Source organism: Brevibacillus fluminis (assembly GCF_003710825.1).
GTDB lineage: Bacteria > Bacillota > Bacilli > Brevibacillales > Brevibacillaceae > Brevibacillus_D > Brevibacillus_D fluminis.
In genome coordinates this window covers 57,672-173,014 of record NZ_RHHQ01000020.1, presented here as the reverse complement: position 1 = coordinate 173,014, position 115,343 = coordinate 57,672, and the positions used below count along the sequence as shown (strand labels likewise).

Sequence of the window (115,343 nt, the reverse complement as noted above, 5' to 3'; positions counted from 1 at the left end):
ACCGATGGACGACGACCTCGATTTGACCAAGCGAAAACCAGCGATCCTCTTCTTTGTCCGTGTTTTGAATGAATGCGACAAGCTCTGGATTGTCCAACACATGAAGGAGCTTTTTCCCAATCGCACGCTCTGGTTTGACGTTCAGCAGATGACCGAGCTCTTCGTTGAAAACCGTGATGTAGCCGGCTTTGTTGACCGACAGTATGCCGTCGTTGACGCCATTGAGCACTTGATGCAAATGGTGGTTAGAGTCATTCGCCTTTTGCATGGCATCGACCAGACGTTTGCTGAGCTGGATGATTTTTCGCATGTAACGCTGGGAAACGACATTACCGGGCTCGGTCAAATGAAAATGATCCAATATTTGGATGATCGTCGAAATATCCAGCAAGCGCGGATTGATGCGAATGACTTCTTTGACGTAAGGCGGGATTTGGTGGAAATTGCTTGGGGCGACGGCGATATCGACTTTAGGAAACTGCAGGTTGCCCGGGTAGCAAGGAATGTAATGAAGATGGTTGATGCCAAGCTCCTGCAACGATTCGATTGTTTCCATGCACGTTTCCAACGAATCGTTGATGAACATGATGCTTGTACCGGTTGGATAGCACAGCAGTTTGTCGATGTTTTCGTAGTTGATAATCCGTTTTCCGGAAATGACTTTGCAGCCAGGGCCAATGCATTGCTGGATGGAGGGGATGGTCTCGGCAAGCTTATGGGAAAGCACGATGAATTGGTTTTCCAGCGGATTCTCGGGGAGTCCTTCTTCGATGGAAAAGCTGGTGATTCCCACGTAATCGCCGATGATTTCCTCCAACTGTCTATGCAGAACGGTTCTCGTGATCGTGCTGCCGGTAAGCAGGACCAAGCTGTTCATACCCATTCCTCCTGGGGTGTATTTGGGTGATTGGTATTTTGGTAGTATTTCTCGATTCTCTTAACTATAACCGAATCTTCGGACAGTTGGAAGGCTGTTTTTGGGCGTATTTGGGTGAAGAGCTCGCTGGTTTTCAAGGCAGCGCTTGGGCAAAAGTGAAAAAAACGAGTAAATACGCCATTTGCGTAAATTGGCAGAAAAATTGCAATAGCATTCAGGCGATCACGTGAAAGTGAATGGGGGTACGTCATGGAGATATCCGTTTTTAAAAAGATGATCGAGCAACGACAAGCGTCGTATGTGGAGCAATTGTTTCGCGTTTTGCGACAAACAAGCATTAGCACGCTGAACATCGGGATTCGTGAATGTGCGGAGATGCTGCGGGAATTGATGGAGGAGGTCGGTTTGGAAGCGCGCTTGCTTGAAACCGATGGCCATCCGGTCGTATACGGCGAACGAATCTGTGACCCGCAGGCATTCACGCTGCTGATATACGGTCACTATGATGTCCAGCCGCCTGATCCAGTTAACGAATGGCTGTCACCGCCATTTGAACCGACGATTCGGGATGGGCGGATTTATTGCCGGGGGGTAGGCGACAACAAGGGGCAATTAATGGCGCAAATTCTTGCGATCAAAACCTACCTGGATATCGCCGGGGAGCTGCCGATCAATGTCAAACTTATTTTGGAAGGCGAAGAGGAGAACGGAAGTCCTCATTTGGCATCATTCGTGGAATCGAACAAGGAGCTATTGCACTGTGATCTCGTGTATACAGCGGATGGACCGATGCATTGGGGGACGCCATCCGTCCTGCTTGGTGTCCGCGGAGTACTCAGCGTGGAGCTGATTGCAAAAGGAGCGGATCGAGATCATCATTCCGGAAATTACGGTAACATCGCGCCTAATCCAGCCTGGAAGCTGATAGAGCTGCTGCGGACAATGCGGGGTGAAGACGGCCGGGTTTTGATCGAAGGGTTCTATGACCATATCGTCGAGCCGACGGAGCTGGAGAAAAAGCTCCTTGGTCAGCTGCCGTTCGAACCGGATCAAATTCGTGAGCAGGTCGGAGCACCCAATCTGGCTTTGCCGTTGGAAGGTGAATCGTTTCATCGTCTGACCTCGATGGAGCCGACCTTCAATATTTGCGGTTTTCATAGCGGATATACGGGGGAGGGCATGAAGACGATTATCCCGTCCGCAGCGTGCGTCAAGATGGACATGCGGCTCGTCATCGAGCAAGACCCTGATGACGTGTTCCATAAGTTTTGCGCGCACGTCCAAAAGCACGCTGCTGATATCGAGGTCAAAAGGTTAGGTGGCATGCTTCCGTCGCGGACTGCCGCGGATTTGAACGTTGTACGGGAGATTGTGGGCGCTGTGCGCTGCGCATTTGAGCAGGAACCGGTTATTTTGCCGTCCGTTGGGGGCAGCTTGCCAGATTATGTCTGGACGAAAATATTGGGGGTTCCTTCTGTCATCGTCCCTTATGCCAATACAGACGAGGCGAATCACGCGCCAAATGAAAACATGAAGATCGATTATTTTTTGAAAGGGATTGCATGCACCTGTGAGGTCATACGCAAGCTTGGCGAGTTTGCCGCGAATGGTACGAGCGCTGTGTCGCAATCAACTGCACATCACTAACAACGGCTGATCCATCATAAGGGGGATTCATAGATGAAAAAAATGCGTTCAATCGGTTTGGCAGTTGGTTTGAGTTGTCTTTTATTGATCAGTGCAACGGGATGTGGCAACAACGCCGCAGAAACCGGTCAGGCGGAACCAGCCGCCCCCACTGCAAGTAAACAGGCAAGCGGTGAACCGAAAGAGGGTGGCACGATCACGATGGCGATGCCGAGCGAACCCGATACATTAGATGTGCAGAGAACCAATATGCTGTCATCGGACACGATCGCGATGCTGCTCGGAGATACGCTTCTGTCCCAAGATCCTGACACCCACGAGATGAAACCGAACTTGGCAGAATCGTACAACATCACGGAGGATGGGTTGACGTGGACGTTTACGCTGCGAAAAGGGATCACGTTTCACGATGGAACACCATTGACTGCAAAGGCGTTGAAAGCGACCTATGAACGGGCGTTAGATCCGAAAACTCAAGCGAAAGACGCGCGGACCCGGTTGCAGCCGCTTCAATCAATCGAGGCTTTGGACGATCAGACATTTGTCATGCACTTGAAGGAACCATCCGCTCCTTTGCTGCTGAATTTGAGCAATCTTAGCTTCTTGCAGCCGCTATCCTCCGCGGCGATCCAAAAATTCGGCGATCAGTACGGACGCAACCCAGTCGGAGTCGGTCCATGGAAATTCGAGAGCTGGAAACCGGGTGAGTCGATCACGCTGGTGCGCAATGAGTCGTACCATTCGCCGTCGCCATACGCCAAAAACAAAGGGCCGGTGCATCCCGAGCGATTGGTCATCAAATTCATCAAAGACAACCAAACGATGATGGCAGCGCTCGAAAGCGGGTCAATCGATATTGCGACCTATGTGGCTCCGAAGGATGTAAAAAAATACAAAAAGAATGACACCTATACGGTTCTCGAACAAATGAGAAGCGGACTCGGTTTATTCGTCGAAATGAACCTGCGCAGCAAACCGCTGCAGGATGTGCAAGTGCGTAAAGCGCTGAATATGGCGATCAATAAAGAAGCGATGGTGAAAGCGATTTTGCTCGGGGAAGGCGAGGTTGCCGATGGACCGCTATCGCCGAATATGTTCGGGTATGACCCTGCGATCAAGCAATATACCTACCATTACGACTCAGAACAAGCCACGCAGTTGCTTGAGGCGGCGGGGTGGAAGGCGAACGGGCAAGGAATCGTGGAAAAAGACGGGCAGCCGCTCAGCCTGACGCTTCTGAGCTCGGAGAGATGGTCGCAGCAGTCTCAATTGGTGCAAGCGATGCTAAAAGAAATCGGCATCGAGGTGAAGATCAAAAACATGGATTTCGGCGCTCTTCTCGACAGTGCGTCAAAAGGCGAATTCGACCTGGTGTTCATGAACTATACCGAGTTTGATCCTGATTTTATCTCGATCTTCCTGCATTCTAAGGAGATCGGCGGGATGAATCATGCCGCTATCGACAATAAAGAGCTGGATGGGCTTTTGGATAAAGGGCGAGCAACGGTGGGTAAAGCCGATCGACAAAAAATCTATGAAGCCATACAGAAGCTAATCGTCGAGCAAGCGTATTGGATTCCACTTTATATCACGAAAGATTTCCAGGTAGTAAGCAATCGTGTGCAAGGGACTGTTTATAAAGATGTGTATTGGAATTTTCAAGATAGCTGGGTGAATGGATGATGACGCGTTATGTAATGGGAAGACTGGCATCAGGTTTACTGGTTCTCATCGGTTTATCGCTGTTTTCCTTCGCATTGATCCATGTCATCCCGGGAGACCCGGTTCGGATCATTCTGGGCGACAAAGCGCCAAAAGAGCAGATCGGGGAAATGCGCGAGAGATTGGGGTTAAACAAGCCTCTCGTGTTCCAGTATGTCTCGTATGTGAGCGGGTTGGCCAGAGGAGAACTCGGCAACTCGATTAAAACAGGGCGTCCGGTTTTGGTTGAACTGACGGACCGATTTCCGGCGACGGCGAAGCTGGCTGTCACAGGAATGGGCATCGCCGTCTTGCTGGGCATCGTGACGGGGATCATTGCTGCGAAATGGAAGGATACATGGATTGACCATGCGATCGCTTCCATGGCATCCCTTGGGTTGTCCTTGCCGAGCTTTTGGTTCGGATTGCTCATGATCATGGTTTTTGCCGTTCATCTGCAGTGGTTTCCGGTGGCTGGAGGTACCGGCTTGACCGATTTGATCCTGCCTGGTTTAACATTGGGACTTCTCGCGTCCACGATGATCAGTCGCTTGACACGCTCGGGAATGATCGAGGTGCTGAATCATGATTATATCCGCACGGCACGGGCGAAAGGAATGAGCGAGCCGATTGTGCTTTACCGGCACGCCTTTCGCAATGTTATGATCCCGATTGTGACGATCGTTGGATTGCAGCTGGCTACGCTGCTTGGCGGTGCGATCATCATCGAGCAAGTGTTTAACTGGCCGGGAATTGGCACACTGGCGATCGATGCCATCGCATCACGCGATTTTCCGCTTATTCAAGGGATCATCATGTTCATGGGTTTCGTGTATGTCACGGTCAATATTTTAGTCGATCTACTTTACGGGTTGCTTGATCCACGTATCGAGCAGCATCTTGAGAAAGCAGGGGGCTAACAAGATGAGTTTTACAGGCAAAATCGTACCTGCCAAAGCAGCATCCTTGCGCACTCCCACATTTGCACGATTTGGCAAGCTGATGGCAAATCGTAAAGCGAGAATCAGCCTACTATTTATCGGCATGATCCTCCTCATTGGCATCGTAGGGCCGTGGATCGCTCCTTACGATCCTGCGCAAGCGGACTACAGCGCATTTTTACAAGAGCCTTCCGCCGAGCATTTGCTTGGGACTGACTCGATCGGACGAGACATGCTTTCACGGATGCTCTACGGCACACGCGTCACGCTGACGGTCGCCGTGATGTCCGTCGGGATCACGTTTGTTCTGGGAACGGCAATCGGCGTCACCAGCGCGTATGTGGGAGGGTGGATCGACAATGTTCTGATGCGGATCATGGATATGTTGCTGGCGCTGCCCGGCATCATTTTGGCGCTCGCCATTGTAGCCGTATTAGGGCCAAGTCAAACGAATGCGATGATTGCAGTCGGCATTTCCTCCATTCCCAGCTTTTCGCGCCTTGTCAGGGGGGCAGCCTTGAGCGTCAAGACTTCGGGCTATGTTGAAGCGAGCCGATCGATCGGAAGCTCGGGACGTTGGATCATTTTGTTTCAAATCATTCCCAACATCATGAATGTGCTGATCGTCTATACGACGCTGTTTATCGGGGCTGCCATTCTTGATACATCGGCACTCGGATTCATCGGTCTGGGAGCCCAACCGCCCACACCCGAGTGGGGGACAATGCTCAATGAAGGCAAAGAATATTTGCTGGACGGCTGGTGGCTTGCCACATTTCCCGGCCTCGCGATTACGATCGTCGTTTTTCTAGTGAATATGCTTGGGGATGCGTTGCGAGACTGGTTTGACCCGAAAGCGCAAACCAAGAGCCGTGCGTAATGAGAGGGAAACGAAGCACAGTGGAAAGGGGATCACCCGTATGGAACATGTGTTGGACGTAACGGGGCTTACCACCCAATTTTCCCAGAAATCCTCCACGATCACCGTTGTGGATGGTGTGACTCTCTCTTTGAAAAAGGGCGAGGCGCTGGGCATCGTGGGTGAGTCCGGTTGCGGTAAGAGCGTGACATCGCTATCGATTATGCGTTTGCTTGGCAGCAATGCCACGACGGAAGGGAGAATCACTTTTCTTGGCAGGGAATTACTCACCCTTCGTGAAAAAGAAATGCAAAAGCTGCGTGGAAAAGAGATTGCGATGATTTTTCAGGAACCGATGACCTCGCTCAATCCGGTGCTCACGATCGGCAAGCAGATCGATGAAGTGTTAAATAAGCACGAGGGATTGGGTAAGGACGAATCAAAGCAAAGGGCGATTCAATTGCTGACACAGGTCGGGATCGCCAGAGCGGACGAGATTTATCATGAGTATCCGCACCGTCTGTCGGGTGGCATGAGACAGCGGGTAATGATCGCGCTTGCAATCGCATGCAACCCGGCCCTGTTGATTGCGGATGAGCCTACCACAGCGCTTGATGTGACGATCCAGGCGCAAATCATCGACGTGCTCAAGCGAATCCGTCGTGAAAAGGACATGGCGCTCATGCTGATCACCCACGATCTGGGAGTGATTGCTGAGCTGTGCGATCGGGTGGTGGTCATGTATGCCGGACAAATCATCGAAACGGCAGATGTACGAACACTGCTGCGTGTTCCGCGACATCCGTATACAGCAGGACTCATTCGTTCGACGCCGCACAAGTCAAAAGGATTGAAGAGACTATACAGCATAAGTGGAACCGTACCTCCACCAGATGAATATCCGACGGGGTGCCGGTTTGCCCCGCGATGTGAGCATGCCATGAAAATATGCTTTGAAAAAATGCCGGACTTGCTGCCGGTTGATGAACGAACGATTTGCCGCTGCTGGCTGTATGAGCAGACGATGGAAAGACCGGTGGTAAACGTATGACCACTCCGATATTGGAAATCAAGGGATTGAAAAAACGTTTTGCAAACAAAAGCGGTTGGCTGCAAAAGCCAACGTTCGTGCATGCCGTGAACGGAATCGACCTGCGGGTATTCGAAGGAGAGACAGTGGGCATCGTCGGTGAGTCGGGCTGCGGGAAATCAACGCTAGGACGGTGCATCCTCCGGTTGATCGAGCCTTCCGAAGGGACGATCCTGTTTGAGGGGAAAAATATCAGCAAGTTAGATAAAAAAGAGATGGTGCGTGTTCGACGCCATATGCAGATGGTGTTTCAAAATCCGTATGACACGCTGAATCCAAAGCAGACGATTCGAAACATTTTGAAGGAGCCGCTCGTGGCCCATCGCGTTCCACAGGAGGAACACGATTCTTTGCTTGCGGAAACAATCGAGGCTGTTGGATTGACAGTACGTCATCTGTCGCGCTATCCCCATGAATTTTCTGGCGGTCAGCGGCAGCGGATCGGCATTGCACGCGCCCTCATGCTACGCCCGAAAGTCATCATTGCGGACGAACCGGTTTCGGCGCTCGACGTCTCCATTCAAGCGCAAATTCTCAACCTGTTGCAAGATTTGCAGGAGCAATATTGTTTAACCTATTTGTTCATTTCCCACGATTTAAGCGTGGTGGAACACATTTCAGACAAAGTGGCTGTGCTGTATTTAGGGGAGATGGTAGAGTTTGGGGAAAAAGAGAAGCTGTTCGGCCAGCCTCTTCACCCGTATACGCAAGCATTGCTGTCTTCCGTTCCGATTGCGGACCCCGATGAACAGCGGGAACGTATTACGTTGAGGGGCGATCTGCCCTCGCCGTCCAATCCCCCCGATGGCTGTAAATTCCATCCGCGCTGTCATGCCTGTCTCAACATTTGCCGAACAGAAGCTCCACCGATGCGCGAGGTAGAGGGGCGCATGATCGCTTGTCACTTGTATCGTTAGTGGTAGAAAGGGAGGAAACAAGGGATGAATCAAGAACGGAAAGCTGAAATCATCCTCACGAGTCGTGCGGTTTTTACAGGGCTTGATGAGGAACCGATTCCACGAGCCATTGCGATCGTGGGGCAAAAAATTGCTGCGGTGGGCACAGAGCAGGAAATAGAGAGCTGGGTTGGTCCGGATACAAAATGGTACCGGTTTGAGGATCAGCTCATCGTGCCGGGATTTCACGATTTCCATATGCACCTGATGCTGGGGAGATTTATTGAAAGCAGCTTGAATTTGAGCAAGGCTCGCTCTGAAGAGGAAGCCGTGGAAATGGTTCGAGCATATGCGGAGTCGAGGCCGGATGTGTCATGGATCATCGGCATCGGCTGGGATAGCGGCTACTGGCCCGATCAACAGCTGCCACATCGAAAGTCTTTGGACCAGGTGCTGCCCGACCGCCCTGTGCTGCTTCTGCATGCCGAAACGCATTATGCGTGGGCGAATAGCAAGGCGCTCGCGCTTGGTGGTATTAACCGGGAGACGGAGGAGCCTGCCTACGGTGGAATCGGTAAGGATGAGGACGGCGAACCAAACGGCATCTTGTACGAATGGGCCATATCGATGCTGACTGAACAAGCGTGGGACTTGCCGAGAGTGGAAAGAATCCGGCTTCTGCGCGGATTTTTGCAGCAGGCGGTGCGCTATGGTGTGACATCGGTGAACGATCTGCACTCGAATGGTTCCCGTACGCTAAACGGTCACCAAAACCTCGCGCTGTTCAAAGAGTTCGAAGTGGCAGGCGAATTGAACGTCCGTATTCATTTTGCCACGGCGCTCCAAGAGGATTTGGGGGAAGCGCTGGCGCTGCGCGAGACCTATTCCACAGGGAAGGTTTCGTTTTCTGGGCTGAAACAGTTTTTGGACGGGGCGATCACTAGCATGACGGCGTATATGGTCGAGCCGTATTGCGAGAAAGGAAAAGATCGCGGGAGCACACCATTTCCACCGGACACGATCAAAAAATGGGTGGCAGCTGCAGACCGGGAAGGATTTCAGGTACGGTTTCACGCCATTGGGGACGCGGCTGTCCGTCTGGCGCTGGACGCATTTGAACATGCCGCAAATGAAAATGGTCCGCGCGATTCGAGACATTGCGTCGAGCATGTAGAGGTAGTCCATCCAGACGACATCCATCGCTTTCAACAGCTTGGCGTCATCGCCTCCATTCAGCCGGAGCATATCGTCACCAATGAGCGCAGCATCTTTTCAGCCTTACTGGGCGAGGAACGCCTCGCCTTGTACTCACCAATCGGGACGTTGCGGAAGAGCGGGGGAGTGGTAGCTTTTGGTACGGATTATCCAGTTGTCTCTTTGAATCCGCTTCTCGGGATCTATACAGCGATGACGCGGGTGGGAAGCGATGGCTTGCCATGGAACGAACAAGAATGTTTGTCGCTTGCCGAGGCATTGCGTGCCTATACGAGCGCGCCCGCATATGGCAGCTTCCGCGAACGGGAACTCGGTACGATTGAGCAAGGAAAGCTGGCTGATCTCGTTGTACTGGATCGCAATCTGTTCGACATTCCGGTGGCGGAGATTCCGCGCGCAAACGTCTTGCTTACCATGCTGGACGGTCAAGTAGTGTTTGAAGGTTCCCAAGAGGAGGAAGAAGTTCGATGATAACGTTCCAAGCGCCAGACATCAGCCAGTTCATTCAGCCTTATGAAATCAAATGCTTTGCCGTCAGCGCCGATGAGCGGCACGTGGTATGGAGCTGCAACAGCAGCGGTGTTTTCAACCTATGGGCCATCGACGAGCAGGCAGCTGCTCCCTATCAATTGACACAGCATCATCAAGCATCGGATGCGATTCAAATCGTTGCGAGCAGCGAACAAAAGCAACCGTTCATCCTGTTCACAAGCGATCAGGACGGCGACGAAAATATGCAGATTTATGCCGTAGCCGCACATGGTGGCGTTCCACTACCTGTGCGCTACGACGAAGGGAAGCGGTATTTCTTTGGCACAGTCTCTGAAGATGGAAAACGCCTCTACTACGGCTCGAATAAAGAAAATCCGCTTTATCTCAACATCTATTGCTATGATATGGAAAGTGGGGATGAGCAGCAGCTGCTGACAGGTGTCGACGCCGAAACCCATTTGCAGGCGATCAGCCCTGATGAACAATCGCTGGCTTATTTTGTAAGGTATAACCACACGAACATGAAGGGCTATGTACGAAGCGGGGAACAGACGCTGTCATTGATCCCCGATGCAACCGAAGAGCATAAGGTGGCGAATCTCACATTCGCAAATGATGAGATGGTCTACTTTCTCACCAACTATAAGGAAGAGTACAATTATCTCGCATCGTTTTCTCTGAAAACAGGTGCGTTTAAAAAAGTCATGTCCATACCGGCGGAAGAGATTGCGTCGTTCCAACTGACACAGCCTTCAGGCGACATCTACCTGGCTACCTCACGCGGTGTGCGGGACTCGCTCTATCGGTACAATGTCGCCACAAAGGAGTGCGAAAAGCTGCCCATACCCGTTGACGTGATTTATCAATGGATGGTGACGGAAACCAAAACGGTGTATGTGCTGGGCTCAAGTCCGACGAAGCCTGCGAATTTGTACCGGAAAAAAGCTGATGCCAAGTGGCAAAAGATCACCGAGAACCGGGTTCCCGGCGCCAGCGAGCATGAATTGGTAGAGCCGGAAGTGGTTTACTATGATTCTTATGATGGCACGCGGATTGAAAGCCTGTACTACCCAGCCAAAAAAGAAATGAGCAACGGCCATACGATCGTGTTTCCGCATGGCGGTCCTCAATTTCTGGAACGTAAAGAGTATTATGGCTGGTTCCAATATTTCGCTGCAAAAGGGTACAATCTGTTTATTCCCAATTTCCGCGGCAGCACCAATTACGGCACTCGTTTCATGAAGCTGATTGAAGGGGATTGGGGTGGAGGGCCGAGACGTGACATCATTTGGGGTATCGAATCCTTGATTCAGCTCGGGAAAATGACACGTGATCAAATCATCGTGATGGGAGCCAGCTATGGCGGTTATATGAGTCTCCTGTTGTTTGGCCGTCATCCGGGGTATTTTGTTGCCTGTGTCGATATTTGCGGTCCAACCAATTTGTTTACAATGGTAGAATCCGTACCAGATCATTGGAAGGCACGGATGGATTCTTGGATCGGGAACCCGATCCGGGACAGGGAACGGCTGATCGAGCAATCGCCAGTCACCTATCTCGACAATATGAAGAAACCGGTCATGGTGGTTCAAGGCGCGAATGACCCACGCGTCAAAAAGGAAGAATCCGACCAAATCGTAGAAGGCTTGCGGGCGAAAGACATTGAGGTGGACTACCTGGTGTTCCCCGATGAAGGGCACGGGTTCGGAAAAAAAGCAAACGAAATCAAGGCAGTTGCTGAAATTTCTCGCTTTTTGGATCAGGTCATCAACAAAAATAGCGAAGAAATGGCGAGCAGCAGCATGGACTAAGTATTGCTTGATGATCCGAAAAATGTAGACGTGACCGCTGGAAGCCTAAATCCAGCGGTTTTTTTTGATGCGTTGCGGTTGTTTGCTGGACAATGTTAGGGTAGTCTAGAATCGGAAAAAAACGTATGATTTCTATGACAGATTTTCTTTCCATAAAAACCAAACAGTGAGGAAGTGACGGTTTTGCACCAATATCTCGGTTTCATCGGCTCCTTCCCGATTCGCTCGTATTCCCTCTTGTTCATGCTCGCGATTTTGCTCGGAATCGGTGTGACGGTCACATTGGCCAAGCTTCAGAAAAAAGACGAGCTTGCCGGCCATCTACTGAATCTGGCCGTCCCAATGATCATCGGTGCGATCATTGGCTCGCGGTTTTGGGCGGTTTTTTTGTTTGACTGGGCATATTATTCACAGCACCCGGAAGAAATCATCGCGGTGTGGCATGGCGGCCTCTCCATACAGGGTGGGGTAGTCGGTGCGATTTTGGTGGCCATATGGTATGTCCGCAAGCACAATATTTCGTTCTGGGAGCTGGCTGACTTGTGTGCGCCTGGGCTAATTCTCGGACAAAGCATCGGACGGGACGCTAACCTGATGAACGGCGACGCGTTTGGTGATCCGACCGGTGGGAACTGGGGAATTTTGTACCCCGAAGGGACGAATGCCCGCGCGACCTTCGGCGATCAGCCGCTCTTTCCGGCAGAAGTGTGGGAGGGGCAGATGGACGTGGTGATTTTTGCAATCCTGATGCTTCTGCTGCAAAAACGGCTGACCCGCGGGTTCCTGTTCCTGATTTACAACGTGCTGTACAATCTGGGGCGATTTTTCTTGGAAATGCTGCGCGGCGACTCGCACCGTTTTTTGTTCCATTGGACGACTGCGCAATGGACATCCGTCATTTCCATTCTCCTGTCTGTGGGAATTGGTTGGTATTTGCACATCAAACAAAAACAGACGACATCGGAAAGTCCGGCCTAAGCGAAAGGCAGGACAAGCAAATCTCCATCTGCAAGCGGATGGGGATTTTTTCGTGTCGCCGCAGCTCCGCCAAAAAGGATGGCGGAGCGAAATTTTCTAATATGACACTAGCTGACATGTTGGCAATCTATAATCAGTGGTAGATCAATGGAAGGAGTCATTGCTTATGAAACCGTTACAGGGAAAAGTAGCGCTGGTGGCCGGAGCAACACGCGGTGCGGGGCGAGGCATCGCGATCGAATTGGGCGCGGCCGGAGCAACTGTTTATGTGACCGGACGAACGACCCGAACAAAAATCTCCGAGTACAATCGTCCGGAAACGATTGAAGAAACCGCAGAACTTGTAACGAATGCGGGGGGACGGGGAATCGCGGTTCAAGTGGATCATTTGGACCCCGCCCAAGTCCAGGCACTCATTGCCCGCATCGAGCATGAACAGGGGAGACTGGATATTCTGGTCAACGATGTGTGGGGGGGAGAATATTTGACCCAATGGAACGTGCCCGTATGGGAGCACTCGCTGGAACGGGGCTTCCGCATGCTAAGGCTTGCGATTGACACGCATATTATTACCAGCCATTTTGCACTCCCACTACTGATCCGAAGCGAGAGGGGACTGGTCGTGGAGATGACGGACGGCACGGCTGAATACAACGATAAAACGTACCGGCTCTCCCTATTCTACGATCTCGCGAAAACGTCTGTTCTTCGGATGGCCAAATCGCTGGCCCATGAGCTTTCACCCTATCCATGCACCGCAGTGGCGCTGACTCCTGGGTGGATGCGTTCTGAAATCATGCTGGATCACTTTGGGGTGAAGGAAGAAAATTGGCGCGACGCGATGGTGAAGGAACCGCATTTCGTCATATCCGAATCGCCCCGTTATGTGGGACGTGCGGTTGCTGCGTTGGCCTGCGATCCGGAGGTTGCGAGGTGGAACGGGCACTCCGTCTCAAGTGGCCATCTCGCACAAGAGTATGGCTTTTATGATCTGGACGGCTCGCAGCCAGATAGCTGGCGGTACATCGTCGAGGTGCAAGAAGCAGGCAAACCAGCGAATGCTACCGGTTACCGCTGATCTGTTCGGGGACTTACCGATTGTTTAGCATCAAACAAGCAGCAGACTAGGACGTACTACTTGCGTCTAGGTCAGCTGCTTGTTTCTTTATGGGATACAATACAACAATCCTAACGAGACGTTGACAAACGAAATGAACGAGCATAATATAATACCCATAGGGGTATACGTATTAAATTCCCCGCACAAAGGAGTGACACATAATGAGCAAAGCGTGGCACGATATTTCTCCACAAGAGGTTGAAAAACGACTGGCTGAGCAAAAAGAAGATATGATTCTGATCGATGTGCGCAATCCGGATGAATTCAGCGCAGGGCATATCGCACAAGCGCAGCTGCTGCCGCTGTCGATTTTGCCGATCCGCCTGCATGAAATCCGAAATGACAAACAGGTAGTGTTCATTTGCCGCAGCGGCGGAAGAAGCGCCCAAGCTTGTGAATATGCGTCCAATCTCGGGTACGAGCATGTATTCAACATGACGGGCGGTATGCTGAACTGGCAAGGCGAGATCGCACACAAATAACGAGGGGGAAGCGAAATGGGAGGACATGGAAGCATTGCTGTTGATCTGATGCTCGATTGTAAAGGGCTTGCCTGCCCGATGCCGATTGTGAAAACAAAAAAGGCGATGGGACAAATCCAGCCGGGGCAAGTCGTAGAAGTTCAGGCGACTGACCGTGGGTCGTTAGCGGACATGAAAGGCTGGGCGAACACGACCGGCCACCATTACTTAGGGACGCGCGAAGAGGAGGGGGTTCTCTACCACTATCTGCGTAAGGCGAACCCTTTGGAAGTAAAAGAGGAGGTGGCTTTTCCCCATACGATTTCAAGTGAAGGACTGCATTCGATGATGAAACAGTCAACGGTTGCGATCCTCGATGTACGTGAGCCAGCGGAATACGCGTTTGGCCACATTCCTGGCGCTATCTCCATACCGTTGGGGGTATTACCGGAGCGATTGTCCGAATTGAAACCGAATGAAGAACTGTATGTGATTTGTCGGTCTGGCACCAGGAGCGACCTGGCTTGCAGGCTACTCGCCGAAAACGGATTTACACAAGTGAAAAACGTAGTGCCGGGAATGGCAGAATGGACAGGGCCAATCGAACAGGCATAATGAGAGCAAAAAAGGGAGGGCAAAACCATGACTGCACAAGAAAAGCTACAGGCAATGACACCACATGAGCTTGCGCAAATCGTCATCCGCGAAGAAGAGCTGTTCATTCTCGACGTCCGCAACCAAAGCGATTTTCAAGAGTGGAAAATCGACGGGAAAGGCATCGAGATCATCAATATCCCTTATTTTGATTTGATGGACGGGGTTGAATCCGCACTCGAAAAGCTCCCAAAAGGGAAAAAGGTATTGGTCGTATGCGCGAAAGAAGGTTCCTCCATCTTTGTCGGGGAACAACTGGTCGAGGCGGGGATGCGTGACGTCTTTTATTTGCAAGGCGGAATGAAGGCGTGGAGCGAGCATCTGGAGCCAGTGAAGGTGGCGGATCTACAGGACGGCGGAGCGATCTACCAATTCGTTCGGCTGGGCAAAGGCTGCCTGTCCTATATGATCCTATCCGGAGGGGAGGCAGTGATCGTCGATACGGCGCGCATGACAGACGCCTATGAAATGTTTGCTTTGGCAAAACATGTCACGATTACGCATACGGTCGACACTCATCTTCACGCCGATCATATCTCCGGGGGCAAAAAGCTGGCTGACAAGACAGGGGCGACGTACTGGCTTCCGGAAAAGGATGCGACAGAAGTGCAATTCGACTATGAAGCGTTGGCAGAGGGGAAAGAAGTCACCGTTGGAACGACGAAAATCGCCATGCTGCCGGTATACTCCCCGGGGCATACCATCGGTAGCACATCGCTGATTGTGGATGACACCTATTTTCTCACCGGCGACATCCTGTTTGTTGAATCGATCGGTCGGCCGGATTTGGCAGGTCTTGCGGAAGACTGGGCCGGCGATCTGCGCGACACGCTCTACCATCGCTACAAAGAGCTGTCCTCAGAACTAATTGTCCTGCCAGCCCATTTCGGCAGTATCACGGAGCTTGGCGAGGGAGGACTGGTGTCGGCGCGACTGGGTGATCTTTTTGCCAAAAATCAGGGTCTGCAAATTACAGACGAAGACGAATTCCGCCGTATCGTATCGGAAAACTTGCCGCCACAGCCGCGTTCGTATCAAGAAATCCGCCAAACCAACATGGGCAAATTGAGCCCAAACGAAGAGGAGCAGCGTGCAATGGAAATCGGTCCAAATCGCTGTGCCGTACACGAATCCTAAGGAGGAAAAACAATGAAAGCAGATATTACGGTTGATACAAAAGGAATGGCATGCCCCATGCCGATCGTGAAAGCGAAAAAAGCATTGGATGGCCTGCAAACGGGACAGACGATGGAGGTGCTTTCCACAGATAAAGGGTCGCTGAACGACTTTCAGGCATGGGTCAAACAAACGAACAATGAGCTAGTGCAAACAGAAGTGGAAAACGGCGTCTACAAATTCCTGGTGAAAAAAAGCTGAGAAAACGGTCATGGTCCGCCGGAACAAGGCTTCTTTTGACCGAATGGAGGGCGTATGGACCTGTATGTTGCCGTCGTCATGGTTAGTGTTGGCCTTGTCGGTTCCTTCTTCTCGGGATTGCTCGGAATTGGCGGCGCGATCATCGCGTATCCTCTGTTGCTGTTTGTCCCGAGTGCGCTTGGTATCGCGCATTATAGCGGGCAGGAGGTTTCGACGATTTCGATGTTTCAAGTGTTCTTTGCATCGCTAGCGGGTATTTTCACATACCAATGGAAGAACAAAAAAGGCGTACAGCTGATTAACAAAGGTGTAGTCACGAATATGGGAACGAGCATCCTGATCGGCAGCGCTGCCGGGGGCGTGCTTTCCGCTTATCTGTCAGGCGAGGTCATTACCTACGTGTATGGCGGCTTGGCTGTCTTGGCCGTGATCCTCATGCTGAGGAAAGAGGCGGAGGGAGAAAGCGAAGAACAATCTTTTTCGTATAACCGTCCGTTGGCTGCCACGCTATCGTTTGGTGTCGGCATCGTCTCGGGGATCGTGGGGGCAGGAGGAGCGTTTATCCTGATTCCGATCATGCTGTCGATCTTAAAAATTCCGACCCGCGTGGCAATCGCCTCATCTCTAGCGATCGTGTTCCTCTCCTCAATCGGCGGCGTTGCAGGTAAGCTCGCGTTCGGCTCCGTCCCGCTCACAGCGACGATTTTTACAGTCGTGGGTAGTCTGATTGGCGCACCGCTCGGCAGTCTGGTTAGCGCGAAGGTAACCACATCGTTTTTGCGGTACGGCCTGCTCGTGTTATTGACGGGGACGGCGATCAAAATTTGGATGGGAATGTTTTAAAGTAAGCCGATGTCCAAGAAGAAGGGACGAGGCATTTATTTTGGCTAAATAAAATACCCATACGGGTATATGTAAAAATCAATAAGGGGGACCACCGATATGGAAAACCAGAAAGAAAAAACGACGATCGTGCTGTTCAGCGGTGATTTGGATAAAGCGATCGCGGCGTACATCATTGCCAACGGTGCAGCAGCCTATGATCATGAGGTTACCATTTTCCACACGTTCTGGGGGCTGAACGCAATGCGCAAGGACGCGCAGGTCCCTGTGAAAAAAGGGCTGCTTGAAAAGGCGTTCGGGTGGATGATGCCGCGCGGGGCCAATAAATTAGGTCTGTCCAACATGAACATGCTCGGGATGGGGCCGGAAATGATTAAGCATGTGATGAAAAAGCACAATGCATTGTCTCTGCCGCAGCTGATCGAGCTCGCACAGGAGCAAGGAGTGAAGCTGGTCGCCTGTACGATGACGATGGACCTGCTCGGCCTGCAGCAAGAGGAGCTGCTCGATGGTCTGGAATATGCGGGTGTCGCCGCTTATTTGGGTGATGCGACACAAGCGAAGGTGAACCTCTTCATTTAGTCCATCCCTTTTTAGTGTATACTATACCTATACACGTATACGTTGGAGGGAAGCGAAATGGATTACCAGTACGGTGAAGATATCAAGCGTCGGCTGCTGCGCATCGAAGGCCAGGTGCGCGGCGTGCTGAAGATGATGGAGGAGCAGCGGAACTGCAAAGAAGTCGTCGCACAGCTGACGGCGATCCGCAATGCTTCGGATAAAGCGATCGCCCAGATTGTCGCGGAAAATTTGCAGCGCTGCTTGCTAGAAGAACAGGCGAGCGGAAAAGACACGGGGTCGATCGTACGGGAAGCCGTTGATTTGCTCGTGAAAAGTCGCTAAAAAGTAAGGGGAGTGTCAGCATGGACGGTTCAAATTTGGTGTCGATCGCGCTGTATGTACTGCTCGGCTGGTTTTTGTACACGCGGTTCGCGCCAGTAAAAGGGCTGCAAAACTTGAATGCAGCTCAGTTTGGGGAGCGCCTGCGCAACGCGGTCGTGATTGATGTGAGAGAAGTGAGTGAATTTCGTTCGGGTCACATCCCGCATGCCATTCATATCCCGTTAGGTCAGCTTGGCGGTCGGATCGGCGAAATTCCCAAGCAAAAAGAAGTCCTCTTGTATTGCAAAAGCGGCATGAGAAGCAAGCAAGCGGCGAAAGTGCTGAAGAAGCATGGCTTTGCCAAAATCGCTCATTTGCAGGGCGGCATTTTAGCCTGGAATGGCAGTATACAGAAATAACCCCTTTTCACGAAAGGGGTTTTTGTTCGAGGATGTTCATCGTTGCAATGTGCCGCTGCGTCTCAGGAGTCCCGTTTTGATAAAGTAGTGTATACACTTGCTGAAGCAATTTGTCATACGTGTCATTTTCTTCATCAAAATGGTAGGGAACAGCGACGACATGCGCACGCCAGAAGGAATGGTAATCGGCCGTATGCATTTGTTGGAATAAATCATGCAACAATTTCAGCTCGAAATCGGTTGCATCGATTTCCAGCTCATAAGCAGCATCGCCTTGATTTTCCATAATCGTTCCGGCCTGAACAGAGACGTAATATCGTTTTTTGGTCATGTGTCCCCCTGAATGGAATTAATAAAGTGCGGCCCACAATATCCAGCCGCCTGCCAAAAGAAGTAAGGCAACGATGTAAAACACGGCAGCTGTATTGCCCATGATGCGATGTTTGGACATTGTGCTGCCGACCGACATGTCCCTCTCCCTGTTTTCTTGTTTTTTACCGTACCAAAGGGTGGCGATGAAGCCTAAGACACAAATGATGGAACCTATCGTCAGTAGGATGGGCATCAAGCTAATCGTTGCTCACTCCCTAAAATGCTTTTAACAGTAGTTTGCCACGATAGAAGTGACCTATTCATGCCCTTCATTTTATAAAACAAAAGAAAAAAGCGTCGGCACATCATGCGTGCTGACGCTTTTTTTGCATGGGGGCTCGATCAGTGTGAACCTGCCCCCGCCCCGTGTGAACTCGGATCAAGCTTCTCCTTGCTCATCGCAATCGCGGTAATCAGTGCCAGAACGGCTGGCACAATCGTCCAGTTGAACGTACTGACAATCGAGGAAGCGAGCGCTTGCGTGATCATATCCAGCACCTCTTTTGGAATCAACGCCCGTTTCGCCGGATCAAGCAAGGTGTGCGGATCGCCCACGCCGCCAGGAATTTGTCCACCGGCAGGCATCAGCTCTGTCAATTTGCCTAAAAAGCTGTGGCTTTGGATGATGCCGAAAATCGTAATGCCTAGAGTCATACCGAGCGAACGGAGAAAATTGAGCGTAGAACTAGCCGACCCGCGCTGGCGCGCATCGAACAAGTGGATCGCCGCATTGCTCAGCACAGAAAAGGACGCTCCGATACCAAGCCCGATCACGACCATGTACAACGTCACCAGCCATCTTGGCGTTGTCACGGTAAGGGTGGTCAGCAAGATCGTCCCGATCACAAGGCTGACGGAGGAGGGAATCATAATGGCGCGGTAGCTGAATTTGTTCATCAAAAATCCGCCTCCGGTCGCCGTTACAACGGAGCCAAGCATCATCGGCAGCAGTACAAGGCCAGAGTTGGTGGCAGTCCCGCCGAGCACGCCTTGAATATAGATTGGAATATAGACGGATGCCGTGATAAAAGCAGCACCGCTGAAAATGGCGGTGGCATTGCTTGTAGCGTAAAGCCGTTTGGTGAACATGGCGAAGCTGATGATCGGTTCCTCCACGCGTTTTTCCACCAGCAGGAAGAGGATCGTCAAGACGGCGAACACCACAAACAGGGCGATGATCGTCGCAGAGTCCCACGCATACTCCTTGCCGCCCAGCTCAAGTGCGAACATAAGGCAGACCACAGCGCCAACGAGGGTAAACGCGCCCCACCAGTCGATTTTTTGTTTGGAATGCTCGTGGGATTCGCTGTAGCCAAAGGCGATAAAAAGGAAGGCGATGATGCCGAGCGGCAGATTGATGTAAAACACCCAATGCCAGTTGATGTAGTCGGTGATATAGGCACCGAGCAGCGGCCCGAAAATGCTCGACATGCCGAAGACGGCGCCGAAAAGCCCGCCGAGTTTTCCCCGTTGCTGTGGTGGGACGGCGTCGAACATAATGGTAAACGCGATCGGCACGAGCGCGCCGCCGCCGATGCCTTGAATCGCCCGGTACAGGCTCAGCTGTATGATTGAGGTGGCGGTACCACAAAGGATCGAACCGAGCATGAATACGAGGATGCCGAAAATAAAAAACTTTTTGCGCCCATACATATCGGACAGCTTGCCGAAGATCGGCATGCCGGCCATTTCGGCGACCATGTAGGCGGAGGTGACCCAGACGAATTTGTCCAGGCCGCCCAGTTCGCCGACGATCGTGCCCATGGCGGTGGAGACAATCGTGTTATCCATGGAGGCCATTAAGATGCCCAACAGAAGGCCCGAGATGACGATGCCGATCCGTTTGTTTTGCGTTGCTTCCACAGTATTCACCACTTTCGTCGTTACGTGCATGCGATTACACGATTGTTACTTTGCTTACATCCGCTTTGTAGCCTTTGAGAATGGCGTAGGTGGCTTTATCCATGACGGCACCGTCAAAAATTGCTTTTTTCACCTCGGTCTTGAACGAGACATTGTGGAAGACGGCGTTGCGGAAGGAAGTCCCTTTCAGCCCGGTGGAAGAGAAGTTCGTTCCGTTAAACGTTAAGTTGTCCATGCACACGCCCGACAAATCGGAGCTGTGGAAGTCGACATGGTCAAGTCGGCAGTTGGTGAAGCTGGCGCCGCGAAGATTGGAACGGACAATTTTGGCTCCGGTCAGGTTGGCGTTGTCGAATTTGACACGCTCGAGATTGCTGCATTTAAAGGAGCTGTGCGACAGGTCAGAATCGCTGAAATCCGAGTCTTGCAGATTGCTGTAATTGAACTTGCCGTCGTGCACTTCGATCGACCGCAGATCGGATTTTTGCAGGTTGCTCATGGAGAAGTTCATGCCGACGATTTTTTGCAGCCTGCGCGTACTGGTACTGATGCTTTCGATCAGATCGGAAATTTCCCCGATGGATGCAATCGTCCGTGCAAACGCGGTCTCGTCGTCCAGGCCTGTCGCTTTCAAGTCATCGAAACGCTCCTGCAAATTGGCAGAAAGCTCCTCTTTCAGCTCCGTAATCGGCCCGATCGGCTCATATTGCGCAAAAACACCCTCCAGATAGTTTTGGATTCTCACATTCATTGTTCCCTCCACCTTTCGTTACAGTAGTACATCCAAAATCTTTTTTGCATGCTCCCAGTTGTTTTTGTTTGTTGTGTAGGTTTGCCGCCCTTTTTCCGTGATGCGGTAATATTTCCGGCGGCCGCCTTGCGTCTCATCTCCCCAATAGGAGACGATGTTTTCTTCCTGTTCCAGCCGTTTGAGGCTCGAATACATCGTTGCTTCTTTCAACTCATACTCTCCGTTGGAGGAGGAATGGATGAGCTTTGCGATTTCGTAGCCATATTTATCGCCTTGGCCAAGCAATTTCAAAATCATGGTATCGGTATGACCCCTGAGCAAGTCGGAAGTGATCTTGCTTTCAATCATATCCCTCACCTCCTGAGTTATAATGTACACCACATTACTATGTCTGTCAAAGTAATATTTTCGTCATTGTAAATTTTGGGCATGTAAAAACCGCCTGCACTCGAAATGAGCCGGCGGTTTCGCTTGATCGATAGGTTGTATTGTTTTTTATTCAGCAGCTGGAAAGCTCCCTGCAATCACGTTGCCTTTGTACATAATCGCCTGCCTTTTTGCAATCCGCGCAACCGCTTCTGCAGAGGAGCTCGCATGGACAAAGACCGCGTTGGCAGAATCGCCAACCTTTGGCCACTGTCGGTTGCCGTCGTCATCAAGCGGAAGTTTGCCACCGGTGATGAAGCCAAGCGCTTTGGCGAGGGAGCGTTCATCGATCCAGCGGAAACGTTGGGCCAGGACATTCGCTTTTTCCAGCATGTCGCCTTTGCCGAATGGGTCCCAGTTGTCTGTCAAATTGTCCGTACCTAGCTGCACCTTAACGCCTTTTTCATGCAAGAGGGGGATCGGGATCGTCGGAATGTCATAGGGAACGGAAGAAGCGATTGTAATGCCAAGCGCTGCGAGAAGCTCTGCGACTGCCGCTGCATCCCCAGCCGGGACTTCCCCCAAGCCGTAAGCGTGGCTGATCGTCACTCTGCCTTGCCAGCCTGCTTCTTCGGTCAGCGCAGCCAGCCGTTTGATGATGAACACTCCCAAATGTGTCGGTTCGTGCAGATGAATGTCCACATCGGCGTCAGCTTCGACGGCCAGCTCCATCATGGTGTGCAAGGAAGCCTCGATATTCTCATCAAAGGTAGCGGGATCGAGCCCGCCGACGAGCGTGGCGCCGTTTTTCATCGCTTCTCTCATCAGAGGGACGACCTTACTGCGCAAAAGTCCGTGCTGGGGAAAGGCGACGATTTCATGGGATAGCTTGCCTTTAAACGTCTCCAATGCCCGCATGGTCGTTTCCAGGTTTTTGAGCCCGATCACAGAGTCGATGTTGCAATGCGTGCGCACGTGGGTTGCCCCTGTTGAGGTGATTAGCGCCAAAATGTTTTCTGCGCGCTCCTGTGCTGTTGGCAAGAGAAGGGGGAGCAGCTGTTCTTCCTGTTGAATTCGAAAAAAGCGATTTTTGGCCGGAATGACTGCTTGCCACGGCCCGCTGTAAAACGTTTTGTCCAGATGAATGTGCATCTCAGCGAAAGAGGGCAGCATGAGCAAGCCTCCCGCGTCAATCACGGGCAAATCGGTGTCCAGCGGGACAGATGCGGATTCGATACGGGCAATCTTGTCGCCGTCGATCAATAGGTGTGAAAGCTCATGCTCGGTCGCGACGATCATGCCGCCTTCATAGGCGTAGCCGCTCTCCAGCCGCACATTTTTGAGCCAATACGGTACGGTCATTGCTTTATTTCCTCCCAGGATCGTCCTTTTTTCATTCCATTGTAACATCGTTGATCATTAAATAGCCGGAAGGAGAGATACGGAAACCTTTGATACGGTTGCTCACCGCCGCGATATTTTCAATCGTGCGGATTGGGATCATCGGGGCTTCACTCATTTCGATTTCTTGGGCTTTTGCGTAAAGCTGCTTGCGTTTTTCCGGATCTTGCTCGACGCGTCCCTGATCAATTAGATTGTCAACCTCTGCATTGCGGTAGAAGGTGGTATTTCCGCCTTTACCAAGTGAGCTAGTATGGAACAGGTTGTACTGATTGTAATCGGCGTCACCGGTGGCATTGCCCCAGCCGCTGATGAACATGTCGGTTTCCCCGTTGTCCTCCGCATCCAAATATGCGCCATATTCTAGCACCTTCACGTCGACATCGATGCCGATGCCTTTCAACTGGGATTGTACGACTTCTGCCGTGTTGATCCGCTCTTTGCGGTCGCCTGTCCAGAGCGTGGTCTTAAAACCGTTCGGGTAGCCTGCTTCAGCGAGCAGCTGCTTGGCCTTGTTTGGATCGTAGTCATATCCTTTCAATGAAGTGTTGGCGCCGAACACCTTGGAGCCCATCGTGGAGTATACCTTCGTGCCGACCTGATTGAATACACCGCTGATGATGGCATCGGTCTGGATCGCATGACTGATTGCCTGGCGGACACGGACGTCGTCAAACGGCTTCTTTTTCGTATTGAAGCCGATGAACTCGGTGCCGAACGCCTCGCTTCGGTATAAGTTCATGGAGGAAGAAGCCTGCACGCGTTCGATTTCGGTGACCGGTAGCGGTTCGGCAATTTGTGCCTCGCCTGTCTCGAGCATCGCGATCCGCGTCGCATCTTCGGGCACCACTTTGAAGACGACTTGTTTCACTTTCACCTTCTGCCCCCAGTAATTGTCGTTTCGGGCGAGCACGATCTCTTGACCTGGCGTCCAGGACGTGAATGTCCATGGCCCGGTCCCGACCGGATTTCTCGCCAGCTCTTTGCCATATTTTTCGATGGCAGCGGGGCTGATGATGCTTCCTTCATGGCTTGCGAGGATAGAGAGAAGCGGGGAGAACGGGCTTGATAAAATGAATTGAACCGTATAATCATCCACCACTTTTACTTCTTGAATCATTTTGAACAAGTTGGCTCGCGGTGATGCGACAGCGGGATCGAGCACGCGCCCAATTGTCTTTTTCACTGCCGCCGCGGTAAACGGCGTGCCGTCATGGAATGTGACGCCTTGGCGCAGCTTGAACTCCCAAGTTCGGTCGTCGAGCTGCTTCCATTCTGTCGCAAGCAGCGGCTTGAATTCCATGTTTTGGTCGCGGGTGACCAGCCCTTCATACACTTTTTGGTGAACCACGCTAGCCGCATTGATGGACGAGATGAAGTGGGGGTCCAGATTGTTCGCATCGGAAAGCCGGGCAATGACCAATGTTTCACTTTGCGTAGGACTGGATGATTTTACTGCTTGTCCGCTGCCTGTCTCTGTTTTGGCGGAGCACCCTGCCATCACGACGGCAAGTGTAGTTGATAATGCGAGAATGGTGCGAGTGAGTCGCTGTTTTTTCATGAACAATCCCCCTTTGTGGAGATGATACTAAAAATTCTGTATATTTACTTTCGGGATTTTTACGATTATTTATAGGATTTTTACTAAAAAATATTTTACAAAAACCGTGATTCGCGTCAGCTTGCCCTTGACATGTAATGATTAATGTGATTACATAACGATAATAATTCATACCTACGAAATTTGAAGACGAGAAAGAGTACGTTGTGACGCTGTTCCCCAGAGAGCCGGTGTTTTGCTGAAAGCCGGTGTTCAGCCTGCAGCCGAAAATCATCTCTGAGAAGTGAAGCTGAATGTCTTGCGAGACTAGTAAGCCTAACCGGGATCCCGCCGTTACAAGGGACGCGTATGATGGTACGTAGATGGAGCGCCATGATTCTTTTTTCCGATGACGGAAAGAGGAGGAATGGAAGTAGGGTGGTATCGCGAGTGAAAACTCGTCCCTTCGGGGGCGGGTTTTTTTTGTTTTTCGATCAAAATCGAAAGCCATTCCTATCCCGTATACGTGCATCAGCTAGGCTCCGCCAGCTTGGCGAAGCTACATTTTCTGATTTCCCAAAAAACAGGAGGCTGATTTGCATGGAAAAAGTCGATGTCAAAGAAAAGGCACGCAGTCGCGAGCTGCGTGTACTCAATCAGTGGCGAGAAGAGGAGACATTCAAAAATTCAATCCTGCAAAGGGAAGGACGACCGCCTTTCGTCTTTTACGAAGGTCCGCCGACAGCGAATGGTTTGCCGCATCCGGGCCATGTGCTCGGGCGCGTCATCAAAGACTTCATCGGGCGCTACAAAACGATGGCGGGCTATCGGGTCGTGCGCAAGGCAGGCTGGGACACACACGGTTTGCCGGTCGAGCTTGGTGTGGAAAAGCAGCTTGGCATCTCTGGTAAGCAAGAGATCGAGCGCTATGGGGTCGAAGCGTTTATCAAAAAATGCAAGGAGAGTGTCTTTGCCTATGAGCGCGAATGGCGGGAGCTGACCGAAGCCATCGGTTATTGGACCGATATGGATGATCCATATGTGACGCTCAAAGACGAATACATCGAGAGCGTTTGGCACCTGCTGGCCGAAATCCACAAGAAAGGCTTGCTGTACAAAGGGCATCGCGTCAGCCCGTATTGCCCTGCCTGCCAAACCTCGCTTAGCTCCCACGAGGTGGCGCAAGGCTATGAAGATGTGAAAGATTTGTCGGCAACGGTGAAATTCCGAAAAAAGGGGACGAGCGACTTTTTCCTGGCGTGGACGACGACCCCGTGGACGCTGCCGGCCAACGTCGCGCTGGCGGTGAATCCGGAGTTGACCTATGCGCGAGTGCGGCACGACGGTGAAACATACATCGCCGCACACAATCTGGTCGACGGGCTTTTTAAAGGGAACTATGAACTGCTGTCCACACACAAAGGGGCGGAATTCGTCGATGCGGGCTATGAGCCGCCATTTGCCTTCATCAAGCCGAAACGGGGCCATTTCGTGATTGCCGCCGATTTCGTCAGCGATACGAGCGGAACGGGGATCGTTCACATTGCGCCGGCTCACGGGGAGGATGACTATCATGTTACCATGCAAAACGGCATCAGCATGGTGAACGTGGTCGATGACAAAGGCTGCTACACGGAAGAGGTCACCTCATTTGCTGGCCGTTTTGTCAAAGATTGCGATGTCGACATCGTCAAGGAGCTGGCATCTCGAAATCTGCTTTTCGCCAAAGAAAAATACGAGCACAGCTATCCGTTCTGCTGGCGCTGCAAAAGCCCGCTGCTCTACTACGCAATGGAAAGCTGGTTCATCAAGACAACTGCGGTCAAGGAGCAGATGATCCAAAACAACAACCAGGTCGAATGGTATCCTGGCCATATCAAGGAAGGCCGATTCGGCAAGTTCCTCGAAGAGCTGGTCGATTGGAACATCAGCCGCAACCGTTATTGGGGCACACCGCTGAACGTCTGGGTGTGCAACGAGTGCGAGGGGCAGTTCGCTCCGGGGAGTCGTGCTGAACTGCGGGCGCATGCGCTTGATCCAATCGACGAGACGCTTGAGCTGCATAAGCCGTATGTCGATGCGGTGAAAGTGAAGTGCCCGCACTGTTCAGGCGTGATGGAGCGGACGCCGGAAGTGATCGATGTTTGGTTTGACAGTGGCTCCATGCCGTTCGCTCAATACCATTATCCGTTCGGAAACAAGGAGACGTTCGCCGAGCAGTATCCTGCCGATATGATCGTCGAAGGGATCGACCAGACGCGCGGGTGGTTTTTCAGCTTGCTGGCTGTCTCGACGCTATTCAACGGCAAGCTTCCCTACAAGTCGGTCCTTGCAACAGGCCATGTGCTCGACGAGAACGGGCAAAAGATGTCCAAAAGCAAAGGCAATGTCATCGACCCGTGGGAGATCATCGAGGAGCTGGGCAGCGATGCGTTTCGCTGGGCGCTGCTTTCCGACAGCGCGCCTTGGAACAGCAAGCGTTTTTCCAAGCAGATCGTCACGGAAGCAAAATCGAAGGTGATCGACACGATGCATAACACCCATGCCTTTTACGCGCTGTATGCCACGATCGATGGATTCGATCCGAACGCGCACTCTGAACGCGCCCTGCAAACCGAGCTGGATCGCTGGATTCTCTCCCGCTTGCACAGTGTGCTTGCCGAGGTGCGCCGGGGACTGGAAGCGAATGATTTTCTCAATCCGGCCAAAAAGCTGGAGGTGTTCATCGACGAACTGAGCAACTGGTATTTGCGCCGTTCGCGGGATCGTTTCTGGGGGAGCGGGCTGACTGAGGATAAGGTGGCCGCCTATCAGACCATGCATGAAGTGCTGATGACGATCAGCCGTATGCTGGCCCCGTACACGCCGTTTCTTGCGGAGGACATTTATCAAAACGTGGGTGGCAGCGGAAGTGTGCACTACACCTTGTATCCGGAGGTGGACACGACAGCCATCGATCCAGAGCTGGAGCAGGAGATGGAGCTGGTTCGCCAAGTCGTCGAACTGGCGCGTAACGTCCGCAACGAAGCCGGAATCAAGACGCGTCAGCCGCTGTCGGAGCTGATCGTGGTGAGCGAACGGGCTGTCGCACTTGATGCCTATGCCCCGATCATCCAAGATGAGATCAACGTCAAAAAGATCCGGGTCGAACAGGGTGATGCGGATATCGTCCAGTACGCTTTGAAGCTCAACCTGAAGATTGGCGGAGCCAAATACGGCAAGCAGGTCGGCATGATCCAAAAGTATTTGCGCCAGCTTGATCCTGAATCCGCACGTGTGATCGTTGAGCAAGGCTTTGCTGAATTACAGACGGAGACGGGCGAGCGTTTGCGCATCGCGAGCGAAGAGCTCTTGGTGGAAAAGCAGGCGAAACAAGGGTTTGCCTCTGCTACAGGCTATCAGCTGACCGTTGCCCTCCATACCGAGATCACGCCGGAGCTTTTGCAAGAAGGGTTCGTGCGCGAGATCGTTCGGGCAATCCAAGATGCGCGCAAAAAGCGGGAGCTGCCGATCACGCAACGAGTGGAGCTCGTATTCGATGTGAGCCAGTCGGGGAAAGCGGCAATCGAGCGCTTTGAAGATGTGCTGCGCGATAGCGTGCTGTTGCAAAGCTTTGCGTTTGGGAAGTGTGACGGAATGGAATATGTGGAAGTCGGAGTGGAGCGCGTCGGCGTTTCGATCCGCTAGCGACAAGAATGAGAAAGACCGCCTTTTGTGTGAAAAAGGCGGTCTTTCGTTGTTAGCATGTCGTTTATTCGAGGTAGGCTATCACACGGTTCAGTTGCTCCAAGGCTTCCGGGTGCAGTTTGAGCGTGGAAGCGGGATCGCCTGTCCCGCCATAGATGCTCGAAAAGCGAAATAATTCTCGATCGAGGATGCATGGAAGCTGCAAACCTACCAATGGAACGCTGCCGACGCAATAGCCAGTGATCCGCAAGACGTCCTTAGGCGGGGCGAGCTTCACCTGCTCGACGCCCAAGATGGCTGCGATCTCCTCCAGCTGGACGCGTCCGCGCGCCCCCGATACGATGAGCGCGACATAACCGTTGTCTGTGGCCAAAATCAAGGTAGGGGCCGTTTGCCCCAGCTCGATGCCCAAATAATCCGCTCCTTCTTGTGCAGTGCGAAGATGCGCGGGGTGGGAGAGGATGTCATGCGGAATCTGTTTTTCTTGCAAAAGCGATTGAATGGTATCCATAAGCGATCGATTTCCTTTCGAAAACAAGCAACTGTGCCTGTGCTGCGATGGAAAAGGTAAGGGGTATCTGGAGCGGAGCTGCTCGTGTTTTTAGCGATTGTCGTTTATCCTATACTTGCCCGTTTTCACGTGCGCGCGCCATCGTTTCCTGATCGATCAGCTCGCGTAGTGAGGCGAGCAGCGGATCAAACTGTGCCGCCGACCGGCCATAGTCCAAATTGAACACATAATTAAAGTCACTCGGGTTTTTCCCTTGGTTATGCTGAAGAATCGTTTCCATCTTGTCCAGCGCTTTGGCGAGCTTCGCTTCTTTTGTCTCGGCGGCGTTATACTCGTGCCACAGCGCGAGCAATTTTTGCCGGGTGCGAGAAGCAAGCGGTTGTGACAGGGTGGTGATGGCTGCCTCTTCCTTTCGCTCCTTTTCCGCCTTGTCGACAGGGATCGTGGCAGATACATCGCCATCGTAGCATTCGCCAAGGTCATGGATGAGGCACATGCGCAGCACTTTGTCGCAGTCGACATCGGGAAAGTAATCCTCAAGAATGAGGGCGAACATGGTGAGCCGCCACGAATGCTCGGCGATGCTTTCGCGCCGCGCCATGCCGGTCCAGGCCGTCCGCTGCTGGTCCTTCAATCGTTCCAGCTCTTTGACGAACGAAAGAATATGTTGTTTTTCGCTTTCAGTCGGTTTCATGCTTGCACGCTGAACTCCTTTTTGTGATCTACAGCGGTTGCCGCAGCTTTTTTGTCGTTGAAAAAATTATACAACATACTGCCAAGGATCAGGAGACCGCCGACAATTTTTCCTACTGTAATTGGATGTCCCACGGTATAGTCGATGAGCATGCTCGCAAACAGCTGGCCGACGAACATGAGCAGTGTCGAATAGATGGCAGGGATGGTCGGAATGACAATATTGGACAATGCGACGATCAGGACACCGACCGCGCCCCCGAAATAAGCCCAAAAAGGGATGATTTCCCATGGGATGCCAGCGATCACCAACCCATCGCCTACAGCGAAAAGCAAAACCGCGGAACCGGCCAATCCGACGAGATAATTGATCCAAGTGCCTTGCAGCACCCCGATTCTGCGCGCGAGGTGCGAATTGATGATCATGGAAAAAATGATGAGTACACCGATGATGAGTGCCAAACTGATGTATAGCATGCGGTCTCCTTTCTAAAACAGCGCCATCGCGACGATGCCAGCACAAACCAAGCCCATTCCGACGAGCTTGGAGCGGGTAAATGCAACACGCTTCATGCCGAATAAGCCAAAATGGTCAATGATGCCAGACGCGACCGACCGTCCGAGCAAACCGAGCGATGCGGTCAAGGCAACGCCGAGGTGAGCAAAGCAGATGTTGTTAAACAGCACCATGAAGATGCCGATTGCGCCTGCGGAATAAAGGTACAAAGGAATGTCTTTACCAATCGTCAGTCGTGTCCGCTTGATGATCAGAAGCAGGCTGACGGTAACGAGCCCGACGGCATGAATGATGAGAAGCGATGGAGTATCGCCTGCGCGGCCGGCCAAAATGGCATTGAAGGCGAGCATGACCGCGATGAAAACGCCGATTACGGAAGCATAGACTTTGTTCATGTAATCCCCCTTCTCATGATATAGTAATGACACTACCACGTCCGCGTAGGTAACGATGATGACAGATGTCACAGGGACAACCTCGGCAGTAAAAAGGGGCTCAGTTTCATGCAAAAAGTATTGGATACGGGGAAAATTCGGCATGCGATCGGGACGTACGGGCTCGATCAGATTTTGACAGCCGAGACCATGGCACACATTGAGCTGTTCCGCTTCGACAGACATGAACATTTGTGCAAAGCGGAGGAGCAGCTGGACTACTTGCTTTTTTTGATCGAAGGCAAAGCGAAGGTCTACATGCCTCAGAAAAACGGGAAAGCGCTGCTGCTGCAGTTTTATAACCCGCTCAAAGTGATTGGTGACATTGAGTTCATGACGATGGATCATGCCAACTCCAACATTCAAGCGATCGAGGAGACGTATTGCCTGGCAGTCCCGATGGAGGTTATTCGCAAATGCCAGCTGGACGATCCGGCGTTTCTGCGTTACATGTGTGCAAGCTTAGGGGACAAGCTGTTTCGGCTGTCCAAATACAGCTCGCAAAATTTGCTTTATCCACTTGAAAACAGGGTCGCCAGCTACATCCTCGCACATGAGAAAAGCGGCTGTGCGGGGAGTATGCACAGCATGACAGAGGTTGCTGAACTGCTCGGAACAAGCTATCGCCACTTGCTGCGCACGTTCACGAATTTGTGCAAGCAGGGCGCGATTGTCAAAATGAGGGACCGTTTCGAAATCCTCGACATTGGGCTGTTGGAGGAGCTGGCGCGCGACCTGTATGAATAGAGTGACAAAGCTTGGGGGGCAGCATGAATGGAACTACGCCATTTGAAAACGTTTCATGTCGTGGCCGAGTGTCTCAATTTGACCAAAGCGGCAGACATTTTGAAGTATAGCCAGCCGACAATCAGCTTGCAGATTCAGGCGCTGGAGAAAGAGATTGGTCATACGCTACTCTCCCGCGTCGGGAAACGGACATTCCTCACGCCGACGGGAAAAATGCTGAAAAAGCATACGGAAAAGCTATTTTCCGATCTCGATGAGCTAGAGCAGGATCTAAAGCGGTTGGAAAAGCCGTTCGGCACGCTTACGATAGCGGCGCCTGAATTTTATTGCAGCTATTACTTGTCCCAACTGATCAGCGTCTATCTCGACCTGCATCCGCAAGTGCAGATGAAAATGCTTTGCTACAACAGCAAGGAAACGATCAAGCTGATTGACTCGAATAAGGCGGATATCGGAATTATTGCTGGCACTTGCAATCGATCGGGGATCGAGGAAATCTTGATCGACCAGGAAGATTTGGTGCTGGTTGCGGATCCCGAGGTCGCGAGGGGCAAGACGGCTGTTGAGATTTTTGCAGAGAAACCGTTTATCACTTATGATATCGAGGGCGTGATCAAAGACTGCCTCGATGAAATCAACTGCAAGCCTACGTCCACAATCGAATGCGGCAGCGAGGAAGCGATCAAACGTGCTGTCGTCATGAAAGCGGGGATTGCACTGATAAGCGACATCTTGATTGAAAAAGAGGTCCAGGACGGGAGTCTCGTCGTATTGGAGCGGTTCCCTAAACGGCTCTCTACCTATCTCATCTATCCGAAGGACGAGCGCGATTTCAGCACGGTTAGTAGCTTTATCGATGTGCTGCTGGATACGTGGCAGACGCTGCGACCTTGAATTCAACATGCAAGGAGAAACCCGAAGGTGCGCAGGGTTTCTTTTTTTTTTTGTTGTAAATGCGAATACCAAAATTTTTTAATAGTTAGCATTATGGATTCTAATTTTTCATCGCGAAGGGATTGTTCTAAGATAAGAATACAGAAAAGTAAAAAAACATGGTCCATTTTACGAAACAGCGTCAAAAGGAGTTGTTGTCATGAAAATTACCTCGATTGAAATTTTTAACACGAATCTTCCGCTTCATCGTCCGTTCATCGTTTCCTATGACACGTATTACGACTTGCCGAGCATCGTTGTAAAGGTAACAACGGATGAAGGATACGTCGGTTATGGGGAAGCCGTGCCGGATTCCCACGTGACGGGTGAGACGTCCGCCAGCACGTATGCGATGCTTGAGCATGATTTGGCACCGGCACTGCTCGGTCAGGACCCGTTCCAGCTGGAGCGCGTGCATGAACGCATGAATGCCATCGTCAAATACGCTCCGTCCGCAAAGGCTGCCATCGATCTGGCTTGTTATGACATCATCGGTAAAGCAACGGGGCAGCCGGTGTACAAGCTGCTGGGCGGTGCTTATCATGAAACGCTTGACGTGCCATGCGTCATCAGCATTTTGGAGCCGGCGGAGATGGCGCGCCAGGCGGCGGAAGCAATCGCTGAGGGATATACCAACATCAAGATCAAGGTAGGCGGCGATCCGACCGTGGACGTGCAGCGCATCCGCGCTGTTCGCGATGCGATCGGTTTCGAGGTTCCGCTCCGGGTGGACGCGAACCAAGGCTGGCGCACTGCAGCGACGACGCTGCGCGTGCTAAAGCAGATCGAGGATTGTCGGATCGAATGGATCGAGCAGCCGGTGGTCGCCGATGACATCATCGGCTTGGCCGAAATACGCCAAAAAACCACGATTCCCGTCATGATCGACGAAGGCCTGCATGGTGATAAGGAAATGCGCGAGGTAATCGTTCGCCAGGCGGCGGATTTGATCAATATCAAGCTGATGAAATGCGGCGGAATTTTCCCTGCATTAAAGCTCGTCGCCCAAGCAGAGCTAGCGGGCATCGGCTGCCAGGTTGGCTCAATGGTCGAATCCGCAATCGCCACCGCGGCAGGTGCGCATCTCTCGCTTGCGAAAAAAGCCATCTTTTCCAACGAGATGGTCGGTCCGCTCATGTTCTCCCGCGATTTTGGCAAGCTGACCTACGAAAACCACCAGCTCAAGCTAAGCGATCGCCCAGGGTTGGGTGTCGACGTGGACGAAGCGGTCATCCGCGAGCTGGCGGTGCGTTCCGTACTGATTAGCTAACCTACGAACAAATGGCAAACAAAACCCGCTGGCGCCACATAGCCAACGGGTTTTTTGCGTCTTGGGAATACATGGAACCTTCACGAACCTTTCCCGCGTTGCACATAATCCGCATTGAAAATAAACAGCCGCATCAGCAAATAAAGCGACGGGATCAACAGCAAGAGCCCGCCGATGAACGCAGCTATGAGCGCAGCGCCCATCGCTTCGCTGGTTACCCCGGATTCAATCGTCAAATGCGGGTAAAGCAAATAAGGCAGATGCGAGCGGCCATACCCGAAAAACGCAAAGGCGAATTGCAGCATCACGAAGATGAATGCCGTCCCGTACCATTTCCGCTGAATGTAGAGGGCCAGCGCTACCAAAAAACAGCCCAGCGATGCGATGAACATCCAGCTCATGTCCAGCATCCGCTCGAAATGCTCGGGGTTGTGATTGCGCAGCGTGAAAAAGGCGAAAAAGCTGAAGAAAATCGTGGGCAAGCTGTTGTACAGGGCGAATTTGCGCAGCAGATCGCCGGCATCCACGTCTTTTGCCCGATCGGCGTAATAGGACAAAAACGATGCACTGATAAAAAGGACGCTCGTAAGCGCCAAAAAGACCACGACCCAGGAATAGGGGCTTCTGACCAGCGCACCAATCAGCAACTCGACGTTTCGCCCTTGTACGGAAATGAAGCCACCCTCGGAAACGGTCATCAGCGTCGCGAGCGATGCCGGGATAAACAGGCCGGAAACACCATAGGCAAACAAATAATAAATATTTTTCCGCGCGCCATAGTTGGCGAACGCATAAAAGGAACCGCGGATACACAGCAGCACCAGGGCGATGCTCCCGGGCACGAGCAGGGCGACCCCATACACGTAAGCAACATCAGGGAAAAAGCTGATGACTGCATACACGAAAAAAATCAGAAACACGTTCGTCACCTCCCAGACCGGGGAGAGGTAGCGTTCGATGATTTTGTTGATAATATGGTCGCGCCGCGTCAGCTTGGCGTAAAAGGAAAAGAAGCCAGCGCCGAAATCGATCGAGGCGACGATCAAATAGCCGTACAAGAAGACCCATGCGATGATGACGCCTATCTCATGTAATTCCATTCGATCTCTCCTCTACAGAATGATCTTTTTGGCTTCCAGCTCCATCTCGGGGGGCGTCTGCCGAAACAGACGGATCAGCACCGTTACGACCAGCACGCCCAAGAACGCGTAGAGCAGGACGAACAAGATCAGCATTTCCGGCAAATAAGCAGCCTGCGTGGCGGCTTCGCTTGTCCGCATATACCCGCGCAAAATCCACGGCTGGCGCCCAACCTCCGCATAAATCCAGCCGCATTCCATAGCAAGCACGGCAAACGGGCCGCCTGCCATGATCAAGGCCAAAAAAGGGCGGTTCCATTTCGTCAGGCGCATCAGCTTCCCGCGCTTCTGCGCGAGCGTGACGATTACATACACGATCGAAATGACCAAGAGGTACGTCCCCAAGCCAACCATCAAATCAAAGAAATAATGGATATATAGTGGCGGCCATTGGTCGCGTGGAAATTGGTCCAAGCCGATCACGGTCGCATCAGGTGTACCTTTTGCCAAAATGCTGAGCGCAAACGGCACCCCGAGCGCAAACTCCACCTGCAGCGTATCAGGATGCAAAATACCACCGACAATCAGCTTTGCCCGCTCTTCCGTATGGAAATGCCACTCCCCGGCGGCCAGCTTTTCTGGTTGATATTCAGCCAAAAACTTGCCAGACAAGTCACCGATAAACGTATTGGCGAGCGAGAAGATCAAACCCAGCACCATCGTGAAATGCAGAGCCTTTTTGTAATACACATGCCTTTTGCTGCGGTACAAGTGGAATGCGGCAAGCATCGCCAAGACGAACGACACGGTCAAAAACGCGGAAGAGAGCACATGCGCCACTTTGGATGGGGTCGCCGGGTTGAACATCGCGAGCCACGGATCGATCTGGGTAATGGTTCCGCCCGCAAGTGTGAAGCCCTGAGGGGTATTCATGAACGCATTGACCGTCGTGATGAAAAAGGCCGACCCGACGGAGCCGATAATGATCGGGATGGATAACACCCAGTGGAGCCACGGATTTTTGAAGCGATCCCAGGTGTAAAGGTAAACACCTAAAAAGATCGCCTCGAAAAAGAAGGCGAACGTCTCCAAAAAGAGCGGGAGCCCGATCACTTTGCCCGCAACCTGCATGAAGCCAGGCCAAATAAAGACAAGCTGAAGTGCGATGCATGTGCCCGTGACGACACCGATCGCGACGGTAATGACGTAGCCGCGCGCCCACCTGCGGGCGAGGAGATGGTAGTGCGGGTCTTTTTTACGTAGCCCGATTAATTCGGCCAGCGAGATGAAAAGCGGCATGCCGACACCGAGCGTGGCAAAAATGATATGGAAGCCTAGTGTGATAAAGGTCAACAGTCGTGCGAGGACGATTTGGTCAAGCATGGAGCGATCTCCTTTCCGGTCACGACCGAATCAGTTTGGCGAGCAACGAGAGCAAGAGGATAAAGGAGACGGCAAACGAGAGAAGTGCCAGTTTTTTCTCCAGATTTTGCACAGACTTCATCCGCGAATCCCTCCAATTCCTGCGTTATCGTTCCCGAAGCCGCTCGTTTTTATGCAATGTTTACCAATCGGAAGAGAGACTATAGGCTACGGACGTGATGCGTCCATCAAAAAAAGGAGGGTGTCCCCTCCGTGGCTAATGTCGCTGTACCTTGTGCGTCCGTTTGGCGAAGAGGCGGACATGCAAGCCCGCCTTGTAGGACACTTAGTGAACGATCATTCCTGTGTGTCCTTGATCATGCCGTCTGTCACGTAATCGATCATCTTTTCGATCACTTGGTCGAAGAGCGGCTCACCGATCTTGTCTTTGTGGAAACGCAGGAGCATGACCGCTTTCATAATGCCCACGACAATCGCCGGGTCTTGTTTTGGTAATATGCCTTTGTGCATCAGCGCTTGTACCACTTGGATACCTTTTGCTGTATCTTCCATGGCCAGCTCATCAGCCAAATGCTTAGGCAGCTTGCGAACGAGCCGCTCATGTTCACCGTCTTGGAACACACGCTGAAAAAACGGGTTCTCATCGGCATAGCGAAAGGAAGCGGTGAAAAAGGAGGTCAACAGATCTTTCGGACTGAGCGATTCTTCTAGCAGCTTGCCGATCAAAAGCTCACGAACCTCCTCTTCGTTTTTCAGAATCGCGTAATACAGCTCTTCCTTTGAGGCGAAAAATTTATAAAACGTGCCTTTGCCGATCCCGCATGCGAGGATGATGTCGTCGATGCTCGTTTTGGCGAGGCCGTATTGGATAAAAAGCTCTTTTCCTTTAACCAGCAGCGACTCGCGAACGCGCTCTTTTTCTTGTTCTGTGAATTTAGGCATCGGTTTGCTCCATTTCGAATTTATGTGACTTTTTATGGACTTTTGGTCACAGAATAACTATACTATATTGTAATGATTTCCATGGTGGAAGTAAATTGACTGTGCGATGAGACAGTCTTTTCTTTTGGAACTAATGTGACTAAAAATACATAAATAGTCATTTGATTCGATCGGGATTATACGAAAGGAGAAAAATCATGAAAAATAGACAAATCGAAGCGAGCCATTCATTTGCGGGACTTTCCAACTTTCGCGACGTTGGAGGACGTAAGACGGAAGACGGCCGGTATGTAAAGCAAGGAGTGCTGTACCGCTCGGAGGATTTATCCCGCCTAACGGAAGAGGACATCGAGGTGATGCGCGGACTTGGCATCAGGATGGTCATCGATGTGCGTACGGCGGGCGAACGCAAATCAAAGCCGAGCAAACTAGCAACAGGACAAGGGATCACGACGATTAACCTGCCGTTCATGGATCGGAGTCAGGAGCTTACGCGGCTTCAGTTTTTTTCGATGCTGACGCTGCGGGCGCGAGAGCTTGATTTTGAAAAAATCATGAAAGACATGTATGATAAAATGGCATTTGACAGTCAGCGACAAATCCAAGGAGTGATCACGCTCCTCGCACAGCAAACAAATTTGCCTGCGCTCATCCATTGTACGGGTGGAAAAGACCGGACGGGATTTCTATGTGCCGTGATCCTATTACTGCTCGGCGTCCCCTACGCACAGGTGCTAGACGATTACTTGCTGTCCAATGACCGGATTGCCCATCGGATGAAGCGGATGGAACGGTTTATTCGCATTGCCAGCCTGTTTCAGCTCTCACCCGAGCGTATCAAGCCATTACTCGAGGTGCGGCGTGACTATCTGGACGATGTGATGCAGGCGGTTTTGGCGCGTCATGGCACTATGGAAGCGTACCTTATGAGCGATTGCCAGATCGATCAGAAAGACTTGCAGCAGGTAAAACAACGGTTGCTAGACGACGAGGCAATCACGCGCTGAGCCCAAAATAGAAAGAGAAAAGAGGTCATGGATGAAGCTGAATATCGATCCCGATCAATTTATCGAGCGCGTGACGGAAGCGAAGGACCCGATCGTGTCGCTGATAAAAGGCCATTTGTTCATCGAGGCGGGGCTGATTGAGCTGATTAAGCTCGCTTGTGTAAATCAGGACACGTTTGACCCTGCAACACTCAATTTTCCGAACAAAGTCAGGCTCGCTAGTGCATTGGGCCTCATTGAAAAAGATGAAATCCGTCCGTTTTTGTTTCTGAATGACCTACGCAATTCCCTCGCCCATCATTTGGACAAGGATCTCAATCCGAACGATGGCAGGCGGCTTTACTCCATGTTGCGCAAGACGGAGCGATTTGCCTTCGCCTTGCAGCATCACCCTGTGTTGAAGCGTGACCCCGATTATATTAACCCGAATGAATTTCCCGATATTTTGCATATTTGCCTGATCCATTTTGTCGCGATCCTGGATGTGAGCATCACACATTTTCGCACCAGGAATCCTGCAAAACCTACACTGCCATTCACGCCGGCCTTTTACAGCAGAGAAAAGCGCCCGTAACGGCACGATGGACCATTCAAGACGGCCTCCCTATTTTAAGGGGGGATTTTTTTATACAGATAAGAATTTATAAAATGCTTATCCAAGGGCAACCGCTGCTCCGCCAAAAAGCATGGCGTAGCCAGGTTTTCTGATGTCAATAAAAGAACAGAATAGCCCATCGATCGTTTTCACTACTGATCTTGATCGGAAAGGCGTGATTGATGGGGTGAAAAGCAGAAAGGTATACTGAGGGTGTAAATGATGCAAGACAAAAAATTCCAAATAAACGGAGGAATCAACCATGTCCCAAGCCATTATCCACACAGGAAAATCTGTTCGCCAAATCGCCATCCACCAGTTGGGGGCTTTAGACGAAGCGCTGTTCGACATTCAGCCGAAAGGGTGTAATAATACGATCCGCTGGAATGTGGGGCATATCGTCGTCGCTCTTGATTATTTCTTTTCATTGGCGTTTCCGTTCAATACGGAATTGCCAGAAACGTACAGCGTCTTGTTTCACACAGGAACGAAGCCGGCAGATTGGACGCAAGCACCTCCATCCAAAGAAGAATTGCTCCACTATTTGACGAAGCAGCTGCGGGCGCTCGATGAAGTATCGCCGGCGCAATTGGATGAGACGCTAAATAACCCGATTGAGATGGGACCATTGACGTTTCGGACAGCAGGCGAGGTCGTAAATTTCGCGTTTGCCCATGAGGCAATGCATCTCGGCACGATTGCGACGCTCGCCAAAGCGGCGCAGTAGGAACAGGTGAAACTTTCAGTCCCATCTAAAACTTTATTTACTTTTATTTAAAAAACTCCCTAATTTAGCAACATTTGATCTATAATGGTAAGGGAGATATAAGTGAATGGTTATCAGATGGGAATGAAAGGAAGCGTGTGGATTGAATGATATCATCATGTGGGCGACCGTTTTCGGCACGGGGATACTCGAGCTGTGGGGCGCCCTCCTTGTCGGTTTTATGTGGAAGCTGCATCCGGTGCCGATCGCATTGGTCAGCGCGCTTGGCTCGATCACAAGCGCTGTGGTCGTCATTTATTTCGCGCATTCACTGCGGGGATGGCTGATTAAACGGTACCAGCGAAAAACCAGCAAAAAGCAGGGGAAAATTGCGGAGGTTTGGCAAAAGTATGGTGTGATCGGTCTGGCCTTTTTGTCGCCGCTGATAACAGGGGCACCGCTTGGGGCGGCAATCGGCATCGCCTTTGGTGCCGAGCCAGCCAGACTGCTGCGATGGATGACCGTTTTCATCATTTTCTGGAGCATCGTGCTGACGGCAGCAGGGGTGCTTGGATTGCTCGGGTTCGCTTCAATCAAATAAATAAGCAAGAGGAACGCAGTTTTCCTCAATCAAACCAGCCAATGTGGCTGGTTTTTTATTTACACAAAAAAACTGACAGCAAGCGTTTAAAATACTGTCACGATCTGTCACCATTTCCGTTTACGATGACGGAAGAAATATTCGATGGGCCGTATCCACTCGCATAACGTTCCTGCAAAGCGTCAAGTTCGGTTTGCAAATAGTCGATTACTTGTTCTGGCTGCTCGACGGTCGCCTCCTGACCCAAACCGAGGATGAAGCGGCTGACCCACTCGACATCCGTTGTAAAAATCACAGTGTCGATCGTGCCTGTGCCGTCCTCATGATAGTGGATCAGATTGCCGAGCTCATGATGCCAATCGGCCAATTTGCAGCCTTTTGCAGTCAGCCGCATGAAAAGGCGCAGCTCCGGCTGTTCCAGCTCGTCATCTATCTGCGGCACGGCAGGGAGAGAAGGCTCGGTCAGTACGGTGTACGATAGAATACGATCGACGCGCAAGGAAACGTTTTTTTGCCGCAGCCGGCAGAAGCAGCGACAATACCAATAGCCATTGAATGCGTACAGGTAATAGGGCTGGATGATTCGTTTGCTCTTGCGCTGTAAGGAGTCGTATTCGATGTGAAGCGCCTGTTGTTCGAGCGCCGCATCGAGCAACGGGCGCAAAAACGGCGACTGGGTAACGCGGCGTGGGTTGCGCATAAATACTTTTTGCCGCAGCAGCTCGATTTTTTGCGTCGCTTCCGGCGGCAAAATCGCGAACAGCTTGGAGATGACAGAAAGCGTCTCTTTTTCGAACGGCTTGTCCGTATAGTGGAGAAACGATTCATAGGAAATGATCAGGGCGACAGCCTCTTCGAGCGTGAATGTGACGGGGGGAAGCGTATGCTTGCGGAGGAGACTGTATCCACCTCCAGGGCCGGGTGTCGCCTGCAGCGGGACTCCGGATTCGCTCAGCAGGTGAAGATCGCGAAGCATCGTCCGGTGGGAGACGGAAAAGGTGTCGGCTAGCTCTTTTACCGTAAAGGTTTTTTTGGAATTCAGGAGTGAGAGCAGTTCGAGCAACCGTCCCGTTCGCTTCATAGGGATACCTCTTTTCTACTAATAACCATGAAAGGTGAGATCATCATGAAACGTGTAGCTGTCTATCACGCGCAAACCAAATTACAGGTCTGGGAGGGCGAGCGCAAGGGAGAATCTCTGCTTTTCCTTCATCCACAAGGGAGCCGCTCAAGTATTTGGAACGAGATGTTGCCCCATTTCACTGACAAATACCATCCAGTATGCATGGATTTGCGGGGGCATGGGGAGTCGGATTTTGCTGATAAAGGGTATGACATTGAGACCGTTTGTCGTGATATTCTCGCTGTGCTCGATCAACTGCAGATTCCCAAAGCGCATCTTATCGGCAATTCATTGGGCGGTGATTTCGCCGTGTTTTTCGCCGCCTTTCATCCGGAGCGAACCGCATCGCTTTGTCTGCTGGATGCCGGTATGATCAACTATATCGGGCCGAACGGCGAACGGGATCTCACCCGTGAGGAGGTTCTCGCCGAATTTGCCCAGCGGCCGATCAAAGCATTCGAACCCGGGGAGGACATTGTTCCGGACAACATCCACCGGTGGGTGCCGTGGGAAGGGTATTTTGCTAAATGGTTTCAGCATACGTCGCGGTACCCGCTGCCGGATGGTCGCATCGCCTATCAAATTCCCACACGGATTAATCTGCAAATCATGGAGACGGTGTGCGATCTGTGCTATGAAGAGGCGCATCGCCACATCCGTTGCCCGATCCTGTTCCTGCCAGCGGAAACAGAGCCAATGCTTTCAGTGAAGCTGCAGATGATCGAACGGGTCCCAGCCAAAGTCTCGACCAAAACAGTCGTGCTAGCTGACTCTCGCCATCTCATGCCGCTCGATCAGCCAATCGCGACTGCGAGGGAAATTAGGACGTTCCTTGCAGAAATCGCGCAGCCTTCATCAGCTACCTGTTAATCCGAAATGTATTCTTCTAAACGCTGTGCAACGATTTTGGGGTCGGCATCAAGGTGAAACAGGATCGCCAGATTACTTGTGGATGTGATGCTTTTTCTTGTGGCGTGGTACAGCGTTGGTTTTTGATGTTTAATAAAGCTCATGATTTCAATCGTCGGGGGAATAAACGTGTTAACGCGTAAAAGACCGTTCAGCATAGCGATGAGGCTTTTGATCGAGGCAGGATCATCCTGGTCGTTCATATTCAAAATAGTCTGAAGGAATTCGCGAATATATTTTTTCTTCGCTTCTTCCGGCGTTATTTCTTTTCTTCTCAACAGGAGTCCCCCTTGGTTGTCAATGATCGAAAACAGAAAAAGACCCAAGTGCATAAGCATCTTGGATCGACGTGACGGGTCCAAAATGCGGCAACCTGGCAATCATAGAGGGGTTCCCTCCGTAGACCCACGGCTTTGCGTCCCATCCTTTCGGCATGGTTTGCCTTTTTCGCAATCGATCATGAAATTGGATAAAATACATTACTTTTATACCATGCGAAAAGGAGGTTTGTCACGGATAAATACGCATTGCTCCAAAATAGTAATCAAGAGGTAATAGGAAAAAAGTGGGGGATAAAACAAGCCGCGAGCTGTGTATGTATCACAGTCGCGGCTTGTTGGTTTCACTAGAGCTTTTGCTGGCTCATCTGTTTTTCGATTGAGTCGAAATCGTGGATCATCTGCAAAATGCCGGAGTGCTGCTCGCGGATCATTTTCAAGATCGATTCGAGGTGCTGATGATTGTTGCGGGAAATGTCGGTCACCGAATCCACTTTGGAATAAACCTCTTGCATCGTCGCCTGCAAGCCGAATAAGAAGTCTTGCATTTGCTGCGATTTGGCAGAGAAGTTTTGCATGTGTTGAGTGATTTCATGGTAAATGGTTTTCACATTCTGCATGCTAGTATGGTTTTTCTGGATAAAGCCTTGGCTATTAACGATTTGCTCGGTCGCCTGGATTGTGAATGACTTGATCTCTAGCAAAAGCTCAGAGATGGATAAGGTCGAGTCTTTCGAGCCTTCCGCCAGCTTGCGCACTTCCTCGGCAACGACCGCAAATCCGCGGCCATGCTCGCCCGCGCGCGCAGCTTCGATCGAGGCATTCAACGCCAGCAAGTTGGTTTGCTGCGAAATGTCCGTCACAACTTTGATGATACGCTCGATGCTTTCCGTGCGTTCCTCCAGCTGGCCCATCAAGGTCGCCGCGGTTTCGATTGAGTGATTGAAGATGTGGAGGTCTTTCTCCAGCTTGTCCAATTCGGCGCCGCTTGCTTCTGCTGACTCCAGCGTGTCTTTGGAATAGGAGTAGATCATTTGCGATGAGCTGCTCACTTCATCGACGCGCGTGTTCGTCGCTGACATTTCGTTGCGGATTTCAGTGGAGTGATCCATCTGTTCGCTAAACGATTCCGCCATGCGGTCGAGGCTCTTGACCAATGTGGTCGACATCTCGCTCGTGACTGCCGCTTGGTTGTGCAGCGCTTGCTGGAAGCGCTGCACCGCTTTTAAGGAGTCGTTCATTTGCTGGAATGCTTTTTCCAACGTTTCCTTCGATTCAATTGCTTTGCGGCGCTGCTCTTCCACTTCCATGCGCAGGCCGCGGTTGAAATTGCTTTGCGAATTGAAGCACGCCATCATGAAGACAAAGATCACGATGGTAAAGACCAATTCCGAAATTTCCACGGACGGAAAAATGTTTGCGGCATCAAATAGGAAGAAGTAGGCAGCAGAGCTTGCAGCCAGGATGCCCGCAATCACATTGACCACTTTGCTTTGATAAATCGCCATGATCGCAACGTAGAAAAAGAGAAACATGAAGCTTGTCAGCACCGGATCCAGCACAATCGTCAAGTGAATGTAAATCCCGATGATGATGACATTGGCGTACCTTACAAAAGTAGCGGTTTTTTCGCGCAGCTTTTTGCTAAATGATAAATACCAGAGCGTGCCAAAAATAGTGTAGCCGATAATTGACGCGATGACTACGAACATCAGGTCGTTCCCCGTAAGGAGATTGGTGACCATGGAAAGTGTAAGAATCACCAGGACAAACTGAAGAATCCAAAGATTTTGCCTGCTCATGAGATGACGATCCATCGAGGAAGCCTCCGTTTTTAGTTGATTTCTTGTGGGTAGAAAAGCCAAGGATAGTCAGATTTGTTCTGATAAATGCGGGAAATGTGCAGAATGGCCGGAATAAACGGTGACCCCTTGTAATTGATGGCTTGATCGATGCGGGTGAGCGGCATCTTGTATGTAATTTTCAAAGCCCGGAAAAAAACAGGATTGTTCACGCTTATTACGTGTTCATAGCCACGCTCTTCGCAGTATTTCACACTGAGCGAGATCGCTTTCGTTCCCAAACTGCCGCGGTATTGTGGAAGCACGGCAATCGTCGGGATATCGACGACCGATAATTCTTTGATGTAGGGGGAAAACAGTTCGCGTATGATCGGATCGCTGTTTTCCAAGGGAGAGGCTTCCAAAACGGCGCCCCATTTGCTATCCTCCGCCTTGAGCAGAAATTTATCCGTACCTTCAAATCGCTCGCGAGCATAGCTTTTCTCCGTCCAGACAAAGTCTACAATCGAATAGAAGACATCAAGCTCAGATGCTGTACGTACCTGCTTGTACATGAGGACCTCCTTGAACTTAGCAAGATTTAGGGTAGAGATATTGCAGCGTACCCCCATGTCGAATTTTTCATTTCCTTTATTTGGAACTTGACTTTTTCTATGTTTCATTTTATTACTAAATTTCCAGTTTTTCAATGAGTTTGAAGTTAAGAGGATGTGAACTTATGAAAGTTTAATTATTCTGAAAAATGAATGCGTTGCCAATGAGGAAAGCCGTCAGTCCACGGTTTTTTCCGTTTAATCAAGAGTCCGGTTCGTAGAGGATTGTCACAAATATAATGTGTTTTTCCATTTTTCTACCGAAATTGGCTGTTATACTGAAAGAAACTACGCCCAATAGAGGTGATCAAGCATGCATATCCCAAGTTTGACTGGAATTTTATTTTTATTGCTCGTTGGCGTTGTGCTATTCGGACCGTCCAAGCTACCACAGCTGGGCAGGGCGGTTGGCTCCACGTTGAAAGAATTCAAGCTGGCATCGCAAGGACTGTTGAGCGATGACGCACCCAAAGCTATCGCGGTGGAAGAAAAAGCACCGGTGAAGCAAACGGAGCAAGAATTGCGCGTGCAAATCGAGAAGGAGATTCGTGCGCAGATGGAAGCGGAGAGCAAGGCGGCCGCACAGCCAACAAAGCAGGTATGATCGGACAATGATAAAAACATCCGCTGCGGTTCCGGGCGGATGTTTTTGTCGTTGGTTGCAAACGATGAAATAAGATGATATAGTAATTGAGCTATCAACTATTGATGAGTCAAATGTTGATAGATCAATGATTGATGCACGACTGGCTGTGTTTCTATTCTTGGTGCCCCCGGGAGGCATTTTATATGACACGCAAGGAATTTGAAGAGGAGCAGATTTTGACTCTGCTCATTGGATTAACGAATAAAATCAGTCCCAAGTTCGAACGCTGTACCGGAATCAGCTCTACTCGTCTTGCGATCTTGCAGACCCTTTGCGAAAGCAACGTGATCAATCAGTCCCAGCTGCAAAAGCACATCAATATCGACAGTGCCGCTATTACACGCCACCTAAAGCAACTGGAAGCGGATGGCATGGTGACTAGGCAAAGAAATCCGCATGATAACCGTGAAACCTTCGTTCGTCTGTCCGATGAAGGGCATAATCGGATTGAAGGGTACAAAAACGAGAAACGAAATTTTATCCAGCAGATTCTGGACGGCTTTAGCGAGGGTGAAACGCAGGTCTTAGCTGATTTTCTCCAGCGAATGCAAAACAACATTTGATTGTACGTAAAAGGAGTCTGTTTTCACATGATAAGCACATTGCAAAGAACAAATGATTTTCGTGAAATCACGTATGGTCGTCGTTCTGTCAAAATGTATGATCCTGAAGTAAAAATCAGCCGAGAGGAAATGACCGAAATTTTAGAGGGAGCCACACGTGCCCCATCATCGGTTAACATGCAGCCTTGGCGCTTTGTGGTAATCGAAAGTCAGGAAGGGAAAGAAAAGCTTGCAGAGCTGGCACGCTTCAACAAAACGCAGGTACTCACTTCTTCCGCTGTCATCGCCGTATTCGTCGACATGAATAATGTGGAATATATGGATGAGATCTTTGAAAAATCTGTCGAGCTCGGATACATGCCACAGGAAGTGAAGGACATGCAGTTGAAGGCCGTAAAGCCATATTACGCCAATTTGCCAGCTTCTGACCTACGGGATGTGAATTTTATCGATGCTGGCCTCGTATCCATGCAATTGATGTTGGTTGCCCGTTCATTTGGCTATGACACCAATCCGATCGGGGGCTATGAAAAGGATCAAATCGCAGAGGCGTTTGATATGGACAAGGATCGCTACCAACCGATCATGCTGATAAGCATCGGGAAAGCAGCAAAGGAAGGATACCCGTCTTACAGGCTGCCCGTCGAGACAGTGGCGACCTGGAAATAATCTCAATTCGTTGAAAGGGGGTTGAAAACCATGCTTCTTATACATGCCCATCTGCAGGTGATTCCCGCACAGGAAGAAGCCTTCCTTCAAGCGGTCAAAGCTCTGGTTGCTGCCAGCCAAGCTGAAGAAGGGAATGTGGGTTACACCCTTCTGAAAAGCACAGAGCAGGCATATCGCTACACCATGGTAGAGAAGTGGAAGGACGCTGACGCAGTAGCGGAGCACAATAAAAGCGCCCATTTTCAGGCGTTTGTGAAGCAAGCCCCCTCCTTTTTCGCGACACTAATGGAATTAGAAGTATTCGCAGGAGAGCCTGTGAAGCTGTAATTCACAATGTAAAAAAGCAGCAAGGTTGATCCTTCGATCAGTCTTGCTGTTTTGACAAATGATTAGGAATCGTAAAACCGGACAATGACTTGTCCGGTTTTTTCGAGCATGCCAACGTTGAACCAAACATGATAGAATATTGCAGATGAAAAGATAGAATTGTTAAAATGTTCAAAAAACGAAAAGGATATAATGATTTCTATATATATTCATCAAGTATAAGATGGGGGGATTAGAATGAGAGGGCTTTTAAAAAGATGGACGGTCGGTCCCATAATGGCAAGTCTCGTACTCGCGGCGGGATGTGCGAGCCAAACACCGGCAGATGCGCCGCAAAGTGCGCCGAAGACGGAAGGCGCAGAGCAGCCGAAAGCGGCCGGAATGGGAGGGACGCTAACGTTCGGGCTCGGCTACGATATCGTTGCGGTCGACCCCGCTTTCGCCTATGACCCGTCGACCGATGCGGTCGTAGATCAGATCACGGAAGGGCTGCTGAAATATGATAAAAACTCCCAGCTCGCCCCAAGCCTGGCGGAACGTTGGGAAGCCAAAGACCCTGTCACCTATTTGTATTATTTACGTAAGGACGTGACCTTCTCCGATGGCAGTCCAATGACAATCGACGATGTTATTTTTTCCATGGAGCGTACCAGAGACCCGAAAACGGCCTCCTATCTGGGCTGGATGTATGAAAATGTGGACAAAATCGAGAAGGCTGATGAATGGACGGTCAAAGTGACGCTGAAAAAGCCGGACGCGCTCTGGCGTTATGTCATGGGAACGCCGGCAGGCCACGTCATCAGCAAAAAATATTACGAAGCGCATAAAGACAATTTCGGCAAACCGGATGGCGGCGTACTGGGCACAGGCCCATTCAAGTATGTCAGCTGGAAAACAGGAAGCGAAATCGTCATCGAGAAAAACACGAACTATTGGGATAAAACGGGCGGCCCTTACTTAGATAAAGTCGTCTACAAAGTCATCCCCGAAGGAACGACTCGCGTGACTGGATTGAAGACGGGACAGATCAACATGCTGATCGGGCTGCCGCTCGACTTGGTGGAAGTCGTGGAAGGCATGGACAATGTGAATATCCAGAAGGTAGATGGTTTGCGCAATGACGTGATCGCCTTCAATACCCAGCGCAAGCCGTTCAACGACGTGAAAGTGCGGCAAGCGATGAACTACGCTCTCGACAAGCAGAAGATCATGGACCAGATCGTCCGTGGAATGGGTATGCCGGCACGCGCTGTCCCTGTTTCCCCGACACTTTGGACGTTTGCCAAAGACAAGTGGGAGGTGGCTTACAAAGAGCTGCCCGATTACGCGTACAATCTGGACAAAGCCAAGCAGCTGCTGGCCGAATCGAGCGTGCCTAACGGCTTTAGCGCCAAAATTTTGACCGATAATGACACGCTAAAGATGAATTCAGTGCTCGCACTGCAAGCGGCGGTCAAACCGTTGGGTATCAATCTGGAGATTGAGAAGGTGACCGGTGAGGAATTGACCACACGCGGATTCGGCGGCGCGCGCGACTATGATATCATTGCCAACGACTGGGGCTCGGATTTCCCTGATCCGTCCGGCAATTTGGTGCCGATTTTCCATTCCGCCTATGTGGGTGAGGGCGGGGCGAACTATGCCAACTACCGCAATCCTGAGCTTGACAAACTTTTGGATGAGCAGAGCAAGCTGATCGATGACAACCAGCGGGCAGACTTGATGATTCAAGCCGAGAAAATCATCGCAGAAGAGACGCCTTGGATCATGCTCGACCATCCGAAGCAGATCATGGTGACCACAAAAGGGGTAGAGGGTGTAGACGGCTACTCGGAAACGCCGCTCTGGACATGGAATGCCTATATGAAAGACATCAAAATCGTCAAATAAGCTCTAATGAAACAGCAAAAAACCGACAGGCAGCGATTGCGAGCCTGTCGGTTTTTTTGTACAGATCAGCGGCTTTGGAGTGCCACTTTCAAGCCTAAACCGATGTATATCGCGCCGACGATTTTACCGCTCCATCGCCCAAGCCACGAAATTCGCTTGACCAGCTGGCCGAGCATGCGTGCTGTCACCGCAATTAACGTCGTATAGATGATGCTCAACAGCACAAAGATGAGACCGAGGGAGAGGAACTGCATGAAGGACGCACCGCTTTCCGGATGGACGAACTGCGGTAAAAACGCCAAAAAGAAAAGCGCGGTTTTTGGATTCAGCACTTCCACCAAGATGGCTTGGCTATAGGTACCAAGCGGCGTCAATTTTTGCACGGTCGGCATTTGAGGATCGGCAGGGCGCTCCATGATGGCCCGGATGCCAAGGTAAAGCAAGTAAGCCGCGCCTGCAAATTTGACGATATTGAAGGCGAGCGCAGACGTCATCAAAATGGCTGACAGCCCTACAGCGGCAAACAACGTATGAATCAAATCACCGGTGGCGATTCCGAGTCCGGCCAAAATCCCAGCTTTGCGGCCGCTATGCAAGCTGCGCGTCACCGTGAGTAGGACAGCTGGGCCCGGAATGACAAACAGACTCAATACAATCAAGACAAATGCGAGTAGCGTTTGAAACGTAATCACCCAATACCCCTCCATATGCTGAGCATTTTTTCTCTCTATGTTTCTGATTTTATCATTAACTTTTTTTCGTTGCAGCCATTTGGGCGCTCAGGAACGGAACAAAGTGGATATCATAACCGAACCATCGAGGTGCAAACTAGATACAGATAATGTAGGTTCATGCGTCATTTGCCAGAACAACTGGATCGGGGCTTTTCTGACAAATGCAGGGGAGGACTTGTGAGGTCATGAAACTAAAACGATTGCTTATCGGACGGCCGATGAAATCCCATGAGTTAGCGGAAGAAAAGCTATCCAAGCTGAAGGCGTTAGCGGTCCTGTCTTCAGACGCGCTTTCCTCGGTCGCATATGGAACGGAACAAATTTTGCTCGTCTTGGTGACAGTGGGGGCGGCTGCACTCTGGTACTCCTTGCCAATTTCGATTGCAGTGCTCGGCCTTTTGACAATCTTGATTCTGTCCTATCGGCAGACGATCTACGCCTACCCGATGGGGGGAGGGGCGTATATCGTCGCCAAAGATAATCTAGGTGTGCCGTTTGGCTTAGTGGCGGGCGGCTCGCTTTTGGTCGATTATATTTTGACCGTCGCCGTCAGCTCGTCGGCAGGAACGGATGCGATCACGTCCGCTTTTCCTTCCTTGCATGGTCATCGGGTCTTCATCTCGCTGTTCATGATCATCGTCATCACGCTGCTCAATTTACGCGGCATCACCGAGTCGGCTTCCATTTTGATGTATCCGGTCTATTTGTTCGTTTTGGCTGTTTTTCTGCTGATCATTGGCGGTGCGGTGCAATATATGGCCGGAAATATCCATGCGACTCCACCAGCCATCGGCACCGTTGTCTCCGGCATGTCGCTGTTTTTGCTGCTGAAGGCGTTCAGCTCTGGGTGCTCTGCGTTAACCGGAGTCGAGGCGGTATCCAACGCGATCCCCAATTTCATGGCGCCTGCCGAAAAAAATGCCGCCAAGACGTTGGTGATTATGGGAGGCATACTGGGCGCAATGTTTATCGGGATCAGCTTGCTCGCATACGGGTTTGGAATCGCGCCCAAGCCGAATGAAACCGTCGTGTCGCAAATTGCCTCGGCAACGTTTGGCCGCGGCATCATTTATTACTTCATCCAGGCGGTGACGGCGCTGATCCTGTTTTTGGCCGCGAATACCGCGTTTGCAGCCTTTCCGCTCTTGGCATTCATGCTGGCGAGCGACCGCTTCATGCCCAACATGTTTATGGTCAGGGGCGATCGGCTTGGCTTTTCCAACGGGATCATCGTCCTTGGTGTACTATCAGGGTTGCTGATCATTGCCTCAAAGGGCGAGACGGAGAGCCTGATTCCGCTGTATGCCGTAGGGGTGTTCATTCCGTTTACGCTCTCGCAGGCGGGCATGATGAAACGATGGATCGTCAAAAAGCCGTCCGGCTGGATCGTGCCGTTTTTGATCAATACGGTCGGAATGCTGACCACCTTGACGATTACGCTTATCTTTTTGATCACCAAGTTCTCCCAAGTGTGGATGATCTTTTTGTTCCTGCCTGCGGTCATTTTCATTTTCAAAAAAATCAACCAGCATTACCACGCATTGGCCGACGAGCTGCGCCTCGATATTGATCATGAGAAGCCGAGCAAGAAGGGCAGCGTCATTGTCATCCCGGTCGGGGGAATCACGCAGGTAGTACGTAATACAATAAGCTACGCCCAGTCGTTGTCCGATAACATCATCGCGGTCTATGTCGGTTTTGACGACGAATCGTTGCATCGGATGGAGAAGCGCTGGGACGAATGGAATCCGGGCGTCCGCTTGATTGTACTACGCTCGCATTACCGCAGCATCGTCAAACCGCTGACCAAGTTCATTGATACAGTGGAATGGAAAACAGCGGAAACCGATCACGTCACGATCATGATCCCCTATTTCGTCACACGCCACTGGTGGCAAAACCTGCTGCACAACCAGACCAGCCTGTTCTTGCGCGCGTATTTGTTCGCCAAAGAAAATGTAAAGATCGCGATGGTGCCTTATTATTTGAAGAAGTGAATGCGGACGCAAAAAAGGAGGCACATCTCGCGCCTCCTTTTTGCTTACATCATCAATACGCCCGGGCAAACCAGACGGTCTGTTTCGCCGCCTGCCCACAGCATATGCACGTTTCTTTCACTGCAGGTGGCTCAAATGGAATGTTTCGCGACGTGAATTTGGTTTCCTCCTTCACTTTCGCCTCGCACTCATTCGTGCCGCACCAGCCTGCCAGCACCCATCCAGATGGCTGCCCTTCTTGCTCGGTTCGGCTGATCAATTCATTTAGCTGATCGAGCGAATCGACATCCAGATGCGAATGGGCATCGCGGAACGCCAACGCTTTTTGGAACATGTTGTTTTGAATGTCGACGAGCAGCTGCTTGATCGTATCCACTGCCTGATCCAATGCCACCGTGATTTTTTCACCGGTATCACGTCGGGCCAGGATGACCTGGTTGTTGTCGACATCGCGCGGACCGAGCTCAAGACGGATCGGCACCCCGCGCATCTCCCATTCATTGAACTTCCAGCCCGGCGTTTCTTCCCGCAGGTCGGTTTTGACGCGGACGCCCGCCTGCTTGATTGCGTCGAACAACGGATCGAACGTCTCCATGACTTTGGCTTGCAGCTTGGCAGGGCCAACTGGAATCATGACCAGTTGAATCGGTGCGACACGCGGCGGCAGCGCAAGACCGCGATCGTCCCCGTGCACCATGATCAATGAGCCGATCAGGCGAGTCGAGGAGCCCCAAGAGGTGGTATGCACGTATTTGAACTGGTTGTCGCGATCGAGGAACTTGATCTCGAACCCGCGGGAAAAGTTTTCGCCCAAGTAATGGGACGTGCCCGCCTGAACCGCCTTACCATCCTTCATCATTGCCTCGATGGAATAAGTATCGACCGCTCCGGCAAATCGCTCGCTAGGCGTTTTCTGTCCCTTCCATACCGGAATTGCGAGCACTTCCTCGACAACCTCACGATAAATTTCCAGCATCTGCATCGTTTCCTGGCGCGCTTCCTCTTCGGTTGCGTGGGCGGTGTGTCCTTCCTGCCAAAGGAACTCGGACGTACGCAAAAACGGCATGGTCCGTTTTTCCCAGCGGAAGACGTTGGCCCATTGATTAATCAGCACAGGCAAGTCCCGGTAGCTTTGAATCCATTGGCTGTACATGTGGCCGATGATCGTCTCCGATGTCGGACGCAGAGCCAGCTTTTCCTCCAGCGGTTCGCCGCCAGCTTCCGTCACCCACGGCAGCTCGGGATTGAAGCCTTCGATATGCTCCTTCTCTTTTTGGAAAAACGACTCGGGAATCAGCATCGGGAAATAGGCGTTCCGGTGGCCTGTTTCCTTGAAGCGTTTGTCCATCGCTTCCTGGATGTGCTCCCATAGCTCGAAACCGTCCGGCTTGAACACAATGCAGCCGCGAACCGGCGTGTAGTCCATCAGGTCTGCCTTGCGAATCGTATCCAAATACCAGCGTGAGAAGTCTTCCGACTGCGGTGTAATATGCCGTACCTGTCCTTTTTGCTCTGCCACTTTCCATTCACTCCCTTATCTCAAATAAAAAATCCCCGTCCCAAGAAAGGGACGAGGACGAATAACCCGCGGTACCACCCTGATTGACTGCATGTGCACATGCAATCCGCTCATAAGAACCCTAATAACGGAAGGGCAGCCGTCACGGCTCATCGCCGGCGGTTCCAGGATGGGGAGCAGACCATCTGCGTATCGATCTTCCAGACAAGGATCGACTCTCTGAGCCACAGTGCAGATCTGCAGGTCCTTTCATAACCGATTTACCAGAAAAAAGTTTTTCTTGAGATAAGAGTGTAGCAGGCAGAGATTGGCTTGTCAATTTTTGCTTGTGGAGGAGGGGGATTGACGAAAAAACGTTAAATTATGGTAAAATGGTAACTTGTCCGTCAACCGTAGTGGTATGAGAGTTGGAGGAGGATGAAAGTGTGCAGGAATCATATGAAAACGATAGGGTGAAAATGAAGCAATACATATGGGCATTATCGTTCATGCGACCTTACAAAAATGGGGTGATTTTGCTTTGCATATGCGGCTTCATCGCAGCGATATGCGAGCTTATGATTCCGAAATTTGTTCAACATTTTCTTGATGTAACGTATCCAGCAAAAGATCACAGTGAATTTGTCATCGGAATTTTCTTGATTCTTCTCGTATTAGCCTTCAAATTCGGCGCCAGTTCAGGAAAAGAAATTTTCCAACGAATGATTCAGGAAAATACTGCACGTGATTTGCAGCTTTCTATTTTTCAGCAGTTGCGTCGCCTCGGGTTCTCCTACTATGAAAACACTTCAGCCGGTGCTATTTTAACACTACTCAATAGCGAAGTTTCCGCACTGCAGAAATTATACCGTCAATACTTCCCGGAATTATTGCAAAACACGATTTTTACGTGCATTTCTTTTATGCTGATGTTTTCCTTGAGCTTCTCACTGACGCTCATGTTCCTTCCCTGTTTTCTCCTTTACTACTTGGTCGGACCTTATTTTGAAAAAAGAGCCTCGTGGACAGCGCAAAAGTTAGCGAATAGCCAAAGGGAGTTTGGTCAAAAAGCATATGAAAGTATATCCGCGTTAACAGAACTACGCGCATCCTTTTCGCAAAAGTGGGATTCGCAACGAGTATTGCATGCAACGGATCAGGTTAACCAATTTTTCGTGATGCGCTATTGGTACGCATACTGGCGGGGAACGATCAGACGATTGAGCTACTACATCGGCTGTATCATCTTGTTTGTTTATGGCTATTACGCCATTTCGAACCAGATCCTTACGGTAGGTGAGTTCGTCGCGTATTTGCTCTATTATTTCAATGCTTTGCTTCGTTTGACATCACTGATCACACTGATCACGGAACAAAAAGTTCTCATGTATCAGGTGAAAAACCTGTACGAATTTATGCATGCCACACCAGTTGTAGCAGAGCGCTCCGATCCTTATGCGCCAGAAACCGTTTATGGTCAAATCACCCTCCAGGACGTTCATTTTTCGTATCCAGGAAAGAAGCCAGTGTTAAAAGGTGTTACGTTAACGATTCACGCGGGCGAAAAAGTGGCGATTGTCGGGAAAAGCGGCTGTGGAAAATCGACTTTCGTAAAATTGATTGGACGATTTTATGATCCCGATCGAGGGCAAGTCTGTTTGGATTCGGTGCCTGTGTCCGACTATTCGTTTGCCACGCTACGCACTGCAATGTCAATCGTGTTTCAAGACGTCTATTTGTTCGGCTCTTCCATCCGCGAAAATATCCAATTTGCACGACCAGATGCCACGGAAGACGAAATAAGAGAGGCAGCCAGTGCGGCACAATTGCATGAGATGATCATGAATTTGCCCGAGGGCTATGAGACATTGGTGGGCGAACGTGGAGTAAAGCTGTCTGGAGGACAAAAGCAACGGCTGTCTTTGGCGAGAATGTTTCTGCGAAGGACCCCAATCGTAATCTTGGATGAGCCTACATCCGCATTGGATAACGTATCGGAACGGCTTGTTCTTCAAGCCTTTCAGGATAAGCTCAAGCATGCCACGATCATTACGATAGCTCACAGACTGAGCACCATTCGCAATTACGACCGAATCGTCGTTATGGATGATGGCACAGTCGCGGAAACGGGTACTTATGATGAATTGATGGATCGAAAGGGAGTATTTTATCAACTCGCGAAAGAGGATGCCAGTCAGGAGGTTATCCATGCGTAATTGGAAATGGATTTGGTCGCACATTAGTGAGTGCAAAGGACTTTATTTCATTGCGATGCTTCTTTGGCTCTTGGAGTCGGTTACGTACATCGCGACACTGACGCTACAGCAACAAATCATCGACGAGGTTTTTGTAAAGCAGCAATTTTCATTGTTTTGGAAAATGTTGATTTTAATTGGAATCTGCTACGTGGCCTATTCCCTGCTGTTTGTTTTTAGCCCGTATCTTTTTGGGCGTGTACATAGTTTTTTTCGCAGACGGTTGACAGAACAGGCGCTTTCTCATCTAAACCACATACCCATTGACCAGTTGCACAAAGAGAGAACGGGACGATATGTTGAGCTGTTTACCAACGAGATTCCGGCAGTGGCAAGATTAATCGGGGAAGATATCGCTGATGCTGTCAAATACATTTTTCACGCTTGCATCGTCAGCATTGTTATTGGAACCGCAAGTCCATTCATTCTTGTAGGTGTAACTGTCTTCAGCATTCTTCTTGTGAAAATGGGACGAACATTCGGTGGCAAACAAAAAAAGATGGTGGCACAAATCCAGCAGGATAAGACTGCGGTCGTCGTTTGCTTGGAAGAAGGGGTGGCATCTACCAGAGAAGTCGTGGCCTACCATCAGGAAGCGTGGGAGCACCAAAAGTATTTGAACGTGTTCGGACGCTATTACCAAAGCGTTATGGCGGAAGGAAAAATGATGGTGAAGCAACTCCTCACAAAAGATCCAATTACGTGGGGAAGTTATATGACAGCGCTTGCCATCGGCGGATACCAAGTTTTGCAGGGAGATTTGTCTGTAGGTTTCTTTGTTGTCATTTACCAATTAACTTCGGAGTTGATGATCGGGATTGAGAAAGCCTACAAGTTTTCCGTTGATGTTGCAGGAAAAATGGCATTCGTCGATCGAGTAAGAAATTTTCTAGAAGAGCGAACGATTTTGGACGGAATGGTACGTTTAAAAGAACCAGTTACGTCCCTCTCCTGCTCGCCAATCACTTACCGTTATGATGGTAGCGCCGCTCCTGTTTTGAAGGAATGCGAGATGGTCTTTCCTATTGGAAAAAAAGTTGCCTTAGTAGGGGGAAGTGGCAGCGGAAAGTCGACCATCGCTCATCTATTGATCCGCTTTTTTTCTCCTGACTCAGGGAGTATCTTTGTTAATGGGAATGATCTGGAACAGATTCGCCGAGAAGACTGGGCAAACAAGGCAACGATCGTATTTCAGGAACCTTATTTATTTGCATTAACCATTAGAGAAAATGTGGTGATGGGATTGAAGGATATTCCACAAGAACAGATCGAACATGTCTGCCGATTGATGTGTATTCATGATGATATCATGAATTTACCACAAGGCTATGAAACGACGATAGGTGAAAGAGGAATCACATTGTCAGGTGGACAAAAACAGCGGATTGCTATGGCAAGAGCTGTAATCCGAAATCCCGAAATTCTCATTCTGGATGAAGCGACGTCAGCTTTGGACAGGCACACCGAACGGTTGATCCAACACAACATGGACGAGATAAGAAAAGGAAAAACAACGATTGTAATCGCTCATCGACTTTCAACAATTACGAATGCTGACCTCATTTACGTCATGAAGGACGGACGAGTCGCGGAGCGTGGAACACATGAAGAACTGCTACTGAACAATCGTGTATACAAAGAATTAGTGGATGCAGAAACGGCGCGTTACAAAAACAGAACGGGAGTCGCAGAGATTGAAACTGCGTAGAGGGGACATTTGGTAAAATAGAAGCGGAAGTTGAAGAAAAGGAAGGGAGAGGAAACCCATGATCGAAATCCAACCGATCGCGTTTGTCCGCAACACCCGCACAGCCGTAGAGGATGACCACTGGGGGGCCGTGCAATCGGAAATCACTGTCCAAAGAAAATAAAGTACTAGACTGAAAAATAAAGTATTCATTTTCGTATAAAAACTCATTTTTCAAAAGCTGACGATTTTTAAATTTAAAAAACGCGCATCAAATCAATAACTCTAGTCTAATTCTTTATTTTTATCGAACAGCAGATCGTTTTCGGCTCTCGGCGCATGCCAGTCCTCGGACGCTTGATTCCACTTCGTGATGTGATCCCGCTCGGTCCAATAGCGCCATACCTTCTCGACAGGGGCTTGAATGGGGTACAGCCGAGATACGTGTAAAAATGGGTCATAGCACGGTGAAAAATACCATTTCTATGACCCCATCAATTAAATAGGTACTGACATTGCTCCTTCAAGTGGCTGCGGAATGTTTTCTAAATCAAGTATATAGTCCCCAAATCGTTTGACATGCTTGGTTAAATAAGGACTCAGAGCTTCAACATCATTCCTAAATAGTGTCTGCCCTTCTTTAATCAAGTCCCGTAAAATCAGGGTAATATCTATAACATTCTGAAAGATGACTGCATTCGCTACAAGATCGTTGTACTTGATGCGTTTTTCCTGTTCTTCTGGATCATTCTCAGCGATCACGCCATCTCCCCCAAAAAAGAGCCACTTGGAAAATCCATTGTATGCTTCCACTTTATTTGTACTGGCCGTTATTTGCTCACGTAACGTAATATCTGAAATGTATTTCAGGAGGAAAACGGTCCGAACAACGCGTCCTAATTCCCTAAATGCTTGATAGAGTCGATTTTTCTTACTCTCGTTACTAAGTTTCCGAAGTAAGGTTGACGGTAGAATTTTACCCTCCTTGATTGACAGAACTACCTGTAAGAGATCTTTCCAATGGGTTTCAAGTAAATCCCAATCCACAGTATCGCTGAATAGTGGATCTATGTGTTCGTATACGGTGTCTTCACTTAGCCTGAAAAATATGAGATCCTTCCAATTTCGAATTCTAGGCATTAGGTTGATCCCTAACAGGTACGCTAATGCGAAAACAGGAGTAGATTGTCCTTGGGTATCAGCGTGCAACGTATCAGGTTGGATGTCTGATTTGTTCTTTAGTAGGCCATCTATTATGTAGACAGCTTCCCATACTCCGCAGGGAATGAAGTGACTAAATAAAGCAATGTAGGTATCTGAAATATGATGATAAGCAATTCCGCCATACTCACCATTACGAATATGATATTCAGATAACAAATTTTCTTTGTACAAATCGAACTTCGTTCCGTCTGCAGCAGCTGTCTTCCCGTCTCCCCATAGTTTAGACAGGCTTAGTGTATTGTATTGATTCAGAATGTCACGTATGGCTGCATCGATCTTCTGGGCAGTTACATGTCAACGGTTTACAAATGAGAGCATATGGGGTGTAACTAAACTTCGCATATGTTTGGATGTTTGGGCTGGCCCAAGATTGCACCCGTATGGCATCTTGGCAGTATGACAATTACTTTGCAATCATAATCCCATCCTAATCGGGCGATAAGCCGTCATATGACAGTAAAAACGCATCATGGTGACATAATGGCATCTTGGCAGTATGACAATTATTTTGCAATACTCGGGGAGACAAATCGCTTCGCAACGAAAGTCAAACAATAACCCTGGGGAGGAAAAAAATGAACAAGAAATTATTAACGAGGCTGGCACTTACTATAATATGTAGTATAAGTTTGGCCGGTTGTTCCACAGAAGAAATCCCATCAACACCATCCAGTTCGGGCAATACGCCTGCAACTAAACTTGAAACTACCATGAAGGACAACCAGACTCCATTACAGTGGCTGGAGAAGAATGCAAGCAAATTAAAAACAACAGAGCCTCGTGCTTCTTTGGAAGATTTACAACCACTTAAAGAGATGATAGGATCCGCTTCTATTGTTGGTTTAGGCGAAGCTTCTCATGGCATGCATGAAATCTTCACAATGAAACACCGTATCGTACAGTATATGGTTACGGAATTGGGGTTTACAAACCTTGTCTTAGAAGAGAACTGGGGGAACGGATTGATGCTTGATCACTATGTTCTTACAGGTGAAGGGCATCCAAGCAAAAATCTCAGCCCCGTGTTTAACAATAAAGAAGAGACACAGATGTTGGAATGGATTCGTGACTACAATGCCAATCCCAAACATGTCAACAAAGTACGTGTAATCGGGATGGATCAACAAAAATTAGATGAACATGTGTTTAACAAAATTTCGGACTATATCCAACAATATCATCCGAATTTGATTTCTCAATTAAATGGCAAAATGAAAGAGCTTATTCCCGCAACAAAAGATGAGCAAAGTTTTGCGGAACTGCCCAAAGATGAGAAAGAAAAGCATCTTTCCAATGCCCGGTCTATTATTGATCTGCTAGAAAAAAATAAAGCTAATACCGGCAAGCAAAAAGAAGATTACGCATGGGCATTGCATAGCGCCCGTATTATCGAGCAATTTATTCATATGTTTGCAGCTGAAGAACAGCCGGAGTTCTTCTTAAGACATGATATTGCAATGTATGAAAATGCGAAGTGGACACAAGAACAATGGGGGAAAACCATTGTATGGGGTCATAACGGACATATATCCAAAACCAATATTCTTCCATTCGTATATCCGGAGATGTCAGGACAACATTTGGCTAAACATTACGGCGACAAATACGTATCCATCGGGACTTCAATCCATTCAGGTTCATATAACGGTATTAATGAAAGCGGCAAATTCGGTCCTTACGGAACGGTTAAAATCGATGACCCCAATAGTATTAACTATACCTTCGGACAAGTCAAACAAGATCAATTTTTTGTAGACTTGCGCAAAGCAAGCGGTTCGGTGAAAACTTGGTTAGATGAAACCCGTCCTCTTTTTGCCGGAATAACAAAATTGGGACCTGAAGTACCTTTGTTTGTAGACGCTGCATTCGGCAAGACATTTGACATCTTTTTCTATATCAAAAAGGTCACTCCATCACAAATGAATGAATAATACGATTACTTAATCAAAAGGAGAAACGAAATGAACAAAATTTCTATGCGCACTGTATCGACAATGATTACCGCGACTCTATTACTGCCATTACAAGGAACTGGTTTTGCAAAGCAGGCGGATCCCCTCGTTACTACTTACAGTCAAGATTCGCAGACCAAAGCCAAGCAACTTATCGATGAAGCTGCTAACCATCAAAATATACCGGGCATAATTGTAGCTTCCTCAAACAAAGGATCAAAATGGGCATATGCTTCCGGTGAAGCAAGCATTTACGGTACTGACCCGGTTAAGACGAACTTTACTTTCCGGATCGGTAGTCTAACAAAGACGTTTACTGCAATGGTCGTTCTTCAGCTTGTTGATGAACAAAAACTGAACCTGGATGACACGATAGAAAAATGGCTGCCTGATGTTGTTAAGGGTACTGAATATGAAGGGGATCATATCACGATTCGGCAACTATTAAACCAAACAAGCGGTATTCCTGACTATTCAGAACACAAGGATATTCTCGATAAATTACTCCCAAACCCGTTACATTCCTTTACTGCTGACGAATTAGTTCGTACTGGACTGAAAATGAAGGCAACCTCTAAGCCTGGAGAGAAATGGGTTTATTCCAATACGAATTCGGTACTGGCAGGGATGATTATTAAGAAGGCTACTGGAGAAACATACGGGGAACATATTAGGAAACGTTTCATAGCTCCCCTTAAGCTAACGAGCACTTATGTACCCGACGACTACTCGTTTATTCCAGGTGAACATGCACGAGGATACTTCGTACTCGACGGTCAATTCATAGACAGAACCGAAATGAATCCCTCTTGGGCAGATGCTGCGGGATCTATGATCTCCACAGCGGATGATATGAATACATTCTTCAGTGCTATACTTAGTGGCAAGCTATTAAAACCAGCTACTTTAGATCAGATGTTAACTGGGGTTGAAACTCCAGTAGGTGAATACGGCTTGGGGATCCTTGGAACAAAGCTGACGAATGGTATTACGATTTGGGGGCATGGCGGCAACTTTCCAGGATTCGCAACGTTCGCAGGTGGAACTCGCGGCGGGGATTATGTACAAACCCTTAATATCAATGCGATGCCTTCTGAAATTAATACGTTGCCTCTTTCCAAAAGCATTGCCGAGCAACTCATTGGCTCTTCATCACATTAAGAACACCAGCAAGCTGGTACCGGAAATTTCCTATTCCGGTGCCAGCTTGCTGCCATCTCGGCCCCGACCGTTTCCTCTGCCCGCGACGGAATGTCCGAGATAAACAGTCTCAAACTATCTTATAAACAGTCTCAATTTACGTTATAACTCACACCTGCGCGAACGCATGGGACATTTTCCTGATCGGATTACCGATGGATACGGGTGCAATCTTGGGCCAGCCCAAACATCCAAACATATGCGAAGTTTAGTTACACCCCATATGCTCTCATTTGTAAACCGCCGACATGTAACTGCCCAGATGATCGATGCAGCCATACGTGACATTCTGAATCAATACACTAAGCCTGCCTAAAGCGCAACGGACGCAGTCTGACAGTAACAGGGCTGGACGCGATCGATGGTACGCCCGTCATCGACATCAAGCCGGTGATGAAGGAATTTTTGCCGAGGGGCGAGGTTAAACAGCCCGCCTGGTCAGTCGATCTGATGTCCGCCTATTGGGATTAGAAAACCTGGCTCCGCCAAGCTTTTTTGCGTAGTAAAAAAAATCCGCTCCTTAAAAGGGGCGGATTTCGTTCCTGCATTATTTCAGGACAAAGAGCTGAACATTTTGCATTCCAAAGTTGCTGGCATCTGAACCAGGTACGAAAATGTCTACGCGGTTCCCTTTGATGGCTCCGCCGATGTCAGTTGCACGGCAGATCATGCCGGTTCCAGGCAGAGAACCGTATTTGTAGCCTTTCACGTACACAGTAGACCCAAGCGGGATCACGGACGGATCGACTGCAATGGTGCCAACCTTGAGCTTATTGCCGAGGTAATCAAGCCCGGCCCACTGGCCGTTTTCAGAAGGTGAAGCGGTATAGGCAGTGGCAACGACACTCAATTGCCGAGTAAAGGCATGCTCTTTGCCATTTGCGGCTTTCACGACCTTTTCCATTGCGGGAGCAGGGGTGGCAGCGGCTTTTACGGCAGGTTGGATCGGCAGCTGGACGGCTTGTCCTACTTGCAGATTCAGCGGGTCAACGCCCTTGTTTGCCTCAAGCACCAATTGCAGCGGAATGTCGTGCTGCTTGGAGATGCTGTCAAACGTGTCGTTCTCTTTAATCTGATAAGTCGCGGCAAATGCCTGTGCCGACATGCCCATCAGAAAAAGACTCATCGTGACCGACACGAGTGAACGTAGGGAAAGCAATTTCTTCAAAACAAATTCGCTCCTTTCGACTGCCTGCGAGGTTAGTTGTCGGATTCGGGTTGAGGAGTCAACCCTACGCTTACGCGATTCACCCCAATCGCTGTTTAGATTCCAGCGAGTTAAAGCGTCCCCCGCACTTCCGGTGTGGGAAGTTTTGGCTAGGTATGAAGGTACCACACTCCTGAATTGACCGTAAACGATCAATTGTTGGAAAATTTATGAGCGCTACCCATAAATTCCAGTGCAACGTTTCCGTTCGATGCTCGTCTTATTTTTCTGATGGTCGAAAAATGCAGGCACCGCAAGGCTTGAACCCGCCTTTCTTTTCCTTCTTTTGTACATCCGGTTTTGTGTAATTTTGTTTCATAACAAAATATGAAAAAAATGACATTTTTCCAGAAAAATGATAAAGTTGCAAAATGGGGTATGAAAAGAAGGAGAAAGGTTGTTTGAAATGACGAGCTTACCAGCGGGATTGTTCATGTTTGTTCCATTATTGGTTACGCTTGCAGGCTATGTGCTGGCGATCTATTTCATCATATGCGTACTGCGTTTCATGAAGCGGAAGATTGAGCTGGACAACCAGCGAAACCAGCTATTATCGCGCATGCTCATTTTATCACTGCCACCGGAACCCGCAGACAAGGGCGCAGATTCTTACGGACTTGAGTCCACACCACCGAATTCATAATGGCAATAAGAGCAGTGCAGCGGCACAAGTACATATTTTGGTGCGGGCATGTCGTTTTTTCCCAGCATGCCTCACACGTGAAAATACCCAGCTATGAACCGGCTGGGTATTTTGTCATCTACAATGGAGAATCAGCTGTTCATTGTTTGTGTTGGTTTCCTTTTCAAAAGAAGCTGGCTTCCGAATGGATGCATGCAGTAGAATGGAGGAAATAATCGTAAAACTGCTTCTGTAGAAAGGCCGGGAGAAGAAAGAATGTCGGAGATTCCCATATATCAATCGATCGCCTTGGACATGGCTCAACGCATCGTAAGCGGAGAGATCGCCGAGGGAGCAAAAATATCAGGCCGCACCTTGCTGGCCAGTCATTATCACGTTTCACCGGAAACCATTCGCAAAGCGATCGGTTTGCTGAAGGCGGAACAAATCGTTGAGGTGTCGCAAGGCAAAGAAGTTTCGGTTACATCGCAAAAGCTTGCGAGCGAGTATTTGAACAAATATCAGTATATGAAATCCGTTTCCTCGTACCGGGAGGAGCTGGAGCTATTGCTGCAGGAAAAGCGCGAGCTGGACCGGAAGCTGGAGGAGGTCGTATCCAGCCTGATCCACTTTTCCGACCGACTGCGCAACTTGGCGCCGTTCCATCCGATCGAGGTGACCATTCCGCCGGGGGCGCATGTCATCGGCAAAAGCATTGCAGACATCAAGCTGTGGCAGCATACGCAAGCAACGCTAATCGCGCTGCGCCGCGGTTCTGAACTGACGATTTCCCCGGGCTCGCACGTGATCCTGCGTGTGCAGGACGGCTTGATTCTGGTCGGAGATGAACAGGTCGAGGAGAGAACCATCCAATATTTCAGCCAATTGGACAATTCAGGGGCAGCGAACAGCTGACAGTTTCCACCTTCAATAGACACAAATCCGCGCATGGATGATCATTGCGCGGATTTTTTATGTGGGAAAAAGGCTTGAACTCACGCCAGCGTGCAACGTTTTCAAAATTTGTGCGCAAGACATGTTTTTACAAACAACTTGTTATGTTATAATGGGTTGTAAGTTGGTTCCCATGATTTGGGTACAAGTCGTGGGGAAGCGTTGAAAAATCTGATCAGGAGGTGCAGTTTGCATATGAGAATCGGACTCATGGGCTTTGGAAAAACGGGCAAAGCGGTTGCAGAAGAGCTGTTGAAGGATTCGGGTAGCAGATTGGAATGGGTGTTGAAATCATCGACAGAACATTCCGGAAACTATGCGAGTGAGGTTCTCGGTCATGGCTCTCGTCAAGGGCTCATCTATTCCATCCAGGAAGTAGACCTTGCGACTTTTTTCAAAAAACATCCGGTGGATATCATGGTTGACTTTTCGTCAGCAGACTCTGTCCACTGCTATGCAAGTGCTGCACACGCAAAGGTCAGAATCGTTTCCGCCATTTCCAACTATTCCCCTTATCAGTTGGATGTATTGAAGCATGCTAGCCGTTCGACGGCCATCTTGTACTCGCCCAATATTACGATCGGGATCAATTTTCTTCTGGAAGCGTCCAAGTTTCTGAAGACGATTATCCCGCATGCCGATATTGAGATTGTGGAAGAGCATTTTGCCACCAAAAAAGACATATCCGGGACGGCGGTGCGAATCGCCGACCAACTGGGCCTAAACGAGCGTGAGCATATACATTCCGTGCGCGTGGGTGGGATTGTCGGCAAGCACGAAATCATTTTTGGCCTGGAAAACCAGACGATTCGCCTTGTGCACGAATCGATCAGTCGCAATGCTTTTGGCCAAGGTGCGCTCTATGCAGCCAAATGGCTGTCCAGCAAGACAGCAGGGCTCTATACGATGGAAGAAGTATTGGGCATCAATGCTGGCCAGCGCCGAACTGCATTGAAATCGTCGTAAACACACAGCAGACGAGCGATTAAATAAAGACTGATTGCCACCGATTTGGGCAATCGGTCTTTTTGTATTGGCGAAAGCCCGAGTTCTCCTGTATGATTAAGCTCTATTTGAGCAAGTGAAAGTCGAAACATGACGAAAAAAACAGTCGGATTTTTGTGAAATATCCCACTCGTGGCAATATTTGTATTGTATAATTGGTCTAGACTTCTATATGTCTGGAGGATGCTCCCATTGAGCACGAAGCCATTTTTGTTGAAGCATTTTAATCCTGCATCGAAAATCCCGAAATACTTGCAAATTCGTGAGGCAGTCCGCGGCCTGATCGAAAAAGGCATCGTCCTCGAGCAGGAGACGATCCCGCCTGAACGGGACTTGGCGGAATGGTTTGGGGTCAGTAGAATGACAGTGAGACAAGCGGTGGACGAGCTGGTGAGGGAAGGCTTGCTGGAAAAGCGTCTTGGCGACGGGACGTTTGTGAAGGACCAGAAGCTCTCCGGCCGCATGCATGGGGCTGGAAGCTTTTCTGACGAGATCGCGCTGAGTGGAAAGCGGACGCACAGCAAAATGCTTGGCCAGGTCGTGACGCGTCCGACCGAGCAGATTGCCAAAAAGCTAGAGATCGAAGAAGGCGAGACGAGCGTGATACGAATCGAACGTATCCGGTATGTCAACGAATATCCGATTTCGCACCAGATTTCGTATTTGCCATTCAACCTGTGCTATCCGATTTTGTCTGCCGATTTGAACGTTAGCTCGCTGTACCACCATTTGGCGCAATCCGCAGGCATGGTGATGAAGGCAGGCAAAGAGACGATCCAGGCGATCGTCGCTGACGATGTGAACGCCGAGCTTTTGCAAATTCCCGTCGGCCAGCCGTGCTTTTTGCTGTGCCGGACCATGTATGCCGAACAGGTGAACCGTCCGGTCGAGTATGTGGAAACCATGATACGGGGTGACAAATTCATGTTTGTCAATCAAATAGATGGAAAGGGGATTGAATGATGGCACAAATGAATGTGAACCAAAAGATGCCGTCGGTCAAAAAAGGTTTTTGGACACCGCGCAGGGTCGCGCGTCTTGCGATCGTGATTGCGCTGAGCGCGGTAGGAGGTTTCATCAAAATCCCGTCGCCAACGGGGACAGTGGCGCTCGATTCTGCGCCCGGCTTTTTCGCTGCGGTCGCTTTCGGACCGATTGATGGGGCGATTGTGGGAGGCGTTGGCCATCTGTTTACAGCTGCTACCACCGGATTTCCGATGGGGCTGCCTCTCCATTTGTTTGTCGCTTTGCAGCAGGCGGTTTGGGCCATTCTTTTCTGGCTGGTTGCACGTAAAGTCAACCTGTGGGTCGGCGTTATCGCCGCGGTTATTTGCAACGGGGTTATCGCTCCCGCCCTCTTTATTCCAATTGGGGGAGTTGGACTTTTTCTCAGCTTACTACTTCCGCTTACCGTAGGTTCAGCCATCAACATTATCATCTCAGCCATCGCTTACAAGATTGTCAAAAAAAGCAACATGGTCTAACAGCAAGAGCACGCAAAAGGTCACCCCGTAGCTTTTGAGAAGAAGGTGGTTGTATGAGCATTCCGTACATATCAAATCCGCTCGCCCATTTGCAAAAGGTGCGCGATTTGACAGTTATTGATATCAATGAAACACAATACATGGTCGTCGCTTGCGACTCGGACGGCGGGATTGGCACGAAGGAGCTGGACGTAGTGCAGGTGCCGGAGGAAGTGCTCGGTGCGTTTGCCGTTCGCGTTCCTTTGTTTGAGCTCATCGCGAGCGGGGCTGTGCCGATGCTTGTGGTTGACTGCCTCTCCGTCGAAATGGATGGAACCGGAGAAAAGCTGATTCGGTCGATCAAGGCGTACGCAGCGCGGGCAGGACTGCTGTCAGACGATCAGTTCACTGGAAGCACGGAGGATAATGTGCCGACTCGGCAGACCGGCATCGGCATAACGGTGCTCGGTTTGGTCGACAAGGCATCCTTTTATCCGGGAAAAGCGCAAGCGGGAGACGTCGTTGTCTGCGCAGGCATTCCGAAAAGCGCGCCGCAGCATGAAGTCCGTTTGGATGATCCCGACATTCTCAGGATTGAAGATTTGATCAAGCTGCGAAACCAGCCAGCAATCGGAGATATGCTGCCGGTCGGATCGAAAGGCTTGCGGTACGAGGCGAACCAGCTGGCGCTTTATGCAGGACTTTCCTTCATTGAAAACGAAAGCGCTCGCGTTGCGCTGGACCAGTCAGGGGGACCTTCCACCTGCGTCCTGTTTGTTGTCAAATCGGAGTCGGTCGCCACGCTCGCCGCACAAATTCAGTCGCCGCTTGAGGTGATTGGAACGCTTCAATCTCGCACCTGAACTGAGGAAGGACTAGGAAGACATGCTGCTTCTGTCAAAAAGGGGGAGACGCAATGCAGGATCAGCCAGCAGTCAAGGTGGAGCAGTTGACCTATACGTATGACAAGGCTCAAGCGCCAAGTCTGGATCAGATTCAATTGGAGATTCGCCGCGGCTCTTTCATCGCCGTGATGGGGGAGACGGGAGCAGGGAAAACCTCGCTCTTGATGACGCTCAACGGGTTGATCCCCCAATTTTTAGAGGGGGAATTCCACGGAGAGGTCACGATTGCGGGCTACTCGACGCAGCAAGTTCCGGTGCAAAATTTGATTCAGGAGATCGGGCTTGTCCTGCAGGACCCCGACACGCAAATTTTCGGCCTGACGGTTTGGGAAGATGCTGCCTTTGGGCCGAGCAACCTGGGCGTACCGCTCGACGAGATTCACAGGCGCGTGGATACCGCACTCGAACGGGTTGGATTGGCGCATTTTCACGAGCGATCCACGGAGTTTTTGTCGGGAGGCGAAAAACAGCGTTTGGCGGTGGCTGGTGTGCTTGCCATCGGACCCTCGATTCTGGCATTGGATGAGCCGACGTCCGAGCTCGATCCTGAGGGGAAAGACGCCATTTTTGAAATTGTTGACAGCCTGAAGCATGAGCACGGCATGACGATTATTTTGGCCGAGCATGAATCAGAACGGGTACTAGCGCATGCCGATGCGGTGGTCGTGCTTCAAGAAGGAAAAATCGTCTGGCGCGGCGAGCCGCAGATGCTGTTCGCGGACGAGGAGAGCGTCCGCCGTTTTCAGCTGCGGCCTCCGGGTATCGCCACACTGTTCTGGGAATTCAGAAAGCAGGGCATTGGCCTCGGGGACGCGTGTCCGCGCACCGTACAGGAGATGGCAGCACGCTTGCTTGCGAACGAGCAAAAAGAGCAGGGGCGAGCGGTCGACAGAGAAGGACATGAGCCGTTTTTGGCTGCGGCGCAGTTCGATGCGGCTGCTGTAGGTGAGCGCCGTGATGAAGCGCCGATTCTCTCCATCAACAACTTGACTCATACGTATCATAACGGCCATCAGGCTTTAAAAGGTATTGACCTGGATGTGTATGCCGGAGATTATATCGCGATCATCGGGCAAAACGGGGCAGGCAAATCAACGCTCTGCAAACATTTCAATCGACTGCTCACGCCAACAGGTGGCAGCATCCTGTTTCAGGGGGAAAGCATCGCGGGCAAGGACACAGCCGATTTGGCACGACACATCGGTTATGTCTTTCAAAACCCGGACCATCAGATTTTTTCGGCGTCCGTGCTGGAGGAAGTGATGTACGGCCTGCGGATACAAGGATTTTCAGAAAGCGAGCAAAAGGAAAAAGCGCTAGAGGTCTTAGCGTTCGTCGGTTTGGACGCGTACAGCGAACGGCACCCGTTCTCTTTGGGGAAAGGGCTTCGTCAACGACTAGCTGTCGCGACCATCCTGGCATTGGAGCCGCAGATTCTAATTATCGACGAACCGACAACCGGTCAGGACTGGCGCGGCACGCAGAGTATGTTGGAGCTGATTGGCAAGCTGCATGAGCGCGGGCATACCATCATTTTGATTACCCACAACATGCAGATCGTGACCGAGCACGCCAAACGCGTCCTGATCATGGGACAAGGACGAATTTTGAAAGATTGCAAGCCGTGGCACGCATTCGAGGACCCTGCCATTTTGAAGGCAGCCAACATCAAGCCGACACAGCTTGTACAGCTGGAAAGCGAGCTTGCCGCGATGAGTGGATTCGTTCCGCAGCCGGGCGGGGAGAGGGCTCTGGTTAAAGCGATCGTGAAGGGAATGGGAAGAGATGCTTGAGTATTTTCCAGGGAGCACGCTGATCCATCGTTTGGATGTGCGGCCAAAAGTCGTAGCGTTTTGCATCTTGACGGTTTTTCTCTTCTTTTTCGTGGATCCGTTTTATAATTTGCTGTTTGCCTGTTTCGCTACATTTTTGATGCGCTATATCCGGATTCCGACCGAGCGGGTCTTCAAGCTGCTGAAGCCGATTTTGCCCATAATGGTCATTATCGTGTTCATGTCGGGGTTTACGTATCCGGCGGGCAGCTTTGAAAACCAATGGGCCAACAAGGTGATGTTTTACGGATGGTTGGGACAAAAGCTGCCGTTTGTCATGGGCGGCATGATGTTTGGCATTACGTTGATGCTGCGAATCTATTCCATGGTGCTAATCACTTCGGTGCTGACTTTCACCACCCCGCTGGACCAGTTCATCCAGCTGATGCGCAAGCTCCGGTTTCCACAGCCGCTCACCTTTGTCATCGTCACGAGCATCCGGTTCATTCCGACCATGCAAAAAAAGGTAGATCAGGTGTTTGCGGCGCAGCGGGCACGCGGGGCCAAGTTTTCGCAAAACAACATCTTTGCGCAAATTTACAATTACTTGCCGGTGATGGTGCCGTTGATCGTCGACTCACTCCGCATGTCCGAGCAATTGGCTATTTCGATGCTGAACCGTGGCTATGGGGCAAGCGCGCATTGGACGGCACTCAAAGAAATGAAGATGAAGCGAATCGATTACTGGGCGATGGTGGCTTTCGGATGCTGTTTCGCGGTACTGGTGTATTTGCGCTGGAACGGGTATGGCAGCTTGTAATGCAAAAACAACAAAGAGAGTAAGGGGATGACTCAGATGACGCTGGATCGTGTAAAAGGTGCGTTAGTAGGTGTGGCGATCGGGGACGCAATGGGGATGCCATCCGAGCTGTGGTCAAGACAGAAAGTAAAGGCGCGATTCGGTAAAATCACTGAATTTTTGCCTGGACCCGATGATCATTTTGTCGTAAAGGGATTTGCCGCTGGGCAGTTTACGGATGACACGGCGCAAACGCTGAAAATTTGCCAATCGATTATTCAGCGGGGAGGCGAAGTCAACCCGACAGCGGTAGCCCATGCGATTCTGGAATGGGCTGACGAGGTGAATGCATTTACGACGAATGCGCTTGGGCCGAGCTCGCAAAAGGCGCTGCTCGCGATCAAAAGCGGCGTGCCAGTCGAGCAGGCGGGTGGCAGCGGGGATACGAACGGGGCTGCCATGCGGATTTCCCCGATCGGATTGATCTGCAAGCCGGATAATATCATTCGCTTGGTCGATGAAGTGGAGAAGGTGTGCCTTGGCACGCACAACACGAATATCGCGATCGCCGGAGCAGCGTTGCTGGCGGCAGCCATCTCAGCGGCAATCGAGACGCGGGATTGGGATTCGATTCTTAGCGTCGCATTCGCAGCGTACGATGAGGGGATGAAGCGCGGTAACGATACGTTTGGCGCTTCGTCCAAGGAACGGGTCAAATGGGCGCTTGAGCTGATCGCAAGCGAACAGGATGAAGAGCGGCTGATGGACAAGCTGTACAACTTGATCGGTGCAGGAGTGGCGACGACAGAAGCTGTCCCGATGGCAATCGCGTTGTCCTACTATGCGAAAGGCGACTTGATCAAAGGCGTGCTGCTCGCTGCCAATCTGGGCGGAGATTGCGATACGGTCGGCGCGATGGTAGGTGGGCTGTGCGGCGCTTACACGGGCTTTTCGGCCATTCCGGCGGAGCATGTGCAGCGGATTGCGGACGTCAATGGTGTCCATTTGCCAGCGATCGCAGAGCAATTGTTTGCCTACCGCAAGTAAAATACGACTCTTGCGCTCGACTGTTGCGCATGCAGGAAAATACCGGCAAATCGTCGAACCCTTTGTGCATCCCCACTCAATCTGTGTGGGGATTTCGATGTCTATAGGGGGGACAAGCGTTTGTGTGCCATTTTCCGATTTTTCAAACGAATGATCGAATTGCCCCAAAAAAGCATTCATGCCAAGCTGATTCTCTTCTTTCTGATCGTCGCCATCATTCCCTTGCTTATGTTAGGCACGCTGTCTTATCGGCAATCCGCCGACATCATCAACACCCAGTTCGGCAATTACGGCCAATATGTCGTGACGCAGCTGCAATTTCAGATCGACAGCTCGCTCAGTCAAATGCAGATCATCGCACATGACATCAATACATACTTGCTCGACCCAACGCTCATCGTGCTGCGCGAAGAAATTCCGCGCACGTACAATGGGTTTTTGGCGCAGAAAAATTTTGAGCGCTACTTGGAGGCGCACCGGACACTTGAAATGCAGGGCATCTATTTGATCACCCAGTCCGGCTACTATTACGGGCGCAACCGTCTCGACGTTGAAAAGCTTCGAAAGGAACAATGGTGGCAAGACATCCCTATAAAGTTGGATGGTGAATATTGGATCGGTTTTTATGAGCCCCATCATAGCTTGGGGGCAGATGAGCCGCATGGCACAAGGAACATGCTCGGGCTAGTCGTCCCCGTCAAAAGCAGCTACGGGGTGCTGAAACAGAGCCGTATTTTGCTGGAGATGGATGCGGAAAAGCTGTTTCACCTGTTTGATCTGCTCGAGCGCGACATGAAGGCGACCATTGTCATCCGTGACGGGCAAGGACAGACCATGTACAAGTCGGCAACCGATCGCAAGCAAGCGGAAGATGACATCGTTTGGACACAGCAGCTCGAGACGAGCGGATGGTCGATTGAAGTGCGGGTTCCCTATGAGCAGTATTATCGCTCCTCGAATGTAATCGGCACGCTCACTTTGCTGACGGTTGGCATCTGCCTGCTGCTCGTCCTGTTGCTTGCCTATTTGCTCTCCCATCCGATCACACGGCGCATCAAGCGGCTGAAAGAATCGATGCGGCTTGTGGGTACGGGCGAACTGATGACGCGGACAGCAGTCGATTCACAGGATGAGCTCGGCAATCTGGCTGAGCATTTCAACCAGATGGTGGTACAGCTTCAGCGGCTAGTCGAAGAGGTCGGCCGCACCGAGCAGCTGAAAAAAGAAGCGGAGCTACGTGCCTTCCACTATCAAATCAACCCCCATCTGCTGTTCAATACACTTAATTCGATTCAATGGCATGCCCGGCTTTCAGGCGCGAACGAGATCAATGACATGCTGTACCATCTCATCATGGTGCTGGAAGGGAATCTCGATTTTACGCAGGAGCTGGTCACGCTGGAGCGGGAGCTGCAGACGCTCCGTCATTACCTGGCGGTTCAGGAAATCCGGTATGGCGATAATTTCCGGTTCCTGCTCGATATGGAGGAAGGTGTCGGTCACTGTCTGATCCCGCGCATGTCGCTGCAGCCGCTGTTTGAAAATATTTTTTTCCATGCGTTTGAGGATGGACAAGGGACAATTCATCTACAGGTCAAGGATGGTGGTGACTGCATATGCCTTATTTTGAACGATGACGGAGCAGGCATCCCGGAGGATAAGATGAGCAGCATGCTGAAACCGCAGCAGGCACGATCTGGCAAGGGCCGGCTCGGCATGCAAAATGTCGATCAAAAGTTCAAACTGCATTTCGGCGCCGATTACGGTTTGGACGTGCGTTCCGTGCGCGGTGAGGGAACGACCGTTCAGGTGAAATGGCCAAAACGGGAGGAGCTGTCACATGCTGGATAAGGTGTTGATCGTCGATGATGAGCGGATCGTGCGAAAAGGACTGCGCGCCTTGGTTCCTTGGGATGAATACGGCATGGAGGTTGTTGCGGAAGCGCCAAATGGCCAAAAAGGCTGGGAAGCGTTCCTTGTGCACATGCCCCAAATCGTGATCACCGATATCGTGATGCCTGAGATGGATGGGCTCAGCTTGGCTAAGCGGATCAAAGCGCACGCACCATATACACGCATCCTTTTGCTCAGTTGCCATCAAGATTTCACTTATGCACAGCAAGGCATCCAGATCGGCGTGTCAGGATACGTGTTGAAAACAGTATGGGACGAGGAGGAGCTGAAGGGATATTTGCAGCAGTTTCGCCGTGAGCTGGATGAGGCGGCAAAAAAAGATTTGTTGCGAGCGGCTCACGATGAACCCAATCCGAGCGTGGCTTTTTTCAAATGGCTCGAGGAGCAAAGCGAGCCTCCGCCAGCCGAGGTCCATGCCATGTTCGACCGGATCTGGCAAGGACATGGTGCAACTGTCTATGCATGTATGGGCTTTGTCCCGCAAACAGCAGAAGACAAGCGATTGCCGCTGCTTGCCCCCTCCCTGACGGAACTGTCCTTTGGCGGCAAGGAACGCTCGTATTTTGTCGTGGCGGAGGCGAGGAAGCCGACGGTGGAAGCCGAGCTGTTCAGCTGGCGACTTGCCAATCCTTCTGCACGATGGGAATGGTCAGGTCCGATCGCATGTAGCGCCGACGTAGCGGCAACGTTTCGGAAACTACACAAAAAGGCAGAGCTGATGTCTCAGTTTGACCTTCATCCGACAGCCAGGCATGATCCGATCGACAAGGCTGTTTCGTGGGTCCTACGCAATCTCTCCGAGCCGGTGACAGCAGTTGAGGTAGCGGAACGGGTGGGGTTATCGCGCAGCCATTTTTGCACCTTGTTCAAAAAGACGGTAGGCGAAAATTTCGGTGAGTTCCTCGACCGGCGCCGCGCCAAACTGGCATGCGAATTACTGACAGCAACGACACTGCCAGTGCACGACATCTGTGCGAAAGTGGGGATGACGGATGCCAAATACTTCAGCAAATGGTTTAAAAAAGCGACCGGCTGCACACCGCGGGAGTTCCGCCGCAATCATGCCGAACAAAATGACGACATACACCAAACAAAATGACACGTTTGCGTACATGCTTGCCGCCTCGAATAAAAATCGAACAAATTGACGAAAAATTCAAAACATATGTGCGTTTAGCGTCACGAGACCTTTCGTTACAATGAAGAAAAACGAGGGGGTCAGGCGATGAAAAAAAGTGTATCCGCTTTCCTATCATGTGGACTAGTTTTTGCCCTATTTCTATCCGGTTGTTCCAGTTCGCAGCAGACGCAAGGCCAAAGCAATGCGGGGCAGTCAGCAGGTCAGGCGAATCCCCCCAATGCCGAGAACGTCACGCTCCGTTTCGCTACGTGGGATGCGGATGACTTGCTGAAGATCGAGCAAACCATCGCCAAAGAATTCGAGAAAAAACATCCCGGCGTTAAGGTGCAGGTGGAGGCATACGGAGATGGGTTCGATCAGAAGCTGGTGGCTTCCTTCGGTGCCAAAAATCCTCCCGATGTGATGTACATGTGGGACTTCCCGACGTATTACGAATCGCTGGAGCCGCTCGACAACTTGATCAAAGGGGATCCGGATGTAGCGCTCGACGATTTTTATCAAGGCCTTTTGGTCTATAACCGAATGAATGGCAATCTGTATGGGCTGCCTTCGGGATTTTCCACGCGCGTCATGTACTACAACAAAAAGCTGTTTGACGAAGCGGGAGTTACCTATCCGACAAGCTCTTGGACATGGGACGATTTTCTGGCCGCCGCCAAAAAGCTGAGCAAGCCGGAGAAAAAACAATTCGGCTTCGCTGTTCGCTCCGAACCAGATCCTTATGATTTGCAGCAGTTCATCTGGAGCAACGGCTCAAGCTTCATCAGTCCGGACGGAAAAACGATCGACGGTTACATGAACAGCAAGGAAACGGCTGATGTACTGCAATCGATGGGGGATATGGTCAAGGAAAAAACAGCGGTGCTGGTCGGCGCCAAAAATCAGCAAAGCGGCAACGACTTGTTCAAGGCGGGCAAGCTTGCGATGTGGGACAACGGCATTTGGTCACTGGAATCGTATAAGAAAGCCAACATCGATTTCGGTATCGTCGAGACGCCATCGTTTGCTGGTAAGCCAGTCAAAGGCGTAGTGGCGGAGTCGGCCGTCTCCATCGCCAAAGATTCAAAGCACAAAGAGCTGGCATGGGAGTTCACCAAATTTTTGGTCTCCAAAGAGGCGATCAAAATGAAGACGGGCGACTTGCCGGTGCGCATCAGCGTGGTGCAGGAACAAAAGCTCGACCAAGACCCGCTCTATGCCCCGTTCTACAAAATGCTGGAGCAATCAACGGATACACCAGCGTTTTTGCTTCATCCGCATTGGAATGAAATCAACCGCAATCTGTCCGCCGCAATCAATGCCGCCATGCTCGGGCAAAATGCGCAGGAGCTGTTGAACAAAGCGGTGAAAGATTCCGAGAAGTTCATGAAGTAGGCGGGATCACGCGATGAAGGAACTTGCCAAGAAGTTGCGTGGGGGGGCTTTGACCCCCTTTCTTTTTCTCCTGCCCTGGTTGTTCGGTTTTGTCGTCTTCACGTTTGGACCTATGGTGTTTTCGCTTGTCATCAGCTTTTTTGACTGGCCGATTATTGGTGAGGCACGCTTTGTCGGCTGGGACAATTATGTCAGTATGTTCACCGACGATCCGCTGTTTTGGCAGTCGCTGTGGATCACGTTCAAGTTTGCGCTGTTGTTTGTCCCACTCAATCTCATCGTGGCGCTGTTGCTTGCGCTTTTATTGAACCAAAAGGTTCGGTTTACCGGATTTTTTCGCTCGGTATTTTATTTACCCAGCGTCATTTCACTCGTCTCGCTCTCGATGATCTGGTCGTGGGTCTATCATGGCGAGTTCGGTATCCTCAATTATTTGCTGTCTCTTGTCGGCATCGAAGGGCCCGATTGGCTAAACAGCGAAAAGTGGGCGCTCGTCGCCATGGTGATCGCGAGCCTGTGGGGGCAAGGATCGATGGTGCTGATTTTTTTGGCGGGGCTCAAGGGCATTCCGTCCGACCTATACGAAGCGGCTTCGATCGATGGTGCAGGTGCGGTCGCCCAGTTTTTTCGCATCACCATCCCGCTGCTCAGCCCGACGATTTTGTTCAACCTGATCACGACGATCATCGGCGCGTTTCAAACGCTGGTACTCGCGATGACGCTGACGGGAGGAGGACCACTGCAGTCGACCTACTTTTATGCGATGTACGCGTATGACAATGCCTTCAAGTATTTCAAAATGGGCTATTCAGCTGCGAATTCCTGGTTTATGTTCCTCATCATCCTCGTCCTCACTCTCTTAGTTTTCAAATCGTCCGCACTGTGGGTGTTTTATGAGAGCGAGATGAAGAAGGAGGGGACGACATGAAAAAGGCGATCACGTACACGCTATTGATTCTGTTCTCACTGCTTTTTCTCGCCCCGTTTTACTGGATGGTGGCAACTGCGCTAAAAGGGCCAGAGGAGGTCACTGCCTACCCGCCGCAATGGGTGCCGAGCCAGCTTCATTGGTCCAATTTCATTGAGGCGTGGGGAAAAGCGGAGTTTACGACTTATTTGGTCAATTCTACGATTGTAACGGTGATGGCGACGCTTGGTACGCTCGTGTCGTGCTCGCTTGTGGCATACGGATTTGCGCGCTTCACGTTTAAGGGGCGAGACCTTCTGTTCATGATTTTGCTTGCCACGATGATGATTCCTTGGGAAGTGACGATGATTCCGTTGTACGTGGAGTTCAACTGGCTTGGCTGGATCAATACTTTAAAGCCGCTGATTGTGCCAGCATGGTTCGGAGCTCCGTTTTTTATCTTTTTGCTGCGCCAGTTCATCATGACGATTCCACGGGAGCTGGATGAGGCGGCGCGGATCGATGGCGCGAATTCATTCCAGATTTATTTGCGCATTATCCTGCCGCTTACGGCACCCGCTCTGATTCTCGTCGCGGTCTTTCAGATGCTGAGCTGCTGGAACGATTATTTGGGACCGCTGATCTTTCTGAATGACATGAGCAAATACACGCTGCCACTCGGCTTGGGTCAGCTCATGGGCACGCGTGATGTGGTCGACACCACCTCGTTGATGGCGATCACATGCCTGATCTCGCTGCCGCCGATGGTAATTTTCTTTTTTGCCCAACGCTACATCGTGGAGAATATGGCCGGAGCAGGGTTAAAGTAGGAGGAGATGGGAAGTGCATGTGAATCAGGAGCAATTACCGTTCAGCTGTTATGGCTCGTATTTTGTTCTCTCGCAGTCGAGAGGTTCCGGGCAACGGTCTGATGGACTGTATCTCCGAAATGTGCGCGGAGGGGACGAAAAGTGGGGCGAACTGTTCCACATCGAATTAGTACGTGAAGACGGCCGTGCAGTGCATTATGAAGTCAGAATGACCCCGTCGCAGCTTACGCTTGATGCCGGAGGGGAGCAAGGCGCGACGTTTTGCTTTGCGGCTCCGCACGTGTTACGGGTGCGTTCGCTCGGTGTCCGTGTACGGCTTACGATGGAGACGGGCGCGTACGATTACGCGTTTCAGACGGAGCCTGCGAGCGCTTTGGTCAATAGCTTCACGCAAACGGTGCGATTGCGGCTTGCCATGCGGGAAGGGGAGCTTTCACTTGATGCGCCATGGAATGGGGTGAAGTCAGCACGCGTCGTGATCACGTTTGTGCCTGATGAAAAGACGGGCGCAGCTGAATGCGCGCTTGAGGAATTTATCACCGTTCGTCAGGGAAATGAGGGGCACGACACGTTTGGTGAGTGCGTTGCAAAGCAAGAGGGAACTTATCGAGACTGGTTGGACCATGTGTTGCCGGTCCCGCAGGAATTCGCAGAAGGCAGGGAGCTCGCAGCGTATATAACCTGGTCCAGCGTCGTCAGTCCGAGCGGGCTGCTTACACGTCCGGCGATGTACATGTCCAAAAACTGGATGACCAATATTTGGAGCTGGGATCATTGCTTCAATGCGATGGCATTGGCGCGGGGCAATCCGCAGTTGGCTTTTGACCAAATCATGCTGTTCTTTGACTGCCAGGACGCAAGCGGAGTGTTGCCCGATTTTCTCAACGACTCGTTTGCACTCTGGAATTGCTGCAAGCCGCCGATCCATGGCTGGGCGGTCGGGTGGATGATGGAGCGGAGCGACTTTTTTACGCTGGAACGGCTGCGTGAGCTGTATGAGCCGCTAGCCAAATGGACGTCATGGTGGCTTGTACATCGCAAGCAGTCAGCAGAGGGGCTGTATTGCTACCACCACGGCAATGACAGCGGCTGGGACAACAGCACGGTTTTTGCCGAGGGCGTTCCGGTGGAAAGTCCCGATCTTGCGGCCTACTTATGCCTGCAGATGGAGACACTCTCGCAGATAGCGGAAAGGCTTGGCCAACATTCTGAGGCGCGGGAGTGGCATGACCGTTACGAGCAGCTTCTGCATGATTTGCTACAGCGGTTTTGGACGGGGGAACGTTTCGTTGCGCGAATGGCGTCGAGCGGGCAAGCGATTGAAGCGGACAGCTTGCTCTTGATGATGCCGATCGTCTTGGGCGAACGGCTACCTGCAACAGTACGGGACAGAGTGGTTGCGGCGCTGAAACAAACCGACGGATTTTTGACCGAGCATGGCTTTGCTACCGAGAGAATTGGCAGCTCCAGCTATGTGCCCGACGGATACTGGAGAGGGCCGATTTGGGCGCCATCCACCATGCTGATCGTCGACGGGCTGCGCAAAGCTGGAGAGGATTCGTTCGCCCGGGAGATCGCAAGGCGCTTTTGCCGTATGGCACAGAACTGTGGGATGGCTGAAAATTTCGATGCGCAGAGCGGGCGAGCCTTACGCGATCCGGCCTTCACATGGACGTCTAGCGTCTACTTGATTTTGGCCCATGAATACGTGTGAAATTAAAAAGCCGATGCCCCTGTCGAGGGAAGCATCGGCCTGTTCGCGTTTCGTAATTACATTTACTTGCTCTCGCCAAAAAACTCTTCGTACAGCGCAATGACGGCGCGATCCGCATCGTATGCTTTAACGCCGAACATCATGCTCACCTCGGACGAGCCTTGGTTGATCATCTCGATGTTGACATCGGCACGGGCGAGCGCTGCAGTTGCGCGAGCGGATACCCCGACGGAACGGCGCATCCCTTCTCCGACGATCATGACCAGCGCCAGATCGCGCTCAATCGCGAAATCATCGACTTGAAGCTCGTTTTTGATCCGGTCTGTGATGCGCTGCTCTTTTTCCTCATCAAAGTTTTTGTCGCGCAGGATAACGGAAATGTTGTCGATCCCGGACGGCGTATGCTCGTAAGAGAGCCCTTCTTCTTCGAGAATTTGCAGCACGCGGCGACCGAAGCCGATCTCGCGGTTCATCAAATATTTGCTCATGTAAATGCTGCAGAAGCCGCCGTCGCTCGCGATCCCGACAACGGTTTCCGCGACGGTATGGCGCTCGAGTGTGACCATCGTGCCAGGGGCGCTCGGGTTGTTCGTATTTTTGATGCAAACCGGAATGCGGCCCATGTAAGCTGGCAGAAGAGCGTCCTCATGGAAAACGGAGAAGCCTGCATAGGACAGCTCGCGCATTTCGCGATACGTGATCTCTTTGATATCTTTCGGATTGTTCACTAGATTCGGATTGACCGAAAATACGGAATCGACGTCGGTGAAGTTTTCATACAGATCGGCTTTCACCGCTGCTGCCAAAATTGAGCCGGTGATGTCGGAGCCGCCACGCGAGAACGTGACCAGCACGCCCTCCTGCGAAAAGCCAAAGAAGCCGGGGAAGATCGTAATGCCGGAGCGACCGCGCAAAGACGCGTTCAGCCGTTCATATGCTTCAGGCAGCACCTGTGCATTGGCAGGCTCGTCGCTCACCAAGAGGCCCGCCTTACGCGGATTCACATAGTGAGCGTCCTCACCTTGGCTTTGCAAGAAGGCGGCGAACAGTTTGGCGCTATTGTCCTCGCCGGCAGCCTTCACCGCATCGAGAAAACGCGCGGAATCGGTCGCATCCTGCGTAAGCAATGCGTGCAAATCGCCGGAAATACGCTCCATGACCGCAGGGCCAAGCTCCAGATCATCAGCGATCTCCTGATAGCGAGCGATGACACGGTTCAACTCCTCATCCGCATTGCCAGTTGCGAGGAACTGGTCAGCGACCGCGATCAAAAGATCGGTTACTTTCGTATCTTCCTTATATCGTTTCCCAGGAGCGGAGACAACGATGACTTTACGGTCGCCATCCGCCTTGATGATGTCATACACTTTTTTGAATTGTGCCGCACTCGCCATCGAAGTGCCGCCAAATTTTGCTACTTTCATCTCTCTAACCCTCCATTTTCCTATCCACACCGAAAAAAATACCTTATGCACCACTCTAACGCGAAAATCCTCCGAAGGGAAGGGTAAACGCCTATTTTTCACAAATTTCTGCTGATTGGCTTCAAAAAGGCGAATTTTTTGTAATTGTGATAACATGATTATACAGAATTGAACAGATCAGCTTGAAGATAGAGTAGATGTAAACTTTTGAATAGTAAGGTGATAAACGTGAAGCATACCCATCTCTATTTTGAATCGCACATTGGGAGACAAAAACCGGAGAACATCATCAACCGAGAGGCGACCTGTCCGTTTTGCGACCGAGAAAGTCTGGAAGGTGTTTTGGAGGAACGGGGGTCGATCATTTTTCTCAAAAACAAATACCCAGTTCTCCAGGATACGTACCAGACGCTAATCATCGAGACGGATGAGTGCGATTCCGAGCTGTCGGTCTATCCGAAAGAGCATTTGCATCAGCTGTTTCGTTTCGGGATGGAAAAGTGGATGGACATGGAGGCGAGCGGGGAGTTTCGTTCGGTCATGTTTTACAAAAATCACGGACCGTATTCAGGAGGGTCGCTCAAGCATCCTCATATGCAAATCATCGGCTTACAACATGTGGATTATCAGGAGCATACGCGGCTGGATCATTTCGTGGGGGTTGAAATCGATGCGGCGCAAGGCATCAGCTGCAATATTTCCAGCCAGCCCCGCGCCGGGTTCACCGAGTTCAATGTTATTTTGGAAGATCTGGCGCAGATCGATCGGATGGCCGACTACGTGCAGATCCTGACGCATTATATTTTGCACCATTTCAATCAGCGTTGCGCCAGCTACAATCTCTTTTTCTATCATTTGGGCGGGAAACGGCTGGTCAAAGTTGTACCGCGTTTCGTCACATCACCATTGTTCGTCGGCTATTCGATACCGCAAGTCTCCAATAATATCGAAGAGATCGCCAAAACGATTCAGCGCTTGTATTTAGCTGAGCGCTAGCTCGAAATAATCGTTCGCGCCGGTCGTTACGAAGCCGCATGATTCGTATAGTCCGAGCGCTTGCAAATTCTCGACGGCCACTTCCAGCTCAATTTGCTGAAAGCCTTTTTCCTTCAGCAGCTGGATGGTTTTGCTCAAAATTTGCCGGCCGAGTCCTTTGCGCTGCATATCGCTAGCGACGCAAAAGCCAAAGATAAATGCTTTGTCGGTTTCCTCCATCACACCAATTTTACCGACAGGAGTTTCGCCCAAGTGTGAGATATACGTCTTGTCGCGCTCGCTTGCTTGTGATTGAGACACATATTCACGGGAATCTTCTTCGGACATGGAGAAGCCGGATATGTTGAGAGCGATGATATCTTCGAGATCGCGCTCTTCAACCAATCGCAAGGTGACGGTTTTCGCCGTGTCAGGGTTTACCGGTGGCAGAAGATCTTTTGTCCGCGCCATCCAATACTCGGAGAAGCCGTATGCTGCTCCGGTCGCGGTTGCAAACGCTTTGCCCGACTCAGACAGATGGTAGACGATGTAGATCAGCTTGGGGATGTTCCGTCTGCGGCATTCGTCTTGTGCGGCGCGGGTGAGCTGTGTGAAAATGCCTTGCCGACGGTAATCGGGATGAACCATTCCGCTGAGCTCAGCTTCCGTGGAGCGGAAAACATACAGTGCAGCGAAACCGACAAGCTTGTCGCCGTCATAAAAGAGGAAGTCGTTGGTCACATCTGTCGGACGGCTTTTCAACGTTTCCCAGTTGAGCTTCAATAGGATGCCGTCCGCTTTGTTGCAAATGTCAGCAAGCTCGGCGATGGCAGCCAATTCTTGTTCGGATAATCCTTGTTTGGTAATAAGCATACGATCCGTCTCCTTTACGAAAATCCTGGCATGCCATTGTAATTAGCGGCCCGGATGTTATTTGTACAGATAAGAATTTATAAATTCTTATCCAGTATAAGTGCAGCCGCGGCTCCGCCAAAAAGCATGGCGTAGCCAGGTTTTCTAACTAGTAGTCTAAAAATTGATTCAATAATCATGATCTTACTTTGAAGGTGACATGCTCCGCTACGCAAAAATTGGGTTTATCGCACAATTTTTGCCGCATGGAAAGAAAGGGGAGTTTGGGTGGATCTTTCGCTAGACTTGGGAAACTGCGGCTTTCGGATTTTTCAGCTGCATCCGCATGAAGCGGATACGCTGCACAAGCATGAAGGGCATTATCAGATGAGCATCCCTTTGGCGGGGATCGTTTCCTTGCAGTGCAACCAGACAATCAAGCGGCTTTCCGCAGACCACCGGCTCGTCGTGGCTCCAGACGATGAGCATCGCCATATCGCTCATGATGAGCCTGTGCGCATCATGCTGGTAGGGTTAAGTGAGGTATTTTTGCAAAAGGTTTTGGCAGAGAGGTTCGAGCATCATCCACCACAGCTGGCAATGCCCAATTGGCACGAAGGGGATAATGACCGATTTCGCCAGCTGGGGGAACATGCCATTCTCCGCTCGATGCAAAGCCAGTCGGAAGCGCTGGCATTGGAGGAACTGGAATGGCAGCTGGCACAGCTTTTTTTGCAAACACACATCGCTTCGCACGATACCAGCTGGCGCCGGTCATTCCCCGTTGTCGACCATCCTGCCTTGCAGCGGGCCGTCCAATTTATCCATGACAGCTATGCCATGCCGCTCGCACTCGATCAGATTGCCCAAGCATCGTCGCTGAACAAGTTTTATTTGATCGAGCTGTTTCGCGATCGTTTCGGCTGTACACCCGCCCGGTTCGTCACGCAAGTACGGCTCGACCGTGCAGCACAGCTATTGCGGCAAACCGCTATGGAGATTACGGACATCGCCTTTGAGGCGGGTTTCGGCAGCGTGAGCTCGTTTCAGCGCGGGTTCAAGGCACGGTTTCACGTCAGTCCGGGGGAATACCGACGGCAGTGTTGAAAAATGGAACCACTAGTGTCACAGGCGAATATCCTGACGAGAACAGAAGATTGATTCTTGGAGGGGTTCACTGTGGTTTATTTCAGCGGGTATCAGCCTGCTTATTCTCCCTATTATGGTTACGTCCCAGTAGCAATGGATCCGCAAATGCAGTCAGGAAGCATGCAAGCCGTGCTATCGGTTATTACGAGTTCGATCGCTGACGAACGCAGCGATGAGCTGTTTTACGAGTATTTGATCAGCGTTGCACCGACAGAACAGGAGAAGCGGGTCATCGAATCGATCCGCGATGACGAGCGGAAACACCGCCGCATGCTGCGTCAGCTTTATACACAGCTCACCGGCAGGCAGCCGGCGCCCGGTTTGGGCGAGCAAGAGGAGTTCAAACGACCCAACAGTTATTTGGAAGGCATTGAGCAGGCGCTGATGGGCGAACTGAAAGCATTCGAAAAATATCGCGGCGTCTATTTGGCCTTGCCCGACATTTACAAGCCGGTTCTCTTTGAGATTATGACCGATGAGATGAAACACGCCAATTACTACAACTGGCTCTACGCCAAAAACAAATAGACTGATTCGCAGCACACTCGCATTTTGCTTCTTTTCATAGAAGTTTGTATGATGAAAGGACACCGAATCATACGTGAAAGGAGCGGATGCATGGATGAAGCTGCTATCGATCGAGCCAACCCCAAGTCCCAACTCAATGAAACTCAACCTGGATGAATCGCTGCCAAACGGCATCCAGAAAGAATATAGCAAACAAAACAAAGAGCAGGCTGCGCCTTATATCCAAAAGCTATTAGACATTCCGGGTGTCAAAAGCGTGTTCCGTGCGGCAGATTTCATCGCACTCGACCGGTTGCCACAGGCAGGCTGGAAGGAAATTTTGGCCGCGGTGAAGGAAGTCTTCAACACCGATCATGTCGAGGGGGAAGGACTCTTAACGGGGCAGGATGGCGTACAGGACGCTTCCACATTCGGAGAAGCGATCGTCTATCTGCAAATGTTCCGCACCATTCCGATGCAGGTAAAGGTGGAAGCCGGCGGCGAGCAAATTCGTGCCGCTTTGCCAGAGCGGTTCGCCAACATCGCGATGGAAGCAGGCAAAGTTTCTCCCAATCTGATCAAGGAACGCAGTTGGGTGGAACAAGGCGTCCGGTATGGAGACTTGAAGGAAATCGGTGAAGAAGTTGCGCAGGAAGTGGATGCAGCGTATGACGATGAGCGTTTGCGCGCGCTGATGGATGAAATTTTGCGGGAAGCGGGCGCAGCGGCTGCAGATAAACACGAAACCGTTGAACAAGACGAGCCGATTGTACAGGAGCCAGTGATCACGCTGGAGGTGCTCGACGACCCTGATTGGCGTAAGCGTTATGCCGCGATGGATCGATTGGAGCCGCAGGAAGAGCATCTGCCGATCTTGGCAAAAGCGCTGCGCGATCCGAAATCATCGGTCCGCAGGCTGGCTGTTGTTTACTTGGGCATGATTGGCACGGAGGCGGTAATGCCGCTGTTGTTGGAAGCGTTGAAGGATTCCTCGGTGTCGGTGCGCCGGACCGCGGGCGATACGCTCTCTGATTTGGGCGATCCGCAAGCAATTCCCAGCATGGTGGAGGCGCTGCAGGATACGAGCAAGCTGGTGCGTTGGCGTGCAGCCCGCTTTTTGTTCGAACAGGGCGATGAGACAGCATTGGCTGGCCTTCACGCCGCTGAGGAAGATCCGGAATTCGAGGTCAGCCTGCAGGTGAAGATGGCAATCGAGCGGATTGAGCGCGGTGAGGCGGCAAGCGGCTCCGTCTGGCAGCAAATGACCAATCGGGAACGAGAATGATAAAGGCAAAGCCATGTAATCGCCTGTGCGGTTGCTGGCTTTTTTCTACAAAGAGGGTAAAACAGCGTGTACGTCCCACCTCGTTTGTCCCGTATTGCCCTTGCAACCGTTAGCGAAACAGGGGATAATAGAGGGGAATGTACGTTTGGTTTTTTAGGTGGTGTTCCGCGCGTGAAAAAGTTTTTACATTTGGATATCGATGCGTTTTTTGCGAGCGTCGAGCAGCTGGATAATCCGCAGCTGCGAGGGAAACCGGTCATCGTAGGTGGAAGAGACAACCGCGGAGTCGTGGCCACATGCAGCTATGAGGCGCGTAAGTTCGGCGTTCGCTCGGCTATGCCGATCGCGCTGGCGAAAAAAAAGTGCCCGAACGGGATTTACTTGCCTGTCCGATACGCCCGTTATGAAGAAAAGTCAGCAGAAATCCAGGCGGTCTACAAGGAATATTCACCGCTCTACCAGACGGTAGGCTTGGACGAGGCGTATTTGGAGGTCACGCATTATGCGGATGCCGTCCCGATCGCCAAGGAAATAAAGCGCCGGATACAGGCGGAGTGCGGGCTTACTTGCAGTATCGGCCTGTCTTACAATATGAGTCTGGCCAAAATCGCCAGCGATTTGAAAAAGCCGGATTCGTTCGTGATCATACGTCCGGACGAGTCCAAAGAAGTGCTGCGCGGATTATCGATCGGAGCAATCCACGGAATCGGCAAAAAGTCACAGGAAATGCTCGAAAAACGGGGGATAACCACAGTCGAGCAGTTTTGGGAGCTTTCGCTTGATGAAGTAGTGAAGCTATTCGGCAAATACGGGCAGTCGCTCTACGACCGGGTTCGCGGCGTCGACAACCGGGAGATCGTGATGGACCGGTCGATCAAATCAATCAGCCGAGAGACGACGCTGTCATTCGATTTGTTTGAAAAGGAGCAGATTTTGCAGGTGGCAGCGGATCTCTTGGTCGAGCTGGAAGAGGATCTGCACAACCAGCTGCCTGACCATGACGCCCAAACGCTGACGCTCAAAATCAAGTACAGCGACTTCACCAATCGCAGCAAACAACGGAAGCGGCAGTCACAGGAAGGCTGGCGCGGCCTATTGGAAGAATTGCTCGACGAGGTGGATGTCACAAATGGCGTACGGCTTGTCGGTGTAGGGTTCTCTGCGTTTGTCGATCGGAACGAGCAAAAAGCTGAACAAGTGCGCTATGAGCAGCTGTCGCTCTTTCCGTTTTTAAAGTAACCAATGCGCACATGCAAAAAGGGGATGAGGCGTGTGGAGAAGCCGATCGTGCTGTATGACGAATATTGCAACATGTGCTGCTTTTTCAAGAAGTGGTTCGGGCGGCTGAGCTTGCCTGGCAAGGACGTGGAATGGCGCCATTATGAAGAAGCTGCGGCCTGTGGTTTGAACGACAAGGCGTGCGGCCAGGCGCTGCACATCAAGCTGCCGGACGGGCAGGTGCTCCGCGGTTTTTATGCGGTGCGCCGCCTGTCTGCCTATACGTGGCTTTGCTGGCTGACGCCGCTTTTCTATGTTCCCGGCGTTCCGCCGCTCGGTGTAAAGCTGTACGCATGGGTCGCCAACAATCGGTACCGCATGTTCGGCGAGAAGAAGCGTGCCTGATCGAACGGATGCCAGCCTTTTCGTTTCGTAGCGGCCGGCTTCTATTTTTTTTGCAAGTGCTGTCAAGAGTATGGTATAGTAAGTGCCGATACCAGCCAAGGCTTTGGCTGCAATGATCGGGAGGTGTCCCGTGCTAGAGAAATTGATGCCGGATCAGTATGTAGAATCGATTTTTACCATTACCGCTGACCGCTTACATAAACAAAAGATTCGCGCGATTATTACCGATTTGGATAATACGCTCGTTGAATGGGATCGCGTGGAAGCGACGCCTGAAGTCATGTCATGGCTAGAAGACTTGCGCGAGGCAGGCATTCAGGTAACGGTTCTCTCCAATAATAACAGGGAGCGGGTCGAGCGATTCTGCCATCCGTTAGGTGTGCGGTTTATCTGGTCCGCCAAGAAGCCGACAGGTACTGCCTTCCGCCGTGCCGTGGAAGAGATGAAGGTATCGGTCGAGGAGACCGTCGTTGTGGGCGATCAGCTGTTTACCGACGTACTCGGCGGGAATTTGCTCGGATTTCATACGATATTAGTTGTGCCGGTGGCGCAGACGGACGGTTTTTTTACACGATTTAACCGCCGGATGGAGCGAGTTGCACTGTATTGGATGCGCAAGAAGGGAATGATTTCATGGAAGGAAAAAACATAGCAGCGGAGCAGGAGGAGCACGCTCTTTCGTGCGCGGGCTGTGGGATTCACATTCAAACCATTGACAAGACGAAGCCGGGCTTCACGCCAAAATCGGCTTTGGAACGCGAGGTCATCATTTGTCAGCGCTGCTTTAAAATCAAGCATTATAATGAAGTATCGCCCGTTGACATGTCTGACGATGATTTTCTCCGCATCTTAAACGGGATCGGTGGCACCAAAAGTCTTGTGGTTATGGTTGTTGACGTTTTCGACTTCCAAGGCTCCTGGCTCCGTGGCTTGCCACGATTTGTCGGAAACAACCCGATTTTGTTGGTCGGCAACAAAGTGGACCTGCTGCCGAAAAACATCAACCTGAACCGCGTGCGCAACTGGATTCAGCATGAGGCCAAGGAACGCGGCCTACGATCGGAAGACGTGCTGCTGGTAAGCGCGCAAAAAGGTGCCGGCATCGAAGAGCTGTTGGCCCGCATCGGGCAGCTGCGCAAAGGGCGCGATGTTTATATCGTCGGCGTGACCAATGTTGGAAAATCGACGTTGATCAACCGGATTTTGCATGATTACGGTGCAGCTGATCTGGAAATCACAACATCGCCGTTCCCCGGCACGACGCTCGACAAAATCGAGATTCCGCTTGAGGACGGACGCTATATTTACGATACGCCGGGCATTATCAACCGCGATCAGATCGGGCACATGGTCACTCCAGCAGACCTGCGCGCATTGACGCCACAGTCGCGGATCAATCCGAAGGTGTACCAGCTCAATGCAGGGCAGAGCATGTTTATCGGCGGTCTTGCCCGCGTCGATTTCGTCAGCGGCGACCACCAGCCGTTCGTGCTGTATGTTGCCAATCAGCTGTATTTGCACAGAACCAAGCTGGAAAATGCGGATGAGGTATTCGCTAAGCATCACGGCACGCTGCTAGTCCCACCGAATGGCGAGAATGGCAAAACGCTGCCGCCGATGATGAAGCATACGTTCAAGATCGAGCCGAACGGGCCAACCGATTTGGTGATTTCCGGATTGGGCTGGGTCGCGCTGCAGGGCAAAAAACCGGCTTCGGTCGTCGTCCACGCGCCAAAAGGGGTAAGCGTCGGCGTGCGGAAAGGCCTCATTTAGTCTTCTGTCGGATAGAGCCGAAAGCCCCTTTCCACACGAAGGGGCTTTTTTTACAGTGAATAAGCGCAACCGCGGCTCCGCTAAAAACTTGGTGGTGCCTGCACAAAATAAAAATTTGGTAACGTATGGGGTAAGCGGGAAAGGAGCAAACCGATGATATCGAGTAAAACCAAGCTGGTCGGGCTGTTTGGTCATCCGGTTGGACATTCGCAATCGCCGATCATGCACAACGCAGCTTTCCGTGAAAAAGATCTGAATTATGCCTATGCAGCCTTTGACATTCCAGGCGAAAAGTTGGAGGAGGCAGTTGCTGGCATTCGCGGTCTGGGACTGCGCGGGGTCAATGTGACGATCCCCCATAAAGTGACGATCATGTCCCTGCTCGACGAAATCGATCCGCTTGCCAAAAGCATTGGCGCCGTCAATACGGTGGTGAATGAAAACGGCAAGCTGATCGGCTACAACACCGACGGTTCCGGCTATGTACGTTCGCTCGTCGAGGAAACGGGAATCGACCTTTCCAACCAAGTCGTGACGATGCTCGGGGCGGGTGGAGCAGCACGTGCCGTTGCCTTTACACTTGCGGAACGCGGCGTGAAGGAAATCCGCATCATCAACCGTTCGCGGGAAAAAGCGCTGCGCCTCGCGGAAAGCCTGAACAGTCGCGTGCCGACTGTGGCGATTGAGCAGGCGGATGCCAAACAGGCGATCGCGGATGCGACCTTGTTGATCAATACGACCTCGATTGGGATGTACCCGAATGTTGATGAGATGCCGATCAGTGCCGAATTTTTGCACAGCGGTCTTGTCGTCAGCGACCTGATTTACAACCCGCTTGAGACGAAGCTGCTTGCCAAAGCACGCGAATTGGGGAACAAGACGCACTCCGGTGTCGGCATGTTCGTCAACCAGGGGGCGCTTGCTTTCGAGCTGTGGACAGGGGAAGCGGCACCGACCCAACTGATGGCAGAAACGGTACTGCGCCAGCTTCAGCAATGATTCCAATAAATTCAGCGTATGAGAATGTGTAAACATGCTCACGCGATCAAAAACTAGAGATAGTGGTTTATAACTAGGAGGAAAAGAAATGTTGACGGGAAAACAAAAACGTTATCTGCGTGCGGCGGCACACCATTTGGCCCCGATTTTTCAGGTGGGCAAAGGCGGCGTGAATGAAAACATGCTCAAGCAGATTAAAGAAGCGCTGGAAGTGCGTGAGCTTTTAAAAGTATCGATTTTGCAAAACAACACCGATGACAAGCATGATGTGGCGCAAGCGCTGGCAGAGGGCACGGAGGCTGAGCTGGTGCAGCTGATCGGCCATACTGTCGTGCTTTACAAAGAGTCGACCGAGAATAAAACCATCGTACTGCCTTCCTAATCATGATCGAGCGTTCAAAAGAAGAACGATCCCGCAAGCGTGTCGGCATTTTAGGCGGGACATTCGATCCGATCCATCACAGCCATCTAATTGCGGCGGAGCAAGCGCGCGAGCAGGCACAGCTCGATGAAGTATGGTTTATGCCCGCGCGCATTCCGCCGCATAAGCAGGGGAAAGGAATTTCTAGTGAGGAGCATCGCTTGGCCATGATCGAGCTTGCCATCGCTGAAAACCCGGCGTTTCGGGTGACAGACATCGAGTTTACCCGATCGGGGCCATCCTATACGTATGATACGATGAGCCAATTGACCGAGCTTTATCCGGACATCGCATTTTCATTCATCATGGGTGGAGATATGGTGGAGATTTTGCCCAAATGGTACCGTATTGATGAGCTGATTGAGCTCGTTCCGCTAATCGGGTTGATGCGCCCCGGCAGCCATGTCGAAGAAAACCAGTATACCAAGCATGTACACTTCATCGACATGCCGAAATGGGAGCTTTCTTCCTCTTTCATCCGTGAAAAATGCGCTGCTGGTCAGAGCATTCGTTATTTTGTCCCGGATGCTGTCGCGCGGTATATAAAGGAGCAGATGCTATATGAGTGAGTTTTTCTCGACGACGCGCGAGCAACTGCTCTCGCAGGTGCGCGCGCAGATGCATGAGAAACGGTATCTCCATACATTAGGCGTCGCAGAGTCGGCACGCAAGCTGGCTGAGCGCTTTGGTGCTGACCCGGATAAGGCGGAGCTGGCTGGCTATGTCCATGACTACTGCAAATGCTGGCCGATCCCCAAGCTGCATACCTATCTCTTGCGTTATGACTTGCCACAGGATATCATCGAGGGCGAGAAGGAGCTGTGGCATGCTTTCGTCGGAGCCAATGTGATCCAGAGTGAGCTTGAGATCACCGATCCTGAAGTCATCCAGGCCGTTCGCTACCATACGACGGGCCGAGTCGGCATGTCGCTTTTGGAAAAGATCGTGTGCGTGGCAGACTATATCGAACCGCAGCGTTCCTTTCCCGGTGTGGAGAAGATTCGCGAGCTGGCCGTAAAAGATTTGGACCAAGCCTTGTCGGAGGCGCTTGGCGGGACCATCGCCATGCTCATTGAGCGCAAAAAAACCGTTTACCCATTAACTTTATTGGCATACAACGATTTGGTCAGCAAAGGGATAACGCCCTTTGAATAAGAAGGAGGAATTTGATGGTTACAGCAGTTGAGACTTTGGCAAAATTGGCAGTAAAGGCCGCAGATGACAAGAAGGCGGAAAACATTCTCGTGATGGATATCAGCAAACTCTCCGTCATCGCAGATTACTTTATCGTCTGCCACGGGAATAATGAGCGCCAAGTTCAGGCGATCGTAAATGAGATTCGCGATCAAGCTCACAAAAATGGCTACACGGTGCGCGGGATCGAAGGCGCGGAGCAAGGCCGCTGGGTGCTCGTCGACTTAAAAGACGTCGTCGTTCATGTCTTCCATCGCGAAGAGCGCGATTTCTATAACATCGAGCGCCTGTGGAGCGATGCGCCAATCGTTACGTTAACTGGGCAGGTGTAACCCGATGTCCTATGTCCATCTGGCCGCTGTCTACGACGCGTTGATGGCGGAGACGCCATATCCGAAATGGCTTGAATGGGCAGATGCATTCTGGCAAAAAACAAAACGGCCGCGCACGATCCTGGATCTGGGCTGCGGAACTGGCAATATCGCCATTCCGCTCGCCCGGCAAGGGTATTCCGTGTTCGGCCTTGATTTGTCGGATGAGATGCTCGCGATTGCCTATGAAAAAATGCAACAAGAACGGGTGCAGGTGACGTGGACGCGTCAAGATATGCGGGAATTTTCCGTCCAGCCCGTCGATTGTGTCCTGTCATTCTGCGATTCGTCCAGCTACTTGCTGGAGGAAGACGATGTGAAGCAGATGTACCGGTGTGTTTACGAACATTTAGAGCCGGATGGCTGGTTTCTGTTTGACGTACATAGTCCATCGAAAATCCTGAACGGTTATGCAGACAACACGTTTACATGGGTTGAAGATGATCTATCATACATTTGGCAATGCGTTCATGATCCGTTGCTGTTCGAGGTCGAGCATCAGCTGACGTTCTTCCTGAAAGAGCAGAACGGATTGTATAGACGGTTGGAGGAAGTTCATGTGCAGCGCGCCTATCATCTGACTTCCCACCTAAATTGGTTGCGGGAGGCGGGCTTTACGGACATCACCGTTACCGCCGATTTCACCGATCTTCCGCCACAAGCGAATAGCGAACGGCTGTTTTTCACCGCGCATAAAGAGTAACCCTCTTGCCGCTTACAGGGAACCTGTAGGGCAAGAGGATTTTTTTATAGAGGAGATGACTAGCCTTTTATATAGCGGCATCGATTTGATGGAAGAGAGAGAAGCAACTGTGTTAAACTGATGGCAGAAATTTTGATTTTTTGAATGCCAGTCATCTATACCGAAGCAACCAAACGACTCTACCGAGTGAGGGGGCACAACGATGAAGAAAAAGTATACGAAAGGGTAACGGTGCGGCCAAACCACCATTCGTGGAACGCCTGCCGGTCTTTTATCCAGATGCGCATCGATAAAAAACGGAAGGTGGAAACCAAACATGAGAACAGAAACACAAATGATGGAAATGATATTGAGCAATGCGCAGCAAGATGAACGCATTCGCGCAGTCACCTTGGAAGGCTCAAGAACCAATCCGAATGTACCAAAAGATATATTCCAAGATTACGATATCAGCTTTCTTGTAACGGAGATGTCGTCCTTCATAGAGGACCCGAATTGGATCGATCGGTTTGGCGATCGAATCATCATGCAAAAGCCGGAAGTGATGGAGCTGTTTCCACCCGGTCTGGGAAACCGCTTTTCTTACCTGATGCAGTTTGCAGACGGAAACCGAATCGACCTGACCTTGATTCCATTGGAGGAGAAGGACGACTATTGCAAGGAAGACAAACTGCTGGTCCTTTTGTTGGACAAAGACAATTGTCTGCCGAATATATCAGCTCCTACTGACGAAGACTATTGGGTAAAACGTCCATCGGCAGCGATGTTCGCCGACTGCTGCAATGAGTTTTGGTGGGTATCCACGTATGTCGCGAAAGGGCTGTGGCGCAGCGAGATTCTTTATGCCCAGGAGCATCTGAACAAATACGTCAGGCCGATGCTGCACAAGATGCTTGAATGGCAGATTGGGTTTGAAACCGATTTTTCCGTAAGCGTCGGCAAATGCGGGAAGTACATGGAAAACTTCCTGCCAGAAGAGCGCTGGCAAGTACTGCTGGCGACTTTTGCGAGTGGGACCTACGAAGACGTGTGGAGAGCTTTGTTTGCGATGGGGGAGCTGTTCAGCAAGACGGCACAGGAGGTTGCTACTCATTTGCAGGTGGCGTATTCGCATGAGGAGGCGGAACGCGTTACTGCGTATTTGAGGCGCGTGCAGCAATTACCAGCGAATGCGGTCGATTTTCCTGAATCATAGGTACTGATTACGAGATAATCTTAGCATGCTTTGAACGAAACGAAGAAAAACCAGCAGAAACACGAATCGTGTTTTTTGCTGGTTTTTTCGTTGAAAAAGCAACCGACCCGAACTCTGTTATTTCGGAGCGAGATGAAGGGAAACTTCGTGACAATCTTGCGCGAATTTTTGCTGTGTGCGCATAAAAACTTGATTGAAGACGCCGGGAATCGATTGCTTCAGCGGGATCAGCCCCTCGCCCGTAATGCCGCCGGGAACGCAGACGCGCTGTTCCAGAGTTTGAAGTGAAAAGAGGTCTTTTTTGACTAATTCGGCAAAGCCGATGATCATCTGTGTCGTCAAATATGTCGCAGCTTGCTCGGAAATTCCAGTCTCTTTCGTTGCAGCATCGATCATCTGTTGGAGAAGATAGCTGACAAAGGCGGGACCGCAGCTCGACAGATCGGCGGCAACGCGCAAAAAGGTTTCCTCAACCTCCACCGGCCGGCTGATCTGAGAGAAAAGGGTCAGGATTTGACTGCGCAACTGTTCGGTAACCCCGTGGCCGAATTCCAGCAAAGTCGTTCCCGATAACGCAGCATTCGTGATACTGGGTATCACACGGATCACAGGGCAGGGAACAAGCGACTCCAGCTGCTCCAGTTTTACCGGACTGGTTATTGTAACCAAGATGTGCTCGGGCGTCAGCTCATTTACGAACTGTCCGATTGCTTCCTGATAATCGAGTGGCTTGACGCATAGCATGACTAGCTTGGCCGCGCGTGCCACATCTGCATTTGCCGGGGCGATCAGGAGGCCAGCATGTCGTTCTGCCAACGATTCCACCTTTGCGCGCGTACGGTTGTAGGCGATGATTTGGCTTGGTGAAAGAGCACCAGAGTGAATGAACGCTTCGAGTAAAATGCTGCCCATACTGCCTGTGCCGATGAAACCGACTTGCATGCAAACGCCTCCCATACAGGTATTCTCTTTTCACTGTATGTGGAAGAAAAGAGAATCATGCCATCTGCAAGATTAGTCCACGCTGATCTTTCCTTTCAGCTTCTCGAACATTTTGTCGCCGATTCCGGAAATATTTTTTAGCTGTTCAATTTTTGTAAATTTTCCATGCTGCTCGCGATAGGCGAGGATTGCCTCGGCCCGCGTTATTCCGATGCCGGGCAGGGTTGCCAGCTGATCAGCAGTTGCGGTATTCAGGTTGACAGTTGTTGCGCGGGAGGAGGTACCAGACGACTCGACTCCGGCTGACGTACTGCTATTGCCGCTGCTGCCACCCACGCCGCCTGTGCTTCCTGTTGTTCCCCCTCCTGTCGTCGCAATCAGAGGAAGCGGAGAAGCGGCAACGGCTTGGCCCCCCTTAGCGGGGACAATAATGTACATACCGTCTGCCAGGTGCTGGGCCAAGTTTACCTGCAATGGATCGGCAGACGGCAGAAATCCACCTGCCTTCTCGATGGCGTCAGCGATTCGTTCATTGTCAGTAAACGGATAGATGCCGGGCTGCTTTACTTGACCTTTTACATCAACGTACATGGTTTTTACCTTTGCATCGGTGCGAGATGATTCAGCAGGCGAGAGGGAAGTGAACACGGCTTCAGCCACAGATGGCTGCTGCTGCCCTGAACCCGAAGTAAGGGAGGTCTGGACAGGGTCGGCCTTACGTGACGAGGCGACGACAGAATCTGGCCCTGTCACATTCGTCGGCTGGTCCATTTCCGTTGAATATACCGGCGGGCGCAAAGGGAGACCTTGCCCTTCATCGCCAGAAGTATAGTAGAAATAAAAACTGAGAGAGAGGAACAAAAGGGCGAGTAAAATGATCCATACGCGGCGATGTCGGTCCCAAAGCTCCATCAGCATAGGTATGCTCCTTTCTCATTTCGCAGCTTGATAGATTCATCCTACGAAAAGACAGAGGAGGACGCAAAAAAACCTTTCCATCCCCAATAAGGGAGGAAAGGTTTTGCTTTGTACAGATAAGAATTTATAAAATTCTTATCCAGTATAAGTGCAACCTGGCTCCGCCAAAGGCTTGGCGGAGCCAGGTTTTCTAACAATCATCAGGTTTAGCCGATCTGCTCGATCGAACTGCTGTTTTTGCGGCGCATCTCGACAGCAGGGCTGACATATGGTTCAAACGAATGCTTTTGCTCAATAAAAATCTGGTGCCAGAGCATGAAGACCAAAATCGTCCAGATCTTGCGGCTGTAATCGCCATGCCCTTCACGGTGCTCATCGAGCATGTACAGAACATACGCCTTGTTGATCAAATGGTCGACCTTGGATTCGAAAATAAGCTCCTTGGCCCATTTGTAAAATTGGTTTTTCAGCCAGTAGCGCGTCGGAACAGGGAAGCCCAGCTTCGGTCTCGTCTTGATTTCCGGTGGCAGGAAGTCTTTCATGGCCTCGCGCAGCACGTGCTTGGTCGTACCATTGGCGATTTTGTATTTAGTCGGGATCGTCGCAGCGAATTCAAATACTTTCGGATCGATGAACGGAACGCGCAGCTCAAGCGAGTTGGCCATCGTCATCTTATCTGCCTTCATCAAGATATTCCCGCGCAGCCATGTATGAATGTCGAGATACTGCATCTTAGTTACATCGTCATACCCTTGCGCATTTTTGTAGACGGCTTGGGTGATTTCCCATGGTGTATGGTAATCGGCCAGCAGCTTGAGATTTTCGGTTACGACATGTGCCTTCATCTCTTCGCTAAAAATCAAGGCGTTCCCAAAAAAGCGCTCTTCCACGGTTTTGGAACCGCGAATCAGGAAGTTCTTCCCTTTCACGGTGTCAGGCAGCTTGGTTGCAAGCGAGCGAATAGAACCGCGCATCCAGTCCGGCATGCCCGAAAACATGCGAAGCGACTGTGGCTCGCGATAAATGTTGTAACCGCCGAAAAACTCATCCGCGCCCTCGCCGGACAAGACGACCGTGACATGCTCACTGGCAAGCTGTGCTACGAAGTAGAGCAAAATCGCCGATGGATCGGCAACCGGTTCGTCTTGATGCCAAATCAAACGAGGCAGCTCATCCATGTACTGCTCTGCGGAAATGACCGTCTCATAGTGCTCTGTACCTAAATATTGGGCTGTCCGACGGGCATATTCCAATTCGCTGTAGCCCGGAATGTCGGAACCAACAGAAAACGTCTTGACCGGTTCGAAAGTGCGCAGCATGCCGACGATACTGCTTGAATCGACGCCGCTCGAAAGAAAGGCTCCGCGCTTGACTTCGCTGACACGGTGCTTATCGACGGATTCCAGCATCGCTGCGCGCGTTCCTTCCACGAAATAGGAGAACGGCTTGCTCTCATCAGGGGCAAACTGCACGTCCCAGTAACGAGTCAGCTTAATTTGGTCGTTTTCCACGATGAAGGAGTGGGCAGGAGGAATACGGTAAATGCCTTCGTACATCGTTTCAGGGTCTGGCACGTATTGGAACGTCAAGTAATGATAAAAACCGGTCTTGTTGACTTCCCGTTTTACCCCTGGCATTTCAAGCAAGCTTTTAATTTCGCTCGCGACCCCGATGGAATCGTTCGTTTGCGTATAATAAAGCGGTTTGATGCCAAAATGGTCTCTGGCGCCGAACAAGATTTTCCGTCGTGAATCCCAAATTGTAAAGCCGAACATCCCACGCAAGTGCTTCGGCGCGTCAACGCCGACTTCTTCGTACAAATGCAAAATCGTTTCGATGTCAGAGTCTGTATGGAATTGATGGCCGCGGTCTTTCAACCACTCCTGCAGCTCCTTGTAATTATAAACCTCGCCGTTTCCGACAATCCACATGTCACGATTTTCATTGAACAGCGGTTGATGGCCGCCAGCGACGTCGATGATGCTCAAACGACGGAAACCCAGAGCGATGTTTTCTTCCACATGGAAGCCATCGTCATCCGGGCCGCGGTGCAAGATCACCTTGGACATGGCTGTGATCGTTTCCAATTGCGCTGGTTGCTGACGTTTGTTGTAAAGCGATACGATACCACACATAAAAAGACTCTTCCTCTCAAATGAATCTACTGTTAAATCTATCATGCGAGCAAATCAGGTGCAAACGGATTGAACAAACGTGCCGGAAATGAGAAACGCCCGCGAGTTGCATGACGGACGTTATGTAACGCTATTTAAATTGAATCCATTCCATCGGCTCGATAAAGTGGTGGTTAAACTCACTTTTGTAAGCGTGGCGAAACACGACGCGCACAACGCCGGCCTGGTTTAAGCGCTTCGTACAATTTTCGCAAGGTTCATGCGTGACATAGGCCGTGGCTCCTACCAAATCATCGCGGCGCGCATGCAGGATCGCATTTTCCTCGGCATGCAGCGTGCGGATACAGCGCCCGTCTTTCAATAGGCAACCGACCTCTGTGCAGTGCGGATGTCCATGGATCGAACCATTGTAACCAGTGGCGACGATCCGGTTGTCTTTTACGATAACACAGCCGACTCGCAAACGGTTGCAGGTCGCGCGCGTTGCAACATCATCAGCCAAATCAATATAGTATTGTTCCCACGATTTTCTCACGATTTTCCACACCCTTGCGCCTCGGTTTACGTTTGTTGGGAGAACCTGCTGTCTACAGAAGCACTCATCAGAGAAGCCCTTTTCATGATAACACGCTCCCCACTGCCAAACAACCAATGAAACGCCCGAAAAAGCCATTTTTCGCAGAAGAAACAACATCAAAAACTAGCAAAATACCATGTATGCGCTTACTTTTGACTGTGGCGAACCGTTGGGCTATCGACCTTGCACATCTATGGCTTGAGCCCTATGGCTGCGCTTTTTTTGTCCCGATCAGATCCCCTACGCTAATTGATGTTAGACGAGAAACGAGAGGGGACGAAAAGGGCAAATGGGGCAAAAAAATGTGTGGTTTTCATGCGGTTTGACTGTTGCAGCGGGATATGTGCTTTCCGCGTCGCTTGCATTCAAGTTAGTCATTTCGCTCTATCTAGTCCTATTGACACTTTGCCTGTTTGTTCCAAAACAGTACGCTAAAAAGATAGTATGTTTGTTGATGATAGGACTGATTGCCTCGTCCTATTATGCCTACTATGATTTTGTCCACCGCTCTTTCCTGCAAGCGGCAGCAGAGCGCGAGGAGCGGCTCTATGTGTGGGGAAGCATCGACTCACAAGTGAAGCGGGATGGTGACATCCTTCAGTTTTACCTGTTGGCCGAACGTGTGGGCAAGACAGAAGCAACGCTTGAACAGCCTGCACGGCCGGAACGAATTGCCGTACGGGTCCGTCTGACAGAGGAGGGCCAGATTCAGCTCGTCGAACACTATCGGCAAACGGATCAGCTCGGATTGTCTCTCGACTTTGCGATGCCACAGCATGCGCGAAATCCGCATGCGTTTGATTATGCAGCATACCTTTCTACCCAAGGAGTGACGGTGATCGGCTCGGGTACCTTTGCCGACATAGTAGCCTATCGGCAGGAGGCGACGGTTCAGCGGTTGTTCCAGGAATGGCAGGAGCAAGCTGCAAAGCGGGTCGCACAATGTTTTTCCGATCCGATTGCAGCAGGCTATCTGCAGTCGCTCTTGTTCGGTGTACAGGAAGCGCCCGATCCGTCGCTTGTCGAGCTTTATCGCGACATGGGGCTGATTCATGTTCTGGCGATATCTGGACTACATGTTACGCTTGTCAGCATGTTCTGTATGCAGGCGCTAAAAATGTGTCGGCTGCAGGAAAAGCACGCGTTTCTTTTGACCTCGATTCTGATCGGTGGCTATGTCATGCTGGTCGGAGCCAGCCCGTCAGCCATTCGAGCTGGGGTGATGGGTGCCCTGTATTTGTGGGGACGATTGCTCGACAAGCGGTGGAGCGGTCTTGAGCTGCTCGGCGCCGCCCTTTTGGGCATGCTAATCGTATCCCCGTATCAGATGTGGCAGCTCGGTTTTCAGCTTTCCTTTTTGGTTACATGGGGGCTCTTGGTCTACGTGCCGCTGTTCATGAGCGTTCCGTTTCCGCGCAAAGAGTGGATTCGTTCCGCACTGGCCGTCACGACTGCAGCCCAGCTGGTTTCATTTCCTGTGATTATCTACTGGTTTCATCTCTCATCGCCGCTATCCTGGCTGGTAAATCTCCTCCTTGTTCCTATCCTTTCCCTTTTCGTACTACCGATCGGCTATGTGGTGATCTTGCTCAGCTACCTTCATCCGGCTTTGCTGGTTTTGCCTGCGGTTGCCATTGAGTATTTGCTTAGCTGGCTTCATGGACTGCTCGCTATCATTGGGGAATGGCATGTTCCATTTACCCATTGGCGGCATCCGGCATGGTGGTGGATGTTAGGCTACGGGGTGCTTTTGGTCGCGGTCCCCATATTTTGGCAGCGTGGCTACCATCGAAATCGTGATAAGATTGGGTATTGCGCCATTCTGCTGCTGCTCATTGCCTTAGCCAAAAATCCGTTTGCGGACGCTGGAGAGGTGCGAATCACGTTTCTTGATGTCGGCCAGGGTGACTCGGCTGTCGTCGAAATCGGCAACCGCCTCGTCTATGTGATCGACAGCGGCGGGACACCGGCTTTTGCCAAAGAACAATGGAAGATGCGGCGCGATCCTTTTGAAGTGGGTAAAGATACGGTGCTGCCGTTTCTGCGTTCGCGCGGAATCGAACGGATCGACCGACTGGTGATGACCCATGGGGACTATGACCATATTGGCGGTTTCGGCGGTGTTTTGCCACATATGGAAACCGCGGCAGCGCTGGTGAACGGGAAAGAGCCCGGTCACACGGAGCTGCAGTTGCATACTGAATTAAGGCGAAAAAAAATCCCGATCGTGACAGGACAGACTGGACAAAGCTGGCAGGACGGCCCACATGTACGCTGGACGTGGCTTAGTCCCGGTTTTGACCGATCGGTTGAAAATAATGATGCATCGATTGTCCTATTGTTGGAAGCATACGGCAAACGTATTTTATTTACAGGCGATATGGGTGAAGAAGTCGAGCAGCGTTTGGCGAAGGAAGGACTGCTTTCGCCGATCGACGTATTGAAAGTCGGCCATCATGGCAGCAAGACGGGGACATCTGAACTGTTACTCGACCGAACGCGCCCAACTTTGGCGATCATTTCCGTCGGCCAGAAGAACCGGTACGGACATCCTGCACCTGAGATCCTGGCACGACTGAAGGCGCGGGGAATACATACGATCCGCACCGATCAAAGCGGCGCAGTTACCTTACGGATTGATCAAACGGGACTTGTTTGGGACGTTCAGCAGCATTCACCCGACATGCAAAAATAATTTAAGCGAGATGCAACCTTTTGGTTCATGCCTGCGTCGATAGAGGGGAGGACACGATGGTTGAAGCAGAGCTGATAAAACGTGCGCAAGCCGGAGACCAGACAGCTTTGGTCGATCTTTTGCGCCAGATTGAAAATTCAGTCTACCGAAGCGCTTATTATATACTTGGTAACGAACATGACGCGCTAGATGCAGCACAGGAAGCCCTGATTCGCATCTATCGCAAAATCCATACCTTTCAGGAAAAAGCCAAATTCTCTACCTGGGTACAAAGAATCGTGAGCAATGTCTGCATCGATGAATATCGGGCAAAAAAAGAAGCGATTTCCATCGAGGAGCATGAGTTGGTGATTCCAGACACACAGACGGTGGAAGAGGCGGTTCTTTTGCAAGATATGTCAGAGGATATTCAGAGAGCGATCGGACAATTGCCCGATCAATATCGCATCGTGGTTGTGCTGCGCTATTTGCAGGATTTTGCCTATCAGGAAATTGCCGAAGCGCTCGATTTGCCGCTCAATACGGTAAAGTCCTATTTGTTCCGCGCGAGGCAGCAACTGCAAGAAAAGCTATTGGAGTACCAGGGGGGAGTGAGTAAACGATGAATCGGACAGAAGCGATGGATTTGATACAACGGCAACTGGATGGCGATTTGACACAGGAAGAACACATCGCACTGGAAGAACAGCTCCGAGTAGACAGCGAGCTCCAGCTGTTCCGACAACGTTTACAGCGGATATCCGCGGAATTGCACAACCTGCCGCGCGTGACACCGCCGATCAGTTTGGTGGATGCGATCCTGCCGAGAATCGCGGTAGAGACGACAGTTTCCCCGTTTCAAAACGATATTTCCTCACGAGAAGGCGAACGCGGGATTCAAACAAAGGCTGACGTGCTTCGGCTGGACACACCCCAGGCAGAGCAGCAGCAATCGGCCAAAAAACGGCTCCCCGTCTGGCTCGGCAAATCAGCGATCGGCGCGGTTGCGGCATGTTTACTGGTAGGCATGTTTTCCGCTTTTGGCGCTTGGAAGAAGAACGATCAAGGGCCGGCCCCTGCGGGAATTCCAGGCAACGAGCAGCCTTTCGTCGTCGCACCGAAGTCGGAGGAACAGCAAGAAAACAAGACCGACGACAAGAAGAACCCTGACAAAAAGACTGAGCAGAAAACCGAGAAGGATCAGGACAAAAAGAACGACCAGCAGCAATCAAAGAAGACAGATAAACCGGTAACGAATAACCAAGGCAAAAAGCAGGACAACAAAGGAAGCCAGTCTCGTCCGCCTGCCACGCAGAAAAAAGAAAAGCCGTCACAAACGAAAGAAACAGACAAATCTCGTCAGGAGCGAAACAAAGAGTTTCTGAATGATCTGCGGGAGTATGTCAAAACACACAAAAGCGAAGATGGCAATGGCGAGGTCGACTGGGGGAAGGTCGATGAGCTGATCAAAAAGTCGATTGAGAATAATCGGCAAAAGTACAATAAAGACAAAGACCCGCAAGGCTGGAAAGAACTTGAAAAAATATTGCAGGACGACAAGCCGGGAAAGAACAAGAATAACAAGAAAGGGGAGAATAAAGGACGCAACAAAGAGGATAAACACGACGATAATAACGAGCAGTAGAATTTCGCTTATGGACATAGAAAGTGACCGGAACCACCTGACAGCAGCCTGCATATCATGAAAGTACCAAGCACCCCCTGCTTACCGTTTGGGAAGAACGAATCCCGGGGCTTCTCCCTAAACGTTTACATAAAGGTGCAAAATCCCGTTAGGAAGAAGCCGCATGTTGCTCAGCGGCTTTTTCTCAAACGGTATAGGGGACAAGCCTTATGCGATGGCGCCGAGGTTTTTTGCCTTTTTCACGGCTTTCATGCGATTTTCCACCTCAAGCTTGGAATAAATGATCGAGATGTAATTTTTGATCGTGCTTTCCGAAAAATGCAGCTTCTCCGCGATTTCCTTGTATTTGTAGCCATCAGATAAATATTGCAAAATAGTGATCTCCTTGTCGGTGAGGCCAAACGAAGGGCTTTCGGACTGGCGATCGATCGTTTCAATATCGTTTCGTTCTGTAAACTGGCAGGCTAATTTTCTGGCAGCCTCCAGCGTCAAAAAGGTGTTTCCGTTGTGTACCGTACGAATGATGTGAACGAGGCTCGAAAGCAGAAACGATTTGTCCAGGAAGCTGTGGATATCAAGCTTAATTGCCTCCTCTACAAGACCGGGCTCAAGGGTGGTGGAAAAGGCAATGATTTTGCTGGCAGGCCATCGCTCCTTCAGCCGATCGATGCCAATTAGCTCATCGGGCCGGTGTACGTCAAATAAAATGATATCCGGTTCAGATTCAATGGAGGCCCCGAGCGCTTCCGAGCTAGCTGGCATTTGGGCAAGAATTCGCAGATCCGTTTCGGACTCCAGCAAAATTTTTATACTTTCCGCAATCATCTCATGACTTGTGACAAGAAGCACATCGATGTGTCGTGTAACCTGACTAGCCCGAATCGGAATGCGCAGCGTATGCCGATGGAGGGTAGTTGCTTTTTCCAAGACGTGATAATCCCCGCGCAAATTCTCCACCCTGCGTCTGATCGCCGCCACGATTTCCTTATCAAACTGTGCGGCATCACCGTATTCTGCCTCCACGACTACCATGAAGTGCTCCGGTTGAAAAGACACGACCAGATCGACACGGGATAGTCGATTCTCCATAAAGGTCAAGGAAAATAAATCTTGTAGGCAGCGGAGGATGGATACATTCGCTGCTGGCGAAAAATCGTATTCCTCGCCTAAAACCATGAGATTGACAGAAGCATCATGACCGACCTGATAATCGTCGATCATCGCGCGGAGCGCATGGGGAATGGGTACAGGTACGTTTCCGTTCAATTCCTCCAGTTTGTCCTTAATAAAGCGGATGTAATTTGCAGAAAAGGTTGAAAGCTGAACCCGTTTTTGCTGCGTTTGCTCAAGCTCTTGCTCCGCGTGATGAAACGATTCGGTATCTGGCCAGAGTGAGGAAAGAGAGCCACCTACCGTTGTTTTCAGCTCCCGCAAGAGTCGGTTGCGCTCCTCCTGAACCGTGAGCCATTCCACCTGCTTTGCATACTCCTGCAAGGCATTGTTTTGCTGCTGGATCAGCATACTGTGTTCTTGGAACTGATGAAGCAGCTTTTGCTGATGGTCAGCGGAATGGACGTAATGGCTAAAGCGTGCTCCAAGTAATGTCACGCCCGAAAGCACCAGTGTCGTCTCCAAGAGGAGTACCAGATTTGGCAAGAAAGCGGAGAACGACTCGATATACGGAAAAAAGAGTTCTCTCCAGCCGAAAAACGCCAGGCAGCAGAAGAAGAGGCTGGATAGCCCGATGTAGAGAGTCAAACGCACGTTTAAATAAATCAAGGATAAGGTCAAGACGACAAAAATCATTTCAGGGGCTTGCGGAAAGAAATTGAACAGCCAGAGCTCAAAAAAGGTAAACAGTAAAAAAAGCGTCAAAAAGATATGCTTGAACCACGGTTTCAGGGAAGACATCTGTTTGCAGACGACGGCGACCAAGGACATCGTGACATAGCCGCTCACAAACAGCAGATGGGCGGATGAAAAAAAGCCCATGTTCATCAAAATGGCGGTTTCCGCAAAAACGAAAATCGGAAGCAGCAAAAACAAAAGAAGGCTGTCCTTTTGCTCATCCAGCTCCAATTTGCCGAATAGCTGTCGAAAAAACACCAGAACCATCGAAATATCACCACTCTGTTCGTCATTTTTTGAATAACCTTACTTCTCATTATACATACCGACGGTCGGTTTGAATAGGTTATATTTAACCTGCTATTTCTTTGGGACTACATGGGCAAAGAAGTAAGTCGGGAGTATCGTCCATAACCTTCGGCACTGTTTCGCGAAATTGCGGGCCCTTTATCATGGGGAGGATTCGCTTGTACGAAATTTCGGCGAAAAACAGGGGCGGGGGGAACAGAATGAAAAGTATCAAAGCGAAAGTCATGGTAATTTTATCGATCATCTCAGTGGTTACCTTTGCACTTTTGTCTATTTTTAATTATGTGCAGTTCAGGAGCGAGAGCCTTGCTATGGCAAAGCGCAACCTTCTGTTACAAGTCAAGAGCGAATCAACGCATTTATTCGGCGTGTTGGATAAGGCGGGCAAAGTGTCCAATTCGCTTGGGTATACGATTTTGCATGAGGGCCCGCAAAACATCTCCTCTGTGGAAAAAATCGTAATGGGCTTGGTCGAATCGGAGAGCAACATCATCGGTGGAGGCTTTTGGATGGAGCCGAATCAATTTGATCCGACAAAGCGCCTGTACGCCCGCTATGCGCTGAAGGAGCAAGCTGGCGCCAAAATTGTGCCACAATATAGCGGAACGTACGATTACCTGCACGATGACTGGTACCGGACAGGCTTTGTGGACAAGCAGTACGCTTGGACCGAGCCTTACGACGATCCGGTGACGAAAATCCAGATGATCACTGCGACAAGTCCGATACGCAAAGATAACAAGATCATCGGGATTATCACGATGGACATCGGCCTAGCCGATTTGAAAAAAAGTGTGGAACAACTGAAAGTTGGGACTACGGGATACGGCTTCGTCGTTTCACAGACCGGCGCAATGGTTACGTCCGTTGATGCGAAAGCCCAAGAAAAGCGCATCATATCAGACGATAAAGATTTTCAGCAAAACGAGCTGGGGCAAAAAATCGCCAAAGCGAGTGAGATCGCGATGACGGAGGCCACAATCAAAGGGAAACCGAGCTTTGTGACATATGCGCCGATTGGCAGTACAGGGATGGTGCTGGTCACCGTGCTACCTTTGCAGGAAGTGATGGACCCGATCAATCAAAACTTGTACAAGAGCGCAGCGTTGTTCTTGGGAGCGCTCTTTGTCTTCCTGCTTCTGCTGTACATCTTTATCCATCGGCAAGTGACGCTTCCCTTGCGCCATCTGAGCAATACAATCTTTGAGATGGTGAAAAAGCGGGATTTGACGACAAACTTTCATTCCAAACGCAAAGATGAGATCGGCGAGGTGATTACCGCACTCAGCCAATTTACACGTGAATTGCACGGCATTTTCCTGCATGTCGATCAAAACGCACAGCAAGTACAGGATTATGCGGTTGCATCCGCGCGGAAAGCGAAGGAAGCGGCGCGCGCATCGGAACAGGTCACCGATGCAATCGGACAGGTGGCAGTAGGCACCAATCATCAAATGCAGGGCTCCCAGGAAAGCGCGCTTGCCATGGAAGAGATGACAATGGGTATCGTCCGGGTAGCGGAGGCATCCCAGGTGATGGCGGAATCATCGATAACGATGGAACGAGAAGCCGAGGTCGGAACCAATGCTGTCTCCAACGTTGTCAGGCAAATGGATACTATCAACCTGTCTGTTCAACAAACGTCCGGTGTCATCAAGCGTCTTCATCGCCGCTCGGAGGAAATCTCCCAGATCGTCAGCGTCATTACGCAGATTTCATCGCAAACAAACTTGCTAGCATTAAATGCTGCTATCGAGGCTGCACGTGCTGGAGAACGCGGGAAGGGGTTTGCTGTCGTCGCGGATGAAATCCGCAAGCTTGCCGAGCAATCCAACAAATCTGCGGGTATGATCGCGCAGTTGATTACCGAGGTTCAGTCCGACACGACTATTACTGTCGATTCGATGGAACTGGAGATGCAAGAGGTCAATGAAGGGATTCGAGTCGCATTGGAAAGTGGTGATGCGTTCGGTCGCATCGTCGACGCGGCGCGGAATGTGAACGATCAGGTGCAAGGCGTATCGGCCATTTCGGAACAAATGTCCGCTGGCAGCGAGCAAGTATCCGCCTCCATTTTAGAGCTGTCCAAAATCGCAGAGAAGTCTGCCCGATCCGCTAGCCACGTCGCGCAATCAGCGCAGGAAAATTTGCAAACGTTTAAAGAGATTGAAGCATCCGCCGAGGAAATGAGCAGCATGGCGACGCGTTTGAAAGGGCTGATCGGCCAGTTTACGATATAAATAACGTTTTCTTTAAACGGGATGGGCTTGGCTCACCCCGTTTTTTCCTCTACAATAGATAGGATGGGGAAAGGGGGCTTGCGCAGATGGATTTGCGTGCAGCAGTCAAAGCAATTCGCGACAAACAGTATGCGCCTGTCTATGTCCTGTTCGGAGAGGAAAACTTTTTGAAGGAAGAATTTATTGCCTTTGCGCGCAGTGAGATGATAGAGAAGGATTATGCTGATTTTAATCTGAGTGAATATGATTGCCAGGAGCAGGCGCTCCCAGATATTTTGCAGGATGCCGAGACGTTTCCGTTCATGGCGGAGCGTCGACTGGTGGTAGCGGACAACGCCTATTTTTTGTCGGGGGCAAAACCGACCGGCACAATCAAGCATGAGGCCGACCCGCAGGTGCTGGCTCAGTATTTGGACAATCCACCGCCTTTTTCAACGATTATGTTCACGGTAAACGCGGACAAGCTGGACGAGCGGAAAAAAATCGTCAAAACGCTGCAGCAGAAGGCGGTCATGATATCCTTTGCGCCGCTCAAGGATCAGGAGCTGTATGCGTGGATTGAACGACGGGCGAATAAATACAAGACCTTCATTGAACGGGAGGACGCTGCTAAGCTCGTGGCCCGCTGTGGCAGCGAGCTGAGGCTGTTGGACCGTGAGTTGGAAAAGCTGGCGCTCTACGTCGGCCCTGAGGCGCCCATTACGGAGAAAGCGATCGAATTGCTGGCATCGAGGACATTGGAGCATGACGTATTCGCGTTGGTGGAGGCCGTTGTTTCAGGCAAGCTTGCCGACGCGTTCCGGATTTTGTACGACCACATGAAAACCGGCGAGGAGCCGATTAAACTGATGGCGCTATTTGCCCGACAAATCCGGCTTTTGCTCTCGGTCAAGATGTGGGCGCCGCGCGGGTATTCACAGCAGCAGCTTGCCGGAATGCTGAAGGTGCATCCGTTTGCCGTCAAAAAAGCGATGGAGCAGGCACGCCACTTTGACGAAGGAGCATTGCGCAAGCTGCTTTCGATTTGTGCAGAGGAAGACTTCCGCATGAAGACCGGTCAAGTGGACAAACAGCTGGCTGTCGAGCTGTTCATCACAAAGGTTGCTCAGCTAAAACAAAACCCCCTTCGAACATAACGTTCAAGGGGGTTTTGGCGCTTCGCGCACCTTACGCAGTTGCAGTCGCTGCGTTCAGTTTTTTCATCAAGCGAGATTTTTGACGGTTTGCCGCATTTTTATGGATGAGACCTTTGGTAGCAGCTTTGTCCAACTTTTTCACGGCTACCAGAAGGGTAGATTTCGCTAGTTCGAGGTTGCTCGCTGCAACTGCTTTCTCAAAGCTTTTCACCGCGGAACGCAGATCAGATTTTTGCGATGCACGTTGTGCACGGCGCTTCTCGATTTGCTTGGTGCGCTTGATTGCGGATTTAATATTTGGCATGAATGTCACCTCCTTAAAGCTATAAGACGCGTCTTAGGCTCTTACATACAACAAAATATATTCTAGCATGCGACACCCACGATTGCAAGAATGGATTCCGTATAAAAGTTCCACATTTATGCATTCTAAGGATCAAGAGTTGGAATAAGGGGAGGTTTGACAAGATGCAGCACAACATTGATCTCGGTGCTTATTCAATCCGCACCGACTTGGCGGTCGAATCCCATGAATTGGCGCAGCAGGAGCAGCAGGCACCGCTTTCCGGATTTGAGATGGAGACGGATGACCGGGAGCCTGGCATCAAGGTGACGCGCATGACGGTGCAGGATGAAGAGGCGGGACGGCAAATTGGCAAATGGCCGGGGCATTACCTGACCATCGAGGTGCCCAAGCTACGCAACAACGACTCCGAACTGGAGCAGCAGGTGATGCGACGGTTTGCTCACGAATTCAAGCAGTTTTTGGAGAAAAAAGGACTGACCGAAAACAAGAAGGCGTTGATCGTTGGCCTTGGCAACTGGAATGTCACACCTGACGCGCTAGGCCCGCTAGTCGTGGAAAATCTGCTCATTACGCGGCATCTATTCACATTGGCCCCTGAATCGGTGGAGGATGGGTATCGGGAGGTAAGTGCCATTTCTCCAGGCGTCCTCGGCATTACCGGGATCGAGACGAGCGAGATCGTTTTTGGCGTCGTGGAAAAAAGTAAACCGGATTTCGTGATCTGCATCGATGCTCTGGCCTCCCGTGCGCTGCATCGTGTCAATACAACCATCCAAATCTCCGATACCGGCATTCATCCGGGCTCGGGAGTCGGAAACAAGCGCAAGGCGATCGATGAGGCGACGCTCGGCATCCCTGTCATCGCTATCGGCGTTCCAACCGTCGTGTTCGCCTCGACGATCGTGCACGATTCGATCACCTATCTCCTTGGCCATTTCGGCCAATCGGTGCAAGAGAGCAAACGCGCCTTTAACCGACTGACGACAAGCAGCGTACCGGAGCGGAAGGAGCCGTATACGGAAGAGGATTTGCCTGACATGGAATCACGCAAAACATTTATGGGACTAGTTGGCCAGCTGTCCGAGCAGGATAAGCAGCAGCTCATTCATGAAGTGCTTCAACCGCTTGGGCAAAATTTGGTCGTCACGCCGAAGGAAATCGATGATTTCATCGAGGGAATCGCCAACATCATTGCGAGCGGATTGAACAGTGCCCTGCATCGCGCTGTCGGGCAAGAAAACGTTAACGCATACACGCACTAGTGTAATGAAGAAACACGTTTCAGATGAACGAGAGAAGCACCGGATAAAAGGTGCTTCTCTATTATTTTTTTGCTAGAAACAAGGTCTATCGTTTCTTCCATTCGCATACTCATAGAGCAAGAACAAGTCGAGACATAGCCGACTGCTAGAGGAGGAAGAAAGATGGCAGCCATACTACAGCGGCACTTTGTAGTCCTATCGCTTTGCACTGCCTTTTTGTTCGTTCTGACGGGCATTTTGTCACTGTCGGGGAACCGCGTGATGCCCACTTCCAATACGCTTCAGCAAGCAGCAGCCAACATCTCGAGCCTCGCCATGCTCAAAGTGATCGGCAGGGAGATTCCATCGCTTGCGGATTCGGTAGAAACGACTGCAGCGCAGTCCAGCAGCTGGACCAGTTTTTTATTCGAGGCCATGACCAACATCCAGCCCGGAGATCTGCGCAGCTTGCTTGGGCGTGAGCTCCCGGGGCTGTTGACCTTTGATGATGCCCGGATCATCGTACCGGGACTGGGGACGGAGTTGTCCGATCTGTATGTGGAGAACACGCCCCACGACTTGCCCAACATTGAGGTGCCGCAGCCTGCTGGCGGTGAGCAAACGGGGCAAAAAGAGACGCCGCCGCCAGCGACGACTGTGCCGCCTAAAACGAGTACGGGGGAGCCTAAACCAAATACGCCGATCGCGACGAAAGGCAATGTGGTGTTCATCTATCATTCCCACAATCGGGAATCATGGCTCTCAGAAACCAAGCGGGTGGGCCAATCGGTCGATAGCCCTACGCGCAACATTACGCTTGTCGGGGAGCGGCTGGCGGATAATTTGCGCGAGAAAGGGATCGGCGTCGACACCAATTCCGACGATATTACGCAGCGTCTGGTTGACCAGGGAAGAAGCTTTACGCTCTCCTATGCGGAATCGCTCAAAGTCGTCAAATCCGAGCTGGAAGAGAACCGCAACATCCAGTATTTGTTCGACCTTCACCGCGACGACCAGCCTCGCGAGAAAACAACGATTGAAATCAATGGCAAATCGTATGCGCGCCTCTTTTTCGTCATCGGCCTGATAAACAAAAACCACGAGAAAAATGCAGAGTTTGCAACGAAATTGCATATGCTTTTGGAGAAGAAGTACCCTGGTCTGTCCCGCGGCGTCACAGGGAAGGGCAGCAAGGACGGCAATGGCGAGTATAACCAATCGATCTCACCAGGAAGCCTATTGATTGAGTTCGGCGGTACGGGAAACACGGTTCAGGAATGCTATAACAGCGCAGCGGCACTAGCGGATGTGTTCGCCGAATACTTTTGGCAAGCGGAACGAGCCAATGCGACGGTGACTGAGTCAACAGACAAGAGGTGAGTAGCGAGTGGATATCAGATTAAAAGTCGTGAGCCTCGTCGCGGTTCTCTTGATCGGCGTCATCCTTGGCCTGCTAACAGCGGAACGTGGAATCTACAAAATCGAGGGACTGCCGGAGCAACAGCTACAACAGCCGCAAAAGCAGTCGTTTTATATCACAAAAGTGGATAACGGCAAAATGGAAGTGGCGGTCATGGGTCAAAAAGCGACCGCTACGCAGGAGAAAAAGAGCAATTACATGAGTCGGGTAGGCATTTCACTCGGGCAAGCAGTAAGGGGCGGAACGCAGGCAGCGGTTAACTGGATGTCTTCTTTTTTTCAACCATAACCTGTTTTTTGACAGGTTTTTTTCTCTTGTTAAAATATTATTTATTTACTGTATTGCGAAAAGATACAGAATAATGGCATAATGTTCACAACCAGCTTCCTATTTTCCCCATCCCCCCCTACAAAATACCTAAATTTCGGTAAGAGAGGTGCGCTAGATGTCGCAGACAATCTTGGAAGTAGAAAACTTGCAGACGCACTTTTTTTCCGACCGAGGAGCCATTCCTTCCGTAGACGGCGTCAACATACGCGTAGGCAAAGGAGAGGTCGTCGGCATCGTCGGTGAATCCGGCTGCGGAAAAAGTGTGACGTCCTTATCGATTATGAGGCTCATCCCATCACCCCCTGGTAAAATTGTCGGAGGCTCGATCCGCTTCAAAGGGGAAGAGTTGATCGAGTGCAATGAAAAGCGAATGCGCCAAATACGTGGCAACGAAATCGCAATGATCTTCCAGGAGCCGATGACATCGCTCAATCCCGTCTACACGATCGGGGACCAGATTGGTGAGGCGGTGAGGCTGCATACAAAAGTGGACAAGCGAGAAGCCCGCAAAAAGGCTGTCGAAATGCTGAAGCGGGTGGGGATTCCGCGAGCGGAGGCGATCGTCGACGAATACCCGCACCAATTGTCAGGCGGCATGCGGCAGCGCGTGATGATCGCCATGGCGATGACGTGCAACCCTGAGCTTTTAATTGCCGACGAACCGACGACGGCGCTCGATGTGACGATCCAAGCGCAGATTCTTGACCTAATGCGCAAGCTCAACGAGGAGTCGGGCACCGCGATCATGCTCATCACGCACGATCTCGGGGTGGTCGCCGAAATGTGCCACAGGGTCGTGGTCATGTACGCAGGCAAGGTGGTGGAAGAGGGCAATGTCCGAACCATCCTAAAAAAACCGAAGCACCCGTATACGATAGGTTTGCTTCAGTCCATACCCAAGCTGGAAGAGTCAAGAGAACGGCTCTACTCGATCCCTGGAAACGTGCCTGTCCCAGGCTCACTAAAGACAGGCTGCCGCTTCGCGCCACGGTGCGAGCATGCGGTGGACAAGTGCCACCAGGAGATGCCGGAACTTCTGGAAGTGGAGGCGGGACATTTCTCCCGCTGCTGGGTGAATCAATAGGCCGATCGTAGAAAGGGGCAAACAAGGGTGGCAGAAGAACTGCTCGTCGTGAACCATTTGAAAAAATATTACCCCATCACTGGCGGGGTTTTCGGAAAAACCGTCGGAACGGTCAAAGCCGTTGACGATGTTTCCTTTTCGGTGAAAACGGGAGAAACGCTGGGGTTGGTGGGAGAAAGCGGCTGCGGCAAGTCGACGACAGGGCGTTCGGTCATGCGTCTGATCGAGCCGACCGAAGGAGAAGTGCTGTTTGCAGGGAAAGCGGTTACAAGCTTGGATCAGCAAGAGCTGCGAAAATTGAGGCGTGACATGCAAATTGTCTTCCAGGATCCATTCGCATCGCTGAATCCACGGCACAATGTGGAAAGCATCCTGGAGGAACCATTGATCGTGCACGGAATTGGAAGCGCTTCGGAAAGAAAGAAGCGCGTGCTCGAAATGCTGGAGGTTGTCGGCCTAACAAGCTATCACGCCAAACGGTATCCGCATCAGTTCAGCGGCGGTCAGCGTCAGCGCATTGGCATCGCCCGCGCATTGATGGTCAATCCCAAGCTGGTCGTGCTCGATGAACCCGTCTCAGCGCTTGACGTATCGATCCAATCACAGGTGCTTAATCTGCTGCAAGATTTGCAAAAAGAGTTTGGCTTGACCTATCTGTTCATCGCCCACGATTTGAGTGTCGTACGCCACATCAGCGATCGAGTCGGCGTCATGTATCTCGGGCGAATCGTCGAGCTGGCCGACAAAGACGCGCTTTACAGCAACCCGCTTCACCCATATTCACAGGCACTGCTTTCCGCTGTGCCGAACCCAGATCCCGATATTAAGCGGGAGCGCATCATCCTGCAAGGCGACGTGCCGAGCCCGGCGAATCCGCCGAACGGGTGCACGTTCCATACCCGCTGCTCGCATGTCAAAGAGATTTGCCGCTCCATCCGACCAACATTCCGGGATGCGGGCAATGGTCACTTTGTCGCATGCCATTTATACGGCGAATAAGTAAACTCTCGTTTTTTAAACGAACTCGAATCAATATTTGGAAAGCGAGGAAATGGCATTGGTATCTTATACCCTGCGCAGATTGATGATGCTGATTCCCGTTCTGATCGGCATGTCGATCGTAGTCTTCTGCATAACGCATGCCATTCCGGGTGACCCGGCCCAAACCATATTGGGCGAAAAGGCCAGCCCGAAAGCGCTCGCGGAGCTGCGCGAACAGCTCGGACTCAACCTACCGTGGTACCAGCAGTACTTTGACTACGTCGGCAAGGTGCTTACCGGCAATTTGGGCAATTCGCTCCACACGAAAGCCGGGATCGGGCAGGAAATCGTCCCGTATTTGGCAGCTACCGCGGAACTTACTCTTTTCTCAATGTTGTTTGCCATCATTATTGGCGTGAACGCCGGCATTATCTCCGCTTGGAAACAAAATTCCTGGTTTGACTACGTATCCATGCTGATCGCCCTGATCGGGGTCTCCATGCCGATTTTCTGGCTGGGCCTAATGGAACAATGGTTTTTCGCCCAGGAATTGAAATGGTTACCCTCGATTGGCCGCGACGACGCTCGTTTGCCAATCAACCCCATCACACACTTTTACATCATCGATTCCATCTTGGCAGGCCGCTTTGACCAATTGAAAGACGTCTTCATGCATCTGATCTTGCCGAGCATCGCACTGGGCACCATCCCGATGGCGATCATCGCTCGGATTACCCGTTCCAGCATGCTGGAAGTGATGCGCTCTGATTTTATTCGCACCGCAAAAGCAAAAGGGCTTGGACAATTTTTCGTCGTGTACAAGCATGCGCTCAAAAACGCGCTGATTCCCGTTTTGACGATCATCGGTTTGCAGACCGGCATGCTACTTGGCGGCGCGGTACTGACCGAAACCATTTTTGGCTGGCCTGGCGTAGGACGCTACATCTACACTGCGATCGGCAACCGCGATTATCCTGTCATCCAATCCGGGATCCTCGTGATCGCCACCATTTTCGTCTTGATCAACCTGCTGGTCGACCTCCTGTACGCCTATGTCGATCCACGCATCAAATACCGCTAAGGAGGCAGTTGCATGGCAGAGGTTCAAACAACGATCCATACCCCAATCAAGCAACCGGTGGAACAGGCATCCTCCCCTTGGCGGGACGCATGGAACATTTTGCGGAAAAACAAGCTGGCAATGGTCGGCTTGGGCATCATTCTCTTTTTCGTGGTGGTCGCGGTGTTTGCACCGCAAATCGCGCCTTATAAATTCGATGAGGGCGAGCTGGTCATGAAAAACAAGGCACCATCCGCCGAGCATTGGTTCGGTACCGATTACAACGGTCGCGACGTCTTTTCGCGGGTCGTCTACGGCGCACGCATCTCGCTTTGGGTAGGGACGTCCTCGGTTCTCGGCTCGATTGTAGCCGGCACGTTTTTCGGACTCCTGGCAGGTTATTATGGCCGCTGGGTTGATTCGGTTATTTCACGCGTGTTTGATGTCATGTTGGCTTTTCCGAGCATTTTGCTCGCGATCGCGATCGTAGCCATTTTGGGACCATCGCTGCAAAACGCCTTGCTTGCAATCGCCATCATCAATATTCCGACATTCGGTAGGCTCGTGCGGTCACGCGTGCTGACGTTGAAGGAAGAAGAATTCGTGATGGCGGCGCGAGCAATCGGGATGAAGGATTCGCGCATCTTGATCAAGCACATTTTGCCCAACAGCCTGGCACCGATCATCGTTTCCGGGACGCTCGGAATCGCGACAGCCATCATCGAAGCGGCAGCGCTCGGCTTTCTCGGACTCGGGGCACAGCCGCCTGAACCGGAATGGGGCAAAATGCTGGCGGACTCTAAGCAATACATCCAAAAAGCGCCGTGGACCGTCATCTATCCCGGCTTGTGCATCATGCTGACCGTACTCGGATTCAATTTGATCGGTGACGGTTTGCGCGATGCGCTTGATCCGCGAATGAAAAACTGACGCGAGCACGCCTTGAAAGGGGGGATGCGTGGCAGCGATTGTAGCTTGAACAAAAAAAGCGATCAATAAGGGAAGAAGGGGGATCTTCATTTTATGAAAAAATCATTGTTGACAGCTGCACTGTCTGGCATGATGGCGCTGACGATGGCTTTGACCGGATGCGGCAGCCCACAGCAGACAGCCCAGCAAACGCCGGCACCATCCGATTCCTCAGCGCAAACGCCAGCTCAGCCAGCGCCTGCAGATACAGCAAACAAAGGGCCGAAACAGCTGATCTTTGGCCGTGGCGGCGACTCCGTCGGGCTCGACCCGATTCAGACGGACGATGGCGAATCGGCCAAAATTACGGAAAACGTTTTCGAAACGTTGGTCAAATACGAGCCGACCAATACCAACATCGTTCCTGGTTTGGCTGAGAGCTGGGAAATTT

109 protein-coding genes, 4 pseudogenes, 2 riboswitches and 1 other annotated feature (2 of these 116 cut by a window edge) are annotated in these 115,343 nt (G+C 50.9%); of the genes and pseudogenes, 82 read left to right on the top strand and 31 right to left on the bottom strand.

Translation table 11 applies throughout. The features are described 5' to 3' along the window. Window positions 1-877: the beginning of a sigma-54 interaction domain-containing protein gene (locus EDM56_RS24170; protein ID WP_122920497.1), read on the bottom strand. 1,205 nt of this gene lie to the left of the window's left edge; the window shows 877 of its 2,082 coding nt (coding positions 1-877); its start codon is at window positions 875-877; its stop codon lies beyond the left edge, outside the window. A 249-nt stretch (window positions 878-1,126) separates the two neighbouring features. Here EDM56_RS24170 and EDM56_RS24160 point away from each other — a divergent pair, with 249 nt between their 5' ends. The 18 genes from EDM56_RS24160 to EDM56_RS24075 all read left to right on the top strand — a co-directional run bounded on the left by EDM56_RS24160 (window position 1,127) and on the right by EDM56_RS24075 (window position 18,266). Next, window positions 1,127-2,524, top strand: a complete 1,398-nt coding sequence (locus EDM56_RS24160; protein ID WP_122920495.1) for a M20/M25/M40 family metallo-hydrolase — start codon at window positions 1,127-1,129, stop codon at window positions 2,522-2,524. 33 nt (window positions 2,525-2,557) lie between these two features. Beyond that, entirely contained in the window at window positions 2,558-4,207 is a 1,650-nt protein-coding gene (locus EDM56_RS24155) for an ABC transporter substrate-binding protein (protein WP_122920494.1), read from the top strand. Next, complete coding sequence (gene nikB, locus EDM56_RS24150; RefSeq protein WP_122920493.1) at window positions 4,207-5,145, top strand: nickel ABC transporter permease; 939 nt, start codon at window positions 4,207-4,209, stop codon at window positions 5,143-5,145. The genes EDM56_RS24155 and nikB overlap by 1 nt, the downstream gene beginning before the upstream one ends. Before the next feature lie 4 nt (window positions 5,146-5,149). Next, window positions 5,150-6,046: an ABC transporter permease gene (locus EDM56_RS24145; RefSeq protein WP_122920492.1), complete on the top strand. Its 897-nt coding sequence runs from the start codon at window positions 5,150-5,152 to the stop codon at window positions 6,044-6,046. Window positions 6,047-6,086: 40 nt separating this feature from the next. Further along, window positions 6,087-7,076, top strand: coding sequence for an ABC transporter ATP-binding protein (locus tag EDM56_RS24140; RefSeq protein WP_122920491.1), 990 nt, complete (start codon window positions 6,087-6,089; stop codon window positions 7,074-7,076). Further along, window positions 7,073-8,032 carry an ABC transporter ATP-binding protein gene (locus EDM56_RS24135; protein ID WP_122920490.1) on the top strand — a complete coding sequence of 320 codons (960 nt, stop codon included), beginning with the start codon at window positions 7,073-7,075 and terminating at the stop codon, window positions 8,030-8,032. Before EDM56_RS24140 ends, EDM56_RS24135 begins: the two co-directional genes overlap by 4 nt. A gap of 24 nt (window positions 8,033-8,056) precedes the next feature. After that, the gene (locus tag EDM56_RS24130) at window positions 8,057-9,697 is read left to right on the top strand and encodes an amidohydrolase (RefSeq protein ID WP_122920489.1); all 1,641 of its coding nucleotides are present in this window, start codon (window positions 8,057-8,059) and stop codon (window positions 9,695-9,697) included. Further along, window positions 9,694-11,529 carry a S9 family peptidase gene (locus EDM56_RS24125; protein WP_122920488.1) on the top strand — a complete coding sequence of 612 codons (1,836 nt, stop codon included), beginning with the start codon at window positions 9,694-9,696 and terminating at the stop codon, window positions 11,527-11,529. The genes EDM56_RS24130 and EDM56_RS24125 overlap by 4 nt, the downstream gene beginning before the upstream one ends. Window positions 11,530-11,712: 183 nt before the next feature. After that, window positions 11,713-12,507 carry a prolipoprotein diacylglyceryl transferase gene (gene lgt / locus EDM56_RS24120; RefSeq protein ID WP_122920487.1) on the top strand — a complete coding sequence of 265 codons (795 nt, stop codon included), beginning with the start codon at window positions 11,713-11,715 and terminating at the stop codon, window positions 12,505-12,507. A gap of 166 nt (window positions 12,508-12,673) precedes the next feature. Next, a complete protein-coding gene (locus tag EDM56_RS24115) occupies window positions 12,674-13,585 on the top strand; it encodes an SDR family oxidoreductase (RefSeq protein ID WP_122920486.1) in 912 nt (303 codons plus the stop codon). Window positions 13,586-13,788: 203 nt separating this feature from the next. Next, window positions 13,789-14,109 carry a rhodanese-like domain-containing protein gene (locus tag EDM56_RS24110; RefSeq protein WP_122920485.1) on the top strand — a complete coding sequence of 107 codons (321 nt, stop codon included), beginning with the start codon at window positions 13,789-13,791 and terminating at the stop codon, window positions 14,107-14,109. Window positions 14,110-14,124: 15 nt separating this feature from the next. Then, on the top strand, window positions 14,125-14,703 hold the full coding sequence (locus EDM56_RS24105) for a sulfurtransferase TusA family protein (RefSeq protein ID WP_122920484.1): 579 nt from the start codon (window positions 14,125-14,127) through the stop codon (window positions 14,701-14,703). A 54-nt stretch (window positions 14,704-14,757) separates the two neighbouring features. Then, on the top strand, window positions 14,758-15,879 hold the full coding sequence (locus tag EDM56_RS24100) for an MBL fold metallo-hydrolase (protein ID WP_425456356.1): 1,122 nt from the start codon (window positions 14,758-14,760) through the stop codon (window positions 15,877-15,879). Between the two features lie 12 nt (window positions 15,880-15,891). After that, window positions 15,892-16,119, top strand: coding sequence for a sulfurtransferase TusA family protein (locus EDM56_RS24095; protein WP_122920482.1), 228 nt, complete (start codon window positions 15,892-15,894; stop codon window positions 16,117-16,119). Window positions 16,120-16,173: 54 nt separating this feature from the next. After that, window positions 16,174-16,962 (top strand): sulfite exporter TauE/SafE family protein, encoded by a 789-nt coding sequence (locus tag EDM56_RS24090; RefSeq protein ID WP_122920481.1) that lies wholly within the window; start codon window positions 16,174-16,176, stop codon window positions 16,960-16,962. Window positions 16,963-17,061: 99 nt separating this feature from the next. Beyond that, window positions 17,062-17,544 (top strand): DsrE/DsrF/DrsH-like family protein, encoded by a 483-nt coding sequence (locus tag EDM56_RS24085; protein ID WP_122920480.1) that lies wholly within the window; start codon window positions 17,062-17,064, stop codon window positions 17,542-17,544. A gap of 57 nt (window positions 17,545-17,601) precedes the next feature. Next, on the top strand, window positions 17,602-17,868 hold the full coding sequence (locus EDM56_RS24080) for a metal-sensing transcriptional repressor (protein WP_122920479.1): 267 nt from the start codon (window positions 17,602-17,604) through the stop codon (window positions 17,866-17,868). A 20-nt stretch (window positions 17,869-17,888) separates the two neighbouring features. Continuing rightward, window positions 17,889-18,266: a rhodanese-like domain-containing protein gene (locus tag EDM56_RS24075; RefSeq protein ID WP_122920478.1), complete on the top strand. Its 378-nt coding sequence runs from the start codon at window positions 17,889-17,891 to the stop codon at window positions 18,264-18,266. Window positions 18,267-18,273: 7 nt separating this feature from the next. Here EDM56_RS24075 and EDM56_RS24070 read toward each other — a convergent pair whose 3' ends face one another. From EDM56_RS24070 to EDM56_RS24045, 6 genes are all read right to left on the bottom strand, one after another. Next, window positions 18,274-18,597, bottom strand: coding sequence for a hypothetical protein (locus EDM56_RS24070; protein ID WP_122920477.1), 324 nt, complete (start codon window positions 18,595-18,597; stop codon window positions 18,274-18,276). A 383-nt stretch (window positions 18,598-18,980) separates the two neighbouring features. Next, window positions 18,981-20,501, bottom strand: a complete 1,521-nt coding sequence (locus EDM56_RS24065; protein WP_281274984.1) for an MDR family MFS transporter — start codon at window positions 20,499-20,501, stop codon at window positions 18,981-18,983. A gap of 34 nt (window positions 20,502-20,535) precedes the next feature. After that, on the bottom strand, window positions 20,536-21,252 hold the full coding sequence (locus tag EDM56_RS24060) for a pentapeptide repeat-containing protein (protein WP_122920475.1): 717 nt from the start codon (window positions 21,250-21,252) through the stop codon (window positions 20,536-20,538). Between the two features lie 18 nt (window positions 21,253-21,270). Continuing rightward, on the bottom strand, window positions 21,271-21,600 hold the full coding sequence (locus tag EDM56_RS24055; RefSeq protein ID WP_122920474.1) for a PadR family transcriptional regulator: 330 nt from the start codon (window positions 21,598-21,600) through the stop codon (window positions 21,271-21,273). 147 nt (window positions 21,601-21,747) lie between these two features. Then, window positions 21,748-22,980: an amidohydrolase gene (locus EDM56_RS24050; protein WP_122920473.1), complete on the bottom strand. Its 1,233-nt coding sequence runs from the start codon at window positions 22,978-22,980 to the stop codon at window positions 21,748-21,750. Window positions 22,981-23,011: 31 nt separating this feature from the next. Continuing rightward, complete coding sequence (locus EDM56_RS24045) at window positions 23,012-24,580, bottom strand: glutathione ABC transporter substrate-binding protein (RefSeq protein WP_122920472.1); 1,569 nt, start codon at window positions 24,578-24,580, stop codon at window positions 23,012-23,014. 177 nt (window positions 24,581-24,757) lie between these two features. Then, window positions 24,758-25,028: a binding site (T-box leader), on the top strand. A 131-nt stretch (window positions 25,029-25,159) separates the two neighbouring features. On the opposite strand from EDM56_RS24045, the gene ileS reads away from it, so the two are divergent. Then, window positions 25,160-28,246, top strand: a complete 3,087-nt coding sequence (gene ileS / locus EDM56_RS24040; protein WP_122920471.1) for an isoleucine--tRNA ligase — start codon at window positions 25,160-25,162, stop codon at window positions 28,244-28,246. Between the two features lie 64 nt (window positions 28,247-28,310). Here the strand turns inward: ileS and EDM56_RS24035 are convergent, their stop codons facing one another. The 4 genes from EDM56_RS24035 to EDM56_RS24020 all read right to left on the bottom strand — a co-directional run bounded on the left by EDM56_RS24035 (window position 28,311) and on the right by EDM56_RS24020 (window position 30,362). Further along, a complete protein-coding gene (locus EDM56_RS24035; protein ID WP_122920470.1) occupies window positions 28,311-28,757 on the bottom strand; it encodes an aminoacyl-tRNA deacylase in 447 nt (148 codons plus the stop codon). 109 nt (window positions 28,758-28,866) lie between these two features. Continuing rightward, complete coding sequence (locus tag EDM56_RS24030; RefSeq protein WP_122920469.1) at window positions 28,867-29,451, bottom strand: HD domain-containing protein; 585 nt, start codon at window positions 29,449-29,451, stop codon at window positions 28,867-28,869. Continuing rightward, on the bottom strand, window positions 29,448-29,927 hold the full coding sequence (locus tag EDM56_RS24025; RefSeq protein WP_122920468.1) for a DMT family transporter: 480 nt from the start codon (window positions 29,925-29,927) through the stop codon (window positions 29,448-29,450). The genes EDM56_RS24030 and EDM56_RS24025 overlap by 4 nt, the downstream gene beginning before the upstream one ends. A gap of 12 nt (window positions 29,928-29,939) precedes the next feature. Then, window positions 29,940-30,362: a DMT family transporter gene (locus EDM56_RS24020; protein ID WP_122920467.1), complete on the bottom strand. Its 423-nt coding sequence runs from the start codon at window positions 30,360-30,362 to the stop codon at window positions 29,940-29,942. 108 nt (window positions 30,363-30,470) lie between these two features. Between EDM56_RS24020 and EDM56_RS24015 the strand changes: the two genes are divergently transcribed. From EDM56_RS24015 to EDM56_RS24005, 3 genes are all read left to right on the top strand, one after another. Further along, a complete protein-coding gene (locus EDM56_RS24015) occupies window positions 30,471-31,148 on the top strand; it encodes a cyclic nucleotide-binding domain-containing protein (protein WP_122920466.1) in 678 nt (225 codons plus the stop codon). A 27-nt stretch (window positions 31,149-31,175) separates the two neighbouring features. Beyond that, window positions 31,176-32,042 (top strand): LysR family transcriptional regulator, encoded by an 867-nt coding sequence (locus EDM56_RS24010; protein ID WP_122920465.1) that lies wholly within the window; start codon window positions 31,176-31,178, stop codon window positions 32,040-32,042. Between the two features lie 199 nt (window positions 32,043-32,241). Next, a complete protein-coding gene (locus tag EDM56_RS24005) occupies window positions 32,242-33,351 on the top strand; it encodes a mandelate racemase/muconate lactonizing enzyme family protein (RefSeq protein ID WP_122920464.1) in 1,110 nt (369 codons plus the stop codon). Window positions 33,352-33,431: 80 nt separating this feature from the next. Here EDM56_RS24005 and EDM56_RS24000 read toward each other — a convergent pair whose 3' ends face one another. The 3 genes from EDM56_RS24000 to EDM56_RS23990 form a co-directional block, all read right to left on the bottom strand. Then, the gene (locus tag EDM56_RS24000) at window positions 33,432-34,451 is read right to left on the bottom strand and encodes a cytochrome d ubiquinol oxidase subunit II (RefSeq protein WP_122920463.1); all 1,020 of its coding nucleotides are present in this window, start codon (window positions 34,449-34,451) and stop codon (window positions 33,432-33,434) included. A 12-nt stretch (window positions 34,452-34,463) separates the two neighbouring features. Continuing rightward, window positions 34,464-35,813 (bottom strand): cytochrome ubiquinol oxidase subunit I, encoded by a 1,350-nt coding sequence (locus tag EDM56_RS23995; RefSeq protein WP_122920462.1) that lies wholly within the window; start codon window positions 35,811-35,813, stop codon window positions 34,464-34,466. Window positions 35,814-36,149: 336 nt separating this feature from the next. Continuing rightward, the gene (locus tag EDM56_RS23990; RefSeq protein WP_122920461.1) at window positions 36,150-36,755 is read right to left on the bottom strand and encodes a TetR/AcrR family transcriptional regulator; all 606 of its coding nucleotides are present in this window, start codon (window positions 36,753-36,755) and stop codon (window positions 36,150-36,152) included. 197 nt (window positions 36,756-36,952) lie between these two features. Here EDM56_RS23990 and EDM56_RS23985 point away from each other — a divergent pair, with 197 nt between their 5' ends. The 4 genes from EDM56_RS23985 (at window position 36,953) to EDM56_RS23970 (ending at window position 39,664) form a co-directional block, all read left to right on the top strand. Beyond that, window positions 36,953-37,762, top strand: a complete 810-nt coding sequence (locus tag EDM56_RS23985) for a tyrosine-protein phosphatase (RefSeq protein WP_122920460.1) — start codon at window positions 36,953-36,955, stop codon at window positions 37,760-37,762. A 31-nt stretch (window positions 37,763-37,793) separates the two neighbouring features. Beyond that, the gene (locus EDM56_RS23980; protein ID WP_122920459.1) at window positions 37,794-38,336 is read left to right on the top strand and encodes a hypothetical protein; all 543 of its coding nucleotides are present in this window, start codon (window positions 37,794-37,796) and stop codon (window positions 38,334-38,336) included. A gap of 283 nt (window positions 38,337-38,619) precedes the next feature. Next, a complete protein-coding gene (locus EDM56_RS23975) occupies window positions 38,620-39,084 on the top strand; it encodes a DinB family protein (RefSeq protein ID WP_122920458.1) in 465 nt (154 codons plus the stop codon). 142 nt (window positions 39,085-39,226) lie between these two features. Further along, a complete protein-coding gene (locus EDM56_RS23970) occupies window positions 39,227-39,664 on the top strand; it encodes a small multi-drug export protein (protein ID WP_246009512.1) in 438 nt (145 codons plus the stop codon). Window positions 39,665-39,761: 97 nt separating this feature from the next. On the opposite strand, the gene EDM56_RS23965 is transcribed toward EDM56_RS23970, so the two are convergent. Continuing rightward, window positions 39,762-40,745 (bottom strand): helix-turn-helix transcriptional regulator, encoded by a 984-nt coding sequence (locus EDM56_RS23965; protein ID WP_122920457.1) that lies wholly within the window; start codon window positions 40,743-40,745, stop codon window positions 39,762-39,764. Window positions 40,746-40,790: 45 nt separating this feature from the next. Between EDM56_RS23965 and EDM56_RS23960 the strand changes: the two genes are divergently transcribed. Beyond that, complete coding sequence (locus EDM56_RS23960) at window positions 40,791-41,657, top strand: alpha/beta fold hydrolase (protein ID WP_183192573.1); 867 nt, start codon at window positions 40,791-40,793, stop codon at window positions 41,655-41,657. Here the strand turns inward: EDM56_RS23960 and EDM56_RS23955 are convergent. The 3 genes from EDM56_RS23955 to EDM56_RS23945 all read right to left on the bottom strand — a co-directional run bounded on the left by EDM56_RS23955 (window position 41,654) and on the right by EDM56_RS23945 (window position 44,330). Further along, a complete protein-coding gene (locus EDM56_RS23955) occupies window positions 41,654-41,974 on the bottom strand; it encodes a hypothetical protein (RefSeq protein ID WP_122920508.1) in 321 nt (106 codons plus the stop codon). The genes EDM56_RS23960 and EDM56_RS23955 overlap by 4 nt on opposite strands. Window positions 41,975-42,060: 86 nt before the next feature. Then, window positions 42,061-42,149, bottom strand: a riboswitch (cyclic di-GMP riboswitch). 172 nt (window positions 42,150-42,321) lie between these two features. After that, the gene (locus EDM56_RS23950; RefSeq protein WP_122920455.1) at window positions 42,322-43,791 is read right to left on the bottom strand and encodes a methyl-accepting chemotaxis protein; all 1,470 of its coding nucleotides are present in this window, start codon (window positions 43,789-43,791) and stop codon (window positions 42,322-42,324) included. A gap of 17 nt (window positions 43,792-43,808) precedes the next feature. Next, window positions 43,809-44,330: a hypothetical protein gene (locus EDM56_RS23945; RefSeq protein ID WP_122920454.1), complete on the bottom strand. Its 522-nt coding sequence runs from the start codon at window positions 44,328-44,330 to the stop codon at window positions 43,809-43,811. A 352-nt stretch (window positions 44,331-44,682) separates the two neighbouring features. Between EDM56_RS23945 and EDM56_RS32120 the strand changes: the two genes are divergently transcribed. The 5 genes from EDM56_RS32120 to EDM56_RS23920 all read left to right on the top strand — a co-directional run bounded on the left by EDM56_RS32120 (window position 44,683) and on the right by EDM56_RS23920 (window position 48,464). Next, on the top strand, window positions 44,683-44,973 hold the full coding sequence (locus EDM56_RS32120) for a twin-arginine translocase TatA/TatE family subunit (protein ID WP_122920453.1): 291 nt from the start codon (window positions 44,683-44,685) through the stop codon (window positions 44,971-44,973). 185 nt (window positions 44,974-45,158) lie between these two features. Next, on the top strand, window positions 45,159-45,578 hold the full coding sequence (locus EDM56_RS23935; protein WP_122920452.1) for a MarR family winged helix-turn-helix transcriptional regulator: 420 nt from the start codon (window positions 45,159-45,161) through the stop codon (window positions 45,576-45,578). A gap of 27 nt (window positions 45,579-45,605) precedes the next feature. Further along, the gene (locus EDM56_RS23930; RefSeq protein ID WP_122920451.1) at window positions 45,606-46,247 is read left to right on the top strand and encodes a nitroreductase family protein; all 642 of its coding nucleotides are present in this window, start codon (window positions 45,606-45,608) and stop codon (window positions 46,245-46,247) included. Between the two features lie 30 nt (window positions 46,248-46,277). Then, on the top strand, window positions 46,278-46,574 hold the full coding sequence (locus EDM56_RS23925; RefSeq protein ID WP_122920450.1) for a putative quinol monooxygenase: 297 nt from the start codon (window positions 46,278-46,280) through the stop codon (window positions 46,572-46,574). A 237-nt stretch (window positions 46,575-46,811) separates the two neighbouring features. Continuing rightward, window positions 46,812-48,464: an ABC transporter substrate-binding protein gene (locus tag EDM56_RS23920; protein ID WP_122920449.1), complete on the top strand. Its 1,653-nt coding sequence runs from the start codon at window positions 46,812-46,814 to the stop codon at window positions 48,462-48,464. Window positions 48,465-48,529: 65 nt separating this feature from the next. On the opposite strand, the gene EDM56_RS23915 is transcribed toward EDM56_RS23920, so the two are convergent. Continuing rightward, window positions 48,530-49,156: a LysE family translocator gene (locus EDM56_RS23915; protein ID WP_221176001.1), complete on the bottom strand. Its 627-nt coding sequence runs from the start codon at window positions 49,154-49,156 to the stop codon at window positions 48,530-48,532. A 227-nt stretch (window positions 49,157-49,383) separates the two neighbouring features. On the opposite strand from EDM56_RS23915, the gene EDM56_RS23910 reads away from it, so the two are divergent. Then, entirely contained in the window at window positions 49,384-51,195 is a 1,812-nt protein-coding gene (locus tag EDM56_RS23910; protein WP_122920447.1) for an APC family permease, read from the top strand. A 52-nt stretch (window positions 51,196-51,247) separates the two neighbouring features. On the opposite strand, the gene proS is transcribed toward EDM56_RS23910, so the two are convergent. Next, a complete protein-coding gene (gene proS, locus EDM56_RS23905; protein WP_246009511.1) occupies window positions 51,248-52,714 on the bottom strand; it encodes a proline--tRNA ligase in 1,467 nt (488 codons plus the stop codon). Between the two features lie 425 nt (window positions 52,715-53,139). Here proS and EDM56_RS23900 point away from each other — a divergent pair, with 425 nt between their 5' ends. Together EDM56_RS23900 and EDM56_RS23895 are read left to right on the top strand one after the other, a co-directional pair. Further along, the gene (locus tag EDM56_RS23900; protein ID WP_122920446.1) at window positions 53,140-54,909 is read left to right on the top strand and encodes an ABC transporter ATP-binding protein; all 1,770 of its coding nucleotides are present in this window, start codon (window positions 53,140-53,142) and stop codon (window positions 54,907-54,909) included. Continuing rightward, window positions 54,902-56,656 (top strand): ABC transporter ATP-binding protein, encoded by a 1,755-nt coding sequence (locus EDM56_RS23895; RefSeq protein ID WP_183192572.1) that lies wholly within the window; start codon window positions 54,902-54,904, stop codon window positions 56,654-56,656. Before EDM56_RS23900 ends, EDM56_RS23895 begins: the two co-directional genes overlap by 8 nt. A gap of 294 nt (window positions 56,657-56,950) precedes the next feature. Here the strand turns inward: EDM56_RS23895 and EDM56_RS23890 are convergent. Then, window positions 56,951-57,070: pseudogene (locus tag EDM56_RS23890) on the bottom strand (SRPBCC domain-containing protein); the annotation flags it as partial. A gap of 63 nt (window positions 57,071-57,133) precedes the next feature. Next, window positions 57,134-58,240, bottom strand: a pseudogene (locus EDM56_RS23885) (transposase); the annotation flags it as partial. Window positions 58,241-58,434: 194 nt separating this feature from the next. Between EDM56_RS23885 and EDM56_RS23880 the strand changes: the two are divergent. The 4 genes and pseudogenes from EDM56_RS23880 to EDM56_RS23865 all read left to right on the top strand — a co-directional run. Next, window positions 58,435-59,790: an erythromycin esterase family protein gene (locus tag EDM56_RS23880; protein WP_122920444.1), complete on the top strand. Its 1,356-nt coding sequence runs from the start codon at window positions 58,435-58,437 to the stop codon at window positions 59,788-59,790. Between the two features lie 30 nt (window positions 59,791-59,820). Continuing rightward, the gene (locus EDM56_RS23875; protein ID WP_122920443.1) at window positions 59,821-60,972 is read left to right on the top strand and encodes a serine hydrolase domain-containing protein; all 1,152 of its coding nucleotides are present in this window, start codon (window positions 59,821-59,823) and stop codon (window positions 60,970-60,972) included. 199 nt (window positions 60,973-61,171) lie between these two features. Further along, window positions 61,172-61,312 (top strand): annotated as a pseudogene (locus EDM56_RS32115) (Tn3 family transposase); the annotation flags it as partial. Between the two features lie 11 nt (window positions 61,313-61,323). Beyond that, a pseudogene (locus EDM56_RS23865) lies at window positions 61,324-61,482 on the top strand (TrmO family methyltransferase domain-containing protein); the annotation flags it as partial. A 76-nt stretch (window positions 61,483-61,558) separates the two neighbouring features. Here EDM56_RS23865 and EDM56_RS23860 read toward each other — a convergent pair. After that, window positions 61,559-62,179: a 3D domain-containing protein gene (locus tag EDM56_RS23860; RefSeq protein WP_122920441.1), complete on the bottom strand. Its 621-nt coding sequence runs from the start codon at window positions 62,177-62,179 to the stop codon at window positions 61,559-61,561. Window positions 62,180-62,185: 6 nt separating this feature from the next. After that, a riboswitch (cyclic di-AMP (ydaO/yuaA leader) is annotated at window positions 62,186-62,340 on the bottom strand. A 284-nt stretch (window positions 62,341-62,624) separates the two neighbouring features. On the opposite strand from EDM56_RS23860, the gene EDM56_RS23855 reads away from it, so the two are divergent. The 15 genes from EDM56_RS23855 (at window position 62,625) to EDM56_RS23785 (ending at window position 78,665) form a co-directional block, all read left to right on the top strand. Next, entirely contained in the window at window positions 62,625-62,861 is a 237-nt protein-coding gene (locus EDM56_RS23855; RefSeq protein WP_122920440.1) for a hypothetical protein, read from the top strand. 255 nt (window positions 62,862-63,116) lie between these two features. Next, window positions 63,117-63,755 (top strand): GntR family transcriptional regulator, encoded by a 639-nt coding sequence (locus tag EDM56_RS23850; protein ID WP_122920439.1) that lies wholly within the window; start codon window positions 63,117-63,119, stop codon window positions 63,753-63,755. A gap of 234 nt (window positions 63,756-63,989) precedes the next feature. Continuing rightward, on the top strand, window positions 63,990-64,760 hold the full coding sequence (locus EDM56_RS23845) for a 4-hydroxy-tetrahydrodipicolinate reductase (protein ID WP_122920438.1): 771 nt from the start codon (window positions 63,990-63,992) through the stop codon (window positions 64,758-64,760). Between the two features lie 231 nt (window positions 64,761-64,991). Then, window positions 64,992-65,762, top strand: coding sequence for a GntR family transcriptional regulator (locus EDM56_RS23840; protein ID WP_183192571.1), 771 nt, complete (start codon window positions 64,992-64,994; stop codon window positions 65,760-65,762). Next, window positions 65,762-66,283, top strand: a complete 522-nt coding sequence (locus tag EDM56_RS23835; protein WP_221176000.1) for an ECF transporter S component — start codon at window positions 65,762-65,764, stop codon at window positions 66,281-66,283. The genes EDM56_RS23840 and EDM56_RS23835 overlap by 1 nt, the downstream gene beginning before the upstream one ends. Before the next feature lie 53 nt (window positions 66,284-66,336). Continuing rightward, window positions 66,337-67,125 carry an AIR synthase related protein gene (locus tag EDM56_RS23830; RefSeq protein ID WP_122920436.1) on the top strand — a complete coding sequence of 263 codons (789 nt, stop codon included), beginning with the start codon at window positions 66,337-66,339 and terminating at the stop codon, window positions 67,123-67,125. A 53-nt stretch (window positions 67,126-67,178) separates the two neighbouring features. Next, the gene (locus EDM56_RS23825; RefSeq protein ID WP_122920435.1) at window positions 67,179-68,960 is read left to right on the top strand and encodes an ABC transporter ATP-binding protein; all 1,782 of its coding nucleotides are present in this window, start codon (window positions 67,179-67,181) and stop codon (window positions 68,958-68,960) included. After that, the gene (locus tag EDM56_RS23820; RefSeq protein WP_122920434.1) at window positions 68,953-69,759 is read left to right on the top strand and encodes an energy-coupling factor transporter transmembrane component T family protein; all 807 of its coding nucleotides are present in this window, start codon (window positions 68,953-68,955) and stop codon (window positions 69,757-69,759) included. Before EDM56_RS23825 ends, EDM56_RS23820 begins: the two co-directional genes overlap by 8 nt. A gap of 36 nt (window positions 69,760-69,795) precedes the next feature. Next, window positions 69,796-70,785 (top strand): ADP-ribosylglycohydrolase family protein, encoded by a 990-nt coding sequence (locus EDM56_RS23815; RefSeq protein WP_183192570.1) that lies wholly within the window; start codon window positions 69,796-69,798, stop codon window positions 70,783-70,785. A gap of 120 nt (window positions 70,786-70,905) precedes the next feature. Beyond that, on the top strand, window positions 70,906-72,636 hold the full coding sequence (locus EDM56_RS23810; RefSeq protein WP_246009509.1) for a sensor histidine kinase: 1,731 nt from the start codon (window positions 70,906-70,908) through the stop codon (window positions 72,634-72,636). Then, a complete protein-coding gene (locus EDM56_RS23805) occupies window positions 72,626-73,798 on the top strand; it encodes a response regulator transcription factor (RefSeq protein WP_122920432.1) in 1,173 nt (390 codons plus the stop codon). Before EDM56_RS23810 ends, EDM56_RS23805 begins: the two co-directional genes overlap by 11 nt. 126 nt (window positions 73,799-73,924) lie before the next feature. Continuing rightward, window positions 73,925-75,214, top strand: a complete 1,290-nt coding sequence (locus EDM56_RS23800) for an ABC transporter substrate-binding protein (protein ID WP_122920431.1) — start codon at window positions 73,925-73,927, stop codon at window positions 75,212-75,214. Between the two features lie 13 nt (window positions 75,215-75,227). After that, entirely contained in the window at window positions 75,228-76,142 is a 915-nt protein-coding gene (locus tag EDM56_RS23795) for a carbohydrate ABC transporter permease (protein ID WP_122920430.1), read from the top strand. Beyond that, window positions 76,139-76,951 carry a carbohydrate ABC transporter permease gene (locus tag EDM56_RS23790; RefSeq protein ID WP_122920429.1) on the top strand — a complete coding sequence of 271 codons (813 nt, stop codon included), beginning with the start codon at window positions 76,139-76,141 and terminating at the stop codon, window positions 76,949-76,951. The genes EDM56_RS23795 and EDM56_RS23790 overlap by 4 nt, the downstream gene beginning before the upstream one ends. Window positions 76,952-76,964: 13 nt before the next feature. Beyond that, window positions 76,965-78,665, top strand: a complete 1,701-nt coding sequence (locus EDM56_RS23785; protein ID WP_122920428.1) for an amylo-alpha-1,6-glucosidase — start codon at window positions 76,965-76,967, stop codon at window positions 78,663-78,665. 62 nt (window positions 78,666-78,727) lie between these two features. Here the strand turns inward: EDM56_RS23785 and EDM56_RS23780 are convergent, their stop codons facing one another. Beyond that, entirely contained in the window at window positions 78,728-80,089 is a 1,362-nt protein-coding gene (locus EDM56_RS23780; protein ID WP_122920427.1) for an aspartate kinase, read from the bottom strand. Window positions 80,090-80,317: 228 nt separating this feature from the next. On the opposite strand from EDM56_RS23780, the gene EDM56_RS23775 reads away from it, so the two are divergent. Further along, the gene (locus EDM56_RS23775; protein WP_122920426.1) at window positions 80,318-81,085 is read left to right on the top strand and encodes a DUF4931 domain-containing protein; all 768 of its coding nucleotides are present in this window, start codon (window positions 80,318-80,320) and stop codon (window positions 81,083-81,085) included. Here EDM56_RS23775 and EDM56_RS23770 read toward each other — a convergent pair. Then, window positions 81,071-81,937 (bottom strand): GNAT family N-acetyltransferase, encoded by an 867-nt coding sequence (locus EDM56_RS23770; RefSeq protein ID WP_122920425.1) that lies wholly within the window; start codon window positions 81,935-81,937, stop codon window positions 81,071-81,073. The genes EDM56_RS23775 and EDM56_RS23770 overlap by 15 nt on opposite strands. A 267-nt stretch (window positions 81,938-82,204) precedes the next feature. Between EDM56_RS23770 and EDM56_RS23765 the strand changes: the two genes are divergently transcribed. The 14 genes from EDM56_RS23765 (at window position 82,205) to EDM56_RS23700 (ending at window position 93,136) form a co-directional block, all read left to right on the top strand. Beyond that, complete coding sequence (locus EDM56_RS23765; protein ID WP_122920424.1) at window positions 82,205-83,023, top strand: helix-turn-helix domain-containing protein; 819 nt, start codon at window positions 82,205-82,207, stop codon at window positions 83,021-83,023. 72 nt (window positions 83,024-83,095) lie between these two features. Continuing rightward, entirely contained in the window at window positions 83,096-83,593 is a 498-nt protein-coding gene (locus EDM56_RS23760; protein ID WP_246009508.1) for a ferritin-like domain-containing protein, read from the top strand. 94 nt (window positions 83,594-83,687) lie between these two features. Continuing rightward, window positions 83,688-84,857, top strand: a complete 1,170-nt coding sequence (locus EDM56_RS23755) for a conserved virulence factor C family protein (protein ID WP_122920423.1) — start codon at window positions 83,688-83,690, stop codon at window positions 84,855-84,857. Window positions 84,858-85,028: 171 nt separating this feature from the next. Continuing rightward, window positions 85,029-86,096: a DNA polymerase IV gene (locus tag EDM56_RS23750; protein WP_122920422.1), complete on the top strand. Its 1,068-nt coding sequence runs from the start codon at window positions 85,029-85,031 to the stop codon at window positions 86,094-86,096. Between the two features lie 24 nt (window positions 86,097-86,120). Further along, entirely contained in the window at window positions 86,121-86,480 is a 360-nt protein-coding gene (locus EDM56_RS23745; protein WP_246009507.1) for a thiol-disulfide oxidoreductase DCC family protein, read from the top strand. A gap of 145 nt (window positions 86,481-86,625) precedes the next feature. Next, window positions 86,626-87,132: a YqeG family HAD IIIA-type phosphatase gene (locus tag EDM56_RS23740; RefSeq protein WP_122920503.1), complete on the top strand. Its 507-nt coding sequence runs from the start codon at window positions 86,626-86,628 to the stop codon at window positions 87,130-87,132. Then, a complete protein-coding gene (gene yqeH / locus EDM56_RS23735; protein ID WP_122920420.1) occupies window positions 87,114-88,253 on the top strand; it encodes a ribosome biogenesis GTPase YqeH in 1,140 nt (379 codons plus the stop codon). Before EDM56_RS23740 ends, yqeH begins: the two co-directional genes overlap by 19 nt. 153 nt (window positions 88,254-88,406) lie before the next feature. Beyond that, window positions 88,407-89,252 (top strand): shikimate dehydrogenase, encoded by an 846-nt coding sequence (locus tag EDM56_RS23730; RefSeq protein ID WP_122920419.1) that lies wholly within the window; start codon window positions 88,407-88,409, stop codon window positions 89,250-89,252. A gap of 88 nt (window positions 89,253-89,340) precedes the next feature. Then, the gene (gene yhbY, locus EDM56_RS23725) at window positions 89,341-89,634 is read left to right on the top strand and encodes a ribosome assembly RNA-binding protein YhbY (protein WP_122920418.1); all 294 of its coding nucleotides are present in this window, start codon (window positions 89,341-89,343) and stop codon (window positions 89,632-89,634) included. A 2-nt stretch (window positions 89,635-89,636) separates the two neighbouring features. Next, complete coding sequence (locus tag EDM56_RS23720) at window positions 89,637-90,242, top strand: nicotinate-nucleotide adenylyltransferase (RefSeq protein WP_122920417.1); 606 nt, start codon at window positions 89,637-89,639, stop codon at window positions 90,240-90,242. After that, window positions 90,235-90,828, top strand: coding sequence for a bis(5'-nucleosyl)-tetraphosphatase (symmetrical) YqeK (yqeK, locus tag EDM56_RS23715; protein WP_122920416.1), 594 nt, complete (start codon window positions 90,235-90,237; stop codon window positions 90,826-90,828). The genes EDM56_RS23720 and yqeK overlap by 8 nt, the downstream gene beginning before the upstream one ends. Before the next feature lie 14 nt (window positions 90,829-90,842). Further along, window positions 90,843-91,199, top strand: a complete 357-nt coding sequence (gene rsfS / locus EDM56_RS23710) for a ribosome silencing factor (protein ID WP_122920415.1) — start codon at window positions 90,843-90,845, stop codon at window positions 91,197-91,199. Between the two features lie 4 nt (window positions 91,200-91,203). Further along, window positions 91,204-91,941: a class I SAM-dependent DNA methyltransferase gene (locus EDM56_RS23705; protein WP_122920414.1), complete on the top strand. Its 738-nt coding sequence runs from the start codon at window positions 91,204-91,206 to the stop codon at window positions 91,939-91,941. Window positions 91,942-92,257: 316 nt separating this feature from the next. Further along, on the top strand, window positions 92,258-93,136 hold the full coding sequence (locus EDM56_RS23700) for an aminoglycoside 6-adenylyltransferase (RefSeq protein ID WP_122920413.1): 879 nt from the start codon (window positions 92,258-92,260) through the stop codon (window positions 93,134-93,136). A gap of 117 nt (window positions 93,137-93,253) precedes the next feature. Here the strand turns inward: EDM56_RS23700 and comER are convergent, their stop codons facing one another. The 4 genes from comER to EDM56_RS23680 all read right to left on the bottom strand — a co-directional run bounded on the left by comER (window position 93,254) and on the right by EDM56_RS23680 (window position 97,666). After that, window positions 93,254-94,078 carry a late competence protein ComER gene (comER, locus tag EDM56_RS23695; protein ID WP_122920412.1) on the bottom strand — a complete coding sequence of 275 codons (825 nt, stop codon included), beginning with the start codon at window positions 94,076-94,078 and terminating at the stop codon, window positions 93,254-93,256. A gap of 72 nt (window positions 94,079-94,150) precedes the next feature. Beyond that, window positions 94,151-94,996 (bottom strand): helix-hairpin-helix domain-containing protein, encoded by an 846-nt coding sequence (locus tag EDM56_RS23690; RefSeq protein ID WP_122920411.1) that lies wholly within the window; start codon window positions 94,994-94,996, stop codon window positions 94,151-94,153. 206 nt (window positions 94,997-95,202) lie between these two features. Further along, window positions 95,203-97,131, bottom strand: coding sequence for an asparagine synthase (glutamine-hydrolyzing) (gene asnB / locus EDM56_RS23685; RefSeq protein WP_122920410.1), 1,929 nt, complete (start codon window positions 97,129-97,131; stop codon window positions 95,203-95,205). A 130-nt stretch (window positions 97,132-97,261) separates the two neighbouring features. Beyond that, entirely contained in the window at window positions 97,262-97,666 is a 405-nt protein-coding gene (locus tag EDM56_RS23680) for a deoxycytidylate deaminase (RefSeq protein WP_246009506.1), read from the bottom strand. 331 nt (window positions 97,667-97,997) lie between these two features. Between EDM56_RS23680 and EDM56_RS23675 the strand changes: the two genes are divergently transcribed. From EDM56_RS23675 to EDM56_RS23665, 3 genes are read left to right on the top strand one after another with little or no spacing between them, the layout of a single operon-like run. Continuing rightward, window positions 97,998-100,403, top strand: a complete 2,406-nt coding sequence (locus tag EDM56_RS23675; protein WP_122920409.1) for a DNA internalization-related competence protein ComEC/Rec2 — start codon at window positions 97,998-98,000, stop codon at window positions 100,401-100,403. A 56-nt stretch (window positions 100,404-100,459) separates the two neighbouring features. Further along, window positions 100,460-101,008: an RNA polymerase sigma factor gene (locus EDM56_RS23670; protein ID WP_122920408.1), complete on the top strand. Its 549-nt coding sequence runs from the start codon at window positions 100,460-100,462 to the stop codon at window positions 101,006-101,008. Beyond that, window positions 101,005-102,027, top strand: coding sequence for a hypothetical protein (locus EDM56_RS23665; protein ID WP_122920407.1), 1,023 nt, complete (start codon window positions 101,005-101,007; stop codon window positions 102,025-102,027). Before EDM56_RS23670 ends, EDM56_RS23665 begins: the two co-directional genes overlap by 4 nt. Window positions 102,028-102,234: 207 nt before the next feature. Here the strand turns inward: EDM56_RS23665 and EDM56_RS23660 are convergent, their stop codons facing one another. Continuing rightward, window positions 102,235-104,142 carry a DUF4077 domain-containing protein gene (locus EDM56_RS23660; RefSeq protein ID WP_122920406.1) on the bottom strand — a complete coding sequence of 636 codons (1,908 nt, stop codon included), beginning with the start codon at window positions 104,140-104,142 and terminating at the stop codon, window positions 102,235-102,237. 242 nt (window positions 104,143-104,384) lie between these two features. Between EDM56_RS23660 and EDM56_RS23655 the strand changes: the two genes are divergently transcribed. Then, entirely contained in the window at window positions 104,385-106,424 is a 2,040-nt protein-coding gene (locus tag EDM56_RS23655) for a methyl-accepting chemotaxis protein (protein ID WP_183192569.1), read from the top strand. Between the two features lie 86 nt (window positions 106,425-106,510). After that, window positions 106,511-107,560 (top strand): DNA polymerase III subunit delta, encoded by a 1,050-nt coding sequence (holA, locus tag EDM56_RS23650; protein WP_122920404.1) that lies wholly within the window; start codon window positions 106,511-106,513, stop codon window positions 107,558-107,560. Between the two features lie 31 nt (window positions 107,561-107,591). Here holA and rpsT read toward each other — a convergent pair whose 3' ends face one another. After that, on the bottom strand, window positions 107,592-107,864 hold the full coding sequence (gene rpsT, locus EDM56_RS23645; protein WP_122920403.1) for a 30S ribosomal protein S20: 273 nt from the start codon (window positions 107,862-107,864) through the stop codon (window positions 107,592-107,594). Between the two features lie 164 nt (window positions 107,865-108,028). Between rpsT and gpr the strand changes: the two genes are divergently transcribed. From gpr to EDM56_RS23605, 8 genes are all read left to right on the top strand, one after another. Further along, on the top strand, window positions 108,029-109,129 hold the full coding sequence (gpr, locus tag EDM56_RS23640) for a GPR endopeptidase (protein ID WP_122920402.1): 1,101 nt from the start codon (window positions 108,029-108,031) through the stop codon (window positions 109,127-109,129). Window positions 109,130-109,291: 162 nt separating this feature from the next. Continuing rightward, entirely contained in the window at window positions 109,292-110,488 is a 1,197-nt protein-coding gene (spoIIP, locus tag EDM56_RS23635; RefSeq protein WP_122920401.1) for a stage II sporulation protein P, read from the top strand. A 7-nt stretch (window positions 110,489-110,495) separates the two neighbouring features. Continuing rightward, window positions 110,496-110,816 carry a DUF3679 domain-containing protein gene (locus EDM56_RS23630; RefSeq protein ID WP_122920400.1) on the top strand — a complete coding sequence of 107 codons (321 nt, stop codon included), beginning with the start codon at window positions 110,496-110,498 and terminating at the stop codon, window positions 110,814-110,816. Window positions 110,817-110,973: 157 nt separating this feature from the next. After that, window positions 110,974-111,942, top strand: a complete 969-nt coding sequence (locus tag EDM56_RS23625; protein WP_122920399.1) for an ABC transporter ATP-binding protein — start codon at window positions 110,974-110,976, stop codon at window positions 111,940-111,942. A 27-nt stretch (window positions 111,943-111,969) separates the two neighbouring features. Beyond that, the gene (locus EDM56_RS23620; protein ID WP_122920398.1) at window positions 111,970-112,941 is read left to right on the top strand and encodes an ABC transporter ATP-binding protein; all 972 of its coding nucleotides are present in this window, start codon (window positions 111,970-111,972) and stop codon (window positions 112,939-112,941) included. A 52-nt stretch (window positions 112,942-112,993) separates the two neighbouring features. Next, window positions 112,994-114,004, top strand: coding sequence for an ABC transporter permease (locus tag EDM56_RS23615; protein ID WP_122920397.1), 1,011 nt, complete (start codon window positions 112,994-112,996; stop codon window positions 114,002-114,004). Window positions 114,005-114,016: 12 nt separating this feature from the next. Beyond that, entirely contained in the window at window positions 114,017-114,913 is an 897-nt protein-coding gene (locus EDM56_RS23610) for an ABC transporter permease (RefSeq protein ID WP_122920396.1), read from the top strand. A gap of 93 nt (window positions 114,914-115,006) precedes the next feature. Next, window positions 115,007-115,343 carry the start of an ABC transporter substrate-binding protein gene (locus tag EDM56_RS23605; RefSeq protein ID WP_122920395.1) on the top strand. Its footprint extends 1,334 nt past the window's final position, so the window shows 337 of its 1,671 coding nt (coding positions 1-337); its start codon is at window positions 115,007-115,009; the stop codon falls past the right edge of the window.

What these genes read in the sequence shown, in the direction of transcription:
- EDM56_RS24160 (WP_122920495.1), top strand. Translation starts at nt 1,127, where the DNA reads ATGGAGATATCCGTTTTTAAAAAGATGATCGAGCAACGACAAGCGTCG.
- EDM56_RS24155 (WP_122920494.1), top strand. Translation starts at nt 2,558, where the DNA reads ATGAAAAAAATGCGTTCAATCGGTTTGGCAGTTGGTTTGAGTTGTCTT.
- nikB (WP_122920493.1), top strand. Translation starts at nt 4,207, where the DNA reads ATGACGCGTTATGTAATGGGAAGACTGGCATCAGGTTTACTGGTTCTC.
- EDM56_RS24145 (WP_122920492.1), top strand. Translation starts at nt 5,150, where the DNA reads ATGAGTTTTACAGGCAAAATCGTACCTGCCAAAGCAGCATCCTTGCGC.
- EDM56_RS24140 (WP_122920491.1), top strand. Translation starts at nt 6,087, where the DNA reads ATGGAACATGTGTTGGACGTAACGGGGCTTACCACCCAATTTTCCCAG.
- EDM56_RS24135 (WP_122920490.1), top strand. Translation starts at nt 7,073, where the DNA reads ATGACCACTCCGATATTGGAAATCAAGGGATTGAAAAAACGTTTTGCA.
- EDM56_RS24130 (WP_122920489.1), top strand. Translation starts at nt 8,057, where the DNA reads ATGAATCAAGAACGGAAAGCTGAAATCATCCTCACGAGTCGTGCGGTT.
- EDM56_RS24125 (WP_122920488.1), top strand. Translation starts at nt 9,694, where the DNA reads ATGATAACGTTCCAAGCGCCAGACATCAGCCAGTTCATTCAGCCTTAT.
- EDM56_RS24115 (WP_122920486.1), top strand. Translation starts at nt 12,674, where the DNA reads ATGAAACCGTTACAGGGAAAAGTAGCGCTGGTGGCCGGAGCAACACGC.
- EDM56_RS24110 (WP_122920485.1), top strand. Translation starts at nt 13,789, where the DNA reads ATGAGCAAAGCGTGGCACGATATTTCTCCACAAGAGGTTGAAAAACGA.
- EDM56_RS24105 (WP_122920484.1), top strand. Translation starts at nt 14,125, where the DNA reads ATGGGAGGACATGGAAGCATTGCTGTTGATCTGATGCTCGATTGTAAA.
- EDM56_RS24100 (WP_425456356.1), top strand. Translation starts at nt 14,758, where the DNA reads ATGACACCACATGAGCTTGCGCAAATCGTCATCCGCGAAGAAGAGCTG.
- EDM56_RS24095 (WP_122920482.1), top strand. Translation starts at nt 15,892, where the DNA reads ATGAAAGCAGATATTACGGTTGATACAAAAGGAATGGCATGCCCCATG.
- EDM56_RS24090 (WP_122920481.1), top strand. Translation starts at nt 16,174, where the DNA reads ATGGACCTGTATGTTGCCGTCGTCATGGTTAGTGTTGGCCTTGTCGGT.
- EDM56_RS24085 (WP_122920480.1), top strand. Translation starts at nt 17,062, where the DNA reads ATGGAAAACCAGAAAGAAAAAACGACGATCGTGCTGTTCAGCGGTGAT.
- EDM56_RS24080 (WP_122920479.1), top strand. Translation starts at nt 17,602, where the DNA reads ATGGATTACCAGTACGGTGAAGATATCAAGCGTCGGCTGCTGCGCATC.
- EDM56_RS24075 (WP_122920478.1), top strand. Translation starts at nt 17,889, where the DNA reads ATGGACGGTTCAAATTTGGTGTCGATCGCGCTGTATGTACTGCTCGGC.
- EDM56_RS24070 (WP_122920477.1), bottom strand. Translation starts at nt 18,597, where the DNA reads ATGACCAAAAAACGATATTACGTCTCTGTTCAGGCCGGAACGATTATG.
- EDM56_RS24060 (WP_122920475.1), bottom strand. Translation starts at nt 21,252, where the DNA reads ATGAATGTGAGAATCCAAAACTATCTGGAGGGTGTTTTTGCGCAATAT.
- EDM56_RS24055 (WP_122920474.1), bottom strand. Translation starts at nt 21,600, where the DNA reads ATGATTGAAAGCAAGATCACTTCCGACTTGCTCAGGGGTCATACCGAT.
- EDM56_RS24050 (WP_122920473.1), bottom strand. Translation starts at nt 22,980, where the DNA reads ATGACCGTACCGTATTGGCTCAAAAATGTGCGGCTGGAGAGCGGCTAC.
- EDM56_RS24045 (WP_122920472.1), bottom strand. Translation starts at nt 24,580, where the DNA reads ATGAAAAAACAGCGACTCACTCGCACCATTCTCGCATTATCAACTACA.
- ileS (WP_122920471.1), top strand. Translation starts at nt 25,160, where the DNA reads ATGGAAAAAGTCGATGTCAAAGAAAAGGCACGCAGTCGCGAGCTGCGT.
- EDM56_RS24035 (WP_122920470.1), bottom strand. Translation starts at nt 28,757, where the DNA reads ATGGATACCATTCAATCGCTTTTGCAAGAAAAACAGATTCCGCATGAC.
- EDM56_RS24030 (WP_122920469.1), bottom strand. Translation starts at nt 29,451, where the DNA reads ATGAAACCGACTGAAAGCGAAAAACAACATATTCTTTCGTTCGTCAAA.
- EDM56_RS24025 (WP_122920468.1), bottom strand. Translation starts at nt 29,927, where the DNA reads ATGCTATACATCAGTTTGGCACTCATCATCGGTGTACTCATCATTTTT.
- EDM56_RS24020 (WP_122920467.1), bottom strand. Translation starts at nt 30,362, where the DNA reads ATGAACAAAGTCTATGCTTCCGTAATCGGCGTTTTCATCGCGGTCATG.
- EDM56_RS24015 (WP_122920466.1), top strand. Translation starts at nt 30,471, where the DNA reads ATGCAAAAAGTATTGGATACGGGGAAAATTCGGCATGCGATCGGGACG.
- EDM56_RS24010 (WP_122920465.1), top strand. Translation starts at nt 31,176, where the DNA reads ATGGAACTACGCCATTTGAAAACGTTTCATGTCGTGGCCGAGTGTCTC.
- EDM56_RS24005 (WP_122920464.1), top strand. Translation starts at nt 32,242, where the DNA reads ATGAAAATTACCTCGATTGAAATTTTTAACACGAATCTTCCGCTTCAT.
- EDM56_RS24000 (WP_122920463.1), bottom strand. Translation starts at nt 34,451, where the DNA reads ATGGAATTACATGAGATAGGCGTCATCATCGCATGGGTCTTCTTGTAC.
- EDM56_RS23995 (WP_122920462.1), bottom strand. Translation starts at nt 35,813, where the DNA reads ATGCTTGACCAAATCGTCCTCGCACGACTGTTGACCTTTATCACACTA.
- EDM56_RS23990 (WP_122920461.1), bottom strand. Translation starts at nt 36,755, where the DNA reads ATGCCTAAATTCACAGAACAAGAAAAAGAGCGCGTTCGCGAGTCGCTG.
- EDM56_RS23985 (WP_122920460.1), top strand. Translation starts at nt 36,953, where the DNA reads ATGAAAAATAGACAAATCGAAGCGAGCCATTCATTTGCGGGACTTTCC.
- EDM56_RS23980 (WP_122920459.1), top strand. Translation starts at nt 37,794, where the DNA reads ATGAAGCTGAATATCGATCCCGATCAATTTATCGAGCGCGTGACGGAA.
- EDM56_RS23975 (WP_122920458.1), top strand. Translation starts at nt 38,620, where the DNA reads ATGTCCCAAGCCATTATCCACACAGGAAAATCTGTTCGCCAAATCGCC.
- EDM56_RS23965 (WP_122920457.1), bottom strand. Translation starts at nt 40,745, where the DNA reads ATGAAGCGAACGGGACGGTTGCTCGAACTGCTCTCACTCCTGAATTCC.
- EDM56_RS23960 (WP_183192573.1), top strand. Translation starts at nt 40,791, where the DNA reads ATGAAACGTGTAGCTGTCTATCACGCGCAAACCAAATTACAGGTCTGG.
- EDM56_RS23950 (WP_122920455.1), bottom strand. Translation starts at nt 43,791, where the DNA reads ATGGATCGTCATCTCATGAGCAGGCAAAATCTTTGGATTCTTCAGTTT.
- EDM56_RS23945 (WP_122920454.1), bottom strand. Translation starts at nt 44,330, where the DNA reads ATGTACAAGCAGGTACGTACAGCATCTGAGCTTGATGTCTTCTATTCG.
- EDM56_RS32120 (WP_122920453.1), top strand. Translation starts at nt 44,683, where the DNA reads ATGCATATCCCAAGTTTGACTGGAATTTTATTTTTATTGCTCGTTGGC.
- EDM56_RS23935 (WP_122920452.1), top strand. Translation starts at nt 45,159, where the DNA reads ATGACACGCAAGGAATTTGAAGAGGAGCAGATTTTGACTCTGCTCATT.
- EDM56_RS23930 (WP_122920451.1), top strand. Translation starts at nt 45,606, where the DNA reads ATGATAAGCACATTGCAAAGAACAAATGATTTTCGTGAAATCACGTAT.
- EDM56_RS23925 (WP_122920450.1), top strand. Translation starts at nt 46,278, where the DNA reads ATGCTTCTTATACATGCCCATCTGCAGGTGATTCCCGCACAGGAAGAA.
- EDM56_RS23920 (WP_122920449.1), top strand. Translation starts at nt 46,812, where the DNA reads ATGAGAGGGCTTTTAAAAAGATGGACGGTCGGTCCCATAATGGCAAGT.
- EDM56_RS23910 (WP_122920447.1), top strand. Translation starts at nt 49,384, where the DNA reads ATGAAACTAAAACGATTGCTTATCGGACGGCCGATGAAATCCCATGAG.
- EDM56_RS23895 (WP_183192572.1), top strand. Translation starts at nt 54,902, where the DNA reads ATGCGTAATTGGAAATGGATTTGGTCGCACATTAGTGAGTGCAAAGGA.
- EDM56_RS23880 (WP_122920444.1), top strand. Translation starts at nt 58,435, where the DNA reads ATGAACAAGAAATTATTAACGAGGCTGGCACTTACTATAATATGTAGT.
- EDM56_RS23875 (WP_122920443.1), top strand. Translation starts at nt 59,821, where the DNA reads ATGAACAAAATTTCTATGCGCACTGTATCGACAATGATTACCGCGACT.
- EDM56_RS23855 (WP_122920440.1), top strand. Translation starts at nt 62,625, where the DNA reads ATGACGAGCTTACCAGCGGGATTGTTCATGTTTGTTCCATTATTGGTT.
- EDM56_RS23850 (WP_122920439.1), top strand. Translation starts at nt 63,117, where the DNA reads ATGTCGGAGATTCCCATATATCAATCGATCGCCTTGGACATGGCTCAA.
- EDM56_RS23845 (WP_122920438.1), top strand. Translation starts at nt 63,990, where the DNA reads ATGAGAATCGGACTCATGGGCTTTGGAAAAACGGGCAAAGCGGTTGCA.
- EDM56_RS23835 (WP_221176000.1), top strand. Translation starts at nt 65,762, where the DNA reads ATGGCACAAATGAATGTGAACCAAAAGATGCCGTCGGTCAAAAAAGGT.
- EDM56_RS23830 (WP_122920436.1), top strand. Translation starts at nt 66,337, where the DNA reads ATGAGCATTCCGTACATATCAAATCCGCTCGCCCATTTGCAAAAGGTG.
- EDM56_RS23825 (WP_122920435.1), top strand. Translation starts at nt 67,179, where the DNA reads ATGCAGGATCAGCCAGCAGTCAAGGTGGAGCAGTTGACCTATACGTAT.
- EDM56_RS23820 (WP_122920434.1), top strand. Translation starts at nt 68,953, where the DNA reads ATGCTTGAGTATTTTCCAGGGAGCACGCTGATCCATCGTTTGGATGTG.
- EDM56_RS23815 (WP_183192570.1), top strand. Translation starts at nt 69,796, where the DNA reads ATGACGCTGGATCGTGTAAAAGGTGCGTTAGTAGGTGTGGCGATCGGG.
- EDM56_RS23805 (WP_122920432.1), top strand. Translation starts at nt 72,626, where the DNA reads ATGCTGGATAAGGTGTTGATCGTCGATGATGAGCGGATCGTGCGAAAA.
- EDM56_RS23800 (WP_122920431.1), top strand. Translation starts at nt 73,925, where the DNA reads ATGAAAAAAAGTGTATCCGCTTTCCTATCATGTGGACTAGTTTTTGCC.
- EDM56_RS23795 (WP_122920430.1), top strand. Translation starts at nt 75,228, where the DNA reads ATGAAGGAACTTGCCAAGAAGTTGCGTGGGGGGGCTTTGACCCCCTTT.
- EDM56_RS23790 (WP_122920429.1), top strand. Translation starts at nt 76,139, where the DNA reads ATGAAAAAGGCGATCACGTACACGCTATTGATTCTGTTCTCACTGCTT.
- EDM56_RS23780 (WP_122920427.1), bottom strand. Translation starts at nt 80,089, where the DNA reads ATGAAAGTAGCAAAATTTGGCGGCACTTCGATGGCGAGTGCGGCACAA.
- EDM56_RS23770 (WP_122920425.1), bottom strand. Translation starts at nt 81,937, where the DNA reads ATGCTTATTACCAAACAAGGATTATCCGAACAAGAATTGGCTGCCATC.
- EDM56_RS23755 (WP_122920423.1), top strand. Translation starts at nt 83,688, where the DNA reads ATGAAGCTGCTATCGATCGAGCCAACCCCAAGTCCCAACTCAATGAAA.
- EDM56_RS23745 (WP_246009507.1), top strand. Translation starts at nt 86,121, where the DNA reads ATGAGGCGTGTGGAGAAGCCGATCGTGCTGTATGACGAATATTGCAAC.
- EDM56_RS23740 (WP_122920503.1), top strand. Translation starts at nt 86,626, where the DNA reads ATGCCGGATCAGTATGTAGAATCGATTTTTACCATTACCGCTGACCGC.
- yqeH (WP_122920420.1), top strand. Translation starts at nt 87,114, where the DNA reads ATGGAAGGAAAAAACATAGCAGCGGAGCAGGAGGAGCACGCTCTTTCG.
- EDM56_RS23730 (WP_122920419.1), top strand. Translation starts at nt 88,407, where the DNA reads ATGATATCGAGTAAAACCAAGCTGGTCGGGCTGTTTGGTCATCCGGTT.
- yhbY (WP_122920418.1), top strand. Translation starts at nt 89,341, where the DNA reads ATGTTGACGGGAAAACAAAAACGTTATCTGCGTGCGGCGGCACACCAT.
- EDM56_RS23720 (WP_122920417.1), top strand. Translation starts at nt 89,637, where the DNA reads ATGATCGAGCGTTCAAAAGAAGAACGATCCCGCAAGCGTGTCGGCATT.
- yqeK (WP_122920416.1), top strand. Translation starts at nt 90,235, where the DNA reads ATGAGTGAGTTTTTCTCGACGACGCGCGAGCAACTGCTCTCGCAGGTG.
- rsfS (WP_122920415.1), top strand. Translation starts at nt 90,843, where the DNA reads ATGGTTACAGCAGTTGAGACTTTGGCAAAATTGGCAGTAAAGGCCGCA.
- EDM56_RS23705 (WP_122920414.1), top strand. Translation starts at nt 91,204, where the DNA reads ATGTCCTATGTCCATCTGGCCGCTGTCTACGACGCGTTGATGGCGGAG.
- EDM56_RS23700 (WP_122920413.1), top strand. Translation starts at nt 92,258, where the DNA reads ATGAGAACAGAAACACAAATGATGGAAATGATATTGAGCAATGCGCAG.
- comER (WP_122920412.1), bottom strand. Translation starts at nt 94,078, where the DNA reads ATGCAAGTCGGTTTCATCGGCACAGGCAGTATGGGCAGCATTTTACTC.
- EDM56_RS23690 (WP_122920411.1), bottom strand. Translation starts at nt 94,996, where the DNA reads ATGCTGATGGAGCTTTGGGACCGACATCGCCGCGTATGGATCATTTTA.
- asnB (WP_122920410.1), bottom strand. Translation starts at nt 97,131, where the DNA reads ATGTGTGGTATCGTATCGCTTTACAACAAACGTCAGCAACCAGCGCAA.
- EDM56_RS23675 (WP_122920409.1), top strand. Translation starts at nt 97,998, where the DNA reads ATGGGGCAAAAAAATGTGTGGTTTTCATGCGGTTTGACTGTTGCAGCG.
- EDM56_RS23670 (WP_122920408.1), top strand. Translation starts at nt 100,460, where the DNA reads ATGGTTGAAGCAGAGCTGATAAAACGTGCGCAAGCCGGAGACCAGACA.
- EDM56_RS23665 (WP_122920407.1), top strand. Translation starts at nt 101,005, where the DNA reads ATGAATCGGACAGAAGCGATGGATTTGATACAACGGCAACTGGATGGC.
- EDM56_RS23660 (WP_122920406.1), bottom strand. Translation starts at nt 104,142, where the DNA reads ATGGTTCTGGTGTTTTTTCGACAGCTATTCGGCAAATTGGAGCTGGAT.
- EDM56_RS23655 (WP_183192569.1), top strand. Translation starts at nt 104,385, where the DNA reads ATGAAAAGTATCAAAGCGAAAGTCATGGTAATTTTATCGATCATCTCA.
- holA (WP_122920404.1), top strand. Translation starts at nt 106,511, where the DNA reads ATGGATTTGCGTGCAGCAGTCAAAGCAATTCGCGACAAACAGTATGCG.
- rpsT (WP_122920403.1), bottom strand. Translation starts at nt 107,864, where the DNA reads ATGCCAAATATTAAATCCGCAATCAAGCGCACCAAGCAAATCGAGAAG.
- gpr (WP_122920402.1), top strand. Translation starts at nt 108,029, where the DNA reads ATGCAGCACAACATTGATCTCGGTGCTTATTCAATCCGCACCGACTTG.
- spoIIP (WP_122920401.1), top strand. Translation starts at nt 109,292, where the DNA reads ATGGCAGCCATACTACAGCGGCACTTTGTAGTCCTATCGCTTTGCACT.
- EDM56_RS23625 (WP_122920399.1), top strand. Translation starts at nt 110,974, where the DNA reads ATGTCGCAGACAATCTTGGAAGTAGAAAACTTGCAGACGCACTTTTTT.
- EDM56_RS23615 (WP_122920397.1), top strand. Translation starts at nt 112,994, where the DNA reads ATGGCATTGGTATCTTATACCCTGCGCAGATTGATGATGCTGATTCCC.
- EDM56_RS23610 (WP_122920396.1), top strand. Translation starts at nt 114,017, where the DNA reads ATGGCAGAGGTTCAAACAACGATCCATACCCCAATCAAGCAACCGGTG.